This is a genomic window from Sphingomonas sp. PP-CE-1A-559 (genome assembly GCF_004340965.1).
GTDB lineage: Bacteria > Pseudomonadota > Alphaproteobacteria > Sphingomonadales > Sphingomonadaceae > Sphingomonas.
Window position 1 is genome coordinate 738,798 of the sequence record NZ_SLYA01000002.1, and the last position, 115,343, is coordinate 854,140.

89 protein-coding genes and 2 riboswitches (2 of these 91 cut by a window edge) are annotated in these 115,343 nt (G+C 65.2%); of the genes, 37 read left to right on the forward strand and 52 right to left on the reverse strand.

What is annotated here, in order from left to right:
* Window positions 1-1,437 carry the 3' portion of an RNA degradosome polyphosphate kinase gene (locus C8J42_RS08875; RefSeq protein ID WP_133019698.1) on the forward strand. The gene continues 729 nt to the left of window position 1, outside the view, so 1,437 of the gene's 2,166 nt are visible here — the last part of the coding sequence; its start codon lies beyond the left edge, outside the window; the stop codon is at window positions 1,435-1,437.
* A complete protein-coding gene (locus C8J42_RS08880) occupies window positions 1,434-2,945 on the forward strand; it encodes a Ppx/GppA family phosphatase (RefSeq protein ID WP_133019699.1) in 1,512 nt (503 codons plus the stop codon). The genes C8J42_RS08875 and C8J42_RS08880 overlap by 4 nt, the downstream gene beginning before the upstream one ends.
* Before the next feature lie 31 nt (window positions 2,946-2,976).
* Here the strand turns inward: C8J42_RS08880 and C8J42_RS08885 are convergent, their stop codons facing one another.
* Both C8J42_RS08885 and rnd read right to left on the reverse strand, forming a co-directional pair.
* Window positions 2,977-3,273, reverse strand: coding sequence for an I78 family peptidase inhibitor (locus C8J42_RS08885; protein WP_133019700.1), 297 nt, complete (start codon window positions 3,271-3,273; stop codon window positions 2,977-2,979).
* On the reverse strand, window positions 3,270-4,445 hold the full coding sequence (gene rnd / locus C8J42_RS08890) for a ribonuclease D (protein WP_133019701.1): 1,176 nt from the start codon (window positions 4,443-4,445) through the stop codon (window positions 3,270-3,272). The genes C8J42_RS08885 and rnd overlap by 4 nt, the downstream gene beginning before the upstream one ends.
* Before the next feature lie 91 nt (window positions 4,446-4,536).
* On the opposite strand from rnd, the gene aspS reads away from it, so the two are divergent.
* The 3 genes from aspS (at window position 4,537) to C8J42_RS08905 (ending at window position 8,758) form a co-directional block, all read left to right on the forward strand.
* Complete coding sequence (gene aspS, locus C8J42_RS08895) at window positions 4,537-6,360, forward strand: aspartate--tRNA ligase (protein WP_207897089.1); 1,824 nt, start codon at window positions 4,537-4,539, stop codon at window positions 6,358-6,360.
* Window positions 6,361-6,584: 224 nt separating this feature from the next.
* Window positions 6,585-7,985, forward strand: coding sequence for an APC family permease (locus C8J42_RS08900; RefSeq protein WP_133019702.1), 1,401 nt, complete (start codon window positions 6,585-6,587; stop codon window positions 7,983-7,985).
* Window positions 7,982-8,758, forward strand: a complete 777-nt coding sequence (locus tag C8J42_RS08905; protein WP_133019703.1) for a polyphosphate kinase — start codon at window positions 7,982-7,984, stop codon at window positions 8,756-8,758. The genes C8J42_RS08900 and C8J42_RS08905 overlap by 4 nt, the downstream gene beginning before the upstream one ends.
* 4 nt (window positions 8,759-8,762) lie before the next feature.
* Here C8J42_RS08905 and C8J42_RS08910 read toward each other — a convergent pair whose 3' ends face one another.
* Window positions 8,763-9,404: a carbonic anhydrase gene (locus tag C8J42_RS08910; RefSeq protein WP_133019971.1), complete on the reverse strand. Its 642-nt coding sequence runs from the start codon at window positions 9,402-9,404 to the stop codon at window positions 8,763-8,765.
* Between the two features lie 174 nt (window positions 9,405-9,578).
* On the opposite strand from C8J42_RS08910, the gene lipA reads away from it, so the two are divergent.
* Together lipA and C8J42_RS08920 are read left to right on the forward strand one after the other, a co-directional pair.
* Window positions 9,579-10,505, forward strand: a complete 927-nt coding sequence (lipA, locus tag C8J42_RS08915) for a lipoyl synthase (RefSeq protein WP_133019704.1) — start codon at window positions 9,579-9,581, stop codon at window positions 10,503-10,505.
* Window positions 10,505-10,978 carry a type II toxin-antitoxin system RatA family toxin gene (locus C8J42_RS08920; RefSeq protein ID WP_132896343.1) on the forward strand — a complete coding sequence of 158 codons (474 nt, stop codon included), beginning with the start codon at window positions 10,505-10,507 and terminating at the stop codon, window positions 10,976-10,978. Before lipA ends, C8J42_RS08920 begins: the two co-directional genes overlap by 1 nt.
* On the opposite strand, the gene C8J42_RS08925 is transcribed toward C8J42_RS08920, so the two are convergent.
* Genes C8J42_RS08925 through C8J42_RS08935 form a run of 3 tightly spaced genes read right to left on the reverse strand, consistent with a single transcriptional unit; the run spans window position 10,924 to window position 13,108 of the window.
* Window positions 10,924-11,439, reverse strand: a complete 516-nt coding sequence (locus C8J42_RS08925; protein WP_133019705.1) for a CinA family protein — start codon at window positions 11,437-11,439, stop codon at window positions 10,924-10,926. The genes C8J42_RS08920 and C8J42_RS08925 overlap by 55 nt on opposite strands.
* Window positions 11,439-11,963: a hypothetical protein gene (locus tag C8J42_RS08930; RefSeq protein WP_133019706.1), complete on the reverse strand. Its 525-nt coding sequence runs from the start codon at window positions 11,961-11,963 to the stop codon at window positions 11,439-11,441. Before C8J42_RS08930 ends, C8J42_RS08925 begins: the two co-directional genes overlap by 1 nt.
* Window positions 11,960-13,108 (reverse strand): bifunctional 2-C-methyl-D-erythritol 4-phosphate cytidylyltransferase/2-C-methyl-D-erythritol 2,4-cyclodiphosphate synthase, encoded by a 1,149-nt coding sequence (locus tag C8J42_RS08935; protein ID WP_133019707.1) that lies wholly within the window; start codon window positions 13,106-13,108, stop codon window positions 11,960-11,962. Before C8J42_RS08935 ends, C8J42_RS08930 begins: the two co-directional genes overlap by 4 nt.
* Window positions 13,109-13,199: 91 nt before the next feature.
* Here C8J42_RS08935 and dusB point away from each other — a divergent pair, with 91 nt between their 5' ends.
* The 7 genes from dusB to hflX all read left to right on the forward strand — a co-directional run bounded on the left by dusB (window position 13,200) and on the right by hflX (window position 22,307).
* Window positions 13,200-14,198 (forward strand): tRNA dihydrouridine synthase DusB, encoded by a 999-nt coding sequence (gene dusB / locus C8J42_RS08940; RefSeq protein WP_133019708.1) that lies wholly within the window; start codon window positions 13,200-13,202, stop codon window positions 14,196-14,198.
* Entirely contained in the window at window positions 14,185-15,249 is a 1,065-nt protein-coding gene (locus tag C8J42_RS08945) for an ATP-binding protein (protein ID WP_243644214.1), read from the forward strand. The genes dusB and C8J42_RS08945 overlap by 14 nt, the downstream gene beginning before the upstream one ends.
* Window positions 15,246-16,703, forward strand: a complete 1,458-nt coding sequence (ntrC, locus tag C8J42_RS08950; protein WP_133019709.1) for a nitrogen regulation protein NR(I) — start codon at window positions 15,246-15,248, stop codon at window positions 16,701-16,703. The genes C8J42_RS08945 and ntrC overlap by 4 nt, the downstream gene beginning before the upstream one ends.
* 52 nt (window positions 16,704-16,755) lie before the next feature.
* The gene (locus tag C8J42_RS08955) at window positions 16,756-18,993 is read left to right on the forward strand and encodes an ATP-binding protein (protein WP_133019710.1); all 2,238 of its coding nucleotides are present in this window, start codon (window positions 16,756-16,758) and stop codon (window positions 18,991-18,993) included.
* Window positions 18,994-18,997: 4 nt separating this feature from the next.
* Complete coding sequence (locus C8J42_RS08960) at window positions 18,998-20,374, forward strand: sigma-54 dependent transcriptional regulator (protein WP_056058755.1); 1,377 nt, start codon at window positions 18,998-19,000, stop codon at window positions 20,372-20,374.
* A gap of 101 nt (window positions 20,375-20,475) precedes the next feature.
* Complete coding sequence (gene hfq, locus C8J42_RS08965; RefSeq protein ID WP_082441049.1) at window positions 20,476-21,018, forward strand: RNA chaperone Hfq; 543 nt, start codon at window positions 20,476-20,478, stop codon at window positions 21,016-21,018.
* A complete protein-coding gene (gene hflX / locus C8J42_RS08970) occupies window positions 21,015-22,307 on the forward strand; it encodes a GTPase HflX (protein ID WP_133019711.1) in 1,293 nt (430 codons plus the stop codon). Before hfq ends, hflX begins: the two co-directional genes overlap by 4 nt.
* Here hflX and mazG read toward each other — a convergent pair.
* The 4 genes from mazG to C8J42_RS08990 all read right to left on the reverse strand — a co-directional run bounded on the left by mazG (window position 22,288) and on the right by C8J42_RS08990 (window position 28,242).
* Complete coding sequence (gene mazG / locus C8J42_RS08975) at window positions 22,288-23,022, reverse strand: nucleoside triphosphate pyrophosphohydrolase (protein WP_133019712.1); 735 nt, start codon at window positions 23,020-23,022, stop codon at window positions 22,288-22,290. The genes hflX and mazG overlap by 20 nt on opposite strands.
* Window positions 23,023-23,105: 83 nt before the next feature.
* The gene (locus C8J42_RS08980) at window positions 23,106-23,624 is read right to left on the reverse strand and encodes a GNAT family N-acetyltransferase (protein ID WP_133019713.1); all 519 of its coding nucleotides are present in this window, start codon (window positions 23,622-23,624) and stop codon (window positions 23,106-23,108) included.
* Window positions 23,621-24,220, reverse strand: a complete 600-nt coding sequence (locus C8J42_RS08985) for a 4'-phosphopantetheinyl transferase superfamily protein (RefSeq protein WP_133019714.1) — start codon at window positions 24,218-24,220, stop codon at window positions 23,621-23,623. The genes C8J42_RS08980 and C8J42_RS08985 overlap by 4 nt, the downstream gene beginning before the upstream one ends.
* Entirely contained in the window at window positions 24,217-28,242 is a 4,026-nt protein-coding gene (locus C8J42_RS08990) for a Pls/PosA family non-ribosomal peptide synthetase (RefSeq protein WP_133019715.1), read from the reverse strand. Before C8J42_RS08990 ends, C8J42_RS08985 begins: the two co-directional genes overlap by 4 nt.
* 167 nt (window positions 28,243-28,409) lie before the next feature.
* Here C8J42_RS08990 and C8J42_RS08995 point away from each other — a divergent pair, with 167 nt between their 5' ends.
* The gene (locus tag C8J42_RS08995) at window positions 28,410-31,082 is read left to right on the forward strand and encodes a M1 family metallopeptidase (protein WP_133019716.1); all 2,673 of its coding nucleotides are present in this window, start codon (window positions 28,410-28,412) and stop codon (window positions 31,080-31,082) included.
* Between the two features lie 269 nt (window positions 31,083-31,351).
* Here C8J42_RS08995 and C8J42_RS09000 read toward each other — a convergent pair whose 3' ends face one another.
* The 8 genes from C8J42_RS09000 to C8J42_RS09035 all read right to left on the reverse strand — a co-directional run bounded on the left by C8J42_RS09000 (window position 31,352) and on the right by C8J42_RS09035 (window position 39,003).
* Window positions 31,352-31,903: a TIGR02281 family clan AA aspartic protease gene (locus C8J42_RS09000; protein ID WP_243644216.1), complete on the reverse strand. Its 552-nt coding sequence runs from the start codon at window positions 31,901-31,903 to the stop codon at window positions 31,352-31,354.
* 38 nt (window positions 31,904-31,941) lie between these two features.
* On the reverse strand, window positions 31,942-32,706 hold the full coding sequence (locus tag C8J42_RS09005; protein WP_120300249.1) for an MBL fold metallo-hydrolase: 765 nt from the start codon (window positions 32,704-32,706) through the stop codon (window positions 31,942-31,944).
* Complete coding sequence (locus C8J42_RS09010; RefSeq protein ID WP_056058784.1) at window positions 32,703-33,479, reverse strand: TatD family hydrolase; 777 nt, start codon at window positions 33,477-33,479, stop codon at window positions 32,703-32,705. The genes C8J42_RS09005 and C8J42_RS09010 overlap by 4 nt, the downstream gene beginning before the upstream one ends.
* Window positions 33,479-35,026: a methionine--tRNA ligase gene (gene metG, locus C8J42_RS09015; protein ID WP_133019717.1), complete on the reverse strand. Its 1,548-nt coding sequence runs from the start codon at window positions 35,024-35,026 to the stop codon at window positions 33,479-33,481. The genes C8J42_RS09010 and metG overlap by 1 nt, the downstream gene beginning before the upstream one ends.
* Window positions 35,027-35,105: 79 nt before the next feature.
* A complete protein-coding gene (locus C8J42_RS09020) occupies window positions 35,106-36,083 on the reverse strand; it encodes an AAA family ATPase (RefSeq protein WP_133019718.1) in 978 nt (325 codons plus the stop codon).
* Window positions 36,084-36,111: 28 nt separating this feature from the next.
* Entirely contained in the window at window positions 36,112-37,275 is a 1,164-nt protein-coding gene (locus tag C8J42_RS09025) for a D-alanyl-D-alanine carboxypeptidase family protein (protein WP_107956009.1), read from the reverse strand.
* A 26-nt stretch (window positions 37,276-37,301) separates the two neighbouring features.
* Window positions 37,302-38,033, reverse strand: coding sequence for a septal ring lytic transglycosylase RlpA family protein (locus C8J42_RS09030; protein WP_133019719.1), 732 nt, complete (start codon window positions 38,031-38,033; stop codon window positions 37,302-37,304).
* Window positions 38,017-39,003 (reverse strand): lytic murein transglycosylase, encoded by a 987-nt coding sequence (locus C8J42_RS09035; protein ID WP_243644219.1) that lies wholly within the window; start codon window positions 39,001-39,003, stop codon window positions 38,017-38,019. The genes C8J42_RS09030 and C8J42_RS09035 overlap by 17 nt, the downstream gene beginning before the upstream one ends.
* A gap of 317 nt (window positions 39,004-39,320) precedes the next feature.
* Between C8J42_RS09035 and C8J42_RS09040 the strand changes: the two genes are divergently transcribed.
* Window positions 39,321-40,610 (forward strand): N-succinylarginine dihydrolase, encoded by a 1,290-nt coding sequence (locus tag C8J42_RS09040; RefSeq protein WP_133019721.1) that lies wholly within the window; start codon window positions 39,321-39,323, stop codon window positions 40,608-40,610.
* A 53-nt stretch (window positions 40,611-40,663) separates the two neighbouring features.
* Here C8J42_RS09040 and C8J42_RS09045 read toward each other — a convergent pair whose 3' ends face one another.
* The 7 genes from C8J42_RS09045 to C8J42_RS09075 form a co-directional block, all read right to left on the reverse strand.
* A complete protein-coding gene (locus C8J42_RS09045; protein ID WP_133019722.1) occupies window positions 40,664-43,708 on the reverse strand; it encodes a TonB-dependent receptor in 3,045 nt (1,014 codons plus the stop codon).
* Window positions 43,709-43,950: 242 nt separating this feature from the next.
* Entirely contained in the window at window positions 43,951-45,510 is a 1,560-nt protein-coding gene (locus tag C8J42_RS09050) for a carboxylesterase/lipase family protein (protein ID WP_133019723.1), read from the reverse strand.
* Window positions 45,497-46,504 (reverse strand): sugar kinase, encoded by a 1,008-nt coding sequence (locus tag C8J42_RS09055; RefSeq protein WP_120300256.1) that lies wholly within the window; start codon window positions 46,502-46,504, stop codon window positions 45,497-45,499. Before C8J42_RS09055 ends, C8J42_RS09050 begins: the two co-directional genes overlap by 14 nt.
* A 145-nt stretch (window positions 46,505-46,649) precedes the next feature.
* Window positions 46,650-47,420: a 2-dehydro-3-deoxy-D-gluconate 5-dehydrogenase KduD gene (gene kduD, locus C8J42_RS09060; RefSeq protein ID WP_133019724.1), complete on the reverse strand. Its 771-nt coding sequence runs from the start codon at window positions 47,418-47,420 to the stop codon at window positions 46,650-46,652.
* A gap of 131 nt (window positions 47,421-47,551) precedes the next feature.
* A complete protein-coding gene (kduI, locus tag C8J42_RS09065) occupies window positions 47,552-48,394 on the reverse strand; it encodes a 5-dehydro-4-deoxy-D-glucuronate isomerase (protein WP_133019725.1) in 843 nt (280 codons plus the stop codon).
* Between the two features lie 12 nt (window positions 48,395-48,406).
* The gene (gene uxaC / locus C8J42_RS09070; protein ID WP_133019726.1) at window positions 48,407-49,849 is read right to left on the reverse strand and encodes a glucuronate isomerase; all 1,443 of its coding nucleotides are present in this window, start codon (window positions 49,847-49,849) and stop codon (window positions 48,407-48,409) included.
* An 87-nt stretch (window positions 49,850-49,936) separates the two neighbouring features.
* A complete protein-coding gene (locus tag C8J42_RS09075; RefSeq protein WP_133019727.1) occupies window positions 49,937-50,974 on the reverse strand; it encodes a LacI family DNA-binding transcriptional regulator in 1,038 nt (345 codons plus the stop codon).
* Window positions 50,975-51,126: 152 nt separating this feature from the next.
* On the opposite strand from C8J42_RS09075, the gene C8J42_RS09080 reads away from it, so the two are divergent.
* The 6 genes from C8J42_RS09080 to C8J42_RS09105 all read left to right on the forward strand — a co-directional run bounded on the left by C8J42_RS09080 (window position 51,127) and on the right by C8J42_RS09105 (window position 62,061).
* The gene (locus C8J42_RS09080; RefSeq protein WP_243644221.1) at window positions 51,127-51,924 is read left to right on the forward strand and encodes a fumarylacetoacetate hydrolase family protein; all 798 of its coding nucleotides are present in this window, start codon (window positions 51,127-51,129) and stop codon (window positions 51,922-51,924) included.
* Between the two features lie 24 nt (window positions 51,925-51,948).
* Window positions 51,949-53,265 carry an MFS transporter gene (locus C8J42_RS09085; protein ID WP_133019728.1) on the forward strand — a complete coding sequence of 439 codons (1,317 nt, stop codon included), beginning with the start codon at window positions 51,949-51,951 and terminating at the stop codon, window positions 53,263-53,265.
* Between the two features lie 78 nt (window positions 53,266-53,343).
* Entirely contained in the window at window positions 53,344-57,168 is a 3,825-nt protein-coding gene (locus C8J42_RS09090) for a LamG-like jellyroll fold domain-containing protein (RefSeq protein ID WP_133019729.1), read from the forward strand.
* A 187-nt stretch (window positions 57,169-57,355) separates the two neighbouring features.
* Window positions 57,356-58,744: a DUF885 family protein gene (locus tag C8J42_RS09095; RefSeq protein WP_165895462.1), complete on the forward strand. Its 1,389-nt coding sequence runs from the start codon at window positions 57,356-57,358 to the stop codon at window positions 58,742-58,744.
* On the forward strand, window positions 58,741-60,333 hold the full coding sequence (locus C8J42_RS09100; protein ID WP_133019731.1) for a family 43 glycosylhydrolase: 1,593 nt from the start codon (window positions 58,741-58,743) through the stop codon (window positions 60,331-60,333). The genes C8J42_RS09095 and C8J42_RS09100 overlap by 4 nt, the downstream gene beginning before the upstream one ends.
* A 75-nt stretch (window positions 60,334-60,408) precedes the next feature.
* The gene (locus C8J42_RS09105) at window positions 60,409-62,061 is read left to right on the forward strand and encodes a Na+/H+ antiporter (protein WP_207897090.1); all 1,653 of its coding nucleotides are present in this window, start codon (window positions 60,409-60,411) and stop codon (window positions 62,059-62,061) included.
* 324 nt (window positions 62,062-62,385) lie between these two features.
* Here the strand turns inward: C8J42_RS09105 and C8J42_RS09110 are convergent, their stop codons facing one another.
* The gene (locus C8J42_RS09110) at window positions 62,386-62,721 is read right to left on the reverse strand and encodes a hypothetical protein (RefSeq protein ID WP_133019732.1); all 336 of its coding nucleotides are present in this window, start codon (window positions 62,719-62,721) and stop codon (window positions 62,386-62,388) included.
* Between the two features lie 143 nt (window positions 62,722-62,864).
* Here C8J42_RS09110 and C8J42_RS09115 point away from each other — a divergent pair, with 143 nt between their 5' ends.
* Together C8J42_RS09115 and C8J42_RS09120 are read left to right on the forward strand one after the other, a co-directional pair.
* The gene (locus C8J42_RS09115) at window positions 62,865-65,009 is read left to right on the forward strand and encodes a TonB-dependent siderophore receptor (protein WP_133019733.1); all 2,145 of its coding nucleotides are present in this window, start codon (window positions 62,865-62,867) and stop codon (window positions 65,007-65,009) included.
* A gap of 111 nt (window positions 65,010-65,120) precedes the next feature.
* Entirely contained in the window at window positions 65,121-65,756 is a 636-nt protein-coding gene (locus tag C8J42_RS09120) for a glutathione S-transferase (protein WP_120300520.1), read from the forward strand.
* Window positions 65,757-65,789: 33 nt separating this feature from the next.
* Here the strand turns inward: C8J42_RS09120 and C8J42_RS09125 are convergent, their stop codons facing one another.
* Together C8J42_RS09125 and C8J42_RS09130 are read right to left on the reverse strand one after the other, a co-directional pair.
* The gene (locus C8J42_RS09125; protein WP_347812406.1) at window positions 65,790-68,204 is read right to left on the reverse strand and encodes a TonB-dependent receptor; all 2,415 of its coding nucleotides are present in this window, start codon (window positions 68,202-68,204) and stop codon (window positions 65,790-65,792) included.
* A 144-nt stretch (window positions 68,205-68,348) separates the two neighbouring features.
* The gene (locus tag C8J42_RS09130; RefSeq protein WP_133019734.1) at window positions 68,349-70,484 is read right to left on the reverse strand and encodes a M3 family metallopeptidase; all 2,136 of its coding nucleotides are present in this window, start codon (window positions 70,482-70,484) and stop codon (window positions 68,349-68,351) included.
* 144 nt (window positions 70,485-70,628) lie between these two features.
* Between C8J42_RS09130 and C8J42_RS09135 the strand changes: the two genes are divergently transcribed.
* Entirely contained in the window at window positions 70,629-70,898 is a 270-nt protein-coding gene (locus tag C8J42_RS09135) for a DUF1488 family protein (RefSeq protein WP_056058830.1), read from the forward strand.
* Window positions 70,899-71,170: 272 nt separating this feature from the next.
* Here the strand turns inward: C8J42_RS09135 and cobF are convergent, their stop codons facing one another.
* Genes cobF through cbiE form a run of 6 tightly spaced genes read right to left on the reverse strand, consistent with a single transcriptional unit; the run spans window position 71,171 to window position 76,325 of the window.
* Window positions 71,171-71,947, reverse strand: a complete 777-nt coding sequence (gene cobF / locus C8J42_RS09140; RefSeq protein WP_133019735.1) for a precorrin-6A synthase (deacetylating) — start codon at window positions 71,945-71,947, stop codon at window positions 71,171-71,173.
* On the reverse strand, window positions 71,944-72,675 hold the full coding sequence (gene cobA, locus C8J42_RS09145; protein WP_133019736.1) for a uroporphyrinogen-III C-methyltransferase: 732 nt from the start codon (window positions 72,673-72,675) through the stop codon (window positions 71,944-71,946). Before cobA ends, cobF begins: the two co-directional genes overlap by 4 nt.
* Complete coding sequence (locus C8J42_RS09150; protein WP_133019976.1) at window positions 72,672-73,964, reverse strand: cobyrinate a,c-diamide synthase; 1,293 nt, start codon at window positions 73,962-73,964, stop codon at window positions 72,672-72,674. Before C8J42_RS09150 ends, cobA begins: the two co-directional genes overlap by 4 nt.
* Window positions 73,965-73,975: 11 nt before the next feature.
* Window positions 73,976-74,761: a precorrin-4 C(11)-methyltransferase gene (gene cobM / locus C8J42_RS09155; RefSeq protein ID WP_133019737.1), complete on the reverse strand. Its 786-nt coding sequence runs from the start codon at window positions 74,759-74,761 to the stop codon at window positions 73,976-73,978.
* Window positions 74,758-75,120: a cobalamin biosynthesis protein gene (locus tag C8J42_RS09160; protein ID WP_133019977.1), complete on the reverse strand. Its 363-nt coding sequence runs from the start codon at window positions 75,118-75,120 to the stop codon at window positions 74,758-74,760. The genes cobM and C8J42_RS09160 overlap by 4 nt, the downstream gene beginning before the upstream one ends.
* Window positions 75,117-76,325, reverse strand: coding sequence for a precorrin-6y C5,15-methyltransferase (decarboxylating) subunit CbiE (gene cbiE / locus C8J42_RS09165; protein ID WP_133019738.1), 1,209 nt, complete (start codon window positions 76,323-76,325; stop codon window positions 75,117-75,119). Before cbiE ends, C8J42_RS09160 begins: the two co-directional genes overlap by 4 nt.
* Between cbiE and C8J42_RS09170 the strand changes: the two genes are divergently transcribed.
* Window positions 76,315-77,064: a cobalt-precorrin-6A reductase gene (locus C8J42_RS09170; RefSeq protein WP_133019739.1), complete on the forward strand. Its 750-nt coding sequence runs from the start codon at window positions 76,315-76,317 to the stop codon at window positions 77,062-77,064. The two genes, cbiE and C8J42_RS09170, sit on opposite strands and share 11 nt — an antisense overlap.
* Here C8J42_RS09170 and cobJ read toward each other — a convergent pair.
* The 10 genes from cobJ to C8J42_RS09220 all read right to left on the reverse strand — a co-directional run bounded on the left by cobJ (window position 77,040) and on the right by C8J42_RS09220 (window position 92,241).
* A complete protein-coding gene (gene cobJ / locus C8J42_RS09175; RefSeq protein WP_133019740.1) occupies window positions 77,040-77,789 on the reverse strand; it encodes a precorrin-3B C(17)-methyltransferase in 750 nt (249 codons plus the stop codon). The genes C8J42_RS09170 and cobJ overlap by 25 nt on opposite strands.
* Window positions 77,786-78,523 (reverse strand): precorrin-2 C(20)-methyltransferase, encoded by a 738-nt coding sequence (cobI, locus tag C8J42_RS09180; RefSeq protein WP_133019741.1) that lies wholly within the window; start codon window positions 78,521-78,523, stop codon window positions 77,786-77,788. Before cobI ends, cobJ begins: the two co-directional genes overlap by 4 nt.
* Window positions 78,520-79,149, reverse strand: coding sequence for a precorrin-8X methylmutase (locus C8J42_RS09185; RefSeq protein WP_133019742.1), 630 nt, complete (start codon window positions 79,147-79,149; stop codon window positions 78,520-78,522). Before C8J42_RS09185 ends, cobI begins: the two co-directional genes overlap by 4 nt.
* Window positions 79,150-80,295, reverse strand: a complete 1,146-nt coding sequence (locus tag C8J42_RS09190) for a cobalamin biosynthesis protein CobG (protein ID WP_133019743.1) — start codon at window positions 80,293-80,295, stop codon at window positions 79,150-79,152.
* Window positions 80,292-83,537 carry a cobaltochelatase subunit CobN gene (cobN, locus tag C8J42_RS09195; protein WP_133019744.1) on the reverse strand — a complete coding sequence of 1,082 codons (3,246 nt, stop codon included), beginning with the start codon at window positions 83,535-83,537 and terminating at the stop codon, window positions 80,292-80,294. The genes C8J42_RS09190 and cobN overlap by 4 nt, the downstream gene beginning before the upstream one ends.
* Before the next feature lie 8 nt (window positions 83,538-83,545).
* Complete coding sequence (cobW, locus tag C8J42_RS09200) at window positions 83,546-84,583, reverse strand: cobalamin biosynthesis protein CobW (RefSeq protein WP_133019745.1); 1,038 nt, start codon at window positions 84,581-84,583, stop codon at window positions 83,546-83,548.
* Between the two features lie 99 nt (window positions 84,584-84,682).
* Window positions 84,683-84,894, reverse strand: a riboswitch (cobalamin riboswitch).
* A 233-nt stretch (window positions 84,895-85,127) separates the two neighbouring features.
* On the reverse strand, window positions 85,128-86,177 hold the full coding sequence (locus C8J42_RS09205; protein WP_133019746.1) for a HoxN/HupN/NixA family nickel/cobalt transporter: 1,050 nt from the start codon (window positions 86,175-86,177) through the stop codon (window positions 85,128-85,130).
* Window positions 86,178-86,356: 179 nt separating this feature from the next.
* Window positions 86,357-86,574, reverse strand: a riboswitch (cobalamin riboswitch).
* Window positions 86,575-86,635: 61 nt separating this feature from the next.
* Complete coding sequence (locus tag C8J42_RS09210; RefSeq protein WP_207897091.1) at window positions 86,636-88,744, reverse strand: S9 family peptidase; 2,109 nt, start codon at window positions 88,742-88,744, stop codon at window positions 86,636-86,638.
* The gene (locus C8J42_RS09215) at window positions 88,741-90,744 is read right to left on the reverse strand and encodes a S9 family peptidase (RefSeq protein ID WP_243644281.1); all 2,004 of its coding nucleotides are present in this window, start codon (window positions 90,742-90,744) and stop codon (window positions 88,741-88,743) included. The genes C8J42_RS09210 and C8J42_RS09215 overlap by 4 nt, the downstream gene beginning before the upstream one ends.
* A 126-nt stretch (window positions 90,745-90,870) precedes the next feature.
* Window positions 90,871-92,241, reverse strand: coding sequence for a cytochrome P450 (locus C8J42_RS09220; RefSeq protein ID WP_133019747.1), 1,371 nt, complete (start codon window positions 92,239-92,241; stop codon window positions 90,871-90,873).
* 104 nt (window positions 92,242-92,345) lie between these two features.
* Between C8J42_RS09220 and C8J42_RS09225 the strand changes: the two genes are divergently transcribed.
* Window positions 92,346-93,125, forward strand: a complete 780-nt coding sequence (locus tag C8J42_RS09225; RefSeq protein WP_133019748.1) for an SDR family NAD(P)-dependent oxidoreductase — start codon at window positions 92,346-92,348, stop codon at window positions 93,123-93,125.
* Window positions 93,126-93,282: 157 nt separating this feature from the next.
* Here C8J42_RS09225 and C8J42_RS09230 read toward each other — a convergent pair whose 3' ends face one another.
* Together C8J42_RS09230 and C8J42_RS09235 are read right to left on the reverse strand one after the other, a co-directional pair.
* The gene (locus tag C8J42_RS09230) at window positions 93,283-94,902 is read right to left on the reverse strand and encodes a choline dehydrogenase (protein WP_133019749.1); all 1,620 of its coding nucleotides are present in this window, start codon (window positions 94,900-94,902) and stop codon (window positions 93,283-93,285) included.
* Between the two features lie 57 nt (window positions 94,903-94,959).
* Window positions 94,960-95,532 (reverse strand): TetR/AcrR family transcriptional regulator, encoded by a 573-nt coding sequence (locus C8J42_RS09235; protein ID WP_165895463.1) that lies wholly within the window; start codon window positions 95,530-95,532, stop codon window positions 94,960-94,962.
* A gap of 96 nt (window positions 95,533-95,628) precedes the next feature.
* Here C8J42_RS09235 and C8J42_RS09240 point away from each other — a divergent pair, with 96 nt between their 5' ends.
* The 7 genes from C8J42_RS09240 to C8J42_RS09270 all read left to right on the forward strand — a co-directional run bounded on the left by C8J42_RS09240 (window position 95,629) and on the right by C8J42_RS09270 (window position 105,519).
* Window positions 95,629-96,882: an acetyl-CoA C-acetyltransferase gene (locus tag C8J42_RS09240; RefSeq protein WP_133019751.1), complete on the forward strand. Its 1,254-nt coding sequence runs from the start codon at window positions 95,629-95,631 to the stop codon at window positions 96,880-96,882.
* Window positions 96,882-98,420, forward strand: coding sequence for an acyl-CoA synthetase (locus C8J42_RS09245; RefSeq protein WP_133019752.1), 1,539 nt, complete (start codon window positions 96,882-96,884; stop codon window positions 98,418-98,420). Before C8J42_RS09240 ends, C8J42_RS09245 begins: the two co-directional genes overlap by 1 nt.
* Window positions 98,417-99,514, forward strand: coding sequence for an acyl-CoA dehydrogenase family protein (locus tag C8J42_RS09250; protein ID WP_133019753.1), 1,098 nt, complete (start codon window positions 98,417-98,419; stop codon window positions 99,512-99,514). The genes C8J42_RS09245 and C8J42_RS09250 overlap by 4 nt, the downstream gene beginning before the upstream one ends.
* A gap of 12 nt (window positions 99,515-99,526) precedes the next feature.
* On the forward strand, window positions 99,527-100,732 hold the full coding sequence (locus C8J42_RS09255) for an acyl-CoA dehydrogenase family protein (protein ID WP_133019754.1): 1,206 nt from the start codon (window positions 99,527-99,529) through the stop codon (window positions 100,730-100,732).
* 94 nt (window positions 100,733-100,826) lie between these two features.
* On the forward strand, window positions 100,827-101,348 hold the full coding sequence (locus C8J42_RS09260; RefSeq protein WP_133019755.1) for a hypothetical protein: 522 nt from the start codon (window positions 100,827-100,829) through the stop codon (window positions 101,346-101,348).
* 125 nt (window positions 101,349-101,473) lie between these two features.
* Window positions 101,474-102,892: a coniferyl aldehyde dehydrogenase gene (locus tag C8J42_RS09265; protein ID WP_133019756.1), complete on the forward strand. Its 1,419-nt coding sequence runs from the start codon at window positions 101,474-101,476 to the stop codon at window positions 102,890-102,892.
* Window positions 102,893-103,122: 230 nt separating this feature from the next.
* Complete coding sequence (locus C8J42_RS09270) at window positions 103,123-105,519, forward strand: TonB-dependent receptor (protein WP_133019757.1); 2,397 nt, start codon at window positions 103,123-103,125, stop codon at window positions 105,517-105,519.
* A gap of 45 nt (window positions 105,520-105,564) precedes the next feature.
* On the opposite strand, the gene C8J42_RS09275 is transcribed toward C8J42_RS09270, so the two are convergent.
* A complete protein-coding gene (locus C8J42_RS09275; RefSeq protein WP_133019758.1) occupies window positions 105,565-107,544 on the reverse strand; it encodes a hybrid sensor histidine kinase/response regulator in 1,980 nt (659 codons plus the stop codon).
* A gap of 1 nt (window position 107,545) precedes the next feature.
* Complete coding sequence (locus C8J42_RS09280) at window positions 107,546-109,057, reverse strand: ATPase domain-containing protein (protein WP_133019759.1); 1,512 nt, start codon at window positions 109,055-109,057, stop codon at window positions 107,546-107,548.
* Between the two features lie 111 nt (window positions 109,058-109,168).
* On the opposite strand from C8J42_RS09280, the gene C8J42_RS09285 reads away from it, so the two are divergent.
* The 3 genes from C8J42_RS09285 (at window position 109,169) to C8J42_RS09295 (ending at window position 110,866) form a co-directional block, all read left to right on the forward strand.
* On the forward strand, window positions 109,169-109,672 hold the full coding sequence (locus C8J42_RS09285) for a DNA-deoxyinosine glycosylase (RefSeq protein WP_133019760.1): 504 nt from the start codon (window positions 109,169-109,171) through the stop codon (window positions 109,670-109,672).
* A gap of 22 nt (window positions 109,673-109,694) precedes the next feature.
* The gene (locus C8J42_RS09290; protein WP_133019761.1) at window positions 109,695-110,195 is read left to right on the forward strand and encodes a DUF1993 domain-containing protein; all 501 of its coding nucleotides are present in this window, start codon (window positions 109,695-109,697) and stop codon (window positions 110,193-110,195) included.
* 86 nt (window positions 110,196-110,281) lie between these two features.
* Complete coding sequence (locus tag C8J42_RS09295; RefSeq protein ID WP_133019762.1) at window positions 110,282-110,866, forward strand: DedA family protein; 585 nt, start codon at window positions 110,282-110,284, stop codon at window positions 110,864-110,866.
* A gap of 376 nt (window positions 110,867-111,242) precedes the next feature.
* Here the strand turns inward: C8J42_RS09295 and C8J42_RS09300 are convergent, their stop codons facing one another.
* The 4 genes from C8J42_RS09300 to epsC form a co-directional block, all read right to left on the reverse strand.
* Window positions 111,243-111,461 (reverse strand): hypothetical protein, encoded by a 219-nt coding sequence (locus C8J42_RS09300; protein WP_056058912.1) that lies wholly within the window; start codon window positions 111,459-111,461, stop codon window positions 111,243-111,245.
* A gap of 122 nt (window positions 111,462-111,583) precedes the next feature.
* The gene (locus tag C8J42_RS09305) at window positions 111,584-114,055 is read right to left on the reverse strand and encodes a TonB-dependent receptor (protein WP_165895464.1); all 2,472 of its coding nucleotides are present in this window, start codon (window positions 114,053-114,055) and stop codon (window positions 111,584-111,586) included.
* Between the two features lie 65 nt (window positions 114,056-114,120).
* The gene (locus C8J42_RS09310; protein ID WP_200910640.1) at window positions 114,121-114,891 is read right to left on the reverse strand and encodes a gamma-glutamyl-gamma-aminobutyrate hydrolase family protein; all 771 of its coding nucleotides are present in this window, start codon (window positions 114,889-114,891) and stop codon (window positions 114,121-114,123) included.
* Window positions 114,888-115,343 carry the 3' portion of a serine O-acetyltransferase EpsC gene (epsC, locus tag C8J42_RS09315; RefSeq protein ID WP_133019763.1) on the reverse strand. The gene runs 507 nt beyond the window's last position, so only the last 456 of its 963 coding nucleotides appear in the window; its start codon lies beyond the right edge, outside the window; the stop codon is at window positions 114,888-114,890. The genes C8J42_RS09310 and epsC overlap by 4 nt, the downstream gene beginning before the upstream one ends.

Sequence of the window (115,343 nt, forward strand, 5' to 3'; positions counted from 1 at the left end):
GACAGCGACATGGAGATCGAGGAAGAGGCCGAGGACCTCGTCCGCTACTTCGCCAACGCGATCAAGCGCCGCCGCCGTGGCCGCGTCATCCGCCTCGAACTCGAAACCGGCATTCCCGACGTGCTCGCCGCGGTCCTCAAGGACGAACTCGGTGGCGCCGACGCGATCATCACCGAGAGCGGCAATCTGCTCGGCATCGTCGACCTCGACGGGCTGGTCGACGAAGATCGCCCGGACCTGAAGTTCCCGCCCTTCACGCCGCGCTTCCCCGAGCGAATCCGGGAATTCGGCGGCGATTGCTTTGCGGCGATCAAGGCCAAGGACATCGTCGTCCATCACCCATACGAGACGTTCGAAGTGGTGCTCGCCTTCCTGAAACAGGCGGCGAACGATCCGGACGTGGTGGCGATCAAGCAGACGCTCTACCGCGCCGGCAAGCAGCCCGCGGTCATCAACGCGCTGATCACCGCGGCCGAGGCGGGCAAGTCCGTCACCGCGGTCGTCGAGCTGAAAGCTCGGTTTGACGAAGAGCAGAACATGGTCTGGGCCTCCGCCCTGGAACGCGCAGGCGTGCAGGTCGTCTACGGCTTCATCGATTGGAAGACGCACGCCAAGGTCTCGCTGGTCGTCCGTCGTGAGGGCCAGGCGTTCCGCACATACTGCCATTTCGGCACGGGCAATTATCACCCGGTCACCGCCAAGATCTACACTGACCTCAGCTTTTTCACCGCCGACGCCGCGGTCGGGCGCGATGCAGCGCAGATGTTCAACTACATCACCGGCTATGTCGAACCGACCGACATGGCGCGCGTCAGCCTGAGCCCGCGCGATCTTCGCCAGAACTTGATGAACCTGATCGACGTCGAGATCGCCAACGCGCGCGCCGGCAAACCCGCCGGCGTCTGGGCGAAGATGAACTCGCTGGTCGACCCCGCGGTGATCGAGAAGCTGTACGAGGCGAGCGGGGCAGGGGTGGAGATCGACCTCATCATCCGCGGCATCTGCTGCCTGCGCCCCGGCGTTCCTGGCCTGTCCGAGACGATCCGCGTAAAATCCGTGATCGGCCGGTTCCTCGAACACAGCCGTATCTGGGCGTTCGGCAATGGCAAGGCGCTCCCCAACGACGGTGCGAAGCTGTTCATCTCGTCTGCCGACTGGATGCCGCGCAACTTCGACCGCCGCGTCGAATATATGCTGCCGATCCTCAACCCGACCGTCCACGACCAGATCCTCGATCAGGTGATGGTCGCGAACCTGATCGACAACGAGCAGAGTTGGGAGCTAGGCCCCGACGGCGAATATAGCCGCGTCGATCCCGGCGACCGCCCGTTCAACCTGCATCGGTATTTCATGACAAATCCTTCGCTCTCCGGCCGCGGCGCCTCGCTCGCGACCAGCAATGCCGTGCCGACGCTGTCGCTCCGTCGAAAACGATGAGCGTCACGAATATCCTGTTCGGCAATTCCCCGCCCAAGGCCGAGACCGACGATCACCCGCGCACCGGGATCATCGATATCGGCTCGAACTCGATCCGGCTGGTAGTCTACCAGGGGCCGCCGCGGTTGCCCGCGATACGGTTCAACGAGAAGGTGCTGGCGGGGCTCGGTCGTGGGCTCGCCGCTACCGGCGCGATCGAGAAGTCCGCGCTGAAAACGGCACGCGTCGCGCTGGCGCGGTTCGCGGCGGTGGCGAAGGAAATGGAATGCTCGACGCTCCGCACGGTCGCAACGGCGGCAGTACGCGATGCGAAGAACGGCGGCGAACTCATTGCCGCGGCTGAACAACTTGGCCTGACCGTCGAGACGCTATCGGGCGAGCAGGAAGCCAGCGCGGCGGGTTATGGTGTCCTGTCTGCGATCCCCGAAGCGGATGGCATCGTCGGCGATCTCGGCGGCGGCAGTCTCGAACTCGTCCGCGTCCGCCGCGGCAAGATCGAGGACCGCGTCTCGTTCCCGCTCGGCGTCCTCCGCATCGGCCCGATCCGCGCCAAGCGCGGCAAGGTGCTCGCCCGCTACGTGGCGCGCCTGGTGCGCGAGGCCGGCTGGACGGCGAAGGGGCAGGGGCTTCCGCTCTATCTGGTTGGCGGATCGTGGCGCGCACTGGCACGGCTCGACATGGAGCTGTCGGACTATCCGCTGCCGATCATCCACCAATATTCGATGACTGCGGCGACTATTACCCGGCTGAGCCGGACGATACCTCAGCTCTCCAAGCCGCGCCTGAAGGCAATCCCGGGGCTTTCGTCGGGCCGCACGGCAACGCTCGCCGACGCCGCGGCATTGCTCGGCGTGTTGATGCGACAACTCGGCAGTCGGACGACGATCGTTTCCGCGTATGGCCTACGCGAAGGCCTTCTCTACGAAGACCTCAAACCCGCAGACAGAACGCTTGATCCGCTGATCGTCGCCGCGCGTGAAGAGGGGCGCTTGCTCGGCCGCTTCCCCGAGCACGGCGACCTCCTCGACCGCTGGATCGCACCGCTGTTCACCACCGAGCCACCCGCGATGGCGCGCATCCGCCACACCGCATGCCTGCTCGCCGACGTAGGTTGGCGCGCCAACCCCGAGTTTCGCGCCGAACGCGGCGTCGAGGTCGCGCTGCACGGCAACTGGGTCGCGATTGACGCGCCCGGCCGGGGGATGCTGGCGCAAGCTCTTTATACGAGCCTTGGTGGCGATCTCTCCGCCGGTGAAACAGTGGGTCTCCTCGCATCTCCGGCAGCGGTGAAAAGCGCGACTGCTTGGGGCCTCGCTATGCGACTAGGCCAGCGAATGAGTGGTGGCTTAGCAGGACCTTTGAAGCGATCAGGGCTCGCAGATGACGGGGTATCACTTACGCTGACGCTGCGCCCTGATGATCGTGGGCTCTACGGCGAAGCGGTGGAACGTCGCCATAACGCGCTTGCCGCCGCCCTGGGACGCAAGCCCGTACTGGCGCTCTCCTGAATCCTCCCCTTCTAGGGGAGGACCAATGGGTTCAAGCGCAGGTGAAGCGTTCGATCCGGCCCTTGGCGTCCACATAGACATTCAGACGATCAGCACGGAAATCCATCGTCACGGCCGTGTTTGGCGCGATCCACCGAAGCGTCCGCGCTCCTGATCGCGTCTGCATCACGTCGGCTCGAGCATCGCTCGCCCGCTTGCCGACCAGATCGCCGAGCGAGTCGGCATTGCATGCCGCCGCAGCCGGTGCAGCAACAGGCGTTTCGCTGCGCATCTCGACCGGCGTACACGCTGCCGAGGCCAACAAGGCTGCGACCAGCACGATCCTCATGCGGCATCCTCCGTACGCGTCATCTTCAGCTTCCCACCGATGACCGCAAACGCCAGCCGCCCCTCAACCAGATCGAGCGCATCGCGGCCGAACTGATCGAACCGCCAGCCTTCGAGCATCGGCAGCCCGGTCCGCACTCCTGCAGCCAGCGCCTCCAGTTCGTCGGTGCGGGCGAGCAATTTCGACGCGACATCAATGTCTCGCGAGCGAATCTTGAGCAGCAGCTTGAGGAGGTCCGCGACCAGCGAACCCTCCTTGCCAAGTCCGGGCTTGCGATCGTCACGTGGCGGCATTTCTTCGTCGCCGAGCGGCTGCGAGCCCTCGATTGCCGCCATCAAGCGGCCACCGATGTCGTTCCCAGCCCAAGTCGCCGAAAGCCCACGCACCCGCGCTAAGTCCGCCTGCTTCTTCGGCGGATGCCCCGCCATGTCGCCCAGCGTCTCGTCCTTGACGATCCGCCCGCGCGGCAGGTCCTTCGCCTGCGCCTCCAACTCACGCCACCGGGCCAGAGCCTTCAGACGCCCCAGCACGTCGGGCTTGCGCCCCGAAATCCGCACGCGCTTCCACGCCAGATCCGGATCGTTCGCATAATTGGCGGTATCGCCGAGCCGCTCCATCTCCTGATCGAGCCACACCCCGCGCCCGGTCTTGCGCAACCGCTCCAGCATCTTCGGGAAGATCTTCGAAAGGTGCGTCACGTCGCCGATCGCATATTCGATCTGCCGCGCATCGAGTGGCCGCCGCGCCCAGTCGGTAAACCGCGCCCCCTTGTCGACCGCGATCCCGAGCCAGCTGTCGACCAGGTTCGAATAGCCGATCTGCTCGCCCTGACCGAGCGCCATCGCCGCGACCTGCGTGTCGAACAGCGGGAAGGGCGTCTTGCCGGTCAGGTTGTAGACGATCTCGATGTCCTGCCCGCCGGCATGGACGACCTTCAGCACGTCGTGATTCTCGACGAGCAGGTCGAGCAGCGGCTTGAGGTCGATCCCCGGCGCCATCGGGTCGATCGCGGCGGCTTCCTTGTCGTCGGCGATCTGGATCAGGCAAAGCTCCGGGTAATAGGTGCTCTCGCGCATGAATTCGGTGTCGACGCACACATAGTCGGCGTCGGCCATGCGCGCACACAGATTGGCGAGCGTGGCACTGTCGGAGATAAGCGGGTGGATATGCATCGCCCGTCCATAGCGAGCCTCGTCCGGGTTGACAAAGCCCGGTGGGGAAGGGAAGCGCGAGGCACCTGTTTATCGTCCGAGAAGACCCATCATGCACGCCTATCGCACCCACAACTGCGCCGCCCTCCGCCCCGAACAGGTCGGCGAAGAGGTCCGCGTCTCCGGCTGGGTCCACAAGAAGCGCGATCACGGCGACCTCGTCTTCATCGATCTGCGCGATCACTACGGCATCACGCAGATCGTCACCGACGTGTCGGGGCCCGTCTTCAAGGTCATCGAGGGCCTGAAGAGCGAAAGCGTTGTCACGATCACCGGCAAGGTGACCGCACGTGCGCCGGAAGCCGTGAACCCGAACCTGCCGACCGGCGGGATCGAGATCCGTGCGACCGCCGCGACCGTGCAGTCGATGGCCGGCGAACTGCCGATGCCGGTCGCCGGCGAGGCCGAGTATCCCGAGGATATCCGTCTCCGCTATCGCTATCTCGACCTGCGTCGGGAGCGGCTGCATGCGAACATCATGCTCCGCAGCCAGGTGATCACGTCGCTGCGCAACCGCATGAACGGGCAGGGGTTCACCGAATTCCAGACGCCGATCCTGACCGCATCGTCGCCCGAGGGTGCGCGCGATTACCTGGTGCCGAGCCGCGTTCATCCGGGCAAGTTCTACGCACTCCCGCAGGCGCCGCAGATGTTCAAGCAGCTGCTGATGGTCGCAGGCTTCGACCGCTATTTCCAGATCGCACCTTGCTTCCGCGACGAGGACGCACGCGCCGATCGTTCGCCGGGCGAGTTCTACCAGCTCGATTTCGAGATGAGCTTCGTCACGCAGGACGACGTGTTCAATGCGATTGAGCCCGTGCTCCACGGCGTATTCGAGGAGTTCGCCGACTGGCAGGGCAAGGGACGGCAGGTCTCCGCCCTCCCGTTCAAGCGCATCCCCTACCGCGAATCGATGTTGAAGTACGGCAGCGACAAGCCCGACCTACGCAACCCGATCCTGATCCACGACGTCGGTCATCACTTCGTCGATTCGGGCTTCGGCCTGTTCGCCGGCATCGTCGCCGGTGGTGACGTGGTCCGCGCGATCCCCGCGCCGAACACCGCCGATAAGAGCCGCAAGTTTTTCACCGACATGAACGACTGGGCGCGCGCCGAGGGTCATGCCGGGCTTGGCTACATCACGCAGAAGAACGGCGAACTCGGCGGCCCGATCGCCAAGAACCACGGCGAGGAAGCTACGCGGAAACTGATCGCCGAGATGGGTCTCGGTCCGAACGACGGCATCTTCTTCGCCGCCGGCAAGGAACTGCCCGCCTCGAAGCTCGCTGGTGCCGCCCGGGCGCGGATCGGTACGGACCTCGGCCTGATCGACGAGAACCGCTTCGAGTTCTGCTGGATTGTCGACTTCCCGATGTTCGAATATGACGAGGACGCGAAGAAGGTCGATTTCAGCCACAACCCATTCTCGATGCCGCAGGGCGAGATGGATGCGCTGGAGAACAAGGACCCGCTCGATATTCTCGCGTACCAGTATGATATCGTCTGCAACGGCGTCGAACTCTCGTCGGGCGCGATCCGGAACCACCGGCCCGAGATCATGTACAAGGCTTTCGAGATCGCCGGCTATACGCAGGCCGACGTCGACACGAACTTTGCGGGCATGATCAACGCGTTCAAGGTCGGCGCGCCGCCGCATGGCGGCTCGGCACCGGGGATCGACCGGATGGTGATGCTACTCGCGGGCGAACCAAACATCCGCGAGGTCGTGCTGTTCCCGATGAACCAGAAGGCCGAGGACCTGATGATGGGCGCGCCGAGCCCGGTCAGCGCCAAGCAGTTGAAGGAACTGAATATCCGGCTGACGGTGGACGGTCCCAAGGATCCGGCCAAGGTGGTCGCGCCCAACGCGGGGTGATTTCTTCCTGTCCCTCGCCCCTACGGGGAGAGGGAAGGAGGAGCCGCTCGGCGACGGGAGGGTGAGGGGACATTGGCGGATCCCAACTTCCCCTCACCCTCCCACCCGCAAGTGCGAGCGGGCCCCTCCCTCTCCCCGAAGGGGCGAGGGAAAGACGTTATCTCCTCCACCGCTTCCTCAACCCCCTCAACCGTGCAAATACGCATGAGGGCTAAGGGGTTGGCATGCGCGACGATCAGATGACACCGGCGCCAAGCCTCGTCCGAAGCCTCGGCGTCACGGGTGTCCTGTTCCTCACCCTCTCCGTCGCGACCCCGGCATCGTCGGTGTTCGTCATCGTCCCCGGCATGCTTCAGGTCGCCGGGACCGGCGCAGTCTGGGCGACGTTGATTGCCGGACTTGTCTGCGTCGCCACCGCATTCGTCTACGCCGAACTCTCCTCTGCCTGGCCGGTCGCGGGCGGCGAGTATGTCGCGGTCGCGCATACGCTCGGACCGATGGCGGGGTTCGTCATGCTAGGCGTCAACGTCTTCAACAACCTGCTCTTCCCGCCGGTCGCAGGTCTCGGCGTCAGCGCGGTGCTCGGCACGCTGATCCCCGGCCTGCCGCAGATCCCCGTCGCGATCGCTGTCGTCGCAGGCTCAACCCTCGTCGCGATCCTCCAGATCCGCGTCAACGCCTGGCTAACCGGGCTCTTCCTGCTGGTCGAGACGCTGGCGATCGGCGCGGTCGTCTGGCTCGGGTTCGCCGATACCGTCCGCTCGATCGGCGACCTGCTCCTCCACCCGGTCATGCCGCAAGGAGCCAATCTCGTCCCCGCGTCCGCAGCCTCGATCGGCCTCGCCACCTCGATCGCTATCTTCGCGCTCAATGGCTATGGCGCGGCGGTGTATTTCGGCGAGGAGATGCTCGACGCCCCCCGGCTGATCGCCCGCGCGATCATGGCCTCGCTCGCGCTGACGCTGTTGTTCGAGGGTATCCCGATCGTCGCGGTCCTCGTCGGCGCGCCGGACCTCCACGCCACGCTCACCGCCAGCGATCCGTTCGGCCTGCTCGTCACCCTCCGCAGCGGCACCACGACGGCAAACTGGATCTCGATCGGCGTGATCGTCGCGATCGTCAACGCGGTGATCGCCTGCATCCTCGCCTGCGCGCGCTTCTTCTACGGCACCGCGCGCGACGGAAGCTGGGGCCGCCCGCTCGATCGGTGGATGACGCAGGTCCACCCGAAGTTCGGCTCGCCCTGGGTCGGCACGCTGCTGGTCGGCGGGTTCGGGATCGTCGCCTGCTTCATGCCGCTCCAGTTGTTGCTCGTGCTCAGCGGCACCGGCCTGGTCGCGATCTACGCGGGGATCTGCGTCGCGGCGATGGTCGGCAGGCGTACTGGCAAGACCGCGCACGCCCCCTACCAGATGCCGTTCTACCCGCTTGCCCCCGTCGTCACGCTGCTTGCGCTCGGCTATGTCTGCTGGACGAGCTGGTTCGATCTCGAGGAGGGACGCCCCGGTCTGATCATGACGGGCGCGCAAATCCTGTTTTCGATCGCCTATTATTGGTTCGTCCTGCGTCGTCGCGGCGCCTGGAACGTTCAGATCCCGACCCTTGCGACGGAGCGCGATGCATGACGATACACCTGGCCGACTACGAAGACGGCGACGAATACGACGGCAAGTACAAGCACGACCTCGCCGCGTTGCAAAAGCGCCTCGAGCATATCCAGGTCGCGCACATAGTCGGCGGTACGCGCGCGATCGTGATGTTCGAAGGCTGGGATGCGGCGGGGAAGGGCGGCATCATCCAGCGCCTGTCGGCTGAATGGGACCCGCGCAACTACAAGGTCTGGCCGATCTCGGCGCCGACTGCGGACGAGAAGGCACATCATTTTCTGTGGCGCTTCTGGAACCGGTTGCCCGCCAACGGCAACATCGCGGTGTTCGACCGCAGCTGGTACGGCCGCGTCCTGGTCGAGCGCGTCGAGGGGTTAGCTAGCGAGACCGAATGGCGCCACGGCTACGACGAGATCAACGCGTTCGAAGCGCAGCAGGTCGAGAGCGGCACCACCCTCATCAAGCTGTTCATCCACACCACGCAGAAGGAACAGGACCGGCGACTGAAGGCGCGGCTCGACGATCCGTGGAAGCACTGGAAGACCGGGCTCGACGATTTCCACAACCGGTCGCGCCGCGAAGACTATCTGGAGGCGATGGCCGAGATGTTCGCGCGCACCGACACCGCGACCGCGCCTTGGACCGTCATCGACGGCAACGACAAGAAGGCGGCCCGGATCGCAGCGCTGACGCTGATCGCGGACCGCCTCGAAGCCGGCGTATCGATGGTGCCGCCACCACTCGACCCGAAGGTCAAGAAGGTGGCGGAGAAGGCGTTAGGCCTTCGCTGACGCGTCAGGCTTTTGCGGACTTCGCTTCTGTCGACTCTGCCTGGATGAACTCGTCATCCTCGTTGAGCAGCAGCATCTGGCCCTTGTCGATGCCGAAATAGGCACCGCGAAGGGCCAGCGTGCCGGCGGCCTCTGCTTCGGTGACGAAGGGGAACGTCCGCAGGTTGGCGATAGAGGTGCGGACGGACTCGAGTTCCATCTCGCGACCGGCTTCGGCACCATCGCCGAATTTCGCGATGACCTTGTCCCGTGCGCCATCGAGCAGGCTGACCCAGTCGGACACGAAGCCACCTTCACCAGGCTTCGCGTCGGCAAAGGCTTGGCTCAGCGCCGCCTTACAGCCACCGCATTTCTCGTGGCCGAGCACGACGATCTCTTCGACCTTCAGCTGCGTGACGGCAAACTCGATCGCGGCCGAGACACCGTGATGGCCACCACCGGTCTCGAACGGCGGTACGAGGTTGGCGACGTTGCGGACGACGAACACTTCGCCGGGCAGCGTATCGAAAATCTGCGCGGGTTCGACGCGGCTGTCGGAGCACGCGATGATCATCACCTTGGGGCTCTGGCCCTCCTGCAGCTCCTTCCAACGCTCGCGCTGCTCCTCCCAGGGGCCGTCCTTAAAGCGGTGATAGCCTTCGATCATTTCCGGAAAGTGAGTTGGCACGGTTAGCCTTCCATATCAGTTTGCAATGCAACATGACAAACTTGTCATGTTGAAACTGGTTCCATGATTTTATCCGGTTCGTCCGATGGTTCCAACCCGCCGACATGGCCCGCTACCATTGTCTCAACGGCAGGGCGGGGCTATCTGGCGTGCATGAACGACATGACCCCGATGGCTGCACCGGTCCGTGCGCGCAAGCCCGACTGGATCCGCGTCAAGGCGCCGACCTCCGCTGGCTTCGCCAAAACCCGCGAACTCATGCGGTCCAAAAGCCTCACCACCGTGTGCGAAGAGGCGGCGTGCCCGAATATCGGCGAATGCTGGTCGAAGAAGCATGCGACGGTCATGATTCTCGGCGACACCTGCACGCGGGCGTGCGCGTTCTGCAACGTCAAGACCGGCATGCCGCGCGCGGTCGACCGAATGGAGCCGCAGAACGTCGCCGATGCGGCCGCGCAGATGGGGCTCAACCACATCGTCATCACCTCGGTCGATCGCGATGATCTGCCCGATGGCGGTGCGTCGCAATTCGTGAAGGTGATCCAGGCGATCCGCGCGTCGAACCCGACGACGACGATCGAGATCCTCACGCCGGATTTCCGTAACAAGGCGCAGGCTGCGATCGAGTCGATCGTCGAGGCGCGTCCCGACGTTTACAATCACAACCTCGAGACGGTGCCGCGGCTCTATCCGACGATCCGCCCAGGTGCGCGCTATTATGCGTCGCTGCGCTTGCTGGAGAGCGTGAAGAAGCATGATCCATTGATTTTCACCAAATCCGGCGTGATGCTCGGGCTCGGCGAGGAGCGTCTGGAGATCCATCAGGTGATGGACGACATGCGTTGCGCCGACATCGATTTCCTGACGATGGGCCAGTATCTCCAGCCCACGCCGCGCCATGCCAAGGTCGCCGAGTTCGTGCCGCCTAAGGCGTTCGATGCCTATGCCTCGATTGCCCGCGCGAAGGGCTTCCTGTTGGTCGCATCGTCGCCGCTGACTCGGTCGAGCTACCACGCGGGTGACGACTTCGAGCGGTTGCGTGCGAACCGCGACGCGAAGCTGGGCGTCGCGCGCATCTGATGCCGAAGCATTCGGAAACGCGCCATTTGCCCTACACCCCTGAGCAGATGTTCGACTTGGTCGCCGATGTCGGTCGCTATGCCGAGTTTCTGCCGTGGGTCAGCGCGATGCGCGTGCGCTCGAACAGCGAGACGGAGACGCTCGCCGACATGATCGTCGGCTTTAAGGGCCTGCGCGAGACGTTCACGTCGCGCGTGCAGAAGGTCCGGCCGAGTGAACTCAATGTCGATTACGTCGATGGCCCGCTCAAGTATCTGCGCAACGAATGGCATTTCCGGCCCGAGCCGCAGGGTTGCGCGGTCGATTTCACCGTCGATTTCGCGTTCAAGAACCGGATGTTCGAGATGATCGCCGGGCAGGTATTCGGCGCTGCACTGCGTAAGATGATCGGCGCGTTCGAGACCCGCGCCGCCGAGCTTTACGGGGCGGACGCATCCGGCAGCAAGAGTTCGAGCGCGCACAACGCCGCCTGAAGCCGGATCCCGCCACGACCGAGATCGCCGAAATCCTTGCGATCGGCGTGAACGTCGGACGGGTCACGACCCTTCTCAGCGCGACCGAACACCACGGTTCCGACCGGCTTCTTGAGCGAACCGCCACCGGGGCCCGCAACGCCGGTGATGGCGACGGCGATGTCAGCGCCCGACTGCTTGAGCGCCGCTTGCGCCATGCTCCACGCCACCGCGATCGACACCGCGCCGAACGTTTCGAGCACGTCCGAGCTGATCTTCAGCACGCCGAGCTTGGCGGCGTTGGAATAGGTGACGAAGCCGACCTCGAACACGTCGGAGGACCCGGGTATCTCGGTCAGGGCAGCAGCGACGAGTCCGCCAGTGCAGCTCTCGGCGACCGCGACCCTGCGGCTGATCGCGCGGTTCTGCTCGACCACCTTGCGGGCGGCATCGACCAGTTCGGCGGGAAGGATCGTATCCATCAGCGAGTCTCCACCGGGCAGAGCAGCATCGCCACCGCGGCGATATCACCGCTGCGCGACTTCTGGGATTTGAGGTACCGCAACGTCTCGACGACGATGCCCGCGGTGTTGCGCGGTGGCAAGGGCTGGAGCAGCGTCACCATCCGGTCGATCGTCCCGCAATCGCGCGTTGCGATCCGCCCGACGATCTGCGGCACCAGCAACGTCGTCAGCAGCGGTCGCGCAAACTCCGAATCGAGCATCGCGTCCACGGCAGGATCGCTGAGCTTGACGATCGCCGCGCGGGCCGCTGGCCAAGCCCGGTCGGACTCGACCTGATACCGGTCGATCAACGCACTCGACTGCGATCGGATGAGACTTCTGGCGGGAAGCTGCGCCGCACAGACGCGACCGGTTTCGCGGAGAATGTCGGGCATCGCGACGAGCGTCAGCGATTCGGCCTCGGGCCCGGTGATACAGCGCTGTTGCGCGACCGCCGGGCTGGCAAGGAGCGCGATCGCTGCAAGCGCGGCAGCGATCTTCAAAGCGGCGATCCGGGCAGGCGAATGGTTGCAACAGCCTGCGCGGCAATGCCTTCGCCGCGGCCGGTGAAGCCGAGGCGTTCGGTCGTCGTCGCCTTGACGCTGACGCGGTCGAGCGTCAGCCCGAGTAGGTCGGCGATCCGCGCAGTCATCGGCGCACGGTGCGGGCCGATCTTCGGCGCCTCGCACATGATCGTCAGGTCGACGAAATCGATCCGGCCGCGCTTGTCGGCAATCAGCTTGGCGGCGTGCTGGAGGAACTGCGCGGAGTCGGCGCCCTTCCACTGCGGGTCGCTGGGCGGGAAATGCGTGCCGATATCGCCCGCCGCGATCGTCCCGAGCAGCGCGTCGGTCAGCGCATGGAGCGCGACGTCGGCGTCGCTATGCCCCGACAGGCCCTTGTCGTGCGGGATCAGGATGCCGCCGAGCCACAGTTCCTCGCCGGTTTCGAGGCGGTGGACGTCGAAGCCCATCGCGGTGCGGGTCTCGTAGGCGACACGCGCTTCGGCGGCCGCAAAATCTTCTGGGTGGGTGACTTTCTCGAGCATCGCCGAGCCCTGCACCAACGCGACGCCGACGCCAAGCCGTCGCACCATCTGCGCATCGTCAGTCGCCTCTTCGTCCGCCGGCCAGACCGTGTGCGCGGCACGCAGTGCCTCCACGGCGAACGCCTGCGGAGTCTGCACCCGGTTGAGGTCCGCGCGGGAAACGATGTCACCGAGCAGGACGCTGCCGCGGGCAAGCGTATCGGTCACCGGGAGGACGGGAATGGCCGCGTCCCTGGTCTTCAAGGCGGTGACGAGCGAATCGATGACCAAGTGCGATAGGAAGGGGCGGGCCGCGTCATGGATCAGCACGTGCGTCGCATCGCCGACCGCCGCGAGGCCGATGCTAACCGACTCGCGTCGAGTCGCGCCGCCGACGACGATCGGCGCGTTACCCAAGGCTGAGGTCGCCAAGCCCTGCTGTCCCTCGGCGACGACGACGATCGTTTCGGCGATCGCCGGATGCGTCGCGAACGCCTCATGGGAATAGGCGATCATCGGCCTGCCGGCGATCAGCGCGAACTGCTTGGGGACCGATCCGCCCGCGCGCACGCCGGTCCCGGCAGCGACGATGATCGCAACGATACGCTTTGCCTGTGTCATCCTCGCGACCTAGCCCTTCGCTTCGGCCCTCGCCAGCCTTGCCTGAAACGGCAGGTTGAGGTAGGGGGATGCCTCTTTTTCAGGCACATCCATGCGTAACCTTGCTCCTATCCAGATCGGTCCCGTCCGGATCGAAAGCCCTGTCGTGCTCGCGCCGATGACCGGGGTCACCGACATGCCGTTCCGCACACTGGTGCGACGCTATGGCTCGGGCCTCAACGTCACCGAGATGGTCGCGAGCCAAGCCGCGATCCGCGAGACGCGCCAGTCGCTCCAGAAGGCGGCATGGGATCGGCTCGAGGAGCCGGTGTCGATGCAGTTAATCGGCTGCACCCCCTACGAGATGGGCGAGGCTGCGAAGCTCAGCCAGGATCGCGGAGCGGCGATCATCGATATCAACATGGGCTGCCCGGTGCGCAAGGTCGTCAACGGCGACGCGGGCTCCGCGCTGATGCGCGACACCAAGCTTGCCAGCGCCATCATTGAGGCAACGGTGAAAGCCGTCGATGTCCCCGTGACGCTCAAGATGCGGATGGGCTGGTGCCACGACAGCCTGAACGCGCCCGACCTCGCACGGATCGCCGAAGACCTCGGCATCAAGCTGATCACCGTGCACGGCCGCACGCGCAACCAGATGTACAAGGGCAGCGCCGACTGGGGCTTCGTCCGCAAGGTCAAGGACGCGGTCACGGTTCCGGTGATCGTCAACGGCGACATCTGCACCATCGAGGACGCCGAAGCGGCGATGGACCAGTCCGGTGCGGACGGCCTGATGATCGGTCGCGGCTCCTACGGACGCCCCTGGGTGCTCGGTCAGGTGATGGAGTGGTTCGCCACCGGCCGCCGCATCGAAGACCCGTCGATCACCGAGCAATATGACGCGATCGCAGGCCATTACGAGGCGATGCTCGAGCATTACGGGATCGAGACCGGCGTCAACATGGCGCGCAAACATATCGGCTGGTACACCAAGGGGCTCCCCGGTTCGGCCGAATTCCGTAACAAGGTGAACCAGGTCCCAGACCCCAAGCAGGTCAAGGCAATGCTTGCCGAGTTCTACGCTCCCTGGCGCGATCTTGCAGCGGCCTGATACGCACTCCCGAGCACGGCCGGGCTTTGCCGAACTATTCGCGGCGCTGCCGGTTGCCGTCGTCGTCGTCGACCCGGACCACCGCGTCGCCCATGCGAATTCACTCGCGGAGCAATTGCTGAACCTGTCCGAGCGGCTGATGATCGGTCAGTCGCTCGACGCGATCATCCCGCCACCCGACGATCCACGCAACCGCGACGGTCATGGCCTCGCGGTGTTCGATACCGAGATATCGACCGCACGCGGCGTGAAGATTCGCGTCGATTTCGCCGAGACCCAGATCGCCGACTATCCAGGTTGGCGGGCGATTACGCTGCACGCTGCGGCGACCTCGCGCCGTCTTGGCCACTCCGCCGACCGTGCTGCCGGAGCGCGGGCCGCAGTTGGTGCGGCGGCGATGCTCGCGCACGAGATCAAGAACCCGCTGTCCGGTATCCGGGGCGCAGCGCAGTTGCTGGGTGCCGGTGAACTGACCACGCTGATCGTCACCGAGGTCGACCGCATTGCTGCGCTGATCGACCGGATGCAGGATTTCAGCGACACGCGGCCCTTGCCACTCGCCAGCGAGAACATCTATCCGCTGCTGGGCCATGCCCGTCGGCTCGCGCTCGCCGGGTTCGCGCGCGGTATTACGATCGAGGAACGCTTCGATCCGTCGCTACCGCCCGCGCAGATCAATCGTGACGCGCTGCTCCAGATCGTCATAAACTTGCTCAAGAACGCGCGCGAAGCCGTTCGAAACGAACGCGAACCCCGCATCGTGATGACGACTGCCTATCGCCATGGTATCACCGTCAGCTCGGCACCGGGCAAACCCCGCCTGCCGCTGCCGATCGAGATCTGCATCTTCGACAATGGCCCCGGCGCACCGGCCGACATCGCCGACCATCTGTTCGATCCGTTCGTGTCGGGACGCCGCGAAGGGCAGGGGCTCGGCCTCGCGCTCGTCGACAAGCTCACGCGAGACATGGGCGGCATCGTCCAATACGCCCGGGAAGGTACGCCCGAGATGACTGTCCTCCGCCTGTTGCTGCCAAGGGCCGCATCATGAGTACGGTTCTGGTCGTCGACGACGACGCGGCGATCCGGACCGTGGTCGGGCAGGCGCTACGCCGCGCCGGGCATGACGTCACCGTCGCCGACAGCCTCGCGCAGCTCGAACGCGCTCTCGCGGCGTCGCTGCCGGACGTTCTCATCACCGACGTCATCCTCCCCGACGGCGACGGCATCGACCATGTCCGCAGCGTCGCCGCGCGGTTTCCGCTGCTCCCGATCATCGTCCTCTCGGCGCAGAACACGTTGACCACCGCGGTCCGCGCGGCCGAGGTTGGCGCGTACGAATATCTACCCAAGCCGTTCGACCTCGACGTGCTGACCCGCGCGGTTGCCGGAGCACTGGCGCGAGGCGGGATGGTCAGTGAGGATGCGCTCCACGACGCGGACCGCGCACTCCCGCTGATCGGTCGGTCGGCGGCGATGCAGGACGTCTACCGGATCATCGCGCGCGTCGTATCGAACGATCTTACCGTGCTGATCTCGGGCGAATCGGGCACCGGCAAGGAACTCGTCGCGCGCGCGATCCATGATCTCGGGCCGCGTAGCGCAGCCCCGTTCGTCGCGATCAACATGGCCGCGATTCCGCGCGAATTGATCGAAGCCGAACTGTTCGGACATGAACGCGGCGCGTTCACCGGCGCTGCGACGCGCAACGCCGGACGGTTCGAACAGGCGTCGGGCGGCACGCTGTTCCTCGACGAGATCGGCGACATGCCGATGGAAGCGCAGACCCGCCTTCTCCGCGTGCTCCAGTCGGGCGAGTTCACCAGCGTCGGCGGCGCGCGCACGATCCAAGTCGACGTTCGCATCGTTGCCGCGACCAACCGCGATCTGGCGTCACAGGTCGCGACGGGGCAGTTCCGAGAAGACCTGTTCTACCGGCTCAATGTTGTCCCGATGACGTTGCCGCCCCTCCGCGAACGGCGTCAGGACATTGCGTTGCTCGCGCGGCATTTCCTGGATCACGCCGCTGCACAGGGCCTTCCGCGGCGTCAGCTTGCCAGTGGCGCCCTGGTCGCGCTTGGCGGGCATGACTGGCCGGGCAACGTTCGCGAACTCGAAAATCTCATGCGGCGGCTGGCAGTCTTGTCGCGCGACGAAGTCATTGACGCGGATGCGATCCGTACCATGATCGGCCGCCACGCCTCGCTCACCGACCCGGTCGACCTCGATATCGGACAAGCGGTCCGCGCGATGATCGAGCGCATCGCTCAAGACGATCCAGCGGCACTCGATGACGGCACGCTCTATGACCGCGTGATCGGCGAAGTCGAACGGCCGTTGATCGAGGCGATGCTGGCGCGTCATGGTCAGAACCAGCTTCGGGCTGCGCGCGCGATGGGGATTAACCGCAATACCCTGCGCAAACGCCTCGATACGCTCGGCATCGATATCGGCGGTGCGATCGGCAGCGACGCGCCTCGCGTAGACGAAACGGAACGGCGGTAATTCTGTCATTATGTGGTTTCACGGCAACGGTTGACGTTGTATCGGGGCAACGATGATCGCTTCCGCGACGCTACCGATGGACGATGACGGGCCTGCACACCGGTTTGCCGTGACGCCTGCCGTGGAGGCGGTCGTGCTCGGCGTGGCGATCGCGATCGCCGTCACGAGCTACTTCATCATTACCGGCAGCGACGCACCGCAGCGCCTGATCCCGCCACCCCTGGTAGCGCTGCTGCTGGTCGCGAACCTCGTGCCCGGCATCGCACTCCTCATGTTGCTAGGGCGACGTGTGGCCATGCGCCGTGCAGCGCGTTCGCCGGTCGGCGGTGGCGGTCGTCTCCACGTTCGCCTCGTCGCTTTGTTCTCGATCGTCGCCGCCGTGCCGATGCTGCTGGTCACGATCTTCGCATCGCTGCTGTTCCAATATGGCGTCCAGTTCTGGTATTCCGATCAGGCGCGGGGGATGCTCGAGAACGCAACCGGGCTTGCCCAGTCGTCCTACGCACGCCAGCTCAACCGGTGGCAGGAAGCCACCGTGACGATGGCGAGCGACATGTCCGCCTATCTCCGGGAGCGCTCGCTGCAGAGCCCGGATTTTTCCGGCTGGTTCCTCCAGCAGGTCTATTTTCGCAGCCTCTCGGAAGCTGCGTTGTTCAAGCTGTCCCCTCAGCAGGGGATCCAGACGCTGGCGATCGTCAACCCGTACGAAATCGACTTTACGCGTCGTGTCACACCCTCGGCGATCGCCGAGCTGCGGTCGGGCAAAAGCGCGGTCGTCGCGGTGACGGGCGATCGTATCCAGACGATCACGATGCTGCCGGGATCTGACGAGCTGTTTCTTTATGCGGGCCGCGTCGAGGATACGAAATCACTCTCCGAACAGACCACGCGTGCGAACGACGTGCTGAAGAGTTATCGATCGCTCCTGGCTAGGGCGCGCAGTCTCCAGTTGCAGTTCAATGCAGCACTGTTGTTGATCTCGTTGCTAATCGTGGGGATTGCAGTGTGGATCGCGCTGGCGGTTGCGGATCGTCTCGTCCGGCCGGTTGGCGAGCTCGTCGACGCCGCGCGCCGGGTGGCAGCTGGCGACCTGACCGCGCGCGTCCCCGATCCGCGTAGCCGCGATGAGGTCGGCACACTCGCCAACGCGTTCAACCAGATGACCGGGCAGCTGGAGGCGCAGAATACCGAGCTCGTCACCGCCAACGGCCAGCTCGAAAGCCGTCGTGCACTGATCGAGGCGGTGATGGCGGGGGTCTCCGCAGGCGTTGTCGCAACCGGACGCGAGCGGACGATCACGATTGCGAACGATTCGGCGACGACATTGCTAGGCACCGATACTGGCGGGTTGGTCGGACGGCGCCTGGTCGATGTCGCGCCCGAGCTCGACGCGATGCTCGATGGCGGCGACCGCGAGGCGATCGTCGAAGTTGGCCGGGGGAGCGAAGTCCGTACACTCGCCGTGCGGATCGCCCGGCCAGCTACTGGCCCGATCCTGACGTTCGACGACATTACGCAGCAATTGCTCGATCAGCGCCGCGCGGCATGGTCGGACGTCGCCCGCCGGATCGCGCATGAGATCAAGAACCCGCTGACACCGATCCAGCTTGCGGCGGAGCGGCTCCAGCGTCGCTATGGTGGCAAGATCGAGGCGCAGGACGGTACGTTCTCGCGATTGACCGACACGATCATCCGTCAGGTCGGCGATCTTCGTCGCATGGTCGATGAGTTCTCCTCGTTCGCGCGGATGCCGAAGCCGGTGTTCCGCGAGGAATCGCTGGTCGATGCCGCGCGCCAGGCGCTGTTCCTGCACGAGGTCGCGCATCCCGCGATCAGCTTCCAGCTGGTGCAGGACGATCCGGGCCTCACATTGGTTTGCGACCGCCGCCAGATCGGTCAGGCGCTCACAAACATCGTCAAGAACGCGGTGGAAGCTATTGAAACGCGGGGTGAACCCGGCGGATCGGTTACGATGACTTTGACGAGCGATGCCAACACGGTCGGCATCGCAGTGGCGGACACCGGCATCGGGCTACCCGCGGAGCGGGACCGGATCGTCGAACCTTATGTAACGACCCGTGCCCGTGGCACAGGCCTCGGCCTTGCCATCGTCAAGAAGATCATTGAGGAGCATTGCGGCACGATCGGCTTTTCCGATCGGCCGGGGGGCGGTACACTCGTCACCATGACCTTCGACGCCAAGGCGCTGGCCGCGCTCGACCAAGGGGCATCCGCATCCGAGTTGGCTGGGGAGGGCCGACTCGACACGATGACCCGCAACCGGACATGATTTAATGGCGCTCGATATTCTCGTCGTGGACGACGAACGTGACATTCGCGAACTCGTAGCCGGCGTCCTGGAGGACGAAGGCTATGAGACGCGCGATGCTGGCGACAGCGATTCTGCCTTGGAAGCGATCGCGGCGCGGCGTCCGTCGCTGGTGCTGCTCGATGTGTGGCTGCAGGGCTCGCGTCTCGATGGGCTGGAGCTGCTCGACGAGATCAAGCGGCGCGATCCGTCGATCCCGGTGCTGGTGATTTCGGGGCACGGCAATTTGGATACCGCCGTCGCCGCAATCCGCCGCGGGGCGTCCGACTTCATCGAAAAGCCGTTTGAGGCCGAACGATTGCTACTGATGGTAGCCCGCGCGACCGAGACCGAACGGCTCCGTCGCGAGGTCGCGACGCTGCGCGCTACGGTCGGCCGCGAAACCGACCTGACCGGCAGTTCGGGCTCGATCAACGGCGTTCGCGCGACCTTGAAGCGGGTGGCGGCAACCGGCAGCCGGGTCCTCATCATGGGCGCGGCGGGGGTCGGCAAGGAAGTCGCCGCCCGCCTGCTACACGGCTGGAGCCTGAGGACCGACGCGCCGTTCATCATCGTCAGCGCCGCGCGGATGACGCCCGAGCGCATGGACGAGGAACTGTTCGGCGTCGAGGAAGCGGGCGATCTCGTCCGTCCCGGACTGTTCGAACAGGCGCATGGCGGCACGTTGTTCCTCGACGAGATCGCCGACATGCCGATCGCGACGCAGGCCCGTATCCTGCGCGCTCTGACTGACCAGAGCTTTACACGGGTAGGTGGTACGCGCGTCGTCAAGGTCGACGTTCGTGTCGTCTCCGCGACGGCCCGCGACCTCGTCTTCGAAATTGCCGAAGGACGGTTCCGCGAAGATCTGTATTACCGGCTCAACGTCGTACCGGTGATGATCCCGCCGCTGTCCGATCGCCGCGAGGACATCCCCGCGCTGGTCCAGCATTTCATCGCGCATTACGCGTCAGAGCGCCGCGTGCCGACGCCGGAAATCGCGCCGGATGCGATGGTTGCGTTGCAATCCTACGACTGGCCGGGAAATGTCCGGCAGTTGCGCAACGTCGTCGAGCGCACGATCATTCTGGCGCCGGGAGACCGGATCGGGCGGATCGATCTCGACCTGTTGCCGGCCGAAGTTCTCGGCGACCAGGGCGATATCGGATCGGCCGGGTCCACTGCGATCATGGGCTCGCCTTTGCGGGAAGCGCGCGAGACGTTCGAGCGCGAATATCTTCGGGTGCAGATCCGACGTTTCTCGGGAAATATCTCGCGGACGGCCAGCTTCATCGGCATGGAGCGTTCCGCGCTTCATCGAAAATTGAAGCTGCTGGGCATCACCGAAACCCGCGAGGAATAGACGCCGTAATTTCGCCGCCCTCTGGATATAGCAGTGCGGCGATCATAGATCAGTACCGCGCCCGGTAACCGGGTGCATCTCCGACGCCGGGAAACGGCGCCTTGCGGGCAAAGTCTCGCCAAAAACAAAGGGTTATCCCATTGGCCGATAAACCAGGCTCGCTTCAGGATCTGTTCCTGAACGCACTCCGGCGCTCCAAGACGCCGGTCACCATGTTCCTCGTCAAGGGCGTAAAGCTCCAGGGCATCGTTACATGGTTCGATAATTTTTCTGTCCTGCTGCGCCGCGATGGCCAGTCGCAGCTGATCTACAAGCATGCGATCTCGACGATCATGCCTGCCGGGCCCATGGACGTGTCGGCGATCGTCGATGCGGTGGGAGAAAACCAGAAGAAGCACCCGCTTTTGCAGGATATCTTCCTCAACGCCGTGCGCAAATCCGAAGACAGCGTGACGATGTTCCTCATCAACGGCGTCATGCTGCAGGGCCAGATCGCAGGCTTCGACCTGTTTTGCATGCTGCTTCAGCGCGAGGGCATGGCACAACTCGTCTACAAGCACGCTGTCTCGACGATTCAGCCGGCACGCCCGCTGAACCTTGCCGAAGAGCCCACTGACACGGATGAAACGGACGATGACGATTGAGTAGTGGTTTCGAACGCGATCGGGACGAGTTCACCCGTGGAACACGAGCGATCGTCGTTCTCCCCGACCAGGGCGACGCCGCGCGCGACGTAGACGCTCGGTTGGAGGAAACCGCGGGGTTGGCCGCTGCGATCGGTGTAGAGGTAGTCGAACGGATCGCTTACCGCGTCCGTCAGCCAAAGCCCGCAACGCTTATCGGAAGCGGGCAGGTTGAATTGTTGGCCACCCAAGTTCGGATGGAAGAGGCGGGACTGGTCGTTTTCGATGCGAGCCTGACTCCGATCCAGCAGCGCAATCTGGAGAAAGCGCTCGAGGTGAAGGTCATCGATCGCACCGGACTGATCCTCGAGATTTTCGGCGAACGTGCTGCGACCGCCGAGGGGCGCTTGCAGGTCGAACTCGCGCATCTCGATTACCAGGCTGGCCGGCTCGTGCGGAGCTGGACCCATCTCGAACGTCAGCGTGGCGGTTTCGGCTTCCTTGGCGGTCCGGGCGAGACCCAGATCGAAGCGGATCGTCGTTTGATCCGTGACCGTATGGCGCGATTGAAGCGTGAGCTCGAGCAGGTCAGCCGCACGCGCGGGCTGCACCGCGAACGTCGCCAGCGTGCGCCGTGGCCGGTAATCGCGCTGGTCGGCTATACCAATGCTGGTAAGTCGACGTTGTTCAATCGCGTGACCGGTGCCGACGTGATGGCGGAGGATCTATTGTTCGCGACGCTTGATCCGACGCTACGTCAGATTCAGCTACCCGGGCTCGACAAGGCGATCCTGTCGGACACGGTCGGCTTCGTTTCGGACCTTCCGACTCAATTGGTCGCGGCGTTCAAGGCGACCTTGGAAGAGGTCGTGTCCGCCGATCTGCTGGTCCATGTCCGTGATATCGCCCACCCGGATTCGGAGGCGCAGCGTGCCGATGTCGAGACGGTGCTGGCCGAGATCGGCGTCGACGACAATACGCCGCGGTTCGAGGTTTGGAACAAGGTCGACTTGCTTGACCCGGACGCGCACGACGAGATTGCCGGCGAAGCGGCGCGGCGCGACGATGTCGTGGCAATATCGGCGCTGAGCGGGGAAGGTGTGCCGCATCTGATCGAGCAGATCGCGGCAAAGCTGACGGGGGCGCATCGGCGCTACCACATCACGCTTGATGCCAGCGATGGTGCGGGCGCTGCTTGGCTGCATGCGCATGGCGAAGTGTTCGGGAGCGTCGATGACGAGCTCGAGACGACATATAACGTGCGACTGTCCGATGCTGATTACGACCGGTTTACCCGCCGCGACGTTTGACAACCTGCCATAGTTCCTCCTTCTGATCGAGGGTCATGCCGGCGAACGCATCGCCGCCGAGATCCTCGATTGCCCGGAACCGCGCTTCGAACTTCAGATTGCCGGCGCGTAATGCGCTTTCCGCGTCTACTCCGAGATGTCGCGCCCAGTTGGTCACCGCGAACAGCAGGTCGCCGACTTCTTCTGCAAGCTTCTCGGAAGGAGCTTCGCGAACCTCCTCGATTTCCTCGTGGATTTTCGCCAGCGGCCCGCTCGCATCCGGCCAGTCGAAGCCCACACGCCCCGCGCGTTTCTGCAACTTGTCGGCCCGAGACAGTGCCGGAAGGCCAAGTGCGACCCCCGCCAACGCGCTGCTGTCCGATTTCACCGAACGTTCCTTCGCCTTGATCGCTTCCCATCCGGGCGACTGTTCCACGTCCCCGAATATATGCGGATGACGCCGTTCCATCTTGTCGGCAATCGAGGTCACGACATCGGTCAGTGTGAACGCACCGGCTTCCTCGGCAATACGGCTATGGAAGACGACCTGAAGCAGAAGGTCGCCCAGTTCGTCCTTCAGCTCCCCGGGATCGTTCCGTTCGATCGCGTCGGCGACCTCATAGGCTTCCTCGATCGTGTAGGGTGCGATCGTGGACCAGGTCTGCACACGGTCCCAGTCGCAACCTTCGACTGGATCGCGCAACCGGGCCATGATGGCGACGAGACGTTCGATCATAGAGAAGCCTTATAGAACGGGATTTTTCGATCCGGAACGTACGCCGAAACATCAAGGGCGTGGTAGATGAAGACTGGACCGTATCAGGCCGTACATCGCGCAAAAGCAGCGTCGCGTCTGCCCGTTAGCTCTTCGAGCGACACCCCCGCAATATCGAAGCGGAGTTCGTGCATGTCCATGCCGGACCGGTAGCCGCCGGGCCAGATGCTGGTCAGTTCGAAGCCGCAATGCTGGAAGAACGGCGAGACTTGGGGCGAGGTGTCGACTGTGACGTAGCGCGTGCGCGGTTCGGCTGAGGTGGCGACGTGGAGCAGGCGTTCGAACAGCAGCAGTTTGCCGAGACCGGCGCCGTGATATGCGCGCGCGGCCATGCCCCAGAAGAGCAGCGCCTTGTTGTAATGCTCCCAGATTTCGTAGCCGCCGAACGCGCCGGGGACGCCGTCGACGTCGACCACGAATGCCGGGCCGTCGGGGTCGTCGAGCGTCTCCTCCAGCCATTCGCGGTCGCCGTCGCCGAAATACTCGGGGAGGTTCGAGTCGAAGATCGCGAGGACGGCGGCGCGGTCCTTCTCCTCGTAGCGGCGGGTCAGGATTCTGGTCATGGCTGGCTCCACTGCGCGACGGTTTCGATCGCGTCGTGGGTGGAACGGCTCCAGCAGCGCGAAGTGCCTTCGAACGTCGCGGTCGCGTCGATTGGATCGGTGACGATGGTTTCGATCGTCTCGGGGCGGATGCGACGGGGTTCGCCGATGAGCTTCGCGTGCGCTTCCTTGATCGTCCAGCGACGGAGCCATGCTTGGGGCCGGGCGAGGGTGGGCAGGCGGCGGAGCGCGTCGGCTTCGGTCGGGGTGAGCATGTCCCAGAGCGGCGGGTGGTCATCGACGACTTCGCGGTCGACGGCGATCGGTGAGGGCGCAACGCCGATCAGGGCGTGCGCGCCGCGGCTGGAGAGGCTGAGATACCAACCGCCGGGGGTGGAAACGATCGTCGCGCCGGCCGGACTGCGTGTCAGGCGGACATCGTCTGAGTCGCCGGCAAGTTTGCGGATCAGGACGGCGGCCAGACCCTGCCGGATCGCGCGCGCATCGCCTTGCAGGCCAGCGGCGTACGGTCCGGTCTCGGCAACACTCCATGCGACTGGCGACTGACCGTCCCAGACGAGCGCGTCGAGCGGACCGTCGTGCCAGATCGGCGTCACGTCGCGATGGCGATCCGTGCGGGGCTCCCGTCCCAGCTCGTGCCGTCGGGCAAGGTCTCGCCCTTCATCACCACCGACAGATCGCCGAGCTGCGCGTCGGCGCCGATCTCCGCATCGTACAGCACGATCGCGAGCGAGCCGATCGTCGCGCGGTCGCCGACGCGGATCGCGCCGACCTTCATCACGCGGTCCTCGAACAGGTGCGTCTGCAGACCGGCGAAATCGTTGAGCGCGACGTCGTTGCCGATGTCGACGAGGTCGTGCTCGGTCAGGTCGGTGGTGTCGATGTAGCAGCGCTTGCCGATCCGCGCGCCCATCAGCCGGAGATAGAGCGCGATCCACGGCGTCCCGCGGAGTGGTTCGAGCAAGTTGGCGACGGCCAGATTCTCGTAGGTCGCGGTGACGAGTTCGGTGCGCCAGACGAAAGTGCTCCAGAGTGGCGCGGTGGTGACCTTGTAGCGGCCGACGACGAGCCATTTGAGTGCGAGGACGAAGACCCCGCAGGCGAGGCAGAAGCCGACGTACAGGAAGGGGAAGGTCGCCGCGACGACCAGCGCGCCGTTCTCGAGATCGTCGAGGTCGCCGACCACCGACAGAAGAAAGCTGAAGAACACGAGGAACGCGGTCAGCGAGAGCGTGGTGCGGACCGCCTCGATCGACAGGCGCGTGGCGATCAGCGCGCGCGACGGATTAAACCGCGCGCCTTCGTCGAACATCGTGTTGACCTGTCGCACCGGCAGCTTGATCGCGGGCGAGCCGAACCAGGTGCTGCCCTCCTCGGTGGCTAGTGCGGGGTCGCTCGGCGGCTTCGAGAGGACGCCGACAAGTACCTCGTCGCCGATCTGCGTCCCGCTTGGCAGCAGCGCGGAGTTGCCGATGAAGCTGCGGCGGCCGATCTTGGTATGCGCGAGTTCGATCGTGCCGTGGCCAATCCGCGCCGCGCCGAAGATCACCGAGTCCGCGATGAAGCTCTCCTCGCCGATCTCGACCAAGTCCGGCACAATCGCGCTGGCGGTCGAGATTTCCGCGCGACGGCCGACCTTGACGCCGAGCGCGCGGTACCACGGCACCACGTACAGCGTCGCGAAGATCGGGTGGAGCAGGCGGAGCGCGAGGTCGTTGATCTGCTGCACGAACCAGTAGCGGACGTAGAACCCGCTGTTCAGCGCATAGACCGCGGGCGCGACTCGGCCGAGGATCAGCCGCTTGGCCGCTACCGTCAGCACGCACATCATCACGACATAGGTGACCGCGAGCAGCGGCGCGACCGCGACATAGGCATAGCCGCTGGTCGCCCAGTCGAGCTCGATCAGCGCAATCAGCCCGGGGGCGATCGGCAGGATCGCGACCAGCGGCAGGATCAGCGCGCACAGGAACAGGCCGATCGCCGGGCCGGCGTTGCGCGGGGCTGGGGTGGCCGGGCGGCGGGGCGCATCGCCGTCATGCGCGGCGGGCGAGCCCGCCCAGCGCTGGCCAGCCGGGATCGTCGTATCGGCTGGCAGCGCGGACAGGTCGTCAAGCATCGCATCGTCGCCGAGCGCAGCGTTGCGGCCGACCACCGCCATCGATCCGACGAATGCGCCCTTGCCGAGCTTTACCGTGCCGAGCCGCAGCCACCCGCGCTCGACCGAGCTGGTCGACAACACCGACTGATCGCTGATGATCGCGTCGTCGTCGGCGTGGAGCAGGTCGGCGGTGTCGATGATCCCGGTGCTGATATGGACGCGCTCGCCGATCTTCGCGCCCATCATCCGGTAATAGCCGCGGATCATCGGCGTGCCCGCGAGATACGGCGTCGCCGTGACGCCGATGATCCGGCGGACCAGCCACCAGCGGAAATAATAGCTGCCCCAGAGCGGGTAATCGCCCGCCTTGAAGCGCCCGACGATCAGCCATTTGAGCGCGATCGACAGGAACATCGACGCGATCGGTACCACCGTGAAGAACAGCCCGCTGAGGATCAGCGCGTCGACCCGCGGCATGTCGCCGGCGAGATGCGTGTAGGCGAGATAGGGCGAGAACCACTGGAGCCCCGCCAGCGTGTAGATCGGCAGCAGCGCGAGCGTCTGCGCAGCGACGCACAACCGGCGCTTCCACGGCGCGATATGATGGAAGCTGGTCTCGTCGAGGATCGCGACGGGCGTGGTGCCACCGATCCGTAGCGCGAGCGCGCGGATGGTTGGCGCGGCGTAGACGTCCTCGAGCGACAGCCCTTCGAGGCCGCGGACCTTTCGCGCTGCCGAAACGAGCCGTGCGGCCTTCAGCGAATGCCCGCCGAGATCCTCGAACAGGTCGTCGAGCACCGATACCGGCTGTGGCGCGAACGCCTCGGCCCAGACGCGGTGCAGGCTTTCCTCCATCGGCGTGGCGGGCGCGACCATCTCGCGGTCCGACGTCACGGTGATCTCGGGCTTGACCAGCGCCTTGCGGTCGACCTTTCCCGAGGCGGGCAGCGTCGGCATGTGCGACAGCAACTGGTAGCCCGCAGGGCGCATGTAATTGGGGAGCCGCTCGGCGACGCGGGCCTTGAGGCCGACCATGTCGATCTCCTCGGCCGGACGCGCAATCAGGAACGCGGCGAGGAACTCCGAGCCGTCGCCGTCGGTGAAGAGCTGGACGACGGTCTGCGCGACGCCGGGCCATTCGCCGATCACCGCCTCGATCTCGGCGAGTTCGACGCGGAAGCCGCGGATCTTCACCTGCGTATCGATCCGCCCGACGAAATCGATGTCGCCCGCCGCGTCGAGCTTCACCAGGTCGCCCGACCGGTAGATCCGCTCAGACGCGCCCGACGGGCCGTCGAACGGCGTCATGATGAACTTCTCGGCGGTCAGGTCGGGGCGGTTGACGTAGCCGACGCCGACGCCCGGCCCGCCGATCACGAGTTCGCCTTCCCGGCCGTCGGGGACCGGCTGCATGTGCTCGTCGACCACCCAGGCGGTGTAGCCGGGGAGAGGCTTGCCGATCGTGATGCGCTGGCCCGGGAACACCTCGGTCCAGGTCGCGGTGACCGACGTTTCGGTCGGGCCATAGGTGTTGAGCAGGCGGAGGCCCGGACGCGCGAGCCGGCGCGGCAGGTCGGCGGGGCACGCCTCGCCGCCCATGTTGAGCAGGCGCAGCGTCGGCACCGGATGCTCGACCAGCGCGATCAGCGAGGGGACGACGTGCCAGATCGTCGTGTTCGCCTTGGCCAGCGCGATCGCCACGTCGGGCCCGCTGGTCGCCAGCGCCTCGGTCGCGACGAGCACGACCGCACCGACGAAGAACGCGCTCCACATCGTCTCGACCGACATGTCGAACGCGAGGCTGAACCCGCCGAACACCACGTCGGCAGGGATCAGATCGAGGATCGCGCTTTCCGAGCGGACTAGGTGGCAGGCGTTGCCGTGCGAGATCATCACGCCCTTGGGGCGCCCGGTCGTGCCCGAGGTGTAGATGATGTAGGCGAGGTCCTGCGGATCGCTGAGCGTCACATCGCGACCGATCGGTTCGGACGGCTCAGCCGCAAGATCGCCCAGCGCGGCGTCGAGCGCGAGCGTTTGCCCCTTAAGGTTGGCGACGCGGCTGGCGACGGTGATCGTCAGCGCGGCTTCGCTGTCCTCGACGATGAAGTCGATGCGGTCCTGCGGATAGCCCCAGTCGACCGGCACATAGGCGGCGCCGGCACGCAGCACGCCGAGGATCGCCATATACTGGTCGAGCCCGCGCGGCAGGCACAGCACGACACGGTCGCCGCGGCCGATCCCCATCGCGCGCAGGCGGTGCGCAAGCGCGAGGCTGCGCGTGGCGAGGTCGGTATAGCTCCACTCGGTCTTGCGGTCGTATTCCTCGTCCGCGCCGATCAGCCGCAGCGCGGTCGCGTCGGGATGCAGTGCTCGCGTCGCGTCGAAGATCTCATGCAGCAGTTCATCGCGGGCGTAGGGCTCTGCGGCCCGCAACGCCGGGGCGGGGGTGATCGACGGGTAAGCCGTCCTCGCTAAAATGGCGGTATCGGAAGGGCTTACCGGCGTGTCTTGCTGCATACTCAAGCCTTAGACGATGTCGAACGCCATTTGCTACTCGTCATCGGCGTACAGGAAAACCTTCGAAATTATCCGCCCGGCGCGAATGGAGGGCATGGCCAGAGAAGGCTTGCGGTGCCTTCGGTGCTGACTTACACCCCTACTACACCTTCGTCGGGAATCTTCACATGCGCGCCTCATGCCTCATCGGTTTCACCGCTCTCCTGCTGTCGTCGACCGCGCATGCAAGTCCGAAGGCGATGACGGAAGCGCCCGCCAAGGCGGTGATCGTACCCGATGCGAACGCACCGAAGGGGCGTCTGTCCGATGCGGCGATACCCAAGGCGTATCGCCTCGACTTCACCATTTTGCCCGAGGCTGACCGGTTTTCGGGACATGACGAGATCGACGTCACGCTGAAGGCTGCGACAAAATCTCTGTATATCCACGGGCGCGACCTGAAGATTGGCAAGGCGGTCGCGATGGTAGGTGGCAAGGCTACCCCGGCGATCTTCACGCAGGTCGATCAGAGTGGCACGGCGCGGCTGGACTTCGCGAATGTCCTGCCTGCCGGCGCGGCGACGCTGGCGTTCGATTATACGGGCAGTTTCGGGGACAGCGCCTCCGGCCTGTTCCACGTCAAGGTCGGCGATGCCTGGTACAGCTGGACGCAGTTCGAAAGCATCGATGCGCGCGCTGCGTTTCCCGGGTTCGACGAGCCTGGCTTCAAGACGCCGTTCACCGTGTCCGTGACGACCCATCCAGGTCTGGTCGTGATCGGCAACGCGCCGAAGGTGTCCGTCACGAAGGTTGCCGGGGGAATGGAGAAGCATCAGCTCGCGGTTACCAAGCCATTGCCGACCTATCTCGTCGCGTTCGATACGGGGCCGTTCGTTCACCAGACCGGAACGATCCCGGCGACCGCCGAACGGCCAACGCCGATGCCGTATGGCGCCGTCGCGACGCACGCGCAGAAGGACAAGATGGGCTATGTGATGGCGGAGACGCCGCGCATCGTGTCCCTGCTCGAGCAATATTTCGGCGAGCCGTTCCCGTTCCCCAAGCTCGACCAGATCGGCACGCCGATCATGCCGGGTGCGATGGAAAACGCGGGCGCGGACACCTACGGCGACGGAATCATTTTCCTCTCGCCCGGCGCGACGACGTCCGACAAGCAGGCGTTCGGGATGATCGTCGCGCACGAGCTCTCGCATCAATGGTTCGGCGACCTCGTCACGCCGGCATGGTGGGACGACATCTGGTTGAACGAAAGCTTCGCCAACTGGATGGGCTATCGCATCGGCAACGCCTGGCGGCCCGAGCTTAACATCGGCGTCGGCGCGCTGGATGAGGGCTTCGGCACGATGAACACCGACGCGCTGGAGGTGGGACGCCCGATCCACCAGCCGATCACCGACAACGGCCAGATCGACTCCGCGTTCGACGGCATAACCTACGGCAAGGGCGGGCAGGTGGTCGCGATGATCGCGGCCTATCTCGGCGACGAGAAGTTCAAGGCGGGCGTCCGCCTTCACCTCAAGCGTCACGCATATGGCAATGCGACCTCCGAGCAGTTCTTCCAGTCGATCTCGGATGCGGCGAAGGATCCGCGCGTGCTGTCCGCGCTGAAGTCGTTCGTCGACCAGCAGGGCGTTCCGGTCATCGACGTCCGGCGGCAGGGTAACGGCATCGTCGCATCCCAGTCGCGCTATGCCTTCCTGGGATCGACTCCGCCTCCGTTGAGCTGGACGATCCCGTTCTGCGTTCGCGTCGGCGCGGCGAAGCAATGCGCGCTGCTCGACAAGACCACGACGTCGATCGCTGCTCCCGCCTCGGGCCTAATAATGCCGAACGTCGGTGGTGCGGGCTATTACCGTTTCGACATGGCGCCGGCGGACTGGCAGGCGTTGATCGCGGCTTCGGGCACGTTGTCCCCGGGCGAGGCGCTCGCCACCACCGACAGTCTGTGGGCTGCGTTCCGCGCTGGTAAGGCGCCAGCCGCATGGCTGTTCGCGGAAGCGCGTGCGGTCGCGGCAAATCCGGACTCGACCGCCAGCATCGACGGCGGCCGGCGAATTGCCGGTTTGCGCTCGCGGGGGCTGATCTCGGCCGCTTCGTTACCTGCCTACCGCGTACTGTTGGCCTCGATCTATACACCGCGCCTGACTGCGCTTGGTTTCAACCCAGCCGCGGGCGCCTATGCAAAGGATGATCCAGGCCGGCAGAACCTACGCCACGAACTGGTCAACCTCGTCGCGGACGATGCGCGCGATCCGGCTGTCCGCAACACGCTGAAGGTGGCGGGGAAAAAATACCTGGCGGGCGACACCGCGGCGCTTGATTCCGGCTTTCTCGGAGCTGCATTGACCGTGGTAGCAGAGGAGGGCGGTCTGCCTGCTACTAAGATGCTGGTCGACAAGGCGTTATCGAGCGAGGACCCGGGCTTCCGCCAGGCTGCTCTCGGTGCCGCTGCGTCCAGTGGGCGGTCCGACGCCGCCAATTATCTCCTGTCGCTCGAAGATAAACGGATGCGGAGCTATGACAGGATCGGGCTGATCTTCGGTGTCGCCGGCAATGCGGAAACGCGCGATCTCGGCATCGACTGGATCCTGACGAACTACGACAAGCTTCTCGCCGGTGGCAACGGCATCTTCATTACCAGCCGCCTGCCGCAGGCGCTCGCCGTCCAGTGCGGTGCCGATCAGGCGGACCGGATCGATGCCAAGGTCGGCGCCTCGATCCGCAAGGCTAACGTCGGATTGCTCAACTACGAGCGTACGCTGGAGAGCATTCGCCATTGCGGTGTATTGCGGCAGGCGAAGTCCACGGAGATCGCAGCGGCCCTTGCCAACGCGAGGTAGCGCGCAAAGATGAGGACTGAGGCAGCGCGGCGTGGCTCTGCCTCAGCCTTTTCATATGCCGGACGATGCCTTCGATACGGTATCGTGCCGGATCGATGGCATCGTCATTGCAGCGTTCACCGTTGAACCGCGTACGCTGAGCCAGGGATGAGTGACGAGTAGGGCGTCTTCATCAAACGTAAGCTGTTCGGGCTACCGAGACGCCGAGGAACACCTCGGAATCAACCAATACGCCTTACACAATACTCAGATCGATAATACACATTATGTTAAATATGGGGTGGTGGTGGCGAGAGGATCAGCGTCTTTCCAACGACCCGCCACGAACCCAGCCGCGACAGGAAGTTCATGCCGAGGATGTCCGTCTCTTCGAAGGCCGGCGACGTCACGATTCCCAGGTCGGTCATGACGATATTTCCGACGGCTACGCGTTTCGCAGTCGCCGACCGTGCGGTGACCTGGCCGTTGGCGGTTGACAGAATTACGGGAAACGGACTTTCGGTCAGGTCGAGGCCCGCCGCCTTGGCGGTCTGCATCGACAGTGCCGTCGTCGTGGCGCCGCTATCGATCAGCATGCGTCGACCGACTCCGTTGATCTCCACGTTCGCCCAGAAATGACCGTCGTCTGCCATGCGTATGCGCGTTTCCGTTCCGCTAACCTGTTGATCGTCGAACATCGCAATGACGCCGGACAGTCGATCTCGTTGGCTCGCAATCAGGAAACCGACGGCGAAGATGCCTACCCATGCCAGCGCCATCTTGAGCATCGGCTTGACGGCGCTTCGCCGCGCAACCAGCGCCGACAGCGGCAGGATCAGCATCACGGCGTACAGCGCGAACTGGGCTGCACGGTCACCCGTCATGCGTCGAGCACGAGCCCGTCATAACCAGGCTCGACGCCCTTCGGAAGTTCGGCGACCAAGCTAGCATAGTCCATGCTGTGGTCCATGTGGATGAGCGCGGTACGCCCCGGCTGCAGTCGGTCGACCCATCCGAGTACGGCCGGCAATTCCATGTGCGTCGGATGCGGTCGTCTCCGCAACGCATCGACGACCCAGACGTCGAGCCCTTCGTAAAGCTTGGCCATATCGTCGGTCATGATATTAAAATCGGTCGCATATCCGATCGAAGCGCTACCCGCTTCGAACCGAAGTCCAGCCGCGTGGATGTTACCGTGAGGTTGATCGGTAACGCGAATTTCAATCCCGCCTATCGTCAGCCGATCGGGTAGCGTTTCTGCCGCGATCGTCGGCGGGTAGCCCGCTCGGCCGTGGAATGCATAGGTGAAACGCGAGTCCAGCGCCGCGAGCGTGTGGGGTCGTGCATAGCCGCGTACCGGCGTTCCCGCGGCGTGGTAGAGCTGGCGCAGATCGTCGATACCGTGGCAGTGATCCGCATGATCGTGCGTCCAGATAACGGCGTCGACCCGGTCGACGTCGGCCGCGAGAAGTTGCTCGCGCATGTCCGGGCTCGTGTCGATCAGGATGCGCGTACCATCATGCTCGATCAGCGCGGACGCGCGCGTGCGGCGGTTGCGTGGTTCGGCAGGGTCGCAATCGCCCCAGTCGTTGCCGATCCGCGGGACGCCGGACGATGTGCCCGATCCGAGAATCGTGATCCTCATGCGCGCGTCTTGCCGAACAGCGTGTGGAAATTCTCGGCCGTACGGCGCGATAATTCCTCGACATCCTCACCGCGCAAGTCGGCCAGGAATTTCGCCGTGTCGGCGACGAAGCCGGGCTCCCCGGTCTTGCCACGATGCGGGACCGGCGCGAGAAACGGTGCGTCGGTCTCGATCAGAAGTCGCTCGATAGGCAAGCGCGCGGCCGTCTCTTGCAGATCACGTGCGTTCTTGAAGGTGACGATACCCGATATCGAAATATAAAGGCCCATGTCCAACGCCTTGTCAGCGAAAGCTCCGCTTGCGGTGAAGCAGTGGATGACGCCGGGATAAGCCCCCTTCCCCATTTCCTCAGCCATGATCGCGGCGGTATCGTCCTCGGCATCGCGTGTATGGACGACGATCGGTAACCCAGTCTCGCGCGATGCCGTGATGTGCGCGCGAAAGCTCGCTTGCTGGCGGGCGCGATCCGACGTGTCGCGGAAATAGTCCAGGCCACTTTCGCCCAGCCCCACCACACGAGGATGACGTGCCCGCTCGATCAGCTTGGCGGCATCGACATCGGGATAGGTGTCGGCCTCGTTCGGATGGATGCCGATCGTAGCCCAGACGTCGGGCTCGCGCTCGGCGGTCGCGACGATATCATCCCACTCGCTCTCGCGGGTCGAGATGTTGAGCATCGCCGTCACCCCCCGCGCTCGCGCCCGTGCAAGTACGGCTTGCTGATCCTCTACGAGCCCCTTGTAGTTGAGGTGGCAATGGCTGTCGGCGAGCATCAGGCCTCCGCGGGCAGTTCGAGACGGGGGAAGACGGGGGATGGCGGTGCGATCCGGAAGTCGGACGCAGCAACCCGGTCGTACCAGCGATCATCGTCGATCGCGGCATGATCGCGCTCTACCGCGCCGATCTGATCGAGCACTTTATCGGCGGAGTCCGGCACGACCGGCAGGATCGCGATCGCCAGCATGCGGATCGCGCGCACCAGCGTGCGCAACACGGCGTGCATCCGGTCGGGATCGGTCTTGCGCAGTGCCCAAGGCGCCTGTGCGTCGATGTACTGGTTGCAGGCGAACACGCCACGCATCCAGGCCTCGATACCCTGCGACAACGCCAGATCGGTAAAGCCTGCCTTGAAGCCGGCACACGCGACGATGACCTCCTCGATCAAAATGCCATCCGCCTCGTGGACCGTACCTGTCGAGGGAAACACGCCTTCCAAGTTCTTGGCGATGAAGGACAAAGTACGCTGAGCCAGATTGCCGAAGCTGTTGGCCAGTTCGGCGTTCACACGGGTCACGATCGCCTCGGGAGAATAGCTCCCGTCCTGACCGAAGCTGACCTCCCGCAGGAAGAAATACCGCAGTGCGTCGACGCCGAACGCATCCGCCAACGCCATCGGATCGACGACGTTGCCGACCGACTTGGACATCTTTTCGCCGCGTGTGAGCAGGAAGCCGTGACCGAACACGCTTTTCGGCAGCGGAATGTTCGCGGACAACAGGAACGCGGGCCAGTACACCGCGTGGAACCGGACGATATCCTTGCCGATCAGATGGATATCGGCGGGCCAGAACTTCGCCTTGTCGCCCGTCATGTCGGGATAGCCGATACCGGTCAGGTAGTTCGTCAGCGCGTCGACCCACACATACATGACGTGCCCGGGGCTGTCGGGTACCGGCACGCCCCAGTCGAAGCTGGTACGCGACACTGACAGATCCTTCAGACCACCCTCGACGAAGCGCATCACTTCGTTGCGGCGGCTTTCGGGGCGGATGAAGTCGGGGTTGGCGGCGTAGAGATCGAGCAGGGGCTGCTGGTATTTCGACAGGCGAAAGAACCACGTTTCCTCGGCGGTCCATTCGACCGGCGTACCTTGCGGCGAACGGCGATCGTCGCCCTCCCCGGTCAGTTCGGATTCATCGTAGAACGCCTCGTCGCGAACCGAATACCAGCCCTCGTAGCGATCGAGATACAGATCGCCCGAGTCCGCCATAGCCTGCCAAATGGCCCGGCTTGCGGCATAGTGATCCGTGTCCACGGTACGAATGAAACGGTCATAAGAGATACCAAGACGATCGGCCATCACGCTGAAATGCGACGACATCTCGTCTGCGAATGCGCGTACCGGAATGCCTCGGTCGCGCGCGGCCTGCGCCATCTTCAGACCATGCTCGTCGGTACCGGTCTGGAACAGCACGTCGCGTCCCGCTTGACGCTGGAACCGGGCGATCGCGTCGGCGGCGATCATCTCATAGGCATGGCCGATATGCGGACGGCCATTGGGATAGTGGATCGCGGTGGTGATATAAAAGGGGTCGGCCATGCCGCGCTCCTAGAGCATCGGTCCGATCAGGTGAAGCCCACGCTAAGACCCGGCCGGAATGCTCGGATGAATTTGCCGCTCACTGACGCAGCGACGCGACGATCCCGGCCATTTCGAAGACGGTCGCCTGCGCGTCCAGCGACAGTCCAACCGCCGCGCCGGCGAGATCGCGCGCAGCCGCATGGGCATCGAGCGCGGTACGCAAAGCGGGTCCGGATCGCGTGCGCGCCTGGTCGGCGACAAAGGCTTGCGCGCGGTCCAGGAACGCCTCGTATCGCGGTTGCGACGTCTTGCTCCCCAGCGCTTTTGCCAATTTGAGGCGGCGGCCATTGTCGCGGTCACCATCACTCGCGATATCGGCAAGCGCGCTGTCGATGCCGGCGATGTCCAGGCCGGCATAGCGTAGCGCCCTGCCCGGCGCCCCGTCGCTGGCACGGACAAGCGCGGCGACCTCTTCGTCATCCGCTTCGGGGCGGAGTGCGCGGATCGCCTTCGTCACCTCGTCTTGACCCAGTGCTTCGAACCGCAGCAGTCGGCACCGTGAGCGGATCGTCGGCAACAATCGCCCGGGGGCGTGGCTGACGAGCAGGAAGATCGTTCCGGCGGGCGGTTCCTCGAGGTTCTTAAGCAACGCATTGGCACCGCCGCGTTCGAGATCGTCGATCGCATCGATCACTACCACGCGGCGCGCACTCATCGACGGCGTCGTCGCGAACAGCGGCTGGAGCGTGCGGACCTGTGCGATGGTGATGCTCCGCGCGAGGTCCAGGTCGGGTTTCTCAGGATCCTTCGGAAGGCGCGCGAGCACACGATAGTCCGGGTGAGACCCCGCCTCGATCAACGACCGCGTGCGGTCGCCCTGCGGTACGTCGAACCCGGCCGGCGTGGCATCGGGATTGGCGCCGTCAGCCAGCATCCGCATCGCCGCCAGCCGCGCGAAACTCGCCTTGCCGACACCTTGCGGTCCGGTCAGCAGCCAGGCGTGATGCAACGCGCCGCCACGCATCGCCGCAAGGAAAGCGGACTGCGCGGCGGCGTTGCCGAATATCTCAGTCATGCCCGTCGTGCGTCCGGGACATGCATCGTCATCCGAAGAACCCGGTCAGGCCTGCCCAGGCACGTCCGAAGAACCCGGCTACGGCGACATCCTTGTCTGCGACTAGCGGCATGCGCTGCTGCAGGCCGTCCGACGTCGTTACGACGAGATCCGCAATGTGCTGGCCGGCCTTGATTGGCGCCTTGATCGGGCCCTCGTACACGACCTTGGCGGTGAGGTTCGGCGACGTACCGGCGGGCAGAGTCACGGTCAGCGCCTTGGGCGCGACGAGACCGACCGACGAGGCATCGCCGAGCTGGACCGCTGCGGTCTCGACCTTCTTGCCCTTGGCGACGATCGGCTTCGACTGCCATGCGCGAAAGCCCCACTCCATGAAGCGCACTGATTCCTCTGCGCGCTGCCCGGCGCTGGTCAGGCCGGCGACGACCATAACCAAGCGACGCCCGTTTTGCACAGCCGAGCCGGTGAAGCCGTAGCCCGCCTCCTCGGTATGCCCGGTCTTCAAGCCATCGGCACCGGCGACGCGACCGAGGATCGGATCGCGGTTTGCCTGCGTGATGGCGCTGCCGCCCATCGTCTTGCCCCAGGTGAAGTCGCGCTTCGAATAGAACTGCCTGTAGAGGTCTGGATAGTTGTTGATCGTCGCGGCTGCGAGTTCGGCAAGATCATGTGCGGTGACGTAGGTGACGCCGTTGTCGGGCCAACCGTTCGCGGTGCCGAAATGACTGTCCTTGAGGCCGAGTTCGGCTGCCTTGCGGTTCATCCGCTCGGTGAAGGCCTGTTCGGAACCGGAGATCCCTTCGGCAAGCACGATGCACGCGTCATTACCCGATAGCGTGACGATGCCGTAAAGCAGGTTGGCGACGCTGACGTTCTCACCCGAGGACAGGAACATCGTCGAACCCGCGGTTGGGCCATGCCATTTGGCCCAGGTCTCGGGGCGCACGGTCATCATCTGGTCGAGCTTCAACTCGCCCTTCTTGACCATGTCGAACGCGACATAGACCGTCATCATCTTGGCGAGCGACGCTGGCGGCATGCGGCGGTCGGCATCACGCGAGAACAACACTGCGCCTGAGGACAGGTCTTCCATGTACGCGATCGGCGCGGCGGTCTGGAACTGCGGCGCAGCGGCGATGGACGGATGCGCCAGCGCGAGGGCGGCAAGCGGTGCGACGATCAGCTTCTTCATGGGGTATTCCGTGAGCAAAAGGGAACTCAATCCGTGGGCAGGACCTGGGCATCGCCATAGCCGCGCTCGGCGACCGCGTCACGCGCGCGTTGCAGGCTGATAGCATCTTTGAACGGGCCGATGCGGACGCGGTACAGGCCACCGCCTTCGACCACGTCGGCATCGAGGCGTTTGGCCAATGCGGTCGCGCGCGCTTCGTTCGAGAAGGTCGCGACCTGCAACAGATACCGACGGCCGGGTACCAGCGTCATCGGCACACGGGACGGCAGGGTGTCTACGCTCATCGCGTGGGTATAGGCGGCGGGTTGCAGCGCGACCGCCTTGCCCGCCCGCAGCAGCGAGGCATCCCGCATCGACGGCACAATCGCACGGATACGGACGGTTGCGACCTGATGGCGGTCGGTGCCGAGCATGTGCGCCGCGGCACGGGACAGGTCGATCATCCGGTCACGACGACCGGGGCCGCGGTCGTTGATGCGGACCAAGATCGACCGACCGGTCTCGATCGAGGTGACTTCGACGAAAGACCCGAGCGGCAGTGTGCGATGCGCCGCGGTCATCGCATCCGGGTCGAACGCCTCGCCCGATGCCGTACGGTTGCCCGACAATTCGTCGCCGTACCAACTCGCTGTGCCGGTATCCTGATAGCTGCCGTACAGTCCGCCGCCAGCCGACAGTATCGCGCCACCGCTTTCGCGCGCGTGACCACAGGCGGCGAGCGCGAACGCCAGGCTCAGGGCCCTAGCGCTCGACCGCATCGGCCAGCAATCCGACCGACAGCGCATAGAAATTCGAACAATTGTAATCGAGGATCACGCGGTAGTTGCTGGTCAGCAGATAGGCCGTCGCGCCGGGGCCATCCGGTTCGAGCAACGTGGCCATCACCGAACCGTCCAGCGCTCTACCGCTTTGCGGGCTGACCCCCAGGGCGCGCCACTCGGCTATCGTCCGCCAGCCGCTATGCCGTTCGAACACGCGCGGGCAGCGCGGCGAGACGAGGCGGTTGCGGACCTGCGATCGGTCGAACCCGGCGGGCACGTTGACTGCGACCCCCCAGGGCTGACCAGCCCGCCAGCCGGCATCGACAAAGTAGTTGCCGATCGACGCGAGCGTGTCGGCGGGGCTGTTCCATATATCCGCGCGGCCATCCCCATCGCCGTCTCGCGCGATCCGCAGGTAGATGGACGGCAGGAACTGCGGGTTGCCCATGGCCCCTGCCCAGCTTCCCTTCAATTGCGACCGCGTCACGCCGCGATCGAGCATCTTCAACCCGGCGATGAACTCGCCCGCGAACAGCGACCTCCGCCGGCCTTCATAGGCGAGGCTCGCGAGCGACCGCAGGAGGTCGAAGTCGCCCGTGTAGCTGCCGTAGTTCGTCTCATGGCCCCAGATCGCGACCATGACCGATTCGGGAACACCGGTCTGCTGCTCGATCCGCTGCAGCCGATAGCGTTGCGCCTGATAGGTCTGGCGACCGCGAGCGATCCGCGCCGCGTCGACATGCTGCGTGCGATACGGCGCGAAGGCGGGTATCGCGCTGGAGTTGGTCGCGCCCGGCTGTGCCCGGTCGAGTTCGATCACGCGAGGGTTGAGCGTCAGCGTCGGAAAGACCGCATCCGCCGTACGCGCGCTGACACCATCGGCCAGCGCCTGCTGACGCAGTTCGCGCATATACGACTGAAACCCTGCGTCGTCCTGCGCCGCTGCCGGTCCCCCGAAGGACAGCATTGCGATCGCACCGAAAGCACCGTTGCGCAGCCAAGTCGCTGCTCGTGTTACCCCACCCATGCCGAAGGATGTGCCACAGACACCAGCGGATCGGAACCTCGCACCGTCGCACGGTTGCCACGCACAGGCGCTTGATGGTGCTGAGCGGACGCGTGTCGCGCGAACCCGCCCCGTCGATCGAGACCGCTGGTACTGCCCGATAGCTATCCTTCATCGGGCACGACACCTTTTACCCTGTCGGCAATTCCAGCTACCGGCCTGCCATTCGCGGGACGGCGGTGGCAAACACCGAGACCGACGGGACGAGGAGTGATGCCGTGATCGAGGTCAATTTCGATGGAATCGTCGGTCCGACGCACAACTACGCGGGGCTTTCGATCGGCAACCGTGCGTCGTCCGCCAACGCCGGTGCGATCTCCGCACCGCGTCTGGCCGCGCTTCAGGGGATGGGCAAGATGCGTCGCCTGATGGCCATGGGCCTGAAGCAAGGCGTCTTCCTGCCGCACGTCAGGCCGCATGTCGATTGGCTGAGGACGTTAGGTTTCGCGGGATCCGATGCGGAAGTCCTGTCGTCCGCGTGGGCTGCCGACGGAGCGCTCGCTGCCAACGCGATGTCGGCGTCTTCGATGTGGACCGCGAATGCGGGCACGGTTTCCCCGGCGACCGATACGGATGACGGCCTTTGCCATATCTCGGTCGCGAACCTGTCGACCATGCCGCACCGCGCGATCGAGGCAGTGCAGACCGAACGACAACTCCGCCTCGCGTTTTCAGACTCGCGGTATTTCCAGGTGCATTCCCCCCTGCCCGCCGCGTTCGGGGATGAAGGCGCAGCCAACTTCATGCGGCTGGTCTCGCCTGCTGGCGGCGTAGCGTTAGAGATGTTCGTATATGGCGAGGGTCAGGCTGGTGGCTTCCCCTCGCGTCAGCACCGCAGTGCGAGCGAGGCGGTCGCACGCCGCCACGGCCTCGATCCCCGCCATACGCTGATGGTTCGGCAAAGCGAGGCGGCGATCGCGGCCGGTGCTTTCCACAATGACGTGGTCGCAGTGGCCAACGGTCATGTCCTGTTCGCGCATGAGCAGGCGTTCGCCGACCCTCGCGCGCTGTACGACGCGGTAGCGGCGCTCGTCCCCGACGCGGTGATCGTCGAGGTTCCGGCAGATCGCGTGAGCCTCGATATTGCGATTCGGACGTATCTGTTCAATTCTCAGCTGGTCACGATGCCGGATGGAGGAATGACCCTTGTCCTGCCGGCCGAAGCACGCGAGCATGCCGATGTCTGGACTTGGCTGTCGGAATTGATCGCAGCCGGGGGGCCGATAACCCGACTGGAGATCGTCGACGTCCGCGAATCGATGCGCAACGGCGGCGGCCCCGCGTGTCTCCGGCTCCGCGTTCAGGTCGATGCGGAAGCGTTTGCGGCGATCGATCGACGCTTCCTGCTCGATGATGCGGCCTGCGACCGGATCGAAGCGGCCATTGCGCGCGAATGGCCCGAAGCGATTGCGCTCGAGGACCTGGGTGATCCACGACTTTGGGAGCAGTGCCTCCGCGCCCGCTCGGCCTTGACGGCAGCGCTCGGTTTCAGCCCTGACGAAATCTGACTGGTGGCGCACTCTCGCCAGGAGTGCGCCACCGGATCGCTCGCGGATTGAGACTACATCTTGAAGCGCGCGCCCATCAGGAACGTGCGGCCGAAGTGGTTGTTCTCGTAGTTCCGGTTCGCGTCGAGATCGGTGTAGCGGCTGCGATAATTGTCGGTGAGGTTCGTTCCCTCCAGCGAGACTTCGACCGCCGGCGTCAACTTGTAGCGAAGCGAGGCATCGACGTTCAGCGTCGAATTATACCCTTCGAACAAGTTGCCCGTCGCCGAACTGCCGTCGATGTACGGGCTCCGATAGCTGACGGACCCGCGCGCGCTGAACTTCTTGTCTTCGTAATAGAGCGTGCCGTTATACGCGCGCTTCGACAGGCCGTAGAGCGTTGCCGTGCGCGTCGTGTTCGGCAATGCACCGAGCACGCCACCGGGCGTTGCGACGGCGCCTGTCACCGGGTTGAAAGTTGGCCGGGTCACGGCGGTGGCAGGTCCGCCTTGCGAATAGCCTGCGCTCGAATCGACGAAGGTCGCATTCGCCAGGAACCCGAAATTCTTTAGGAACCCGGGGAGGAAGCGGAAGCTGGATTGGAGCGAAATCTCCATCCCCTTCAGCGAAGCGCCTTCGCCGTTGACGGGTGCGTTGATCTGCCAAAGCTGTCCCTCCGGTGCTCCTGCCGCGGGCGAGCTGGCGGGGATCACCGACAGCGGTAGACCCGTCGAAGCGAACGTTCCGCTCCGGGTCTGTGTTACGGTAAAGCTCTCGATATTCTTGTTGAACACTGCGACGGAAAAGATCGATTGCGGCGCGAAATACCATTCGGCTGCCAGATCGAACGCGGTCGCGCGGAACGGCTTCAGTAACGGGTTGCCAAACGTCACGCGGTAGTTGAACCCGTCGACCGAACCACCCGGCGTGAGGCTACCGAGGCTAGGGCGCGTCAGCACCTTGGCGATCGCGCCGCGAAGAATGACCTTCTCGGTCGGGAACAGCGCGACGTTCATAGCGGGCAGCCAGTCATCGTAGCTCCGACCAACCGTCGCTGGCGTGTTGACGGTGACGCCGCCGACGACCGCGGACGAGATGCCGGTCGATTTCTGCGCGGTGTGGGCATAGCGCATGCCGGCGTTCGCTGCGTAGTTCAGGCCGAACAGGTCGCCCTTGATGTCGAACTCCGCATAGCCCCCGGTTACCTCTTCGACGACGCTGCGGGTATCCCCGACCAGCACGGTCGGCGTGCGATTGTAGAGCTTGGTATAGGCAGCGGCCGCATCGATGTTCGGCACCAGGAAGCTCGTGGTCGTCCCCGCGGGCTGCCCAGCCTTGCCGAGATTGAAGATCTCGCCAAGGCTTCCGGCGGGGAAGCCATAGACCGCGGTGGGACCGAACAGCGTGTTGGGCGAGCAGGTAAGCGTGCCGAGCACGACGTCCTTCCCGCCCGCGTTCGGGCAGACCACGGCATCGCGTGAGAACCCCGCGGTATCGAACGAGAAGCGGCGATACATGCCGCCAGCCTTGATCTGGAACCCTTCGGCGACATCCCATTCGGTGCGCAGCTGCGCGGTACGAAACTTGTTGATCGTTTCGGACGGCCGATCGCGAATTTCGGCCAGTTGGAAGTTCGCCGGGTCGGTGACGCTGGTACCGAAAGTAAGCTTCGGCCGCTTCATGTCGGTATAGTCATAGCTATACCCCTGCGCGTCGCGATCATCGAACACGAAGGTCGTCTCGACCGGGATCGTGGCATCCGATTTGGAGAAGCCGCCAAGCAGCGTGAAGCGGAGCTTGTCCGTCACGTCCTGATCCCAGCTTCCGCCAAGCTGATAGAATTCGGTCTGTGATTTACGCAGATAATGCTCGGTGCGGACCCACGCGTCGTTCAGCGTCGCCTTGACGAGATTGTTGTTGGCGTCGATCGTATAGTTGTTGATGTCGACCGAGCGCTCGTTAGAGCGCAGCAGGACTTCACCCCATTTCTCTTCGCGGGTTTCCTTGAACCGCGAATACAGGCCGTCGATCGAGACCTTCGTCGATTCGGTCGGCGCCCACTGGATGCTGCCGGTGATACCGAGCCGCTCCCGGTCGTGACGGACCGAGCCGTAGCGCGGAATGCGTGGATGGAAGGCGAGCGCGGCCGTGTCGCAAATCGCCGAATTGGTATAGGTGCCCCCGCGGTTCGGCGCGGTAAAGCACGGCGTTCCTCCGACCGAGTCGAACACGCCCTGCGCCCAGCGGACGCTGTTGTTGCCGAGTTCCAAATTGTTGGTCTTGGTATAGGCGCCCGACAGCGCCATGCCGAACGTGCCGTCGGCCGATTTCCACGACAGCAGCCCCGCCAGACGTGGTCCGAAATTCTTGCTGAGGTCGTTATAGCTCGCTTGCGCAGAGCCGACGAGCGTGAAGCCGGTCTTGCCACCCAGCGGATTGCCGGTGTTGAGGTCGACCACCGCGCCGAGCGAACCTTCGTCCAGCGACGCCTCGGCAGTCTTGTGGACGACGATCGAATTGAACAGCTCGGAGGCGAAAACGTTGAAATCGAACGCACGATCGCGGTTCGAGCTCGCGCCGTCGGTCGACGTAGCGACCGTCTCAAGGCCATTGACCCGGACGCGCGTAAACTGCGCACCAAGGCCGCGTACGGTGATCGCACGGCCCTCGCCTGCGTCGCGCTGGATCGAGATACCGGGAATACGCTGCAACGACTCAGCCAGATTCTGGTCGGGAAACTTGGCGATGTCCTCGGCGACGATCGCATCGACCGACGACACCGACTGACGCTTGACGTTGAGCGCCGCGTCGAGCGAGCGCCGGAAGCCGGTAACGATGATCTCGGCGGTCGGACTGTCGGCGGATACCGTCTCGGGTACGGTTTCGGGCGAGTTTTGCGATGCGGTCGTCGCGGCGGGATCCGCCGGTTGCCCCTCAGGGACGACTGCGGTCTGTGCCGGTGACGGATCGACCTGAGTTGGTGTTCCTGGGCTCACGCTATTCGGTATCTGCGCGGCTTGCGCAACTGCGGTTGCCGGCGTCGCCAGTGCCAGCACGAGGCTGCCGGCGGAAATCCCGCCAAGCCAGTTCAGTCGCCGATCCGTTGCTGCTGTTTGCATGCCCATTGCTCCACTCCCCGTCGGGTCAACATCGATGACACCGGTTGCGACGCGGCTGCTTGCCGCGTTGCCTCCGCCCTGATGATCTTGGGGAACAAGACCCGTTACTTTCGAACGGGTGCATCTCATCCTCTCCCGAACGGCCAGTTGTTGCTGGTCCGCTCCCGGTTCCTGTCTATGCTTAGGTAACCGGTGTCAGGACAATGTCGCACGATCGTTTACGTGTCAATATGCGCCTGAGATCAACTGCCCGGTTGGATGTACGGAACGCGCGCGAACAGCTCGCGCTGCCAGCGACGCGGATCGGCCTCGAGATGTGAATTCGCATCGAAGATCATCGTCGCGCGCGTGGTCCGGTCATAGCGCGGCCAAAGTGGAACGCCTGCATGGTGCGGATCGCCGGTACGCGCGAACGCGACGAAACTGTCCTGCATCGCTTTGGATACGGAATGGGCATCCGCGCCGATACCGGTCTGGGATCCTGCAGCATCGAGAGTGCCGAACACCAACGGGATATCCATCGTGTGGAAGGCACCGCGACGCGGATCCGTGCGCGACGCGAAGTCGACCTGGTACACCCAGGCGGGTGAATCGCTCGTTGCACGTGCTTCGGCCTCGATCACCTGCCCGCGCCAGCTTCTTCCTGCGGTGGTGGCGTCGTAGAACACATCGAGCGGCGACCACGCTGGGTATCGCGCGCGGTATGCAGCGACGACCCATTCGGGCAGTATGTCGATCTTGAGTTCCGGCGCCATGCGGGCTGCCAGATTGGCCCAGTCGAGACCACTCACCTTAGCAGAATCCGGACCTATAAACCCGCGCGTCTCGTCATGCGTGTTGCCCAGGATCATTGGGATACCGTTGCCCAACGGGTTGGCATCGGGCCAGAACGGATGTCGCGTCAGCCAGGTCATGTCGAGCACCGGCCCGAAATACACGCCGCCTTCCATCACCGGATCGGTCGTGTCGAGCGCCTCGACAAGCTTTGTCGCAGATAGCGTCAACAACAGCGACAGATTGGTTTCCGTCACGCCGAGCTTCGCGAGATACGCTCGCGTCCGCGCTGTCGCGTTCAGCGGGCCGGATACCGTCACCTGCTGGCCGCTCATCGTTGCAGCCCGGTGAAACAGCCCGGCTGCGGCCGGCATCCCCATCATCGTCGCGATCTTCGCACCGCCGCCCGATTGTCCGAATACCATGACCCGTGACGGATCGCCGCCGAACGCCGCGATATTGTCACGCACCCATTTGAGCGCGAGGATTAAGTCGAGCTGTCCCGCATTGCCGCTGTCCGGAAACCTTGGATCGAGCCGCGTGAGGTAGAGATAGCCGAACGCGTTGAGCCGGTGGTTGATCGTCACCACGACGCAGTCGCCGCGTGCCGCCAGCGCCTGCCCATCGTTCAACGGATCGGTGACGCTGCCGTTCGAATAGGCGCCCCCGTGGATATAGACCATGACCGGCTTGTTGGCGCGGGTGTCGGCCTCGGCGGTCCAGACGTTGAGGAACAGGCAGTCCTCCGACTGCGGGCCATAAGGTCCCGATTGCGGGGATACCGGTCCGAACTCCTGCGCGGGCCGGTGTTGTCCCGGCATCGGCACTGGTAGCGGCGCCTGGAACCGCTCGGCACGACCGTAGCGTATTCCCCTGAATGCGCTGACCTGCCCTTCCGACGTGCCCACGAAATTTCCTGATGGCGTTCGAACCTTGGGGGCCGTACTCGCCCTCGCGCGGCTCGCGAGGATCAGTGCGGCCCCGGCGCCTATCGTCGCCCTGCGCGTCCAGCCATCAGCGCCGGACATCGAGGCCGCCGGCCAGATATGCGTCGATATCCGCCTGGCGGAACAGGCTCGCGTCCCCGGGCAACGAGTGTTTCAGCGCAGCGAGCGCCAAGCCGATGCGCGCGGTTTCGGCGATGTCCTTGCCGGATCGCAATCCGTGCAGGACGCCCGCTGCGAACGCGTCGCCGCCACCGATTCGATCGACAATACCGGCTAGCACGACCTCGTCGGTCTGGGCGTAAGCGTCGCGCGTGTCGATCCGCGCGGAAAGGCGGTGGAGATCGACATGTTCGACATGGCGCGCGGTCGACGCGATCGTCTGCAAGCGGGGAAACGCGGCGAACGCGGCCTCCGTCGCTTCGCGTCGGCGATCCTCGGCCTCGCCGGAGAAGTCGCGATCGAGCAGCAGGGCGATATCGCGGTGATTGCCGAACATCAGGTCGGCATGCTCGACGAGTTGTGTCAGGATCTCGCGCGGGTTAGAGTCCCATCGTTCCCAAAGCTTCCCGCGCCAATTGCCGTCGAACGAGACCGCAATCCCGCGTTCCGTTGCCGCTCGGACGGCTGCCAGCGCCGCTTCAGCCGGGACCGGGCCGAGCGCCGGCGTGATGCCGGACAGATGCAGCCGATCGACGCCGCCGAGCAGCGAGGTCCAGTCCCAGGTTTCAGTAGGTGCCTCCGCGAACGACGACCAGGCCCGGTCGTAAATGACTTCGGTAGCGCGAAGACCTGCACCGGACGTCACGAAATACAGCCCCATCCGGTCGCCGCCGAGTGTGATCGTCGACGTGTCGACACCATGCCCGCGCAGCGTCGTGATTGCCGTGCGGCCGAGATCATTGTCGGGGACCATCGTCGCCATCCCGACGTCGTGGCCGAGCCGTGCAAGCTGCGTCACGACGTTCGCCTCGGCGCCTGCGACCCAGACGTCGAGTTTCGGCGTCTGCAACAGCAACTCGCGACCTGGCGGGGAAAGCCGCAACATGATCTCGCCGAACGCCAGGAATTTAGTCATATCACCCCTTCATCGAATCCTCCCAGTGCGTGGAGGAGGGCCACTGCTTGGTCGTGGTAGAGCGGGCGTGGCACGACGGATACGCTAACGGAAGCCCCTTCCCATCAGCTTGAGACAGGCCCTTACCCCCGTGTTGGGACGAACGTCACCGAGCGAGCCAGCCGCCATCGACGGCAAGGATGTGGCCTTGCACGTATTTGGCTGCCGCCGACGACAGGAACACCGCCGCACCGCCGAGATCGCTCGCGTCACCCCATTTGCCTGCCGGGATGCGGTCGAGGATCGAGCGGTTGCGGGTCTCGTCCGCCTGTAGCGCGGCGGTGTTGTTCGTCGCGATGTATCCCGGTGCGATCGCGTTGACGTTGATGCCCTTGGCCGCCCACTCGTTCGCCAGCAGCTTGGTGAGGCCGCCGATGCCCGACTTCGACGCGGTGTAGCTCGGCACGCGAATGCCGCCCTGGAACGTCAGCATCGAGGCAATGTTGACGATCTTGCCCGAGCCTTGCGCGATCATGTGGCGGCCGGCGGCCTGGCACAGGAAGAACACGGACTTGAGGTTGGTGTCGATCACCGCGTCCCAGTCCGCTTCGGTGAAGTCGACCGCGTCGGCGCGGCGGATGATGCCGGCGTTGTTGATCAGGATGTCGAGCCCGCCGAGCTTGGCCACCGTCTCGTCGACGACGCGCTGCACCGGTTCGATCGTCGACAAGTCGGCAGACACGATCTCCGCGTTCCGCCCGAGAGCGCGAATCCGCGCGACGGTATCTTCGGCAGGCGTGCGCCCGACGCAAGCGACGTCCGCGCCGGCGGTCGCGAGCGCAACAGCGATCGCCTGGCCGATGCCGGTGTTCGCGCCGGTGACGATGGCGACCTTGCCGGTCAGGTCGAAGGGGCCAGATACGGAAGGAGTGGTCATGCTCGTCTCCTCCCCTCCCGTATGCGGGAGGGGCCGGGGGTGGGCTCGCGCTTTCCTCAAGCGGATCGATGGTGGTGAGCGGGCGCCCACCCCCCTGCCCCCTCCCGCAAGCGGGAAGGGGAAAGGCAGACTCAAGCCAGCTGGCAGATATCCAGGACGTTCATGTCGGTATAATCCTGGTTCTCGCCAGCCATCGCCCAGATGAACGCGTACGCCTTGGTGCCCGAACCCATGTGGATCGACCAGGGCGGGCTGATGACCGCTTCCTCGTTCGCCATGACGATGTGGCGGGTCGCCTCGCCCTCGCCCATGTAGTGGAACACGCGGTCCTTCTCGAGATCGTCGAGTTCGAAGTAGAAATAGATCTCGCTGCGACGCTCGTGGATATGCGGCGGCATCGTGTTCCACACCGAGCCGGGCTTCAGGACGGTCAGGCCCATCACCAGCTGCGCACTGTCGCAGATGCCGGGGATGACCATCTGGTAGATCGTCCGCTCGTTCGAGTCCTCGAGGCTGCCGCGCTCCAGCGTGGTCGCATCGCCGACCGAGATCACGCGCGTGGTGAACGCCTTGTGCGCCGGGCACGACGCCAGATAGAAGCGCGCGCCGTCGCCCGAGAACTGCACGTCCTTGGCGCCCATCGTCACGTACAGGCAGTCCTTGTTGCCGAGCGTGAAGGTCTCGCCGTCGACCGTGACGGTGCCGCTGACCTTGCCGACGTTGACGACCGCCAGCTCGCGGCGTTCGAGGAACGGATGACCCGCCGCCGATGCCGGCTCGGCCTGGTCAGGCAGCTTCACGGACCCGCTCGCAACGGCAACGCCGCCGATCACGAAACGCTCGGCATGCGTGTAGTTGAGCACGCATTCGCCGTCGCGGAACAGGTCCTGGATCAGGTAGCGGTCGCGCAGTTCGCCGTTGGAGACGCACTCCATCATGTCGGGATGCGTGGCGTAGTAGGTGCGGTCGTACATAATAAGCTCCGGTCAGGCCGCCTGAGCAGCGAAATGGGGTTCGTCGATACGGTAAGCACGGCGGACGAGGCCGCTCGTCAACTCGTGGGCAAGGTCAGCCGCTTCCCAGTCGGCAAGCCGGTGTTCCGCCACCAACCGCGCCAGGAACCTGCAGTCGATCCGCCGTGCGACGTCGTGTCGCGCCGGGATCGAAAGGAACGCCCGCGTGTCGTCGTTGAAGCCGACGGTGTTGTAGAATCCGGCGGTCTCGGTCGTCATCTCGCGGAACCGACGCATCCCCTCGGGACTGTCGTGGAACCACCAGGACGGGCCCAGCTTCAGGCACGGATAATGCCCGGCGAGCGGCGCCAATTCGCGCGCATAGGAACTCTCGTCGAGCGTGAAAAGAATGATCGACAGCTGCGTGCTGGTCCCGAACCGGTCGAGCAACGGCTTCAGCGCGTGCACGTAATCGGTCCGCGTCGGGATATCCGCCCCCTTGTCGCGGCCATGGCTCGCGAACAGCCCCGCATTGTGGTTGCGCGACGAGCCGGGATGGATCTGCATCACCATGTCGTCCTCGACAGACATCGCTGCCATCTCGGTAAGCATCTGCGCGCGGAAGAGTTCGGCGTCCGCCGGTGTCCAGTCCCCGCGCGTCACCTTGGCGAACAGCGCCTCGGCCTCGACGCTGGAAAGATTGGCGGTCGCCGCGGTCGGATGCCCATGGTCGGTCGCGGTCGCCCCCGACGCGCGGAAGTCGGCGCGGCGCTTGCGATGCGCGGCGAGATAGCCCTTCCAGTCATACACATCCTCGCCGGTCAGCTCCGCAAAGCGGGCCATCGCCGGCTTGAACGCCTCATGCTCGACGTCGATGACGCCGTCAGGGCGATAGGTCGTGACCACGCGTCCGTTCCAACCGGACTGGCGGATGCGCTTGTGCGCGGCGAGGTCATCATGCGCCCCCTCGGTGGTCGCGAGGAACTCAATCCCGAACCGGTCGAACAGTACGCGCGGGCGAAACGCGTCGGACGCCAGCTTCTCGCCGATAAGATCGAAATACCGGTCCGCGGTCGATGCTTGGAGCGCCACGTCGATCCCGAACACGTCGGCGAACACATGGTCGAGCCACAGCCGCGACGGCGTTCCCCGGAACAGCGTGTAATGCTCGGCGAACAGCTTCCACGCCGCCCGCGGATCGGTCGCGGGGGTGCCGTTCAGCCGCGGGATCGCCAGCGCATCGAGGTCGACGCCCTGACTGTAGAGCATCCGGTAGAGATAGTGATCGGGTGCGAGCAGCAGCGAAGTCGCGTCGGTCCAGTTGGCGTTGTCCGCGAACCAGGTCGGATCGGTATGCCCATGCGGGCTGACGATCGGCAACGCCGTCACCTCGGCATACAACGCCCGCGCGATCGCACGCGTCGCCGGTTCCGCCGGGAAAAGGCGGTCCGGATGCAGTTCCAGAGCCCTTGCCATCGTCCATCCTCCTTGCCGCTTGACGCGATCGTCGGCCGATTGGTAACCGGTGTCAGGAGCATGCGCAACCGCCATTCAACTATCGTCTCAAGCCTCGACGTCAGCGGGAGGGGAAACCGACGCGCGCCGAATCAGCGTCGAGAGGAACAGCGAAGGTTCCTCGACCAGATCGCTGCCATCGTCGGCTCCGGCGATCAACTTCAGCGCAGCGGAGCGTGCCATTGACGCGATCGGCCACCGCACCGTCGTCAGCGGCGGCCAGACATGCGCGGCGATCGGCGTGTCGTCGAACCCGATGATCGACAGGTCGCGCGGAATATCGAGCCCGCGTTGCCGCGCCGCATGGATGATCCCCGCCGCCATTTCATCGTTCGACGAGAAGATCGCGGTGGGTCGCGGCATGACGTCGAGCAACCGCTCCGCCGCCACCAGTCCCGACTCGAACGTGTAGTTACCGTCCGCGATCATGCTGCGAGGCAAGGCGATCCCGGCCGCAGCTAGCGCGTCCTCGAACCCCAATCGTCGCTCACGGGCCGACCGGAATCCGTGCGGCCCGGCGACTAGGCCTATCCGCCGATGCCCCTGCTCGATCAGATACTCGGTCGCTGTTCGCACCGCCTCACGATCGTTCGATGCGACCATGTGGTCGGTATCGTCGATCACCGCAGAGCCCATCCGGACGTACCGACAGCCGATCGATTCGCAGAGTTTCGCGACGGAATCATTCTCGCTGACCGGTGGCATCAACAGCACCCCGAACAGGCGCTGCCGTTCGAGAAAATGCCGAAGATCGTCGAGCATCGTTGCCGACCCACGATCGAGCGGGCGGACGACCATCTCGAATTCGGTCCCGTGCAACGCCTCCAGCATGCCCTGCTGCACGTTGAGCACGGTCTGCGCATTCGGGTTGTCGTGAACCAGGCCGATCAGGAAGTTCCGCCGCAGCGCTAGCGCCCGCGCCTGCGGATTGGGAATATAACCGAGCTCGGCGATGACATCCTCGACCCGCTTGCGCGTATCGTCGTTGAGGAGCGGCGACCGGTTGATGACGCGGCTCACGGTTTTCTTGGACACGGCCGCGATCCGCGCCACGTCGTTGATCGTTGGCTGACCGGTTTTCTGCATCGCGTGGGCATAGCTCGGTGATCGCGAGCCGACTAGTCACGCCCCACATTGAACGTCCATGACACGAGGACCCGCCAACGCGCTTGTCAATGACACCGGTTTCCCATACGCTCCGAGAAACGCAGATCACTGCGAATACATAGGAGGGGTTCTTGGTGGTACAGCCGGACACGACCGAGAATATCAGCCGCATTGCCCGGACGTTCGTCGAGGCACGCCGCGTCGGGACTTCCCTTGCGGAATTCCCGGGAAATGTTCCGACGACACTTGCCGAGGGGTACGCGGTACAGGACGAGGCGTTGCGCCTTGTCGAAGGTTTCATCGCCGGATGGAAAGTCGGCCGGATCAATCCGCCGCTCGACGGCGTCGACCGCCTGACCGGGCCGATCTTCGCGGACGAAGTCGCGTCGGCCGGGGTGGAACCGGTCGCGATGCCGGTCTTTGCGCAAGGTTTTGCTGCCGCCGAGGCTGAATTCCTGTTGCGGATCGGTACGGCGCCCGATCCCGCCAAGCTGCGCTATACGGTGGACGAGGCACGCGCGATGATCGACGCGGTGCATGTCGGAATTGAGATTGCCAGTTCGCCCTTCCCGGGCATCAACGCACTTGGTCCGACTGTCACGGTGTCCGATTTCGGCAACAATAATGGGCTAGTCGTGGGCGCGGATGCGGAAGGATGGCGCGAGGGTGACATCAATGACTGGCCCGTCGAACTGTGGATCAACGATGCCTTGATCGGGGCCGCTACGAGTGCGACGATGCTCGATGGACCGTTCGGCGCGGTACGCTATCTGCTCGAACACATGGCCGCACGCGGGATCGCGTTGTCGCCGGGACAATGGGTCTCGACCGGCGCGGTCACCGGCGTCCATCCGGTCGCGATCGGCGACCGGGTCGAGGCGCGCTTCGACGGACGGTTCGCCGTCCGCTGCACCATCAAGGCCCGCTAGAGGCTTCGTTTAGGAGAGAGGCCAATGGCGACCTTAAACATGCCGGAGGTAGGCTCAGCAGGTACTGCCGGGAGCGGCGACGCGGGCATAGGAGGCAAGATCGGGCGGTATCGCTGGCTGATCTGCAGCCTGTTGTTCGCCGCGACTGCGATAAACTATGTCGATCGCCAGATGATCGGCGTGTTGAAGCCAACGATTTCCGCCGAACTCGGCTGGAACGAGACGACCTATGCCGACGTGATCTTCTGGTTTCAGGCGGCCTATGCGATCGGCTATCTTAGCTTTGGCCGGATCGTCGACGTACTCGGCGCGCGGATCGGCTATTCGGTGGCGTTCGTTATCTGGACGCTCGGCCATACGCTGTGCGGGTTTGCGGGCAACGCGTTCCAGTTTTCCGCTGCACGCGTCGTGCTCGGCCTTGGCGAGGCGGGCAACTTTCCCGCGGGAATCAAGGCTGTCTCGGAGTGGTTCCCCGCCAAGGAGCGCGCGTTTGCGACCGGAGTGTTCAACGCGGGCGCCAATATCGGCGCGGTGATCACGCCGCTAATCGTGCCGATCATCACGATCGCGTTCGGCTGGCGGATGGCGTTCATCATCACCGGCGCAATCAGCCTGATCTGGCTGGTGGCGTGGATCACGATCTATCGTCGTCCGCGCGAAGTGGCGAAGCTGTCGCCCGCCGAACTCGCGCATATCGAGAGCGATCCAGCCGATCCGGCGAAGAAGATCGGCTGGCTAAAGCTGCTCGGTTACCGCGAGACCTGGGCGTATGCGCTGGGCAAGTTCCTGATCGATCCGATCTGGTGGCTCTTCCTGTTCTGGACGCCCGATTTCCTCGCCAAGACCTATCATCTCGATCTCAAAAGCTTCGGCCCGCCGCTAGTCGCGATCTACCTGCTGTCCGACGTCGGCAGCGTAGCCGGCGGCTGGTCGTCGTCGAAGCTGATGAAACGCGGCCATTCCGCCAATTTTGCGCGGAAGATCACGATGCTGGCCTGCGCATTCCTGGTTATGCCGATCTTCTTCGCGCAATATGTCGACAATCTCTGGCTCGCGGTCGGGATCGTCGGGTTGGCGACGGCGGCGCATCAGGCGTTTTCGGCGAACCTCTACACGATCCCGTCGGACATGTTCCCGCGCGGCGCGGTCGGTTCGGTGGTCGGGATCGGCGGCACGGTCGGTGCGATCGGCGGCATGATGATGGCCAAGTTCACCGGCTATGTCCTGCAGACGACGGGCAGCTACACGCTGATCTTCGCGGTCGCCGGCAGCACGTACCTGATTGCGATCGCCGTCGTGCATCTGCTCTCGCCGAGGCTGGCGCGAGTGGACGCAGGCTGAGGCTTGCCCCGGCCGCTGGTTCTCCCGCCTTCGCGGGAGAACCAGTTCTGGACGACGAACACCTAGCCAAATCGCTCAATGTCGATTGGCCCCAAGGAGAGAACAGTGAAGCGTTTCACCACAGCGTCCGTCCTCGCATTGGCAGTCGCCAGCATCACGCCCGCGGTCGCGCAGGACGCGACCGGGTTGCTGTTCCGCGCCTCGGCGGACAAATCCCTAACCGCAGACTACGCCACCGGCGACCCCGTCCCCAATTTCCGCAGCGGCGTCGACGTCACTCCGGATGGTGCGATCGGCGGCGCCGCGCACTGGGCGGATGACGGCTATGTGACGTGGAAAGCCCCCGGCAATATCCGCGCGGACCGCAGCACGCTCGCCTTCTTCTGGCGCGCCCGCACACCCGTCGGCGAAGCACCGTTCGTTATCTTCCGCACGGGGTTTGCCGACCATTCGAGCTGGGACATGGCGTTCCTGCGGATCGACTGGAACGGCCACGGCTTCGACGCCTTCGTCACCGACGCGAACCTCTCGCGCATCCGCGTCTCTTGGGCGATCCCCCAAGCCCCTGCCGCCGACGCCTGGTCGCACATCGCGTTCGCCTGGGACGAGACGGTCGGCGTGCAACTCTACTTGAACGGCAAGCTGGTCGCGCGGAAGGACCAGAAGGCGGACCTCGACAGCGGCCTCGACCAGTTCGGCCTCGCCGGGCGCGTCATGTCGCCGCACCAGGTCCAGAGCCGCTACAATTTCATGCGCGGATCCGATCTTGACGAAATCCGCGTCTACGACCGCATCCTCCCCGCCACTGACGTCGCAGCACTCGCTAACAAGCGCGAACCATCCCCCGCCCCCACACCCGACCCCACAGCAAAGCGCACCGCCTGGCTCCACCGCTACGGCTGGGACAAGACCGCGCCACCGGTGCTCGACGCCCCCGTCACCCGAGTCCGGAAAGTCGAGTTCGCCGACGCGAAAGACCTGAAGGAATGGATGTGGAAAGGCGTCGACGGGATCGCCGAGACGACATGGCCCGGTGTCTACAACCGCTCCCGCCTGCCCGGCCGCGACGATTATTTCGAGCTGCCCGACTGGAACACCTATGTCGAAGGCGGCAAGCGCTACGACCTGACGATCCCGCCGAACGAACGCGTCAACCGCGTCGAGATCCGCGGCGCCGCATACGGTCAGCTCGACTGGGGCGATGGAACCAAGACCACCCCGATCGCCACCCGCGCCCAAGGCATAGTCCGCAGCGTAAACCAGTTCGCCCCCCGCACCGGCGGCACGCTCAGCTTCACGAACACGATGCAGGAGCAGCCGATCCAGGAACTCTGGGCCTATGACGTCGGCGCAGGAGCAGTACCCGCCGGCAGCTTCAAGCTCTCCTACACCGTCGACGCCGCAGCCTCGCCCAACCTCGCCGCCCTCGCCCCCCTCAACGCCTATATCGCCGGCCGGTTCGCCCCGGACGAGCGCAGCACCGTCGTCGCCATGCCGTCCGCCGGCCTTAAAGCGGCCGTCGGCGCAGGCACCGGCGGCGCATCCGGCGCGCCCGTCCGCCGCGAGAATGCCGCCCCGATCGTCCACATCCTGATCCCGGCAAGCTTCGGCGACGCGCTTCCCGACCGCCCGCTCGCCCGAGCCTTCGATTACGGCTGGCAAAACCTCAACGACGGCCTCGACGGCATCGCCCTCGACATACCCGCGCTGAACGCCAAGCCCGACGCCGCCGGCCTGATCCCCCTGAACATCCGCGTTAAGGACCCGATCTGGCCGGGCCGCGACATGATCGACCTCTCCGTCTCGGTCCGCCCGAACGAAGCGCGCACGCTGTGGCTCGACCTGCGCGACCGCATCCTCCCCAACGACAGCCTCTATCTGACGATCGCCAGCGCTGCTCCCGACTTCGACGCCACCGCACTGAACGGCGCCAAGATCCGCCTTGTCTTCAAGCCCCGCGCCGCCGCCCTCACTGAACACATCCCCGACCGCCTTGCGCAGGTAAGAGACAATTGGGGCTTCCTCGTCGAGGAGCACACCGCGTCGAAGCGCGCCGGCCTCTACCAGCGCCTGTTCGCCGACATCTCCGACCTGCTACGCGTCGACCCCGACAATGCGCGCGCCCGCGCCTATTGGGCCGACATCAACTACCGCCCCGAAAACCTGCCCGCCTTCGTCCAGCCGATCGCGCCCGCCGGCGTCCCCCTATGGGCCTTCCGCCAGCTCGAAGACCTCAAGCGCGTCCGCCAGTTCGTCACTTGGTGGATCGACGAGCGCCAAGTCCCCTACGGCGATTTCGGCGGCGGTATTTCCGACGACACCGACCTGACGCAGCAATGGCCCGGCCTCGCGCTGATGGGTGTCGAGCCCGACAAGATCAACGCCTCGCTCCGCGCGCTTTCCGACGCGGTCTACAAGAACGGCATGATCGTGAACGGCCTCGGCTATATCACCGCCGACGAACTCCACGCGTATGAGGAGGGCCTCAACAGCAACGCCGAACGCCTGTACCTGAACTGGGGCGAACCCAAGGCGGTCGAGCGCCTGATGGACAACACGCGCGCCCTTCAGACCGTGATCCTCAAGAATCCAGCCGGCCACATGCACTTCGCCAGCAACTGGTATGGCGGGCGGAAAATGTACCGCGAGGGCGCGTGGGAATGGCAGAAGCCGTATGCCTTCACCGTCATGCACGGCCCGATGCTGGTCGGCCTTTACAATGCCAACCCGCTCGCGCGCGGTCTCGTCACCGGCGTGATCGACGGCTGGATGGCGCACGGCAAGCAATCGCCAGATGGCAGCTGGACCTATCCCAACGAGATCAACTGGCGCACCGATGCCGAGCGCGTCGGCGACGGCGGCGGCATCACCACGTCGTTGCAGGCAACCTGGGCCGCATGGCGCTACACCGGCGATGCGAAATACCTCCGCCCGATCGAGGCGCGCCTCGCCAAGGCCGGCCCCGGCGCGCTGGCCGAGTTCAACGAGAACGCCTTCGACGCGCTCCCCGGCGGTGCCGCAGCGCGCACCAAGCTGGCAGAGACCAAGTCTAACGACCCGTTCGCCCGCTACACCGCCTGGACCGCGACCGGCGATACCGCGCCGTTGGAAGCGCTTCACGCCGACGCGATCGCCGACAAGTCGCAGCACATGGACATGTACACCGAGGGCCATTGGTGGAGCGACCGCGTCGACCAGCCGAGCGACATCCTGCAACGCGAACGCCTCGGTGGCGTCGCGCTCCGCCGCAACCAGAGCTGGCCCGGCAACATGGTAAGCTGGCGCTTCGCCGAGCCGGGTGCGGCCGAGCGTGTCGCGATCCTGTTGCCGGGCGCGACGCCGACCAAGTTCCGCGTGATAGCCTACAACACCGCCGACCACCCCCAGCGTGCGACGATGTCGACCTGGACCGTCACCGCAGGCCGCTGGTCGATGCAGGCGTCGAGCAGCACCGACGGCGGCAAGACGCTCGCGCCGATCGGGGCTGCGCAGACCATGACACTCGAACGCAGCGCTAGCACCGAAGTCACGTTCGCACCCGGCACGACAGTGTTCGACTTCGCGTTGATCGAAGCCGGCGCACCGGTCGACGAGCGCGCCGATCTCGGCATCGGCACGGACGACGTGGCCGTGAAGGGTTGGAGCGTAACGGTCACCGTCCACAGCCTCGGCGCGAAGGACGCGAAAGGCGGCCGTGCGGAACTGGTCGACGCGACGGGGAAGATCGTCGCCACTGCGAGCATCCCCCCGCTACCCGCCCCGCTCGATCTGCAACCCAAAACCGTAACCGTGAAGCTGGCCATCCCCGCTCGCATCGACCCGGCAACGCTGACCGTCCACGTCGCGCTCACCGGAGACGAGCCCGAGATCACTCAAGGCAACAACCGCGTCCCGCTCCGATGATGAACCCGCGCACTCCAGTAATTCTTACACCCCCTCCCCAGTCCGTTCGTGCTGAGCGAAGTCGAAGCACCTTTTCTTCGGGCACACCCTTCGACTTCGCTCAGGGCGAACGGAGGTATGAGGAATGACTCCGGACCGCAGAAGCGTACTCGTTGGACTGGGAGCATCAGCCTTCCTTGCTACGAACGTGCGTGCCCAACCCACCCCGTCCCTGCGCCAAGCTCTCGACGCCGCCGCCGCGACCCACCCAGACGAAGCGCTTCGCGTGCTAGCCTCCTTCGACGCGAGCATCCTACAACCCGGTGACCGCCTCGACCTGACGACCGCCCGAGCGGGACTTGCGATCGACGCAGCCCTCGCGCGGTCCGCCTTTGGCCGCACCGGACGCAGCCCCTACCGCGTCACATCGACGACCGGCGCCTGGAAGGCGGCACGTCAGGATGAAGCGAAGATCGACGCGGACACCGCCTCGATCCTCGCCGACGCCGAATCGGGCATCATCCTGCCCCGCCTGTCTCTAGACCGCACGGTCGATGCGCTTCGATCCGCCTCCACGAGTTCCGCGATCGACCGACAGATCGCCGCGCTCGAAAGCTTCCGCGATGTCGCCCCCTCCCTCCCCGGCGTCGGCCGGTTCCGGGACGGCGCGGACTGGTACGCGCTGCAACTCCAACGCTCGCTCGGTACCATGACGCCAGCTTATGCCGAACGCCGACTCTTCGTCGAACTAAACCGCCTTCACGCCCGCGCTACGCACCTGTTCGACCAGATCGGGGCGCCGAAGGGCACCGTCGCGGCACGCTACGCAGAACTCTGGCGCGACGAACGCTTTCTCTACCCCGACACCGACGCGGGCCGGATCCAAGCCATCACCGACATGACCCGCGTTCTCGCCACCGCGCGAATCCATATCCCGAAGGCATTCGGCGAGCTCCCTCCCTGGTGCCTGAACGCCAGTGCCCGCGCGCTTTCCCCACAAGAGATCGCTGCCGGCCGAAATGGCTACCGCGAAGTCCCGACGCCAGCCCACCCCGGCGCCTATGTCGTCGATCTCAAGGACATCCGCCGTCGCCCCCGCTGGACGCTCCCCAGCGTCGTCGCGCACGAACTTCTCCCCGGCCACATGATCCAGCTCGGCCTGGAAGGCGCGAACCCGCCTCACCCCCTCCGCATCGGATACGCCTCTGCGTTCGTCGAAGGCTGGGGCATCTACGCCGAGCAGGTTGCCGAGCGGGCCGGCGCCTACTCCGATCCCCACGACGCACTCGGCCACATCCACTGGCTCCTGTTCCGCGTCGCCCGCGCGCTCGTCGATCTCGGTATCCACCTCCACGGCTGGTCGATCGAGCAAGCCCGCGAGCGCCTGATCGAATGGCAAGGCGAACCCGCCTACTTCGCGCCGTTCGACGTGGAGCTCGCCCGCATCCCAGTCGAACCAGCCACGCGCGTCGCTGAGGCGATGGCGTGGCTCACGATCGCCGATACCGCGCGAGGCAAATCCCCGGCCGCGTATCACACCGCGCTGCTCGCCCACGGTCGCAAGCGCACCGATGACATCCGAAAGACCCCATCATGACCTTGACCCGACGCGACGCCTTCACCACGCTCGGCGCAGCCGGCGCGTTGCTCGTCCCCGGACAGGCGCCCGCCAGAACTGCAGCCAAGACGCCCGCGCCCGACTGGCGCCGCGGTCTGGATAACCAGCGTATCGCCGATCTGGGCGACGGCCGCTTCCTGAACCCGGTGATGGCCGGCGACCGACCCGACCCCGCAATCCTGAGGGACGGGTCGGACTATTACATGACCTTCTCCAGTTTCGATTCCTATCCTGGGCTCGTCATCTGGCACTCGCGCGATCTAGTGAACTGGCAACCGATCGGCCCGGCCCTCACGCGCAACATCGGATCGGTCTGGGCGGTCAGCCTCGAGAAGCATGACGGCCGCTACTTCCTCTACATACCCGTGAAAGCCGAGCCGAATTCGATCTGGGTGATCCACGCCGATCGCATAGAAGGCCCGTGGAGCGATCCCGTCGATCTCGGCCTGCACAAGCATATCGACCCGTGCCACATCGTCGGCGAGGATGGCAGTCGCTGGCTCTTCCTCTCGGGCGGCGACTGTATCCGCCTCGCCGCCGACGGCCTGTCGACAGTCGGCGCGGTCGAGCACGTCTATGATCCGTGGCGCTATCCCGACGACTGGATCGTCGAGGGCTTCTCGCCGGAGGGCCCCAAGATCGTCCGCCACGGCGGCTGGTTCTACCTCATCACCGCGGTGGGCGGCACCGCCGGACCGCCGACCGGCCATATGGTGATCGCAGCGCGCTCCCGCTCGATCCATGGGCCGTGGCAGGATTGCCCAGCCAACCCGATCGTCCGCACCACCGACACCGCCGAACGCTGGTGGTCGCGGGGCCACGCCTCGCTCGTCGAAGGCCCGGCAGGCGACTGGTGGGCACTCTATCACGGGTTCGAGAACGGCTATTGGACGCTCGGTCGCCAGACGCTGCTTGATCCCGTGGAGTGGACCGCCGACGGCTGGTTCCGGATGACGGGTGGCGACCTGTCGAAGCCGCTTGCGAAACCGAAAGGTGGAACCGCGGTCCCGCACGGGCAAATGCTCTCGGACAATTTCGAAACACTCGCGCTCGGGACGAAATGGAGCTTCTTCCGCCCTGGCCCCGACGAGGCGAAACGCACGTCTGTCTCCGGCAAAACCCTGACGCTGACTGCGAGCGGTACTGCGCCGGTAGATTCCTCTCCGCTCCTGCTGATCGCAGGCGACACGCGCTACAAATTCGAATGCGACGTAGAGATCGATCCCGGCACCACCGCCGGATTGATCCTGTTCTACGACGACAAGCTCTATTGCGGGCTCGGCTTCGACGACGACCGGTTCGTCACTCACCAATACGGCGCCGAACGTGGCCGTCCCACGAACCCGCATGGCCGTTCGATGCGGATCCGCGTGACCAATGATCGGCATATCGTCACGTACGACACCAGCGGCGACGGCGGCCGGACCTGGCACCGGTTCGATCGCGGGATGGAGGTGTCGGGCTACCACCACAATGTTCGCGGCGGTTTCCTGATGCTGCGACCGGGACTGTACGCAGCGGGAAAAGGTGTAGCGCGCTTCCGAAATTTCCGGTTCTCTGCTATCTGATACTGGATACTCGGCGATCCTCTCGATCGCGCGCCTGCGTGCCTGCCGCGCATCCAAAACCTTGGGGAGTCCGGTTTGCAGATTGTGACCTTGTGCCTGTTTCTGTTGCTCGCCGTCGTGGTGAGCGGCATCGCGTCGCGCATGCTGCCGTCGGCGCTGCCCCGTCCGCTGGTGCAGATCGCGCTCGGCGCACTCATCGGCATGGTCGCGCATGTCCGGGTCGAACTCGATCCCGAACTCTTCTTCCTGTTGCTCGTGCCGCCGCTCCTGTTCCTCGATGGCTGGCGCATTCCCAAGGACGAACTCTTTCGCGATCGCGGAGCGGTGTTGGGGCTCGCACTGGGGCTCGTCTTCCTCACCGTGCTGGGCATGGGCTTGTTCGTGCACTGGCTGATCCCGGCGATGCCGCTCGGCGTCGCGTTCGCACTCGCAGCGGTAGTGTCGCCGACCGATCCTATCGCCGTCTCCGCGGTCGCCCAGAACGCGCCGATCCCGAAGCGGATGATGCATATCCTCGAAGGCGAGGCGTTGCTGAACGACGCGTCCGGCCTGGTCTGCGTCCGCTTTGCGATCGCCGCCGTACTGACCGGCACCTTCTCGTTCGCCGATGCCGCCGCGACGTTCGCGTGGATGGCGGTCGCCGGGGTTGCGATCGGCGTCGGTGTCGCGCTCGGTATCGTCGCGACCAAGAGCGCCTTCGCACGACGGTTCGGTGACGAGGCCGGCTCGAACATCCTCGTCAGCTTGTTGATCCCGTTCGCCGCCTATCTATTGGCCGAACACATCCACGCGTCCGGCGTTCTCGCTGCCGCCGCCGCGGGTATCGCGATGACCTTTACCGACGCGACCACCGCGGTCGCCGCCGGAACGCGCATCCGCAGGCGCGCGGTGTGGGACATGCTGCAGTTCACCCTGAACGGCGTGATCTTCGTGCTGCTCGGCGAGCAACTGCCCGAAGTGTTCGTTCGCGCCCGAGACACCGTTACGTCGACCGGGCATGTCAGCCCGTGGTGGTTGGCCGTCTATGTCATTGCCGTCGTCGCCGGGTTGGCGATCCTTCGCTACGGCTGGGTCTGGGTTTCACTCCAGTTCACGCTTCTCCGAGCACGGCGTCGCAACGATACGACCGCGGGCGAAAGCCCGCCACGGCGGATCATTGCGGCGATGTCGTGCGCGGGCGCGCGTGGTGCCATCACCTTGGCAGGCGCGCTCACGCTCCCGTTGAGCCTCGCCGACGGTACGCCCTTCCCGGCGCGCGATCTCGTTATCTTCCTTGCGTCGGGCGTCATCCTGTCGTCGCTGGTCATTGCCGCCGTCGCGCTGCCGTTGCTGCTGCGGGGCCTCAGCCTGCCGCCCGAAACCGGCATTGGTGCCGCGCGCGATCAGGCGCGGCTGGTCGCTGCCAACGCCGCGATCGCCGAACTCGACCGCGTCCAACATCGGATGGCCGAGGGGCGCGACGATCCGGACCGTTTCACCGATGTCGCGGCGCGCTTGATGGACCAGTACCGCGAACGCATCGATAGCCTGTCGTCACGGCCGGAGGACCGCGCGCGGCAGGGCGACGTCAAGATCGAACGGGACATGCGGCTTGCGGCGGTGCGGGCTGAGCGCAACGCAATCTTCGACCTTGCAAGGCGACGGGAGATCGGGGTGGAACTAGCGGAGCAACTCGGGCGCGAACTCGACCTGATCGATGCGCGGTTGTCGCGGCAGGGCTTGGCTTAACCGGAGCGAAATAGCGCCCCGCCCGTCCGTGTGACTGAAACCGACGGGGCGCTGAAGGTACGCGTTACTTGGGCGGTGCCTCTACTTCGCGATATGCCGTTCGAAGGTGAATTAGAAATGAACGAGGTGCCCCGCCCGTCCGTGCGACACTCTCGTATCCGGGCAGGGCACCGAGGACGCAGCGCCCTTCGGCAGCGCGTCACTGTAACTTAAGCTAGCAGGCGGCGGCGAAGTTAGAAGCACAGTCCATCACGGCAAAGCCTCGCTTTGTCCCATATTTGTTCCGATAATCATGGTTCTGAACCGCGCGAGGCGGACTCAGGATTAAAGCCTGCCGGGCAACTTAACCTGGCGCAATGCTGCAATCATTTTCCGTGCGCCGGGCGGAGCCACGCGCCGGAATAGATCGAAGAGATCGTCGTCGTCGAACGAATCGACATCCGTGCCGATCGGGAGTGCGATCGCTTGGCGGCTACGCGCGCCGGGCTGCGCTTCCAGAACGATCGTTCGCCACGCCATGCCAACCGGAGGCTCGCCGCTCACGTCGCCGAACTCACCCATCACCATGTTGCGGATCCGTAGCCGGCGATCGGGATGCTTGTCGAACCAGGATGCGTCCCCCGCCGTCGCAATCTCGACCGCCAGTATCTTGCCGCTCATGTCTATCGTCCATCACGTTACGTTCCGTGGCTGGTGTTGCCATATTGCCGCAGAGGCAAGCGCTATCTGGCTCGGTCGGAAGGCGACTATTGATAATAGTTATCAAAAACATTAGCGGGGCGCGATAACGTAAAGGGAATCATATGACACGTCGTCTTGGCATCGCCATCCTGCTGGGCTCCGCGGCTTTCATCGCCGCGCCGGGCTATGCGCAGACTTTGCACGAAGACGCCTCAGACGTGATCGTTGTAACCGGACAGCATCCGCGAGACCAAGCGTCCTCCGGGACCAAGACCGACACGCCACTCGCCGAAACGCCACAGTCGATCACCGTCATCACCGCCGACGACATCGCCGGACGCAGCTTGCAGAACCTCAACCAGGCGCTACGGTTCGTTGCTGGCGTGACCCCCGAAACGCGCGGGTCGAGCGGCGAGGTCTATGACCAGTTCAAGCTGCGCGGCTTCGATGCCCCGGTCTATCTGGACGGCCTGAAGCAGTTCGGCAGCCCGTCCGGCTATGCTGTGCCACAGGTCGACGTATCGCGGCTCGATCGGATCGAGGTCATCAAGGGCCCCGCATCGGTATTGTACGGCCAGTCGAGCCCCGGCGGCCTGGTTGCGGAATCCAGCAAGCTCCCGCTCGACCAGGCGCTCTACGGCGCGATCAGCGGTACCTATGGCAACTACGACCTCTACCGCGTCGATGCCGATATCGGTGGCCGAGCCGGCGAAGGCGTCCTCTGGCGGGTCAACGGCAGCGCGAATGGCGCCGACACGCAGCAGAAGTTCGGCAAGCGCGAACGCCAGACGATCTCGGGCGCAGTAACGGCAGGCGCGGGCAGTTCGACCAGCTTCACGCTGCTCGGCGCCTATTCGCATGATCCGTATAACGGCGACTACGGCGTGTTCCCCGCCAGCGGCACGCTACTCGCCAACCCCAACGGCAAGTTGCCGACCAGCTTCGACGGCGGCGAGGCCGGCAACCGCTTCAGCCGTGAGCAGGCGGCACTCACCTACATCTTCCGTCATGATTTCGGTGGCGGCTGGGCGTTCCGCTCATCGGGTCGCTATCAGTATGTGAAGTCGGCACTCGGGCTGATCTATACCGCAGGCGGCCTCGACGCGACCGACCCGACGCAGCAGACTTTCAGCCGTGCGTCCTACGCGACCCGCGAGCAACTCAACAATTGGACGTTCGACAACCAGCTCTCCGGCACCGTCCAGACCGGCCCGATCAAGCACACGCTCCTGTTCGGCGTAGATCGTCAGGTCGCACATTCGAGGGAGCTTGCCGCGTTCGGCGTCGCGCCTCCCCTTAACGGCTTTGGCCCGGTCTACGGTACGGTGCCGGTTCCGACGACGCCGGAGCAGATCGGCGGCCAGTTTTCGATCAACGTACAGCAGCGTCAGCAGGGCATCTACGCACAGGACCAGATGGCGCTCGGCGACCTTCGCGTGGTCTTGAGCGGGCGGCAGGATTGGGCGCGTGCGCATCAGGACGGACGTGACGCCAAACACGACGAGAAGTTCACGTATCGCGCAGCCGCACTTTATACGCTGCCGTTCGGTCTTGCGCCGTACGTCAGCTATTCGACGTCGTTCGAACAGCAAGCGAATCCGATCACGCAGAGCAACGGCCAGCCCGGGCTGGCCGACCCATCGCTCGGCAAGCAGATCGAGGCCGGTGCGAAGTTCAGCATTCCGGGAACACAGATCCTGTTGTCCGGAGCATGGTTCCGTATCGACCAGACCAATGTCCTGACATCGACGCCCAATTTCAGCGTTTCGCAGCAGACCGGCGGCGTTCGTTCGCAGGGTGTCGAGTTCGAGGGGAGTGCTCCCCTGCCCTACGGCTTTAACGCGCGCGTCGCGTTCAGCCGGCAGCGCGTCAAGGTTACCAGCGATGCCGATGCTCCGGCGCGTGTGGGTCGTGGGCTGGAAACCGTCGGACGTGGCGGGACGTCAGCCTATCTCGACTGGGCGCCACGTAGCGGCGGCCTCGAAGGTTTGACAATTGGGGGCGCGGTGCGTCATGTCGACGAGGTCTATGCAGGCGTCACGCCTATGGAGACCGCGGGTCGCAACAGCCCGTCCTACACGGTCTATGATGCGCTGATCCGCTACGATTTGGAGAAGTTCGCCCCATCGCTGCGGGGCCTCAGCCTCGCCGTCAACGGTGCCAACATCTTCGACAAGAAGTATCTGACGTCGTGCTTCGCCAACTATAACTGGTGCTGGTACGGCAACCGCCGGACCGTGCAGGCGACGATCGGCTATCGTTTCTGAGTTGACGGCCTTGCCGCGATCGATGCCGTTCCGCGGTATCGATCGCGGTAGCGCCGGCTGTTTTCAGGATCAGGCGACCTGGACGCCCGATCGGGTTATGCAGGTCCGATGATGCCGATCCTCTACAGCTTCCGACGGTGCCCCTACGCGATGCGCGCGCGTCTCGCGATCGCGGCGGCCGATCGTAAGGTCGAACTGCGTGAGATCGTCTTGCGGGACAAGCCGGCGGCAATGCTCGACGCGTCGCCCAAGGGAACCGTGCCGGTGCTGGTGCTGCCGGACGGGACGGTGATCGATCAGAGCCTCGACATCATGCGCTGGGCCTGCGCGCGTACGCCCGACGCCGAGTGGCCAACCGATAACGACGCTGGATTGATCGCGACGAACGACGGCGCCTTCAAACACCATCTCGACCGCTACAAATATGCCGATCGCTACGACGTCGATCCGATCGAGCACCGCGATGCGGCTACCGTGCTGCTCGGCGATCTAGGCGAGAGGCTGCGTGCTAGCGGCAGTCTCGGCACCAGCCCGCAGTCGATGACCGATCTCGCGATCATGCCGTTCGTCCGCCAGTTCGCGCAGACCGATCGTTCCTATTTCGACGGTCTGCCCTTCGAGCGACTACAGGCGTGGCTGGCGATGCACCTCGCATCGGCCCTGTTCGCTCGGGTCATGATACGCCCGCCGCCTTGGCAACCGGGCGATCCTCCGATGATATTCCCGATGACGACGGACGCGCAGTAGAGGCCCCGGCAAGACCGAGGCCCCCTGCCCGCGTCAGAAGCCGACGCTGATCGTCCCGAACACCTGGCGGGGTGCGACCGGGAACTGGTTGAACGTACCGCTCGCCGCGCCGATGCGGAGCGTCGAGGCGGCGCGCTTATTCGTGATGTTGGTAACGTTGAGGCTGACCGTCGCCGTCTTGACGACCTGCCCTTCCGACAGCGGTACGTGCGCGGCGATGCGGCCGGACAGCGTGAAGTAGGACGGCACCGACAGGTCGTTGGTGTAGGTCGCGAACCGCTTGCTGATATAGTCGCCGACGAGTTGCGCGTCGAAGATGTCGTAATTGGCCGAGGCGGTGAACTTGTTCAGCCAGTCTGGGCTGCCCGGCACCTTCTTGCCCGCAGTCGCGACGGTGCTCGTGCCGCTGATATAGTCCGCCTCGTAGCGCGAGTTGTTGTACGACAGCGCATCGTAGAACGAGAAGTGCGGGCCGAACCGGAACGTGCCGGCGATGTCGAACCCGTCCGTCTTCACCGCACCGACGTTCTGGAGGATTGCCGCACCGCTGACGACTGCCGTCACCACCGGCGTCGGGCTGATCCCGAGCAGGCGGTTGCTGAAGTCGACGTGATAGACGCTGATCTGGCCATCGAAGCCGGTCAGCGGGGCAATGTTCAATGCATGATGCGAACGCAGCCCCGCCTCGTAGGTCCAGCTCGTTTCGGGCTCGACGTCCTGTTTGAACAGGTCGAACGCCGCTTGGCTGCCGAGCGCGAACGGCGACAGGCCGGCGGCGGCGCTGGTCTGGAACTGGCGAATGTTCTTCTGGACGTTGACGAACACCTGCTCGTTATCGGTTGCATCCCACAGCGCACCAAGCTGCGGCAGGAAGTATTTGTGCGTGTCGATCTTGCCGACCGGCAGCGCGACCGAGCCGGTGAACGAGCCCGGGATCGGCTGCGTCGGAACGCGCTGCGACGCATTCTGGAACGTGCTCTTCACCCCGCCCTGGATCGTGAGCGTCGGCAGGACCTTCCAGCTGTCCTGGATATGCGCCTGGTATTCGTCGACGCGGACTTCGCTGTGATATTGCGTAATGAGCGGCGTCAGTTCCTCGCGCGGACGCTGGTACGGCGTGCTCGGATCATTGACCGGGAACGGATACCAGCGACGATACGCGGACGAGCTCTGATGTTCGTACCATGCGCCGAACTCGACATGATGCGCGCCGAGATCGAGCGCGACGGTGGAGACGAGGCCACCGCGGTCGATGCGATATTCTGTCGTGCGCGTCGCGAGCCCTGAGCCACCGAACACCTGGGTGAGGTTCTGGCCGGGATAATAGAACGAGAACAGCTTGGGCAGGCCGGCGACGTCGATCGGGCCGCCGATGACACCGACGCCGTCATTGTGATGATAATAGGCCTGGTTCGAGAAGGTCACACGGTCGCTGACGTTCCAGTCGTATTTGACGTAGCCGAGATAATCGGTGCGCGCGGCGACGCCGTAGTAATTGCGGTAGTTCGACCCGTCTGCCTTGTATGCGCCGGAGTTGAGATAGGTCAGCATTGCGTTGAAATTGGGATAGACGAACGGGCGGACATACGGCGCGGTGCCTTGCGTCGCCGTCGTGACGACGGTCGCATCCTCGTTCGGCTCGGTCTTGTCCGAAAACGCGCCGTAGAGCGTCAGCTTGCCGTTGCTGTCGTCATGAACGAACTTCGCATTGGCCTGATCGCCGCCCTGGATACCGTTGAAATCCCAGGCCTTCGCCTTCTGCCGCGAGCCCGAGATGTAGAACGCGTTGCCGTTGCCCAGGTCGCCGCTGTCGATCCGCGCGAACAGTCGCGACGTCGAGTGGCTACCGAGCGTCTGGTCGACCTGGACGCCCATGTCCTTGCGCGGATCGCTAGAGAAGGTATCGATCGTACCGCCGAGGTTGCTGGTCGAGGCAGTGCCGAGATCGCCCGCGCCGCTGGCCAGCGTCACGCGCGAGACGTTCTCCGAGATGATCGCACGTTGCGGCGACAAGCCGTTGTAATTGCCGTAATTCTGATCGCCGAGCGGCAGTCCGTCGAGCGTGTAGCCAAGCTGTTGCGCGTTGAAGCCGTGGACGAACAGCGAGATGTTCTGCTCGTTGTTGCCCCAAGGATCGGCAGTAAGGAAGGTAACGCCGGGGAGCGTCTGGAGCGCCTTCAACGGGCTGACGCCGGGAAGGATCTTCTGCATGTCGACGCCGCTGACCTGCGTCACCGACCGCGTGTTGGCGCCGGTGACGACGATCGTATCATCCTGCCCGGCGGGCGGCGTTGTCGGATCGGCGGGATCGGTCACCGTAGCAGGCGAGCCTGGCTCAGCGTCCTTGGCAACCAGCGACTGCGCCGTTGCGGTGACTGGTACGCCGGCCACGACAAAACCGATAGCGCCGCACAACAGCCGCGCGGCCGTACGAGAAAACATCGTCATTCTTGAAAACCCCTAGCGAGATCGATCGATCGTCACTCCCGGGGCTGCGCCTATTGGCACTGCGAGACAGTCGGATTACCGTTACGCTACAGATTTAATATGGTGCGGCGCAGCGGTCCAAAAGGCCGCTGCACCGCCGCCGCATTACTTCGCGGTCGCCGTCAGGCCGCGGTCCTCGAGCATCGGGCCGATATCCGGGTCCTTGCCGTAGAACGCCTTGAACATCGGACCGTAATCCTCAGTATGGCCCTTCGACAGGATCATGTCGCGGAAGCGCTGGCCGTTCGCGCGTGTCAGCCCACCATGCGCCATGAACCACGCATACGCGTCGTTATCGAGCATCTGCGTCCACAGATACGCATAGTATCCCGCCGCATAGCCACCCGCCCAGATGTGCGCGAAATAGCTGGTGCGGTACCGCGGCGGCACGTCCTTCGTGTCCAGCCCCATCGAGTTGAGCGCCTTGGTCTCGAACGCGTCGACGTCCTGCGGCCCGGCGGACGCCGGCAGCGAATGCCAGTCCTGATCGAGCGTCGCCGCCGCCACCAGCTCACCCAGTTCATACCCCTGGTTGAACTTCGCCGCGTTCTTGATCTTCGTGACGAGCGCCTGCGGCATCACCGCACCGGTGCGGTAATCCTTGGCGTAGTTCGCGAACACCTTGGGATCGAGCGCCCAATGCTCGTTGAACTGCGACGGGAATTCGACCCAGTCGCGTGCGGTGTTTGTGCCCGACACCAGCGGATAGGTCTGGTTCGCGAACAGGCCGTGAAGCGCATGGCCGAACTCGTGGAACATCGTCGTCACGTCGTCGAACGTGATGAGCGCAGGCTGGCTAGGCGCGGGCTTGGTGAAGTTGCCGACGTTATAAACGACCGGCTTGGTCTTGAGCAGCTTCGACTGGCCGACGAAGTTCGACATCCAGGCGCCGCCCGCCTTGTTGTCACGCTTCCAGTAATCGAAATACATCAGCCCGAGTTCGGAGCCGTCCTTGTCGTAGACGGTGAAGACACGGATGTCCGGCTGGTAGGTCGGGATGTCGCGGCGTTCCTTGAAGGTGACGCCGTAGAGTTGGTTCGCGGCGAAGAACACGCCGTCGGTCAGCACGCGGCTGATCTCGAAATACGGCTTCAGCTCGTTCTGGTCGAGGTCGTACTTGGCCTTACGCACCTTGTCCGAATAGAAATCCCAGTCGGACGGTGCGAGCGGGAACGCGGCGCCGGTCGCGTCGATCGTCTTCTGCAACTCGGCCGCTTCGCGACGCTGCTCGGCCGCGGTCGCGGGGACGAGCTGCGTCATGAAGCCCTTCGCCGCCGCCGGGGTCTTCGCCATCTGGTCGTACAACGAATAGGCGGCGTAGTTCGGATAACCGAGCAGCTGCGCCTTCTGCGCGCGCAACTGCGCGATCTTCTGGATCAGCGCGCGCGTATCGTTGGCGTCGCCGCGTTGCGACCGGTTCCAGCTCTTCTCGAACAGCGCCGCGCGGGTCGCGCGATCGGAGAGCGAGGCGAGTGCCGGCTGCTGCGTCGTGTTCTGGAGCGATAGCACGTATTTGCCGGACATCCCCCGCTCCTTCGCACCTTCCGCGGCGGCGGCGATCTCGGCATCGCTCAGCCCGGCGAGCTTTGCCTTGTCGTCGACCACCAGCGCACCAGCCTTGGTGCCGGCGAGCAGCTTCTGCTGGAAATCGGTCGTCGCGGTCGAGATCTGCGTGTTTAGCAACCGCAGCTTGGCCTTGTCGGCGTCGTTCAACTGCGCGCCGGCGTGGAGGAAGTCGCTGTGGTAGATCTCCAAGACCTGCCTCTGCTCGGCGTCGAGACCTAGCGAATCCTTCTTTGCGTACAGCGCCTGGACGCGCGCGAAGAGCTTCGGATCGAGATAGATCGCATCGCTGTGCTGCGCGAGCTTGGGCGCCTCGGCAGACCGTACCGCGTCGAGCGCATCGTTGGTGTTCGCCTGCGACACGCCGAAAAACGCCTGGCTCGCGCGGTCGAGCGTCCGGCCCGAGCGTTCCATCGCCTCGATCGTGTTCGCAAAGGTCGGTGCCGCGGGATTATTGGCGATCGCCTTCATCTCGATGATTTGTTCCGCCATGCCCTGCTCGAGTGCGGGCTGGTAATCGGCGTCGGTGATCTGGTCGAAGCGCGGCGCCTGGAACGGCAGCGTGCTGGGGACGGTAAGCGGATTGACGCGCGACGATTTGGCGGGGGTTTGCGCAGAGGCGGCGCTGGCGATGCAGCACAGGATGGCGGCGGAACGAAGCAGGCTGGAACGCGACATTGACGACTCACAATGGCAGGAGTGATGCCCCTATCCTTGCCCTGCCTAAGCCCTTGTTACAATCGGTTAGCAAACCACCCGGTTGAGCGCTTGCACTGCCGCCCGCTCGCAGGCAGTAGGCGGTCAAACCCCAGGAGTTCCGACATGGCAAATACCCTTGAAATCGATCAGGCGAGCGTCGTCGACAACGACATCCAGAAGCAGATCGAATTTTCCGGCGAGTTCGACGGCGACGAATATGAGTTCGCGGTCAAGTACGCGGTTCTGAAGGAACTGAGCGGCGACGAACCCGAGGACGACGGCATCGAGCTGTTCAACCGCTTCAACGACGACATCGTCGACGCGTGCCTCGCGGCCATCGAGCGCAAGCCGAATGCATCGACGATCATCGTCGACGAAGACGACCTCGAATAATCAGCATTTACGGGGCGATCGGCGCCGTCTCGGACGCGCCGATCGTTTCTTCCAAACGCGCTCAGTCTCCGGTCACGAACCGGCGGATATGGGTCGAGTAGCGACTCCCCACGAGCAGGGTCACCCCAAACAGCATCGATGCTCCCCATATCGCCGCACAAACGATTATGACGATCTTGAGCATGGTCGGACTCCGACGTTGTTTCGATCGGGGGCGATTACGGTCGGCAATACAAATACTTGCTGAACGTGCCAGCCATCCAAGGTTCAGGTTAGCCTGAGTTATCCGATCGGCGGGACGTATCGCGGCGCAAAAGATAGATATCCATGATCCAACCATGCTGCTCGCGAAGATCGGCACGAGTCTGGACGATCCGTTTCGCGACGACGGTCAAGGGGCCGGCGATCAGCATTTGATCCTTCATCCCCAGATACGCACCCCACCAGATCGAAATACCCGCCGCGTCGAGCGTCTGGAACGCGCAATCGCCATCGAGCATCACGGCGATCGTACCGATATCGGCCGGCCACCCCCATGCCCTCAGCCTTCGACCCGTCGTCACGAGAACCGGCGCGCCGACCGTGTTCAGCGGTATGGCGTGCGCTGCCGTCAGCGCCTGGAGGCTGGTGATGCCGGGCTCGACGGTTACGGTCATCGCCATACCGTCCGTTCGCAGCCGATCGGCGATGCGCAACGTGCTGTCGTACAGCGACGGATCTCCCCATACGAGTAACGCGAGACGGCCGCCGTTCGGCAAGTGTTGCGCGATCTGAATGCTCCAGACGACGGCAATGGCGTCATGCCATTGGTCGACCGCGCGTAGATAGGGCGCGGTCGTGTCGCGCTCGGGCAGGTCGAATTCGACGACACGCGTAGCTCCGGTCAGCACCTCTGCACAGATCCCGCGGCGGAGATCGATCAGGTCGGACTTCGCATCGCCCTTCCGGGGCAGCAGGATCAGGTCGGCGGCGTTCATCGCGACGATCGCGGCGCGCGTGAGGTGATCGGGGTTGCCGGTTCCGATACCGATGAGGTGAAGGTCGATCATGTTTCGGTCTCAGGATCCATCAGCGGACCGTAGAGGATCAGCGCGGGCTTGCTGGAGAAGCCTGCCTGCAATTGCGCAGCAAGGTCGGCAATGGTCGACCGGATCAGCGACTGGTCGGGATGTCCGATATTTTCGGCGATCAGCGCGGGCGTGTTCGGGGAAAGGCCGTGCTCGATTAGCAATGCCGCGAGCGCCGGGAATGTTCGCTTTGGCATGAACACCACGGTCGTCGCCCCGGGATCGGCGAGCGCGGCCATGTTGCGCTGTTCGGGCAGGTCGCCGGTGACGTCGTGGCCGGTGACGAACTGGACTCGGCGGGCGCTGAGCCTCCGGGTAAGCGGGATCTGCGCGGCGGCCGCGGCGGCGCTCGCGGCGCTGATGCCGGGGATGATCTCGAACGCTATCCCTGCGGCCCTCAGCGCGACGATCTCCTCCTCGAGGCGACCGAACATACCCGCATCGCCGGACTTGAGGCGAACGACGCGGATACCGGTCTGGGCATACTCGACCAGCAGTTTGGAGACGTGCGCCTGGCTCGGCGATGGACGACCCGCGCGTTTGCCGACTGCGACGAGGTCGGCACCGGAGCGGACATGCCCCAGGACCGCGCCGGACGACAGGTCGTCGAACAAGACCGCGTCCGCTGCCTGCAACCGCGATACCGCCTTCAACGTCAGGAGTTCGGGGTCGCCGGGCCCGGAGCCGACGATCGAGACGAAACCGGTCATGGATTGGCAGCGATCATGTGGAAGAAACTGCCCGATACGCGGCCGCGATACGAGCCGGTTTCGGGGACCACGTTGCCCTCTGCGTCGGTGACGTGCGCGAGCGCGGCGTCGGGCTGATCGAGGATCGTGGAGTAGTGGAATTCGTGGCCGGTGAGCGATGCGCCGGTCGCCACGCCGCCCATCGGCGCGAGCAAGGTCGCGCTACGATAGCCGAGATGCATCTTCCGCTGGGCATAGCTGGTGACGAGGCCGAGCAGTCCCGCCATCCGGTGGCGAACCCCGTCCGCGTCGATAAGCGCCTCGCCGAGCGCCATGTAGCCGCCGCACTCGCCGTGGACCGGGCGGGTCTTTGCGAATTCGGTCAGGCCTGCCTTGAACCGGTGGGCTTCGGCAAGCTTGCCTGCGTGCAGTTCGGGATAACCGCCGGGGAGCCAGGTCAGATCGGCGTCCGCTGCGGGAGCCTGGTCGGCCAGCGGAGAGAAGGGCAGGATTTCGGCACCGGCGCGCCGCCAGCCTTCGAGGACGTGGGCGTAGGTGAACGAGAAGGCCGCGTCCTGCGCCAGCGCGACGCGCTGGGCCGGGGGGCGTATCCAGTTTGTCACGCTCGTCGGTCTGGTGCTTGCCGTCGCGGCGTCGCGGAGCGCGGGGATATCGACATGCGCGCGCAGGAAGTCCGCATATTCGGCGATCCGCGCATCGAGATCGGGATGTTCCACTGCCTGCACCAATCCGAGATGGCGTTCGGGGAGCTTAAGGTCGCCGCGCCTTGGCAATGCCCCGAACACGCGGATGCCGACCGCGTCCATGCCGGCGCGCGCGAGACGTTCGTGCCGCGGACTGGCGACGCGGTTGAGGATGACACCGGCGATCGGCACGCTGGGATCGTAACGGCTGAACCCGAGCACGGTGGCGGCGGCGGACTGTGCCTGTCCGGAAACGTCGATCACCAGCACGACCGGCCAGCCCATCCGGCGTGCAATATCGGCGCTGGCACCGTTACCGGTAGCGCCGAGTTTCGCGACGCCGTCGAACAGACCCATCGAGCCTTCCGCAAGCGCGAAGTCCGCGCCATCGGCCTTGCCGGCTAGCGTATCGAGCATTGCCGAGGACATCGACCAGCTATCGAGGTTGAACGACGCGCGACCGCTGGCGGCGCGGTGGAAGGCAGGATCGATATAGTCGGGGCCGCTCTTGAACGGCTGCACCGCCAGGCCGTCGTCGCGGAGCGCGCGGAGAAGGCCGAGCATGACGGTGGTCTTGCCGGTGCCCGATGCGGGTGCGGCGACCATCAGGCCGGGCGTCACGCCTCCCCTCCAGCGAACTTCGAGTCCGCCGCTTGTGGCCGGAAGCGGCGGTCATAGCTTACCGCATACAAGCTGCTCTCGGCAAAATCCTGCGCGGCAAGCGCTTGGCCGACGAGAATCAGTGCGGTGCGATCGGGTTTGCCCGCTACGGCGTGGGCGATCGTCGCTAGCGTGGCCCGCACGATCTGCTGGTCTGGCCAGCTTGCTCGCCAGACGATCGCTACTGGGCAATCGGTACCGTAGAACGGCGTGAGGTCCGCAATCACCTGTGCGAGATTGTGGACCGAAAGATAGATCGCGAGCGTCGCACCGGTTGCGGCGAAGGCTGCCAAGGTCTCGGCCGGCGGCATCGTGCTAGCGCGCCCGGGCGTTCGAGTCAGCACTACCGACTGCGCGAGTTCGGGCAGCGTCAGTTCGACCTCCAGCGCAGCGGCGGCGGCGGCGAAGGCTGGTACGCCGGGGGTGATCGTGAACGTGATGTTGAGCGCGCGGAGGCGGCGGAGTTGCTCGCCCATCGCCGACCAGATCGACAGGTCGCCGGAGTGGAGCCGGGCGACGTCCTGGCCGGCGTCGTGCGCGGTCTGGATCTCGGCGATGATCTCGTCGAGCGAGAGCGGCGCGGTGTTGACGATGCGGGCATCGGGCGGACAATGATCGAGCATCGCCGCGGGAATCAGCGAGCCCGCATAGAGACATACGGGCGATCCGGCGATCCGGTCGCGCCCGCGGAGCGTAAGCAGGTCGGGCGCGCCTGGGCCTGCGCCGATGAAGTGGACGGTCATGCGAATCCTTCTGCGATGGCGCACGTCGCCATGCGATCCTGGGAAATGTGGCGCGACGTCAGCAACCGCGCGCCGGGTCCTGCCGCAGCGAGTGCGCAAGCTTCGGCGACGCTGCCAGTCTGGCGTATCTTCAGGCTAAAAGCCGACTTCGTGGCCGTTTGTGCAGCGCATAGCGCATCTGGGTCGATAGCGACCAGGAGCAGATCCAGCACCTCGGCGAGCCCTTCGACCAACGGAGCCTTGTCGCGGGGGGTGGCAAGCCGCGTGACTTGCGCCTGGCCGTGCTGCGCGCTGGCAAGCGCATCTTGCAGCGATGCCAGCGTCGCCTCCGCGCGGAACCCGAAGCCGGCGACGATCACAGCGTGACGCTCCACTGGACGACCGGATAGCTCGCGCGCCAGCCGCGTCGTGTGCCGAGCGGGGTGGCTTCCGACAGTTCGACGCGCAGCAGGGTGCCGCCCTTCAGTCCGTGCCAGCGTGACAACAATGCCTCGGATTCGAGCGTCACTGCGTTGGCGACCAAGCGTGCGCCCCCTGGCAGCCTCGCCCATAATGTTTCGAGCAAGGCTTCGGAGAGCCCACCGCCGACGAAGACCGCATCTGGTGCCGCGTGACCTTCGAGTACCTCCGGTGCACGGCCCCGGATCACACGAAGTCGATCGACGCCCAGGGCTGCAGCGTTGCTCTCGGCTCGGCCAGCGCGAATGGGATCGGCTTCGAATGCGGTGGCGTGCGTCGATGGATGAGCGAGCAACCACTCGATGCCGATCGAGCCAGACCCGGCGCCGATGTCCCACAGCGTCTCGCCGGGCCTTGGGGCGAGCGCGGACAATGTCAGCGCGCGAACCGGGCGCTTGGTAAGCTGGCCGTCATGATCGAACCATGTGTCCGGCAGGCCGGATGTGCGAGGCACAACCTTGCCCTGCCCCGCGAAGACGATCCCGACCGCGACGGGATGCACGATGTCGTCATCATCGAGGTCGGCTGCTGCGATGTCGCGAACACGCTCGCGGGGGCCGCCGAGTGCTTCGAGGATGTGCAGGCGCGATTGCCCGAAGTTGAGGTCGGAGAGGTACCGTGCCAATCCGGCAACCCCTCCGCCGTCGCGCACGAGCACGATCGCGCGACGACCGGGTACGATATGCTGACGGAGGCGGGCAAAAGGTGCGGCGTGGAGACCCAGGCAACTGGTTTCCTCGATCGGCCAGCCGAGGCGCGAGGCGGCGAGACCAAATGTCGAGGGCGCGGGGTGCGCTACCCATTCGCCGGAATCGAGGTGGCGCGTGATCGACGTACCCGCGCCGAACCAGAACGGATCGCCGGACACGAGCATCGCGACGCGCTTGCCACGGTGCGCGAGCAGCCGAGTGACACCGTCGCCGAACGGGACTGGCCAGGGTTCGACCGCGCTCTTAAGGTCCGGGAGCAACGCGAGGTGGCGGGTGGCGCCGGTCACGAACTCGGCTTGCGCCAATGCGGCCTTCGCCGACGCGGACAGGCCATCCACGCCTTCTTCGCCTATACCGATGATCGTCAGCCAGGGAGTGTCAGCCATGTCGAACATCCTGGTGCTGGGCGGCACGACCGAGGCTAGTGTACTTGCCGCGGCGCTGGCTGCGCGAGGCAACGATGCGGTGCTGAGCTATGCCGGACGCGTCGCCGAACCGAAAGCGCAACCGATCGCGGTGCGCATCGGCGGTTTTGGCGGCGTCGATGGGCTTGTCCGCTATCTGAGCGAACATCGCGTGACGCATCTGGTCGACGCGACGCACCCCTTCGCGGCTCGGATGAGCACAAACTCGGTTCTCGCGGCGGAGCGCACCGGTGTCGCGCATATTGCACTGACGCGGCCTGCTTGGTTGCCGGTTGCTGGCGATAGGTGGACGCGCGTGGCCGATATCGACGCTGCGGTTGCGGCGCTGAACGGGCCACCGCGGCGCGTGATGCTGGCGCTGGGGCGGATGCATGTCGACGCGTTCGCCGAGCAGCCGCAGCACCACTATCTGCTGCGGTTCGTCGATGTGCCCGACCAGACTCCAGGATTGCCGCGTCATCATCTCGTGGTCGATCGCGGACCGTTCGATGTCGAGGGCGATCGGCGGTTGATGGAGGCGCACGGCATCGAAGTCGTGGTTTGCAAGAACGCTGGTGGCACGGGGGCGTCGGCCAAACTGCATGCAGCGCGCGCGCTTGGGCTCCCGGTAATCATGATCGATCGGCCTGCCCTGCCCGCTCGACGCGAGGTGCACGCGGTGGCGGATGTGATGCGCTGGCTCGATCATGGCGCCGACCTGGGGGTGTAGAGGATCGGTCCCGCCGGGCGATCGATAACGCGCGTCAGGCTGGAGCCGATGATGATCATCGTCCGCATGTCCGCCATGTCCGCGCGGGCTTCGGTCAGGGGCACGATGCGCAGCGTTTCCTCGGGCGTCGAAACCGCGCGGGCGAACAGGACGGGGCGGTCGTCGGCGCAGGTTTCGCGAAGGAGGTCGAAGATGCGGATCAGGCCGTCGGGGCGCGCCTTCGATCGCGGGTTGTAGAAGGCTATCGCGAAATCGGCTTCGGCGGCGAGGCGCACGCGGCGTTCGATCACGCCCCATGGCTTTAGATTGTCCGACAGGTTGATCGCGCAGAAATCATGGCCGAGCGGCGCGCCGGCACGCGCGCTCGCGGCAAGCATCGCGGTGATGCCGGGGAGGACGCGGATATCGATGTCGCGCCATTCCGTCGGACCGGCTTCGAGGGCTTCGAACACCGCCGCCGCCATTGCGAACACGCCGGGGTCACCCGACGAGACCACTACGACGCGGTGGCCTTGGGCTGCGAGTTGGAGTGCGTGCGCGGCGCGATCGAGTTCGACGCGGTTGTCTGTGGGATGGAGCGTAAGGCCCTCGCGGGGGGCGACGCGCGCGACATAGGGGATGTAGCCGATGACGTCGGTCGCTTCGGCGAGTGCCGCGGTGACTTCGGGCGTCACGAGCGCTTCGTCGCCGGGACCGAGGCCGGCGATGGCGAGCCAGCCGGTCATGGCCGCCGCCCCTGCCCGTGGATCAGCAGGATCGAGAAATAGGGCGTGATCGCCTCCGCATCGCACAGTCTGGTCACGCGCTGATCGGCCATGGCTGCGTATTCTACCAGCCATGCCTCGGCCTCGCGCCCCGCAGCGGCGACCGCGCGGCGGAGCTTGGCGAGGTGGCGGCCGATCTTCATCACCACCAGCGCGTCGGTATCGCGGATGCGGCGGACGAGGTCGTCTTCGGGGAGCGTGCCCATCAGCACCGTCAGGACGTCGTCGCCCCAGGTGATCGGCGCGCCGCTGGCCGTCCACGCGCCGGACATGCCCGTGATGCCGGGTACGACCTTCACCGGCGCGATCGTCTGGAGGCGGGTGTAGAGGTGCATGAACGAACCGTAGAAGAACGGGTCGCCTTCGCAGAGTACGACAACGTCCTCGCCTGCGTTTGCGAGCGTTGCAAGGCGGTCGATGCAGGTGGCGTAGAAGGCGGACAGGCAGTCGTTGTAGCGCGGGTCCGAGACCGGGATCTCGGTGGTGACGGGGTATTCCATCGGGAATTCGATCACGTCGTCGCGGAGCATGCCGTCGACGATCTTTCGCGCCTGGCCGGGGCGACCTGCCTTGCGAAAATACGCGATGTGGCGCGCGCCGCGGACGAGGCGGTCCGAACGAACGCTCATCAGGTCCTGCGCGCCAGGACCCAAGCCGACGCCGTGGATCGTGCCCCCAGTTCGCAACGGTGTCATTCGGTGCCGCTCGCTAGCGCGTTGATCGCGGCGACGGTGATCGCGCTGCCGCCCATCCGGCCTTCGACGACGACGCAAGGCACGGGCTGGTCGGCCCACAGCGCCGCCTTGGATTCGACCGCGCCGACGAAGCCGACCGGGCAGCCGATGATCGCCGCGGGACGCGGACAATCGGGGTCTTCGAGCATGTTGAGCAGGTGGAACAACGCGGTCGGCGCGTTGCCGATCGCGACGACGGCGCCGGCGAGATGCGGGCGCCAAAGTTCGAGCGCGGCGGCGGATCGGGTGTTGCCCATCGTCCGCGCGAGTTCGGGCGTTTCGGGGGCGTGGAGCGTGCAGAGGATGCGGTTGTCGGCGGGCAATCTGGCCTTCGTGATGCCCTCGGTGACCATGCGGGCGTCGCACAGGATCGGGGCGCCGGCCTGTAGGGCGCGTCGGGCTTCGCTGGCGAACGTCGGCGTGAAGCGGATGTGCTGCGCCAGGCCGACGAGCCCGGCGGCGTGGATCATGCGGACCGCGACGGGCTCCTCCTCGGGCGAGAAGCGGGCGAGATCGGCTTCGGCGCGGATCATCGCGAAGGACTGGCGGTAGATCGCCGCGCCGTGGGTTTCATAGGCGTACGGCATTCAGGCGGCTCCGAACTGGGCGAGGATCTGCGCGACGTCGAGGCCTGCGCGGGAGGGTGGTGCGCCGGCACGCGCGTCGAACGCGAGGTCGTAGCGGCCTTCGCGGCCGGTGAGCGTGACGTCGGCGGGGGCGGCGCGGGCGCATCCCTTGGCGCAGCCGGAGACGTGGAGGCGGCCGGTGATGTGCGGCGCCAGGCGTAGGGCGAGCGCGCGCGTCTCGACACTGCCTTGCGGACAAACTGGTGCGCCGACGCAGGCGTCCGCGTGAAGCGCTGGCGAGGCGGGGTCGGTGATGAAATCGACTGGGTCGGGTTTAACAAGGAGCGCCGCGTCGGCTTCGCAGATTGCGATATGCCAAGGCGTGGTGCGGATCGCGTCGATTGCTCGTTCGGTGTCGACGTAGCGTGCCAGCGCGCGCGCTACGATCCGACCGAAGGGCAGGCCTAGCGCGCGTCCTAGGGCATGCTGTCCGACGCCAAGTGGTGGCGCGCTTGCGGCAGGAGGGGTTGTCGCGGCTGCCCAGTCCGGGAGAGGCGCGCCGTGGCGTACCATGCGGCCACTGGCGGTGCCGCCGCTGTCGACGAACCAGTACGCGAGTGCGATCAACCGGTCGGCTTCGGTGCCGGGCGATACCGGCGTGCCAAGGGTCCGGCCGTCTGCGCGGAGGATGAGCGTTCCTGATGCAGCGCGCTCGATGCGGAAGTCGGCGGGGGCGTCTTGCAACACCGGCGCTACGCCAGCGTCGATCGCGAAGCCTATTTTGCCAGGGAGTTCGGGCAAGTCCGCCAGACGCGCGCGCAAGAGTTCGGCGATGCGGTGGGTGTCGTCGCCTGGCCGCCATTCCGGCGCGACGAGGATGTTCGCACGCGCTTCCCGGATTGGATCGGGATCGATGAGGCCGAGGTCGAGCAGCGTGTCGATCAACGGACGCCAGCTTTCCTTGCGGACGCCGCGGATCTGGAGGTTCGCGCGGCTGGTCAGGTCGATCAGGCCGTTGCCGTGCGTCGCCGCCGCGTCGCACAGGCCGAGTGTTTGCTCGCGCGTCACGCGACCGAGCGGTGGGCGGATGCGGACCAACAGGCCATCGCCGGCCATCATCGGGCGCCATGCGTCGGGGCACCAGCCCTTGACGACAAATGCGCTCATGCCGGCAGGTCCAGTGCGGCGAGGATCGAGTTGCGGCGGGTCGGCCATAGGTCGGCGGCGTGGAGTGCTGCGAAACGCGCCTGCATTGCCGCGAGTGCGCCGGGGTTGGCATCGGCGAGGAAGGCGTGGACGTCGTCGCGGCCCAGCGTCGCGTCGTAATAGAGGTCAATCAGTTCGGGACGGACTGCGCTAGCGAGATGCGCGAAGGCGCCGAGGTGATCGAGCGTCGCGGCGATCTCCGCGCCACCGCGGAAGCCGTGGCGCATCATGCCGTCGACCCAGGCCGGATGTGCCGCGCGGGCGTGGACGACGCGGGCGATCTCCTCCTTGAGCGGGCGGGCCTTGGCGTGGTTCGGATCGCGTGCGTCGAGATGGTAGAGCGTGGCGCTGCCCCCCGCGACCGATTGCGCGGCGGCGAAGCCGGCCTCGTGTGCGGCGTAATCTGCGGCGAGGAGGAGGTCGGTTTCGGGCAGGTCCTGGACGTGGACGAAGGCATCGGCGGCGGCGACCCGGTCGCGGATGCCGACGGGGTCGAACGCGTCCTGGCCCCCTTCCCCATCGGCGTCGAGCGCGTGGCTGGAGGCGGACAGCCACGCTTGGCCGGCGGTCAGGCGCGCTTCCGGCGTGTAGGTCTCGGCCGCGTCGCCCATGCTGAGGCCGTAGCGGCCGGGTTCGGGGCCGTAGACTCGGGCGGTGGCTGGCTTGCCGACGAACGGGTTCCAGTCGGCGGGCTCGTCGCGTGCGGCGAGGGCGCGGACGGTCTGGCCGAACATCGTGCAGAGCGTCGGGAAGGCGTCGCGGAACAGGCCGGATACGCGCAGGGTGACGTCAATGCGGGGGCGGTCGAAGTTGGCCAGCGGGAGGATCTCGACGCCCGTCACGCGGTCGGATTGCATGTCCCAGACAGGTTCAGCGCCGAGCAGGTGGAGTGCCATCGCGAACTCTTCGCCGGCCGTTCGCATCGTGGCGGAGGCCCAGAGGTCGACGACGAGGTTGCGGGGGTAGTCGCCATGATCCTGGAGGTGGCGGCGGACGAGTTCGTCGGCGAGCTTCGCGCCTTGGGTATGGGCGGCGCGCGACGGAACCGCCCGGGGGTCGGTGGTGTAGAGGTTGCGGCCGGTGGGGAGGACGTCGGCGCGACCTCGCCACGGGGAGCCGGAGGGGCCGGACGCGACGCGCTTGCCTTGGAGCGCCGACAGGAGACCGGCGCGTTCGGCTGCGCCGTGTTCGCCGCGGCCGTAGATGTGGAGGCCGTCGCCATACTGGCTCTCCTTCACGTCGCAGACGAACGCGTCGATGCGGGTGATCGCGTCGGCTTGGGATTGCGCGTCGTCGAGGCCCAGTGTTGCGGCGAGGCCGGTGGCGGTGGCTTCGTCGCGGATGTCACGTTGCAGGCGGTCGCGGCGGGCTGGATCGAGGCCGTCTGCGTTGGAGAATTCGTCGAGCAGCGCTTCGAGACGACCGAGGCCGGCACCGGTACGCGTAAGTTCGAGAGGCGGCGGGACGTGGCCTAGCGTGACCGCACCGATGCGACGCTTGGCTTGGGCGGCCTCGCCGGGATCGTTGACGATGAAAGGGTAGATGACGGGCATCGCGCCGGTCAACGCCTCGGGCCAGCAGGCATCGGACAGCGCAACCGACTTGCCGGGGAGCCATTCGAGCGTGCCGTGCGCGCCGACGTGGACCAGCGCATCGGTGCCGCGTTCGCGCAGCCAGAGGTAGAAGGCGACATAGGCGTGGCAGGGGCAACGCGAGAGGTCGTGATACTCCTCCGCGCGTTGCTCGGTTCGGCCGCGTTCGGGTTGAAGGGCGACGAGTGCTCCGCCTTGGTCGATCGCGGTGAAAGCGAAGTCTTCGGTGGGTTCGCCCCAGGTTTCATGGAGATCGCTGCGGAGCGCTTCGGGAAGATGCGCGAGAGCTTTGCGGTACTCGGCGAGCAGCCAGTGGATGCGGGAGGTAGCGAGATCAGTTGCGTCGGGGGTGATCGCGTAGCCCGCTTCGGTGAGATCGGCGAGGATCGCTTGCGTGGAGGCTAGCGCGTCGAGACCGACGGCGTGCGCCATCTGGTACGTCTTGCCGGGATAGGTAGAGAGGATGATCGCGATGCGGTGGTCGGAGACGGGTTTGCTGGCGAGGTTCGTCCAGGCTTCGATGCGAGCGGCGATGGCGGTGATGCGGGCTGGGTCGGCGCGGTGTTCGCGGCGGGTGTATTCCAGGTCGCCGTCTCGCGCGGCGGCTTCCTTGAAGCTGGCGACGCCGGCGAAGAGGCGGCCGTCCACTTCGGGGAGGACGACGTGCATCGCTAGGTCGGCAGGCGACAGGCCTCGGGTGGCGCGGGACCAGGCGGCGCGGTCGAAGGTGGCGAGCGCGATCTGGAAGACGGGGACTTCGGCACCGTCGAGAGGCGTGGTGTCGGTAGCGCCGCGTGCGGAGAACGCGGTGGCGTTGACGATCGCGGCAGGCCTTAACGCTGTGGCCCAGCGGCTCAGCCAGCCGGCTGCGTCCGGCGCTTTGAGCGAAGGTGCGAAGAGGCCGATGACGTCGAACCCTCGCGCGGTCAGTTCGGCGTGAAGCGCTTCGATCGGATGGAGGTCTGCGGCGGTCAGGTACGAGCGGTAGAAGACGATCAGGATGCGGGGGCGTGTCGCGTTCACGTGGAAGGCGGCTGGGCACGTCACGCCGTCATGCGGCTGCCAGCCGCCCACGTCGGCGATCGCGCGGACGCCGGTGACGGGGCCGGCGTAAATGCCGGCCGCGAGCGCGAACTGGGCGAGCGCTGCCTGCGCTGCGACCGCGCCGCCGGTGTCGCAGAGATGCGCCAGGCGGCGGAGCGTCGAGAGCGGGATCGTCGATGCGGCGTCGAGGCGTGTGTCGATGCGGCCGTCTGCGGCAAGGACGCCGAGCGCGATGCCGTTCTCGCGCGCGAGGTTTTCGACCTGTTGCAGGCCGTAACTCCAGTAGGAGCGCCCGCCGATCAGCCGGATCAGGATGCCCTTCGCGCCCGCCAGCGTCTGTTCGATGTAGGTGTCGACCGAGAGCGGGTGCTGGAGCGCGGTCAGGTTCGCTAGGCGCAGCGAGGGCAACCGGCTTCCGGCGACATCCGCACGTTTCCAGCCCGCGGCGAACGCGCCGAGGTCACCGTCGGAGAACGAGAGGACGACGAGGTCCGCGGGGGATTGGGCGAGGTCCTGCGGGACCGCGCTTTCCTCCAGCCCGTGGGTCTCGCGGAAGACGACGTGCATCGTGGGCCTCAGCCGTCCAGCGCGGCCTTGATGCGGGCCTCGTCGATCCGGTCGTGCTCGGCAATGACCACGAGTTGCGTGCGGCGCGGTTCGCCCGCGCGCCACGGGCGGTCGTACTGCGTACGGACCCGCGCGCCGACGGCCTGAACGAGCAGGCGCATCGGCTTGCCGGTGACTGCAGCGTAGCCCTTCACGCGGAGGATGTCGGCGCTGCGGGCGAGCGCCTCGATCTTCGCGGTCAGGTCGGCGGGGTCGGCGATTTCGCCGAGTTCGACGACGACGCTGTCGAAATCGTCATGCTCGTGATCGTCCTCGCCGTCGTGATGCGACGGGCGGCTGGCGATATCGTCCTCGGCCGCGGCGTTGAGGCCGAGGATCACGCGAGGATCGATGATGCCGTCGGTCAGGTCGATCACCGGGAGTGGTCTTGCGGACTCCGCGGCGATGACGGCGCGCGCCTTGGTCACGCCTTCGGGGCCGGCGAGATCGACCTTGGTCAGGAGCACCAGATCGGCGCAGGCGAGCTGATCCTCGAACACCTCCGAGAGCGGCGTCTCGTGATCGACGCTGGGGTCGGCGGCACGTTGCGCGTCGAGCGCGGCCACGTCGGGGGCGAAGCGACCCGCGGCGACGGCTTCCGCATCGGCGAGCGCGATGACGCCGTCGACGGTGATGCGCGAGCGGATTGCGGGCCAGTCGAACGCCTTCAGCAGCGGCTTGGGCAGTGCGAGCCCGGAGGTCTCGATCAGGATGTGATCGGGGCGCGGGTCGAGCGCGAGGAGCGCCTCGACGGTCGGAATGAAATCGTCCGCCACCGTGCAGCAGATGCAGCCGTTCGCCAGCTCCACGACGTTCTCAGCCGGGCAATCGGGGATCGCACAACCCTTCAGGATGTCGCCGTCGATACCGAGCGTGCCGAATTCGTTGACGACGACGGCGAGACGGCGGCCGTTCGCATTGCGGATCAGGTGGCTGATCAGCGTGGTCTTGCCGGCTCCGAGAAAGCCGGTGACGATCGTGACGGGGACCTTTGAAAGATCGGGCATTGGTATTCTCCTGCGAGCACACGTACGCGCGACCAGACGGCCGCACGCGTTCGTCGCTCAGACGGAGTACCGTGCCGCGACCATCCCCTGGATCGTAGCAAGAGCGACCATAACGCTGGCAGGTCTCCTGGCTCGCGGGTCGAGGCTCGACGTACGCCTTCCCAGGTTTCCCCAGTGGCTGCCCTTCTCGTGAAGGGCGTGTGCGTCTCGCTCACCGCTTACAGTTGCAGGGACAGCCGCGGCATTGGGAGGAACTCCCGCACCGCATTCCCATTCAAGCCCCGAAGGGCACCGGCGCGATCTGTGAGGTTCGGTGAAACCGAGCCTCGAGGGTTGGTTAGAGCAGTTTGGCGGGGCTGCCAATTCGCATATCGGTAGTTTTCGATGCTCCCCCGCGATGGGGAGGTGGCTGGCAGTTGCCAGACGGAGGGGGAGGACACGGAACAAACGTGATCGCCGTCCTCCCCCTCCGTCGCTTCGCGCCACCTCCCCCTGGCGGGGGAGGATCGAGAGCGCGTCGAGCTCGGGGAACAGAGGAGCTAGCTTATCCGTGCACGACTTCGATCTCGTCGAAGCGTTTCCAGCGGTAGATCGCGAAGCTCAGCACCCAGCAGAGCACGAACAGGCCGATGATCGCGAAGCCGAGGCCGTTGAAGTTCTCGCCGAGCGCCGTTGCGACGTCCCATATGCCGCCGGTGAAGCCGAGCTTCGATCCGAGCAGCGCCAGCGTCTCGATCCCGCCGATCGCGATCGCGACGATCGCGGAGATCAAGGTGATAGTGATATTGTAGTAGAGCTTGCGGATCGGCTTCACGAACGCCCATTCATAGGCACCGAGCATGACCACGCCGTCCGCGGTATCGACCAGCGCCATGCCGGTCGCGAACAGTACCGGAAGCACGAGGACGACACCGATTGAGAGACCGTCGGCGGCCTGGCTGGCAGAGAGGCCAAGGATCGCGACCTCTGTAGCCGTGTCGAAACCGAGTCCGAACAGGAAGCCGAGTGGCGCCATGTGCCAGCTCCGTGTGACCAGCCGGAACATCGGCCGGAACAGCCGCGCGAGCAGGCCGCGGTTGCCAAGGAGGAGGTCGAGGTCCTCCTCGACATAGGTGCCGCCGCCGCGGACATGGCCGAAGGTACGCCAGACCGAGCGCAGGATGATCAGGTTCATCGCCGCGATCGTGAACAGGAAGACGGCGGAAATAACGGTCGCGATGACGCCGCCGACCTGCTTGAACGCCTCGAACTGCGAGAGCGCGTTGGCGGTGAGCGCGATCGCGACGGCGGCGATCAGCACGATCCCCGAATGCCCGATCGCGAACCAGAAGCCGACCGCGATCGGGCGCTGGCCGTCCTGCATCAGCTTGCGCGTCACATTGTCGATTGCCGCGATGTGATCGGCGTCGACAGCATGGCGCAGTCCCAGTCCCCAGGCCAGCAACGCCGTGCCGAGCATCAGGGGTTGCGCGTGGAACAGCGAGAACGCCCAGCACCATGCGGCAATGTTGGCCGCGACCAGCCCTGCGAACATCCAGCCGATGCGCTTTCGTGTCGACCCCCGCGTCGGTCGTTCCATCGTCAAAGTCGTCATGCACAAACCCCGCAGCGTCCGACGAGGACCGGGGCCTGCCGCGAACGGCCGGGCCGTGCGACGACCGGACGCCATGAGCGGCCGACGCACGACGCCGATGCGGCCCCCGCCACATGGTCGTCGCTCAGCAGTGTCACGCGGCGGCGTTCACCGTGCCTCGGTCACCCCCTGGACCGGGACAAGAGCGACCAGACGCCGGCAGGTCTCCTGGCTCGCGGGTCAAAGCTCCTCGCCACGCCTTCCCAAGTCGTCGACCCAGTGGCTGCCCTCGCGAAAAGGGCTCGTGCGTCTCGCTCACCGCTTACAGTTGCAGGGACAGCCGCGGCATGGGACGGCGAACCGTCCGCACCGAATTCCCAATCAAGCCCTTCCGGGCACCGACGCGATCACGGGAAACGGCTGCAAGCCGCGTCCCGCACGATCGGTACCCTGCTTTGGGTCGCGTGCCAACGGTCGCGCTATTTCGCGAGGCCGAGCTGTTGCAGCATGAACGCCTGCCATTCCGAATTCTGGCGATAGCGTTCGAACCGGCCGGACTTGCCACCATGCCCGGCCTCCATATTGACGCGGAACAGCAGCGGGTTCTTGTCGGTCTTCAATTCGCGAAGTTTCGCTACCCACTTGGTCGGCTCGTAATATTGCACCTGGCTGTCCCATAGCCCGGTGCCGACATACAGCGCGGGATACGCCTTCGCCTTGACGTTGTCGTACGGCGAATAGCTCAGCATGTAGTCGTACGACGCCTTCTGCGCAGGGTTGCCCCATTCGTCATACTCGAACGTCGTCAATGGGATCGACGCGTCGAGCATCGTCGTCACCACGTCGACGAACGGCACCTGCGCGATGATCAGCTTGTAGTCGGCCGGCGCCATGTTCGCGACGCCGCCCATCAGCAGCCCGCCCGCGCTGCCGCCCATCGCCGCGACACGGTCCTTGGCGGCATATTTCTGCGCGACGAGATAGCGGGTGACGTCGATGAAGTCGGTGAAGCTGTTCTTCTTGTTGAGCAGATGCCCGTCGTCATACCAGCCACGGCCCATTTCCTGCCCGCCGCGGATGTGCGCGATCGCATAGACCACGCCGCGATCGAGCAGGCCTATACGGCCGGGATCGACGGCCGGATCGCTCGAAATGCCATAGCTGCCATAGGCGTATTGGAAGAGCGGCGCGGTGCCGTCGCGCTTCGGGCCCTTGGCATAGACCAGCGACACGGGGATCCGCGTGCCGTCACGAGCGGGCGCCCAGACGCGTTCGGTGACGTATTTCGCGGGATCATAGCCCGGCACCGGCGCGACCTTGAGCACGCGGCGCTCGCCGGTTTTCGCGTTGACCTCGTAGGTCGTGGTCGGGGTTACGAGCGAGCCGTAGGTGTAGCGCACCCACGGCGTCGCGGTCTCCTCGTTGACGTCGAGCGACATGCGATAGGCGGGCTCGTCGGCGGTCACCGGCGTCGACTTGCCTGCATCGCTCAGCACGCGGATCATCCGATTGCCGCCCTCGCGCTGGTCGATCGCGACGAAGCCGTCGAACGGCTTGAAGCCTTCGATGAAGACGGTGTCGCTGGCCGGCGTCAGGTCGCGCCATGCGGCGGTTCCCTTGGCCAGATCAGCGTCGGCGACGGTCACCAGCTTGTAGTTCTTCGCGGCCTTGTTGGTGCGGATGATCCAGCGATTGCCGATGTGATCCGCGCTGTAGCGGAACTCGCGCGCGCGTGGTGCGACGATCGTAAAACTGGTCGGGGCCGCGGCCGGGGCGCAGCGTTGCTCGTCGCTGACCGTGCTGCTCACGCCGATGCAAACGAACTTGTCGTCGGTGGTGCGCGAGACACCCATCGAATAGGTGTCGTCTTTCTCCTCGTACAGCAGCCGATCGCTGGCGACGGGCGTGCCGAGGACGTGTGCCTTCACGCGGTAGCCTCTGAGCGTGACCAGGTCCTTCTCGACGTACAGCACGGTCCTGTTGTCGTCCGTCCAGACGACGTTCGGCTCTATGTTCGAGACGGTGTCGGCAATCGTCGTGCCGGTCGCGAGGTCCTTCACCTTGAGCACGTATTGGCGACGGCCGACGGTGTCTTCGGCCCAGGCAACGCGACGGTTGTCCGGGCTCACTGCCCAGTCGCTCAGTGCGAAGAAGCTGTGGCCCTTCGCCATCGCCGGCTCGTCGAACAGCGTTTCGGCGCGCGCGGTGCGGCTGCCCTTGCGGCGCTCGAGGATCGGGTAGTCCGCGCCGGTCTGAAATCGCGAGCCGTAATAATAGCCGTTCTTCGCGTACGGGACCGAGCTGTCGTCCTGCTTGATGTGCGAGACGGTGTCTTCGTACAGCTTGGCCTGGAGCGGCTTCAGCGATGCGAGTTGCGCATCGGCATAGGCGTTCTCCGCGGCGAGATAGGCGAGCATCTCCGGGTTCTTTCGCGTGTCGTCGCGCAGCCAGTAATAATCGTCCTCACGCGCGCCGTTGGGCGAGGTTACCTGGAACGGTTTCTTCGCGACGCGCGGCGGCTGGACCTGCGCCACCGCCGCCGTCGAGACCAGCGCCACGCCGGCGAGCATCATGTACCGTGTCGTCATTGTGCTGCTCCCTGTGCCGGCGTCGTTGCGCCTGCCGGCTTCCGGTATCGATCGAACCAGGCGATGATCGCCGACGCTTTCGCCGCGGATTGCGACGGGCGAGCGGCAAGGCCACCGTGGCTCGCGCCCGGCACCTTCACCAGCGCGGTCGGCACGCCGCGGATCTGGAGCGCCGCGTAATATTGCTCGGATTCGCTGACCGGCGTCCGGTAATCGTCGCCGCCGACCACCACGAGCGTCGGCGTCTTGACGTTGCCGACCAGGCTGAGCGGCGAGCGGTTCCAATAGCTCATCGGATCCTCCCACGGCAGCTTGGTGAACCAGTAGCGCGAGGTGAACAACGTGTTGTCCATCGTCAGCGCCTCGCTGATCCAGTTGATCACCGGCTTCTGCGTCGCAGCGGCCTTGAACCGGTCGGTCTTGCCGACGATCCACGCGGTCAACAGCCCGCCGCCCGAACCGCCGGTCACGAACAGGTTGTCGGGATCGGCCGTACCGTCCGTGATCGCCGCATCGACCGAGGCGATCAGGTCGTCGTAATCCGCGGCGGGGTAGGTCTTGTCGATCAGGTTGGCGAACTCGGCGCCGTAGGAGGTCGAGCCGCGCGGGTTGGTCCAGAGCACCGCGTAGCCGGCGGCGGCGTAGAGCTGCATGTCGGTCGCGAAGCCGGGGCCGTAGGCGGCGTTCGGGCCGCCGTGGATCTCGAGGATCAGCGGTACGCGCTGGCCTGCGACACGGCTCGGCGGGGTCGCGAGCCACGCGTCGATCGGGCGGCCATCGGGCGCGGTCACTGCGATCTTCCGTACCTGCGCGAGCGCCTTCGATCCGGTTAGCACCGCGTTCAGCGTCGTCAGGCGTCGCGGTTTGCCGCCCGCCAGCACCCAGACGTCGGCGGGGGCGCTCGCATCGCCGCCGGTATAGGCGATCGTGCCGCCCTTCGAGACCGAGAACTCACCGCCGGTATAAGGCCGGTCGAGCCCGCCGCCCGCGACGTTGTCGATCAGCGGCGTGACGCGACCATCGACACCGACGCGTGCGACGCGGCGCTGGCCGTGATCGTCGTAGCTCGCATACAGGCTGCGGCCGTCGGCGGACCACACCGCGTCTTCGATCGCGCGGTCGAGTGTCGCGGTGAGCGAGCGCGGCGAGGCCGCGTCACGGTCGCCGACATAGAGTTGCGTGTTCTCGTAGCTGCGACGCTTGTCGTCGAAACCGAGCCACGCGATCTTCGCGCCATCCGGCGACACGCGCGGCTGCGCGTCGGGGCCGTCGCGCGTAGTCAGCGTCCGCATCGTGCCGCTCGTCGCGTCGACCGCGATCACGTCGGAATTCATTACCTGGCGGTTGGCGGCGGGCCCGCGGATCGCGGCGAAGACGACGCTGCGGCCGTCGGGCGTCCATGACAGGGGGCCGCCATCGTCGAACTTGCCGTATGTCAGCTGCCGCGCGGCGCCGCCGTCGGCGCCGACCACGAAGAGGTGGTCGTAGCCCGGCTTCACATAGCCCGGCCCGTCGTTGCGGTAGTTGACCCGATCGATGATCGTCAGCGGCTCGGCCCATTTCGCGCCCTCGGGCTTGGGCGGTTGCGTGCCGAGCTTGGTCCCCTCGCCCGCCACCGTCGCGATGTACGCGAGCTTGGTGCCGTCCGGCGACCAGGCGAGCGCCTGCGGATCGCCGGGGAAGCTCGTGACCCGCGCGCTTTGGGCGCCGCCGATCCAGCGGACGAACAGCTGCGATCCCTCGCCATCGCGCGCGGCGTAAGCAATGCGCGCTCCGTCGGGTGACCAGCGCGGGCTGCTGCCGTCGGTGGCGAATGGGGTCTGGCGCCCACTTGCGACGTCGATCAGCCAGAGCGACGATTGCATCTTGTCGGTCATCACGTCGCCCGTGCGGCGGACGTAGACGATCGTCTTGCCATCCGGGCTGATCTGCGGGTCCGCCGCGATCGTCAGGCCGAACAGATCGCTGCCGGTGAAGCTGCGCGTCGGGCCGTCGGGCACGGGGGCAGGTACCGGCGCGGCCGGTTGTTGCTGGGCATAGGCCGGCGTCGCCGCGAGCAGGAGGAGGGCAAGGGTCAAGCGCAACGAACGGCTCCTTCGAATGAACCGCGCGAAGATGACACACTATTACGGGGTGGCAAGCGGTACGAACGTCACCGGCAAACCATCCTTCGGGCGCGGGATCGGGAAGACCTGCCACGCGTCGCCGCTGCCCGCCGCCGCCTCGATCCGGTAGCGCGTGAGCAGATGCGCGATCAGCAGTCGCATCTGCATCGTCGCGAAGTGCAAGCCGATGCACATGTGCGCGCCGCCGCCGAACGGCACCCAGGCGAACCGGTGGCGGCCCTTCGACGCTTCGGGCGTGAAGCGAAGCGGGTCGAACTTGTCGGGATCGGGCCAATGTTCGGCCATCCGGTGCGTATAGGTAATGCCCGTGCCGACGTTCGTGCCCGCCGGGATATCGAACCCGCCGAAGCTGAAATCTTTGAGCGCGCGCCGCGGGATCGACGGGACCGGCGGCATCATCCGCAGCGATTCCTTGAACGCATATTCGGTGAGGACGAGGCGATCGAGTTGCTCGGTCAGCGGCACATGCGGGTCGAGCGCGGCGACCTCCTCGCGCAACCGCTCCTGCCAATCCGGGTTGCGCGCGAGCAGCATCACGAGGCTGGTCGCGGACGAGGTAATCGTGTCGTGCGCGGCCATCATCAGGAAATTCATGTGGTCGGCGATCGCCAGCGCGGTCAGCGGCGCACCGTCGTCATCGGTCGCGCGGCAGAACTGCGAGAAGAAATCCTGGCCGTCGCCGGTTCGGCGCGCGGGGATCTCGCGCTCGAAGAAGTCGACCAGATACGCGCGGGCACGCACGCCCTTGCGCATCTGCGTGCCGGGCCAGGGCTTGCGGATCGGCGAGACGCTCGCCTGCACCTCGTCGACGAACGCCTGGTTGATCCGGTCCGCCTCCGCGCCAAGCGGCACGCCGAGGAAGCTCGTCGCGGCGAGATCGAGCGTGAGCTTTTTCACCACATCGTAGAAGCGCAAGGTCTGCCCGGCCCAGCCGCCGATCGCGGCCTCGATCCCGGCATCTAGCTCAGTCGCATAATGCCGCATCGGCTCGGGCTTGAACGCGACCGACAGCGCCTTCCGGTCAGCGCGGTGCTTGTCGAAATCCATCAGCATCAGGCCGCGCGGGAACAGCAGATTGAGCAGCGGGCCCCAGCCCTGTTCGGACGAGAAGATCTTGTCGCGATCGAACAGCACCAGTTCGTTCGCGTCGGGGCCGAGCAGGTTCACGCCGGTGCCGCCGAGCGCGCGATTGCGATAGATTGGGCCGTACCGCGCCGCCATGCCTTCCGAGAACGCGATCGGATCGGCGAGCAACTTGAACGTGTTGCCGACGAACGGCAGGCCGTTGCTTCCCGGAATATGATCGAGCGCGCCCTTGGGCTGGCGCGGAAGCCAGTGCGGGCTGGCATTCTGCAACATGGCGTGGCTCATCGTCGGATCCTCAGCGACATGCCGGCTTGGCAAGCCTCGAATACCGGCATAACTATTGTTCTGCAACCGGGGCGCGGACCTCGGGGCTTTGACAGGAGAGATGCATGGACCTCGCAAACACTGCAGCCGTCGTGACCGGCGGCGCGTCGGGCCTTGGTGCCGCCACGGCGCGCGCGCTGGCCGCCAAGGGGGTGAAGGTGGCGATCTTCGACCTCCAGGCGGACAAGGGCGAAGCGCTCGCGGACGAGATCGGCGGGGTGTTTTGCAAGGTCGATGTCACGTCCGACGACAGCGTCGATGCTGGGTTCGCGGCGGCGCGCGCGGCGCATGGCCAGGAGCGGATCCTGGTCAATTGCGCGGGGACGGGGAACGCGGCGAAGACTGCGGGGCGATCGAAGCAGGACGGCTCGATCAAGCATTTCCCGCTCGATGCGTTTGATCGGATCATCCAGATCAACCTCGTGGGCACGTTCCGTTGTCTCGCGAAATCGGCGGCGGGGATGTTGACGTTGGCGCCGGGTGAAGACGGCGAGCGTGGCGCTATCGTCAACACCGCGAGTGCAGCGGCGGAGGACGGCCAGATGGGGCAAGCCGCGTATTCGGCGTCGAAGGCCGGCGTGGTCGGCATGACGCTGCCGATCGCGCGCGACCTGATGAGCGAGGGGATCCGGGTGAATACGATCCTGCCGGGGATCTTCGACACGCCTTTGTTGGCCGCCGCGCCGCAGCAGGTGCGCGATGCGCTGGCGGCATCTGTGCCGTTTCCGAAGCGGCTCGGGCGGCCGGAGGAGTTCGCGGCGCTGGCGCTGACGATGATCGAGTGCGGGTATTTCAATGGGGAGGATGTGCGGCTGGATGGCGCGATCCGGATGGCGCCGCGGTAACGCGTCTGAACATTGGTTCATAAGAAACACCACCCCGGCGGAGGCCGGGGCCCAGTTGGGGAACGTTGCTGACGAGGAGCTGCGCTCCGTTACTGCGACCTTTCCAACTGGGCCCCGGCCTTCGCCGGGGTGGCGGCAGGCTGAAGAGCGGTTGCCCTCAGGCCGCCCGCGCCAGTTGCCGCCCCTTGATCATGTCCGCCGCCTTTTCCGCGATCATGATCGTCGGCGCGTTGGTGTTCGATCCGATCAGTGTCGGCATCACCGAGGCGTCCACCACCCGCAACCCCTGGAGCCCACGCACGGCCAAGGTCGCGTCGACCACCGCCAGCGCGTCGTCTGCGGTGCCCATCTTGCACGTCCCGACCGGATGGTAGATCGTCTCCGCGGTCCGCCTTACCCAGGCGTCTATCTCGTCGTCGGTCCGCACGTCCTCGCCCGGCGATAATTCCCCCGCACGGTAAGGGTCGAGCGCCGCTTGGCGTGCCACGTCGCGACCGATCCCGATGCAGGCGCGCATCACCCGACGATCTTCCGCGGTCGCGAGATAGTTCGCGACGATCGTCGGATCGGCGAACGGATCGGCGGAGCGGAGCCCGATCCGTCCCCGGCTTTCGGGGCGCAACTGGCATAGATGCAGCGTGAAGCCGTCCTCGGTCGCCTTGACCTTGCCGTGATCCTGCATGATCGCGAGCACTGCGTGGATCTGCACGTCGGGCCGCGACAGCCCCTCGCGCGACGACACGAACGCACCCGCTTCGAGGAACTGCTGCCGCCCCGCCCCCTTGCCGCGCAACAGGTAATTGAGCCCGACGCCGATCATCCCGACGCCCTTGGTCATCGCGTACCCGGTCCGCAGCCCGCGCGATTTCCAGTTCATCACGACGTCGAGATGGTCCTGCAAATTCTCGCCGACACCGGGCAGCGCGTGCATTACGCCGACTCCCGCCGCGGTCAGCCGATCCGGATCGCCGATCCCCGATAGCTGAAGGATGTGCGGCGACTGCACCGCCCCCGCGCACAGCAGTACCTCGCGCGTCGCCGTCACGCTCTCCTTCCGCCCGCCCTTGTCGAGCACGTAATCGATGCCGGTCGCACGCCCCTTGTCGATCCGGATCCGCGTCGTCCGCGCGCCCGTGACACAGGTCAGGTTGCGCCGAGACAGCACCGGCCGCAGATACGCCGCCGCCGTGCTCCACCGCTTCCCGTCCGCGACCGTCAGGTCGTAGCGCCCGAACCCCTCCTGGCTCGCGCCGTTGAAATCCTCTGTCACCGGATAGCCCGCCTGCCGACCTGCCTCGACCAGCGCGTCGTAGAACGGACTGTCCGACTCTCCGCCCGAGATCGTCAGTGGCCCTCCGCCACCGTGCAGGTCGCACTCGCCGCGGTGATGCCCCTCGAGCCGCTTGAAATACGGCAGCACGTCGTCGAACGACCAGCCCGGCAGACCCATCTGCCGCCACTCGTCATAGTCCTGCGGATGGCCTCGCGTGTAGATCATGCCGTTGATCGACGAGCTGCCGCCAAGCCCCTTGCCACGCGGCCACCACAGGCGACGGTTGTCGAGATGGGGCTCGGGCTCGGTCGAGAAGCCCCAGTTGCTCGCATTCTTGCTCTTGATGAGTTCGCCGACCCCCGCCGGCATTCGCACCAGCACGCCGTCGTTGCGTCCGCCCGCCTCGAGCAGCAGCACCGTCACGTCGGGGTCCTCCGTCAGTCGCGCGGCGAGCACGCAGCCGGCCGAGCCCGCGCCGATAATTACGTAGTCATACGTCTGCATGCCCGCATCCTCTTGTTCGCGCTCCGCTTTTTTACGGAGTCGCGTCAGTCCACTACGCTAGCGCTCGCACAGCAGTGTCAGCAATCCCTCGCGAACGACGCTGCGCTCAATCTCTTCGGCGGCATGGACCTGGCTGAGGCCGATCGCCAACAGCGCATAGCTGCGAATCCCCGCCTCGGCAGGCGCGAACCCATGCGCCACGAGTTGCTCGACGAGGAACGCCATTACCGTGTCGTCATGCTCGCGGATCGCCGCGGCCACCCGCGCGTCGCTTTTCGCCCAGGCCCGCATCGCCAAGGCCAGCTGGGCCATGTCGTGGTCGCGAACGTGATCCGCGAACGCACGAATGCGCTCGACCGGTGGAAGCTCCGACGCGGACAGCGTGACGATCAACGGATCGATATGCGCTTCGACGAAATATCCTGCGAGCGCCGCATGATACCCATCGAAGTCCTTGAAATGATGATAGAAGCTTCCCGTCGACGCACCAAGCGCTTGCGCTAGACCGCGAAGCTTCAGCGCGCGGAGCCCGCCATTCTTCAGCAACTGCAAGCCGATTTCCAACCAGTCGCGCGGCGCCAGATCTGCGCGTGGTGCCGCCCCGTCTTCCAACAATACCCTGCTTGACAAGCCATTCCCCATAACGAATGTTACGTCGTACCGAAGCCGGACGCAATCCGGCATCAGGCACCACGACCGAACCGGCGGGTGCAACAGGAGAGCGATGTGGCCGAGGCACTGATCATCGACGCCGTCCGTACCCCGCGCGGTATCGGCAAGACCGGCAAGGGCGCGCTTGCGCACATGCACCCCCAACATCTCGCCGCGACCGTCCTGAAGGCGATTGCCGAGCGAAACAAGCTGGATACCGCCGATGTCGACGACATCATCTGGTCCACGTCCACTCAGCGTGGCGAGCAGAGCGGCGATCTTGGGCGGATGGCGGCGCTCGATGCGGGGTATGACGTCAAGGCGAGCGGGACGACGCTCGACCGGTTCTGCGGCGGCGGGATTACGGCCGTGAACTTCGCCGCGGCGCAGATCATGAGCGGGATGGAAGACCTCGTCATCGCCGGCGGTACCGAGATGATGTCGCTGACCACGACGATGATGCAGGACGACATGGCCGCGGGGAAGCGCCTGCTCGGGATCGGTTCGGACAACGCGAGGCTTGATGCCGCACATCCGCAATCGAACCAGGGTATCTGCGCCGACGCGATCGCCAGCATCGAGGGGATCGACCGCGAAACGCTCGAAGCGCTCGGGCTTGAGAGCCAGCGTCGCGCGGCGGTTGCGATCGCCGAAGGGCGGTTCGATCGCAGCCTCGTCCCGGTCACCGACGATTCCGGCGCGCTGGTGCTCGAAAAGGACGAATACCCGCGTCCCGACACGACCGCCGAGGGCCTCGCGGCGTTGCGCCCCTCGTTCGCCGGGATCGCCGACGTGCCGCTCGACGACAAGGGCACGACGTACCGCAAGCAGATCAACCGGCGCTATCCCGACGTCGATATCAAGCACGTCCATCATGCCGGCAACTCGTCGGGCGTGGTCGACGGCGCCGCCGCCGTGCTGCTCGCCAGCGCCGACTATGCCGCCAAGCATGGCCTCAAACCCCGCGCGCGGATCGTTGCGATGGCGAACATGGGGGACGACCCGACGCTGATGCTCAACGCGCCCGTCCCTGCGGCGCGGAAGGTGCTCGCGAAGGCTGGGCTCACCGTCGACGACATCGACCTGTGGGAGATCAACGAGGCGTTCGCGGTGGTCGCGGAGAAGTTCATCCGCGACCTGAAACTCGACCGCGACAAGGTGAACGTCAACGGCGGGTCGATCGCGCTCGGCCATCCGATCGGCGCGACCGGGGCGATCCTGATCGGCACGATATTGGACGAGCTCGAACGCCGCGACCTGAAGCGCGGGCTCGTGACGATGTGCGCGGGCGGCGGGATGGCGCCGGCGATCATCATCGAGCGCGTCTGATGCACCCCGTCGCGCATGCGCTGACGAGCCCCGACAAGCCCGCCTACATCATGGCGGCGACAGGCGAGACGGTGACGTATCGCGAGCTCGACGTCCGCGCGAACCGGGGCGCGCACCTGCTCCGCTCGCTCGGGCTCAAGCGCGGCGACGGTATCGCGGTGCTGATGGACAATTCGCCGCGCTATTTGGAGGTGATGTGGGCGGCGGAGCGGACCGGCGTTTATTGCACCTGCTTGTCGTCGAAACTCACCGCGAGCGAGGCGGCGTACATCATTCGCGATGGCAATTGCCGCGTGCTGATCGCGAGCAAGGGGTGCGGCGAGGTTGCCGCCGCGCTGGTACCGATGATCGACGACGTGCGCCGCTACGTGGTCGACGGCGCGATCGACGGGTACGCGTCCTACGAAGCCGCGCGCGACACGAAGCCCGCGACGCCAGTCGCCGACCCTTCGCCGGGCGGCATCCTGCTTTATTCCTCGGGCACCACCGGTAAGCCCAAGGGGGTGAAACACGCGCTCTCGGACGAGCCGTTCGGGACCAACGTCTCGCCACTCGTGATGCTCGGCAAGGGGCTGTACGGGTTCACGCCCGAGATGGTCTATCTCTCGCCCGCGCCGCTCTATCACGCTGCACCCTTGCGCTGGTCGATGGCGGTGCACCAGGTCGGCGGCACCGTCGTCGTGATGGAGCATTTCGATCCCGAAGCTGCGCTCGCTGCGATCGAACGCTACCGGATCACGCACGCGCAATGGGTGCCGACCCACTTCATCCGCCTGCTCAAGCTCCCGGCCGAAGTCCGAACGCGCTACGACGTGTCGTCGCTGAAGGCGGTGTGGCACGCCGCCGCGCCCTGCCCGCTTCCGGTCAAGCAGGCGATGATCGACTGGTGGGGCCCGATCATCGGCGAATATTACGCGGGTACCGAAGGCAACGGATTCTGCGCGATCTCCAGCGCGGAGTGGCTGGCGCACAAGGGCTCGGTCGGCCGCAACCTGACCGCGCAGACGATGATCTGCGACGACGAAGGCAACGCACTCCCCGCGCGCTCCGAAGGCGACGTCTACTTCGCAGGCGGTGGGGTGTTCGAATATCACAACGACCCCGCCAAGACCGCGGAAGCCGCCAACGCGCACGGCTGGACGACGCTCGGCGACGTCGGCTGGCTCGACGAGGAGGGCTATCTCTACCTTACCGACCGCAAAAGCTTCATGATCATCTCGGGCGGCGTGAACATCTACCCCGCCGAGATCGAGAACCTCCTCGTCACGCATCCGAAAGTCGCCGATGTCGCGGTGATCGGCGCGCCCGACGACGAGATGGGCGAGCAGGTGGTGGCGATCGTCTGCCCCGCCGACCCGACCGAGGATCGCGCGCAACTCGCCGCCGAACTCAGCGCGTTCGCCCGCGCCAACCTCAGCCACGTCAAGGCGCCGCGCCGGATCGACTTTCGCGAGACACTGCCGCGGCACGAGACGGGGAAGCTCTACAAGCGCCTGCTCCGCGACGAATATTGGGCGCAAGCCAAGGAGTCCGCATGAACTTCGATTATTCCGACGACCAAAAATTCCTCAAGGACGAAGCGCGCAAGTTCCTGTCCGCGCACTGCGGCAGCGACCGTGTCCGCGCGGTGCTCGACGACGCCACCAAAGCCTATGACGATGAGTTGTGGAAAGCGGTCGGCGCCCAAGGCTGGCTGGGTGCAGCAATCCCCGAGGAGTTCGGCGGGCTCGGACTCGGGCACATCGAACTCTGCGCGATTGCCGAGGAACTCGGGCGAGCCTGCGCACCGATCCCGTTCGCCTCGACCGTCTATTTCGTCGCCGAAGCGCTGACGCTGTACGGCAGCGACACCCAGAAGGTCCGATGGCTGCCGAGGATCGCGGCGGGCGACGTCATCGCCGCGTTCGCTACCTCCGAAGGCGCCGGCCCGGTCACCGCGCGCTCGGTGCGCACCACCGTCTCCGGTGGCAAGCTCACCGGTGACAAGATCCCCGTCACCGACGGCGACGTCGCCGACCTGATCGTCGTCCTTGCGCGCGACGGCCTCTACCTCGTTGAGAGGGGGTTGGGCGTCACCGCGGAAGTCCTTGAAACACTCGACCCGACCCGCAGCGCCGGCCGCCTCACCTTCACCGACGCCCCGTGCGAGAAACTCGGCACCGACGACGGCATCGCCGCGATGCAGGCAGTGTTCGATCGCGCCGCCGTCCTCCTCGCGTTCGAGCAACTCGGCGGCGCGGATCGCTGTCTTGAGATGGCGAAAGGCTATGCGCTCGATCGCTATGCGTTCGGCCGGCAGATCGGCGGGTACCAGGCGATCAAGCACAAGCTCGCCGACATGTACGTGAAGAACGAACTCGCGCGCTCGAACGCGTATTACGGCGCGTGGGCGCTGAACGCGGGCGCCGCCGAACTGCCGCTCGCCGCCGCCACCGCGCGCGTCGCTGCCTCTGACGCCTATTGGTTCGCGTCGAAGGAGAACATCCAGACGCATGGCGGGATGGGCTTCACATGGGAGTCCGACTGCCACCTCTATTACCGCCGCTCGCGCCAGCTCGCGCTCGTCGCCGGCAGCCCCGCGGCGTGGCGCGAACGCCTCGTCGGCCAACTCGAAATGCGCAACGCCGCCTGATCGGAGCAGCACATGGACTTCAAGGACAGCGACGCCGAAGCCACCTACCGCGCCGCCGCGCGCGATTGGCTCGACGCCAACATCGCCGAACACGACGCCGGCCATTACCCCGATGACATGGCCAAGGCGAAGGCATGGCAAGCGCGCAAGGCGGCCGGCGGCTATGCGTGCATCACCTGGCCGCAGGAATGGGGTGGTGGCGGCGGCACCCCGATCGAAAGCGTCATCTTCGGCCAGGAAGAAGCGCGCCACGCGGTCGACGGCAGCTATTTCACGATCGGCCTCGGCATGTGCGTGCCGACCGTGATGGCCTATGCCGACGACGCGACCAAGCACCGCTTCGTCGGCCCCGCGGTGCGCGGCGACGAGATCTGGTCGCAGCTCTTCTCCGAACCCGCCGGCGGCTCGGACGTCGCCGCGATCCGCACCCGAGCGGTCAGGGACGGCGACGACTGGGTGATCAACGGGCAGAAGGTCTGGACCTCGGGCGCGCATTACAGCGACTACGGGATCGTCCTCGTCCGCACCAATCCCGACGTGCCAAAGCACCAGGGACTGACGATGTTCTGGCTCGACCTCAAGGCGCCCGGCATCGAGATCCGCCCGATCCACCAGATGTCCGGCGGGTCGAGCTTCAACGAGGTCTGGTTCGAGGACGTCCGGATTTCCCACGCACAGCGCCTCGGCCCCGTGGACGGCGGCTGGAAGGTCGCGCTGTTCACGCTGATGAACGAGCGTCTCGCGATCGGCACGAGCGGCGGCGTTGGACCCGAGGACATCCTGGCCTTCGCCGCCCAGGCCAACGGCGCAGACGGCCCACTGCTGAAGGATGCCGCGTTCCGCCAGACGCTTGCCGACTGGTGGGTGCAATCCGAAGGCCTGCGCAACACCCGGATGCGGACGATCACCGCGTTGTCGAAGGGTCAGGTGCCCGGCCCCGAAAGCTCGATCGGCAAGATCGTCGCCGCCAACCAGTTGCAGGCGATCGGCAACACCGCGGTCGAGGTGGGCGATCAATACGGCATCATATCCGACCCCGCGCTCAGTCCGCTGAAAGGCGCGTTCCACGCCGCGACGATGTGGGCACCGGGACTGCGCATCGCAGGCGGCACCGACGAGATCCTCAAGAACATCATCGCCGAACGCGTCCTAGGCCTTCCCGGTGAAATCCGCGTCGATAAGGATCAGGCGTTTCGGGATTTGCCGGTGGGGGCGTAAACATTTGATCGGTTACGTATATGATACGCGTTTACGGGGTAAATGTGCTTAGCACTTACTATTAGGGCTAATTTCAGCCGATGACGGAGGTGGGGTGGCTAATCTCATTACATGGTTAGAAACTCACCAAGCCTTGTCAGGATGGGCACAGTTTGCTGGCGCCATAATTGCCTTAGCGATAACCTACTTCACCGCCTTCGCGCCACATTGGCAAAGGCGTAAGCAGTTGAAAAATGCAGCAGGTCGCCTTTTACAAAACAGTTACGAGGTTATCGAGAGCTACCATCGGACATCAGCCAACTTCTTGCCTACCGCCCTATCAGTGCGCGCTGCGGGATTGAGCATGATCTCGGTCGCAAGCGAAATAGACCGATTTCCTATATTTGAACTTAGAAACCAGGGACCCCGCTCGGCTGCCCGCAATTTGGTCGCTTCGGGAAGCTCTCTCAAATTACTGAACCTTTTTCTCGAATCGATAGCCATAGATTTGGTCGGCCGAGAGGGAACGCCAGAAGAACGAGAACATATTAGAGCCTTAGTTTTTGGTCAGCTCAAACTAATTGAGGATATGATTACGGGTAAAGAATTACAACGACCAGTATGGCCCGTTCAATAGTATATCGCCAATTTTTGCATTTTTATAAGAATAAAAGCATTATCCTAAACATCGATAAAGGCCCGAGATTTAAATACAATTCAACATCGTATTAATCGCCGACCACTATCCACAGGAACACTCTGATGACTGACCTGCAAACCATCCTCACAGCCCAGCGTGATGCCTTCATGGCCGAGCTTCCCGTCACCAAGGCCGTCCGCCTCGATCGGCTAAAGCGCGCGGCGGCTATGGTGCGGGACAATGCTGCGGCGTTCTGCGACGCGGTATCGGAGGATTTCGGGCACCGTAGCCGCGAGCAGACTATGATCACCGATATCGGCGCTTCGCTTGCGCCCATCGCGCATGCCGCGAAGCATCTCGATCGGTGGTTGCGGCGGGAGCGGCGCGCGGTCCAGTTTCCGCTCGGTCTGCTCGGCGCGAGAGCGTGGGTCGAATACCAGCCAAAGGGTGTCATCGGCATTATCGCGCCGTGGAATTTCCCGGTTAACCTCCTGATGGCGCCGCTCGCGGGCGTACTCGCCGCGGGCAATCGCGCGATGGCGAAGACGAGCGAGTACACGCCCGCGACGGCCGCGCTGTTCGAGGAGGTTGTGCCGAAGTATTTTGCGCAGGACGAATTTGCCGTCATCTCGGGCGGTGCGGATGTCGGCCAGGCGTTCTCCGCGCTGCCGTTCGACCACCTCATTTTCACCGGCGCGACCGCGATCGGGCGCCACATCCTCCACGCCGCTGCCGACAACCTGACGCCGGTCACGCTCGAACTCGGCGGCAAGTCGCCCGTCATTCTTGGCGCATCGGCGGACATCGCGAAGGCCACCGAACGCGTGACGCTCGGCAAGATGATGAACGCGGGGCAGATCTGCCTCGCGCCCGATTACCTGCTCGTGCCCTCCGCAAACGAGGCGCAGGTCGTCGACGGCATCAAGGCGGCGGCCAGCGCGATGTACCCCACGCTGCTCGCCAATGCCGACTATACGTCGGTGGTCAACGATCGGCACCACCAGCGCCTCACCGACTGGATCGCCGACGCCCGCGCGAAGGGGGCGACGGTCGAGGTCGTGAACCCGGCCAACGAGGATTTCGGCGCAGCCAATTCGCGGAAGATGCCGCTGCACATCGTCCGCGATGCGACCGACGACATGATCGTGATGCAGGAGGAGATCTTCGGCCCGGTCCTGCCGATCCGCCGCTACGACGGGATCGACGACGCGATCGCGCAGGTGAACCGCCGCGATCGTCCGCTCGCGCTCTATTATTTCGGCACCGACGACACCGAGCGCCGACGGGTGATGGACCGGACGATCTCGGGCGGCGTGACGCTCGACGACGTGATCTTCCACGTCTCGATGGAGGACCTTCCCTTCGGCGGCAGCGGGCCGTCGGGGATGGGCGCGTATCACGGCATCGATGGCTTCCGCACGTTCAGCCATGCGCGGGCGGTCTACAAGCAGTCGAAACTCGATGTGGCCAAGCTTGCCGGGCTCAAGCCGCCTTATGGTGCGGCGGCGGCGAAGACGATCGCGCGGATGATGCGGGGGTGATGGCTATCGTGACTGGCACACGTGCCCTCACCCTTCCCGCAGCCAAGTAGCCGCGGGCCCCTTCCCTCTCCCCGTCGAGAGAGGGAGGTCGGTCATCCCGTTGGGCGAGGCATTCGGGTCACTACCGTAACAATATCGCCGACCGTCTCGAAATCGTCTTCGATCTGTCGCCGACGCGTCACGTCGATCAGCAAAGGGCCGCTGAGCGCCGTCGCGCTTCAGGGGACATCATGCAGACCATATCGTCGCTTTTCGCCGGTGTCGCACTCGCGGCGCTCGCCACGCCTGCCGCGTTTGCCCAGGCCGCACCGGAAACTCCGGTAGCTGCGCCGGCAGAAGTCCAAGCCGATCCGGCACCCGAGACATCGTCCGACATCGTCGTGCTCGGCTTCGGCCAGAGCCGCCAGGTCCAGAGCGTCAGCGCCGTCGATCTCGCGCGCCTCACCCCCGGGTCGAGCCCGTTGAAGGCGATCGAGAAGCTTCCCGGCGTCAATTTCCAGGCATCCGACCCGTTCGGCGCGTATGAATGGGCGGTCCGCATTTCGCTGCGCGGGTTCAACCAGAACCAGCTCGGCTTCACGCTCGACGGCGTTCCGCTCGGCGATATGAGCTACGGCAACGTCAACGGCCTGCACATCAGCCGCGCGATCATCTCCGAGAACGTCGCCCGCACCGAAGTCGCGCAGGGCGCCGGCGCGCTCGGCACCGCATCGACCAGCAATCTCGGCGGCACGATCCAGTTCTTTAGCGACAAGCCGCGCGACACCGCGAACGTCACCGGCGGCGGCACCTATGGTTCGGACAGCACCTATCGCGGTTATGCGCGGATCGACAGCGGCGATCTCGGCGGCGGTCTGAAGGGCTATCTGAGCTACGGCTACCTCACCACCGACAAGTGGAAGGGCGACGGCGTCCAGCGCCAGCATCAGGCGAACGGCAAGATCGTCAAGGATCTGGGCAGCTTCGGCAGCCTGTCCGCGTTCGTGAACTTCTCCGATCGTCGCGAGCAGGATTACCAGGATCTCAGCTACGACATCATCCGCCGCCGTGGCCTGCGGAACGACAACATCGCCGACAACTATCCGCTCGCGCTGCAGATCGCGAAAACCTACCAAAACCAAGGAGCGCTCGCGACCTATACGAAGGCGAACAACGGCTCTTCGGTCGGCTTCGTCGCACCGTGGGCCGGCGTCGGCACGACCTTCCCGACCGGGTTTGGCACGGTCGACGATGCGTATTTCGATGCTGGTGGCGTGCGGCGCGATTACCTGGGTGGCGTCACGCTCGACGCTAACCTCACGCCCGAGCTGACGATGACCACGACCGGCTACTATCACAACAACAAGGGTCAGGGGTCGTGGATCACGCCCTATTCGCCGACCCCGGCGGGTGCGCTGAACCAGGACGGCAGCGCGATTACCGCGCCCAGCCCGCTGGGCTTCCGCACGACCGAATACAGCATCAAGCGTGGCGGAGCGCTCAGCAACATCGCTTATGAGACCGGCGCGAACACCTTCGAGATCGGTGGCTGGCTCGAGACCAACACCTTCACGCAGGCACGGCGCTTCTACGGGATGACGGACAGCGCGGAGCCGAACCGCGACGTGCTGAAGTTCCAGAAGAATTCCTACGCGACGCAGTGGGACGGCAAATACGGCACCGACACGATGCAGTATCATGTCGAGGACACGCTGAAGCTCATCAACGACCGCCTGATCGTCAACGCCGGGTGGAAGGGCGCCTATGTCGTCAACAGCGCGACGATGCTGCCCGATACGACCTCGCCGCTCTCGGTCGGCCGTATCTCGGCCAAGGACTGGTTCCAGCCACAGGCCGGCATATTGTTCAAGCTGACCCCGGCGGCGGAAGTGTTTGCCGACTATACCGAGAACATGCGCGCGTTCGTCTCGTCGGCGACCACCGGACCGTTCGCGGCGACGCAGGCCGGCTTCAACGCCGTCCGCGGCCGCCTCAAGCCCGAGCGCTCGAAGACCGCGGAGGGCGGCGTCCGTTTGCACATCGGACCGTTCCAGGCCTCTGCAGTCGGCTATTATGTCGACTTCTCGAACCGCCTGCTCGCGTTTGCGAACGGTGTCGGCATCCTCGGCAACGCACCGACGCTCAACAATGCGGGCAGCGTGCGCACGTACGGTGCCGAAGTCTCCGCCAATTACCGCATCTTCCGCCCGCTCTCGCTGTTCGCGAGCTATTCGTACACCAACGCTGAATATCAGGACACGGTCACCGACGCGTCCGGCTCGGTCCAAGTCCGCAAGGGCGATACCGTCGTCGATACGCCCAAGCACATGGTCAAGGGCGAGATCGTGCTCGAACAATCGGGCTTCACCGGCCGGGTCGGCGCGGATTACATGAGCAAGCGCTACTTCACCTATCTCAACGACCAGTCGGTGCCGAGCCGCGTTCTGGTCGACGCGAGCATCGGTTATCGGTTCGAGGGCGACGGCGCGCTCCACGGCGTCGCAATCGAGGGCAACGTGACCAACCTTACCAACAAGAAGTATATTTCGACGATCGGGTCGAACGGCTTCACCGCGAGCGGCGACAACCAGACGCTGCTCGCCGGCGCGCCGCGGCAGTTCTTCGTTTCGTTGAAGAAGGGCTTCTAAAGTCCAAAAGGATGTCGGACCGGGCGAGGTTCGCCCGGTCCGATCTCACTCGACCGCGCGCAGCTTCGGGCGGCCCGGCGGCGACTGGCGCAGCAGTTCGTCGACCCGCGCGGCGAGATCCGTCTGGCGAAACGGCTTCGATAAACGGGTGACCCCCTCGGGCACGTCCTCGCCCGCCGCGGCATAGCCGGTCACCAGCAAAGCCGGGATGCGATTGCCCGACGACCAGAGTTCGGTGATGAGTTGCCCACCTGTCATCCCCGGCATCAGATAATCGCTGACCAATATATCCGCATCGACGCCGGACCGGATCGCCGACAACGCCTGGCTGGCGGAGGGGACCTCGACGACGACATAGCCGATGTCGCGCAGCATGTCGGCGGTCGCGGCGCGTACCAAGTCCTCGTCGTCGACAAGCAAAACCTTCGCCGCACGCCGCGCGATGACCGGCTCGGCGGTGTTCTCGACCGTCTCGGTCGCCGCTTCCTCGGTTGCCGGCAGCCAGAGCTCGACGGTCGTGCCTGAGCCGGGTTCGCTGGTCAGGCGGAGCGTGCCGCCCGACTGCGCAGCGAGGCCGTGGACCATCGACAGCCCCAGTCCGGTGCCCTTGCCGACGCCCTTGGTGGAGAAAAACGGCTCGGTCGCGCGTGCGAGCGTGGCGCGGTCCATGCCCACGCCGGTATCGATCGCAGCGATCCGGACGTAGCGGTCCGGCGCAAGGCCGACCACGTTGCGATCGTCGACGACGACTTCGCTTACCGTCAGGGTGAGCTTGCCGCCACCGGGCATAGCATCGCGCGCGTTGATCGCGAGGTTGAGCAGTGCGAGTTCGAGTTGATTGGGATCGACGCGTGCCGACGAGAGGTGCCGCGGAATCTCAAGCGTCACTGCGATCGACGGCCCCAGCGACCGCCGCATCAGGTCGACCAGCCCGTCGATCAGTGCGCCGATATCGACCGCGCGCGGTTGCAGAGCCTGACGCCGGGCGAATGCCAACAACCGCTGCGTCAACGTCGCGGCCCGCTCCGCCGCTTGCAACGCGCCGCCGATCATCCGCTGCGTACGCTCGTCATCCTTATGCCGTCGCCGCAGCAGATCGAGGCTGCCGACGATCGGCGTCAGCAGATTGTTGAAATCGTGCGCGACACCGCCGGTCAGCTGGCCGATCGCGTCCATCTTCTGCGCCTGCGCGAGTTGCGCGTCGGCTTCCTTGCGATCGGTGACGTCGGAAACCACGCCGGTCATCCGCGCGGCCTTGCCGGCATCGTCATACTGGACGCGCCCCTTGGCGACGAGCCACCGTGACGCACCGTCGGCCGCATCGATGCGGTACTCGACATCGATAACGCCGGTTCGGGTCGCCTCGGTCATCGCGCGCGTGACGATACCGCGTTGCTTCACGTCGATATGGCTCAGGAACGTTTCCATGGTCCAGTCGGGCCGGCCTTCCGGATAGCCATAGATCGCATCGTGCCGCAGCGTCCGTCGGGACTCGCCGGTCGTCAGATCGATGTCCCAGCTTCCCATGCCGGCAGCTTCGAGCGCGATCTCCAGGCTCTCGCGGGCCGATCGCAACTCGCTGGTCCGGTCGAGCACCGCCCGTTCAAGCGTCACCGCGACATCGCGCAACTCATACTGCCGCCGCCGCGCCGTCAGCGCCGACCGGATCGCGCCCAGCATCGCCTCGGCGTGCAGCGGTCGTTCGAGCAACAGGACATTGCCGAGATCGGCAAGCCGCTGCGTGGCGCGTGCACTGCGCGGCGTGCGGGTCCCGTTCGCAAGTACGACGAACTGGATATCGGCCCAATTGGGTTGCGCCGCCACCCATCCCGCGAGCGACGCGACCTCCTCCGTGATCAGGGCTTCCTCGGTCAACATGACCGCCCCGGCCCCCTTTGCCAGTTCGACGAGCAGCTCGGCCTGGTCGCGACAGACGAAGGCTACGATGTCGTTGCGACCAAGCAGGTCCGACGCGATCGCCGCATCGCGCCCGCGCGGCGCCAGGATCAGGACGCGATCGTCCATATCAGCTGCGAATATCCTGGATCCCCATCCGGCTGGCCATCAACGTCTTTCCTTCGCCCGAGAATGTCGGAACACCCGTCAGCACGCCCTGGAATTCGCGAAGGGGCTCGCCGACCAGCAATCCGTTGCTACCAATCTGAAACTCCCGGATCGTGCGTTCGTGCCGTGCGGTACGCGTCTTGATCACCGAAATCGCCTGCCGCACCTCGCCATGCGCCTCGAAATAGCGGAGCTGGACGATCGTATCGGACAGATAGCTGAGGTCGACGTCAGAGCGAACGTCCCCGGTGATCCCGTGCAGGCCAAGGATCAGCAGGCTGACGATCCCCTTCTGACCGAGATACGTCAGCATCTCGTGCATCTGCAGGATCAGGAACTGTTCGTTCGGCATCGCCTGAAGGTAGGCATTGAGGCTGTCGATGACGACTATCTTAGCCTTGTGCTGCTCGACCGCAGCCCGCACCGCACCGGAGAACTCGCCCGGCGACATCTCGGCCGGATCGATCGCGCGTAGTTCGAGCTGCCCATTCTCGACGAACGGCATCAGGTCCATACCAAGCGACGCGCTCCGCTTCAGCAACGTCGGCAATCGCTCGTCGAACAGGAAATACGCAGCCCGCTCGCCACGTTTCAACGCTGCGATCATCGACTGCACCGACGCAGTCGTCTTCCCGACACCGGCCGGCCCAGTCAGCAACGTCGCGGTGCCGGGGATGAGCCCACCGCCCAGCAGCGTGTCGAGTTCGGTCGACCCGGTCGATACGGCATCGTCCGAATATTTCATGACGTGTTCGGACGCAATCAGGCGCGGATACACACACAACCCGCCGCGTTCGATCTCGAAGTCGTGATAGCCACCGCGATACCGTACGCCGCGCATCTTCACGACATGCATGCGACGACGTTGCGCACCGAATCCCGACAAGGTTTGCTCGAGCGAGATCACGCCGTGCGCGATGCTGTGCAACTGGAGATCACTGCCCGACCCGCTCTTGTCGTCGAGGAACAGCACGGTGCAGGCCCGCGTCGAGAAGAAGTGCTTGAGCGCGAGGATCTGGCGGCGATAGCGGATCGGGCTCTGCGCGAGCAGGCGCAGTTCGGAAAGGCTGTCGATCACCACGCGCTTGGGCCGAAGCTCGTCGACCTTCGCCATCACGTCGCGGATCGTCTCGCCGAGTTCGACCTCGCTAGGGTGCAGCAACGTCTGCTCGTGATCCTCGCCAAAACCGTCGGCCGGGACCATCTCGAACAGCGACAGCGAATCCAGCGACCAGCCGTGCGTCTGCGCCACTGCGCGCAACTCGACTTCGGTCTCGGCCAGCGTGATGTACAGCCCTGCCTCGCCGACCGATGCGCCCGTGAGCAGGAAGCCGAGCCCCAGCGTCGTCTTGCCCGTGCCAGGCGTACCCTCAACCAGGTACATCCGATCCGGCGTCAGCCCCCCATTCAGAATGTCGTCGAGCCCGTCGATACCGGTCCGTGCGAGCGCCGGTAATTGTCCGTTCAGTGCCAAGTGGCAGTCCTTCCTGTGATCGTACCGCGCATGGTGCGACCATATGTTCTCGTTCTAGGTTATAACCGGCGTATCGCATAGCCTTACGGTCGCGCCACTCCGAGGAACTTAATGTCGCTCAAGCACTCGTTTCCGCCGATTTTCGATTTCGAAGCGCGTGTTCTGGTTCTGGGCAGCCTGCCGGGCGACCGGTCGCTCGCTGCCAAGCGCTATTATGCGCATCCGCAGAACCAGTTCTGGCAACTGATGTCGCCGGTCGTCGGCTGCGATCTCGTTACGCTCGACTATGAGGATCGGTTGGCGGCGTTGCGGGCGAGCGGCGTGGCGCTGTGGGACGTGATCGGGTCGGCGCGGCGGGGTGGGAGCAGCGACGCGGCGATCCTCGACGCCGAAGGCAACGACATCGTCGCGCTCATCGGCCGATTACCGAAGCTTCGCGCGGTCGCCTTCAACGGCGGTACCGCGCTCAAGCAGGGCCTGAAGCTGCTCGGACCGAACTTTGCTGGACCGAGCGTCGTCGCGCTTCCCTCCAGCAGCCCGCTGCATACGATTGGCGTCGCGGCAAAGCAGCCTGCTTGGAACCAGCTTGCCGCGTTCCTGCTCGACCGGACGTGATCGGGCGCCTACGCCTGCGTCCATGACCCAGCTCTATGACCTCACCGTCCCCGCGTTTCGCCGCGGTTTCGCCAGCCTCTCGGCGATCCTGAAATCGGGGGAAGCCTATGCACAGGAGAACGGCATTGCCGAGGCGGACATGCTCGGCACGCGACTGATCGCCGACATGGCGCCGCTGACCGCGCAGGTCCAGCGCACCAGCGACACGGCCAAGGGCGCGATGGTTCGGCTCGGCGGCGTTCCGACGATCGCAATGGCCGACGACGAGACGAGTTTCGCGGCGCTTCAACATCGCATTGCTGCAACGCTCGCGTTCCTGGACGGCGTCCCGCGCGAGGCGATCGACGGCAAGGAGGATGCCGTGGTTACGATCGTCACGCCCAGCCGGACGTTGGACTTTACGGGACAAAGCTATGTCCTCGGGTTCGTGCTGCCCAATTTCTATTTCCACATCACGACCGCCTACGCGCTGTTGCGGATGCGCGGCGTACCGATCGGCAAGATGGATTATCTCGGTCGGTAGCAGCCTGCATCGACGTCGATAACTGCCTGCAGCGAGGCGGATAAAGGGTACTGGCGGAGAACTCCGCTCTGCGGCAAGGGCGGGCGATGTCGATCGAAACGCTCATTGCCCAATACGGCCTCGCCGCGATATTCCTGGGTGCGGGGCTTGAAGGCGAAACCGCGGTCGTGACCGGCGGCGTGCTGGCGCACCAGCACCTGCTACCGCTCTGGGGCAGCGCCGCGGCGGCAGTCGCGGGATCGTTTGCCGCGGACCAGCTCTTCTTCCTCGCCGGGCGTCGTTACCGCGACACCGCTCGCGTCCGCAAGATCGCCGCCAAGCCGGCCTTCGCCAAGGCACTCGATACGCTGGAACGCCATCCGACCGTCTTCATCCTCGGCTTCCGCTTCCTCTACGGCCTGCGCACGATCAGCCCCATAGCTATCGGCACGTCGCACGTCCCGGCGCGCACGTTCATGATGCTCAATGCGATCTCCGCGGCGGTCTGGGGCGTGATGTTTACGGGCATCGGCTATCTGTTCGGCGACACGCTGCTCGACGCGGTCCACAATATCATGCCGAAGCACAAACTGGCCGGCGTCGCGATACTGGCAGTCGTCGTCGCCTTGGTGATGACCGCAATCCGGTATTGGCGCCGACGACAGTCGAATGCCGTACCGAACACGCGCTGACGTCCGACCGATATTTGAAGATGCAATCCGGACAAGATGTTAAGTGCCAACATCTCTTATAAGCGTAACATTCACAAAATAGTGGCCCAGCAGAGGGGATCCGCTGGACCACGAGGTTCCGTCTAGGGAGCTTCACTTCGCCTTGACGTTGCCCCGTTGTAATACCCACTTATCAAATGGGAATAGAGTTATTTATCACCATCGGTGAGTAGAGTATAAATTGCGCCGAAATGCTTTGACTCGAAAATTTACCTTGATCACTCGAGAATACAAAAGGCGACGAATTCCCCAAAACGGGAAGTACGTCGCCTTTCGAGTTTTCCAACAGATGGTTTGATTACCGAACCAAGCCATCCGTTACATTTTCAAGTCGCAATCAGAGCGCGTTGCCGCTCGAATTCGAATCGACCGAATTCTCGAGATCCGTCGAGTTGCTCGTTTCGATACCGTCTACCGCGGAAAGATTCGCATCCGACTCTTCGACGACCGTGTTCGACTGAATGTCGGTAACGTTCTCGGTCGCTGCGGGCTTCGTGCATGCGGCCAGGCCAAGTGCCAGGACTGCAATCATTGGCACGATCGTGATCTTCTTCATCGAATGGTCTCCGTGATGACTAGTGCAGAATTACGACCGCAACGTGCGAAATCGATCCTGGAACCGAAAGCTACCCAGCGATGCGGTCGAACGCAATACCCTATCGTGGGACTATGATTTAATCACCAGCTCAGGCCGGCGCGTGCGTAGACGTAGCGGCCGTTGAATCCGAACGGCGAGTAATAGGGATAGCCGATCACCCCGGTCGGGTTGTTCGCGATGCTCGTCGCATCGGGATAGACGTCGAACAGGTTGCTGACGCCAAGGCCGATCTGTGCGCCCTTCTTCGCCTGGTAGCGGAGTTCGAGATCGGTGATCAGGTGCTCGCCGCTATGCACGTCGCCGGCAGCGGTCGTACCCGGCTGCGTCACGTCGCCATAATAGGTGACGCGGGCCAGTGCGCCGAGCTGGTCGAGCGACCAATCGATCGACCCGGTCACCTTCTCGCCCGGCGTACCGTTTTCGAGCGACTCGATGCGGTTGCGGGCGAACAGCGTCGGTGCGGGGTTCAGCGTCGAGGTCGATGTCGGCACGCGGGTGACGTTCACGTCGTTGACGTTGCCGGCGATCGTCAGGTCGAACGTCCCGGCAGCATCGGTCGGCAGCCGGTAATGCGCGACGGCGTCGATGCCCTTTGTCGTCGAGGCGATGCCGTTGATGAAGAACCGCGCTGCGCTAACGTTGAACGGCGCGAGCAGCGCCGCGACCTGCGGATTACCCGCGGCGGCAAGGTTTTCCGACAGGCCGATCTGGTTGCGAATGCGGATGCGATAGGCGTCGACGGTTAGCTCGAACCCACCGGCGCGGATCACCGTACCAACCGAAAAATTGGTCGACTTCTCGGGCTCGAGAGGAAGCCCTCCGAGCCTAGCCGCAATGGGGCTTACCGATGGGTAGGTGCCGGTCTGGATTGGGTTTCCGTTTTGAATGACGGTTGCGACCGAGGTGAAATACTGCTGCTGAAGCGCCGGCGCGCGGAAGCCGGTCGATGCCGTTCCACGGAGCGCAAACCAGCGCGCGAAGTCATAGCGCGCGGAGACCTTACCGGTGCCGGTCGAGCCGAAATCAGAATAATCCTCACCGCGTCCGGCGAGCCCGAGCAGCAACTTGTCCGTCACCTGCGCTTCTACATCGAGATAGACGCTGCCGTTGCGACGGCTCCGTTCGATCGCGTTGTCCGGTGAGAATCCGCCAAAGCCCTGCGCGCCTGGAGGTGCGGTCGGCAGTGCGCCGGTCGCTGTCCCAGCGGCGGGATAGCCATAGGATGCGAGTTCGCCGGACTGGATCTTGAACCCCTCGCGGCGCCCTTCGAGCCCGAACGCGACGTTGACGCCCTGCAACACGTCGAACTTGCGATCGACATCAAGCCCGACGATGTACTGGTCGTAGATCAGCGCACCGTCGGAAAAGTCGCGCTGCGTGGTGCGGCCATAGGCATAGTTCGCGGAATCCAGTGTGCGGAACCCGATCTTGTTGCGGCCGTAGCTGGCGTTCAGGTCGACGTTCCAGTCGGCGACCACGCCCTTGATGCCGATGGCCGAGTTGATGTCGCGCGACTTGGTATTGATCAGCGGCAGGAAACCATCGGAAAGTCCTGCCAGCTCTAGTCGCGCGACTGCTACCGGGTCCGACTGCAGCGGCAATCGCGGGAAGGCTGCGCTGCGCGTGTCGCGGTCCTGATAGCCGAGCCAGCCGTACAGCTTCCACGTGCCGGTCAGCGTCGTGCCGGCATTGGCGAAGATGCTGTATTGCTCGACCTTGGGATCGCCGAAGAGGCCGGTCACGCGGCCCGGCGTCCCGGGGATCTTGACCAGCGCGCGCGTGTCGAAGTCGGCGCGGTTGGTCGCCTGGCGATCCAGATACTCGCCCGAAACGGTCAGGAAGCCGTCCTCGCCAAAGCCGACGCCCTGCCAGCCGGACACGGTCAGCGCATGTTCGCCATTCGTGCTGCGGCTGCCGCGCGCGGTGTCGATATCGGTGTTGTAGAAGCCGTAGTTGACCGTCATGCCGCCGCCCGACCGGGCCTCGCGCAGTCGCAGGTTGACGACGCCGGCGATCGCATCAGAGCCATATTGTGCTGACGCCCCGTCACGCAGCACTTCGATTCGGTCGAGCGCGACGGTCGGGATCGTGTTCAGGTCGACTGCAGCAGAGCCGCGCCCGACCGACCCGCCGACGTTGAGCAGCGCCGCAGTATGGCCACGCACGCCGTTGACCAGCACGAGCGTCTGGTCGGGCGACAGACCACGCAACGTCGCCGGACGGATCGCGTCGGTGCCGTCGACGGCGGACGGACGCGGGAAGTCGATCGACGGTGCGATCGCCGACAGCGCCGCGCCCAGTTCGGTCGTCCCCTGGCGCTGGATCGCGGCCGAACTCAGCACGTCGACCGGCGACGCGCTGTCGAGCCGCGACCGACCAACCGCGCGGGTGCCCGTGACGATGATATCGTCTCCCGTGTCGGGCGCCGCAGCGGGGTCGGCGCTAGGCGCGGTCGCCGTTTGCGCGGGCACGTCCTGCGCATAAGCGACATGCGCGCTGGCCAAGGCGAGGGTCGAGGCGGCGAGCGTCAACGCGGTACGATAAGCAGTCATGATAGTGTCCCTGTTAGTGGATCGCTCTGCGACGATCTCCGTGCGAACCAAACGAGCGGTCGCAGTCATCGGTCCCGATAGGTGCCAAGCGACTGGCCGATAAGTGAAAAGAATGCGCGGCTGGATGCGCTGGCTGCAACGTCCCATTCGGGATGCCATTGCACCGCCAGCACGTCGCCGCCGCACGGGCGTGCCGAGAACGCCTCGACCAGCCCGTCCGAAACCGCATGCGCCTCGACACTGAGCCCCTCCCCCAGCCGATCGATACCCTGGCGGTGGACCGACGTGACCGAGATGCTGGGCTCGGCGATCGCGGCCGCGAGCATCCCACCCGATCGAAGTCTAACGTCGTGGACATGGTCGAACAGCGTTTCGTACGCGGTCACGTCGTCGGTCGATCGGTGATGGCCATCGTCCAGCGCATCGGTCAGCGTACCGCCGAACAGCACGTTCAGCTCCTGCAAGCCGCGACAGATACCGAACACCGGCCGCCCCGCCTCAATCATCCGGCCGGCGAGTTCGAGCGCTACCGCGTCGCGGTCGAGGTCGAGCGCATCGTCGGCCGCGTCCGACTTGCCGTAGCGGGCACCCGCGACGTTCGATCGCGATCCGGTCAGCAACAGCCCGTCAAGCCGCGATGCCAACGCCCGCGTGTCCATCGCATCCGCCACGGCCGGCACCAGCAGGACGGTCGCGCCGGCATAGCGGACCAGCGGCTCGACGAAGCGGGTGGCGACCGCCTGGATCGGACGATCGACCACTTCGTTGCAGCACAACACGCCGATCACCGGCTTGGGCGGCCCATCCTCCCGTCGGCAGCACGCAAAGCGCATCATGCGGCTCGACCCCGCAGCGTCTCGTGCAACTGGTCGGCAGCATGACCCGCCAAGATCACCGCAGTCGGCTGTGCGACCACGCTACCCGCGGGCACGTCCTCCAGCAGCCAGACATTGCCGCCGATCGTCGCGCCCTGCCCGATCGTCACGCGGCCGAGGATCGTCGCACCGGCATAGATCACCACGTCGTCCTCGACGATCGGATGCCGCGCCAGCCGTTCGCGCGCCGACACGTCGGTCACGCCGAGCGGACTGCGCGCGCCGAGCGTGACGTGCTGGTAGATCTGCACCCGGTCGCCGATGATCGCGGTCTCGCCGATCACGACGCCGGTGCCGTGATCGATGAAGAAGCTGCGGCCGATCGTCGCGCCTGGGTGGATGTCTATGCCGGTGCGGTTGTTGGCGAGTTCGGAGATGATCCGCGCGACGATCGGCGCGCCGAGCCCGTATAG

Coding starts and splice junctions, on each gene's coding strand:
- C8J42_RS08880 (WP_133019699.1), top strand. CDS start 1,434: ATGAGCGTCACGAATATCCTGTTCGGCAATTCCCCGCCCAAGGCCGAG.
- C8J42_RS08885 (WP_133019700.1), bottom strand. CDS start 3,273: ATGAGGATCGTGCTGGTCGCAGCCTTGTTGGCCTCGGCAGCGTGTACG.
- rnd (WP_133019701.1), bottom strand. CDS start 4,445: ATGCATATCCACCCGCTTATCTCCGACAGTGCCACGCTCGCCAATCTG.
- aspS (WP_207897089.1), top strand. CDS start 4,537: ATGCACGCCTATCGCACCCACAACTGCGCCGCCCTCCGCCCCGAACAG.
- C8J42_RS08900 (WP_133019702.1), top strand. CDS start 6,585: ATGCGCGACGATCAGATGACACCGGCGCCAAGCCTCGTCCGAAGCCTC.
- C8J42_RS08905 (WP_133019703.1), top strand. CDS start 7,982: ATGACGATACACCTGGCCGACTACGAAGACGGCGACGAATACGACGGC.
- C8J42_RS08910 (WP_133019971.1), bottom strand. CDS start 9,404: ATGATCGAAGGCTATCACCGCTTTAAGGACGGCCCCTGGGAGGAGCAG.
- lipA (WP_133019704.1), top strand. CDS start 9,579: ATGAACGACATGACCCCGATGGCTGCACCGGTCCGTGCGCGCAAGCCC.
- C8J42_RS08920 (WP_132896343.1), top strand. CDS start 10,505: ATGCCGAAGCATTCGGAAACGCGCCATTTGCCCTACACCCCTGAGCAG.
- C8J42_RS08925 (WP_133019705.1), bottom strand. CDS start 11,439: ATGGATACGATCCTTCCCGCCGAACTGGTCGATGCCGCCCGCAAGGTG.
- C8J42_RS08935 (WP_133019707.1), bottom strand. CDS start 13,108: ATGACACAGGCAAAGCGTATCGTTGCGATCATCGTCGCTGCCGGGACC.
- dusB (WP_133019708.1), top strand. CDS start 13,200: ATGCGTAACCTTGCTCCTATCCAGATCGGTCCCGTCCGGATCGAAAGC.
- ntrC (WP_133019709.1), top strand. CDS start 15,246: ATGAGTACGGTTCTGGTCGTCGACGACGACGCGGCGATCCGGACCGTG.
- C8J42_RS08955 (WP_133019710.1), top strand. CDS start 16,756: ATGATCGCTTCCGCGACGCTACCGATGGACGATGACGGGCCTGCACAC.
- C8J42_RS08960 (WP_056058755.1), top strand. CDS start 18,998: ATGGCGCTCGATATTCTCGTCGTGGACGACGAACGTGACATTCGCGAA.
- mazG (WP_133019712.1), bottom strand. CDS start 23,022: ATGATCGAACGTCTCGTCGCCATCATGGCCCGGTTGCGCGATCCAGTC.
- C8J42_RS08980 (WP_133019713.1), bottom strand. CDS start 23,624: ATGACCAGAATCCTGACCCGCCGCTACGAGGAGAAGGACCGCGCCGCC.
- C8J42_RS08990 (WP_133019715.1), bottom strand. CDS start 28,242: ATGCAGCAAGACACGCCGGTAAGCCCTTCCGATACCGCCATTTTAGCG.
- C8J42_RS08995 (WP_133019716.1), top strand. CDS start 28,410: ATGCGCGCCTCATGCCTCATCGGTTTCACCGCTCTCCTGCTGTCGTCG.
- C8J42_RS09000 (WP_243644216.1), bottom strand. CDS start 31,903: ATGCTGATCCTGCCGCTGTCGGCGCTGGTTGCGCGGCGAAGCGCCGTC.
- C8J42_RS09005 (WP_120300249.1), bottom strand. CDS start 32,706: ATGAGGATCACGATTCTCGGATCGGGCACATCGTCCGGCGTCCCGCGG.
- C8J42_RS09010 (WP_056058784.1), bottom strand. CDS start 33,479: ATGCTCGCCGACAGCCATTGCCACCTCAACTACAAGGGGCTCGTAGAG.
- metG (WP_133019717.1), bottom strand. CDS start 35,026: ATGGCCGACCCCTTTTATATCACCACCGCGATCCACTATCCCAATGGC.
- C8J42_RS09020 (WP_133019718.1), bottom strand. CDS start 36,083: ATGACTGAGATATTCGGCAACGCCGCCGCGCAGTCCGCTTTCCTTGCG.
- C8J42_RS09025 (WP_107956009.1), bottom strand. CDS start 37,275: ATGAAGAAGCTGATCGTCGCACCGCTTGCCGCCCTCGCGCTGGCGCAT.
- C8J42_RS09030 (WP_133019719.1), bottom strand. CDS start 38,033: ATGCGGTCGAGCGCTAGGGCCCTGAGCCTGGCGTTCGCGCTCGCCGCC.
- C8J42_RS09035 (WP_243644219.1), bottom strand. CDS start 39,003: ATGCTGTCCTTCGGGGGACCGGCAGCGGCGCAGGACGACGCAGGGTTT.
- C8J42_RS09045 (WP_133019722.1), bottom strand. CDS start 43,708: ATGCAAACAGCAGCAACGGATCGGCGACTGAACTGGCTTGGCGGGATT.
- C8J42_RS09050 (WP_133019723.1), bottom strand. CDS start 45,510: ATGTCCGGCGCTGATGGCTGGACGCGCAGGGCGACGATAGGCGCCGGG.
- C8J42_RS09055 (WP_120300256.1), bottom strand. CDS start 46,504: ATGACTAAATTCCTGGCGTTCGGCGAGATCATGTTGCGGCTTTCCCCG.
- kduD (WP_133019724.1), bottom strand. CDS start 47,420: ATGACCACTCCTTCCGTATCTGGCCCCTTCGACCTGACCGGCAAGGTC.
- kduI (WP_133019725.1), bottom strand. CDS start 48,394: ATGTACGACCGCACCTACTACGCCACGCATCCCGACATGATGGAGTGC.
- uxaC (WP_133019726.1), bottom strand. CDS start 49,849: ATGGCAAGGGCTCTGGAACTGCATCCGGACCGCCTTTTCCCGGCGGAA.
- C8J42_RS09075 (WP_133019727.1), bottom strand. CDS start 50,974: ATGCAGAAAACCGGTCAGCCAACGATCAACGACGTGGCGCGGATCGCG.
- C8J42_RS09085 (WP_133019728.1), top strand. CDS start 51,949: ATGGCGACCTTAAACATGCCGGAGGTAGGCTCAGCAGGTACTGCCGGG.
- C8J42_RS09090 (WP_133019729.1), top strand. CDS start 53,344: ATGTCGATTGGCCCCAAGGAGAGAACAGTGAAGCGTTTCACCACAGCG.
- C8J42_RS09100 (WP_133019731.1), top strand. CDS start 58,741: ATGACCTTGACCCGACGCGACGCCTTCACCACGCTCGGCGCAGCCGGC.
- C8J42_RS09110 (WP_133019732.1), bottom strand. CDS start 62,721: ATGAGCGGCAAGATACTGGCGGTCGAGATTGCGACGGCGGGGGACGCA.
- C8J42_RS09115 (WP_133019733.1), top strand. CDS start 62,865: ATGACACGTCGTCTTGGCATCGCCATCCTGCTGGGCTCCGCGGCTTTC.
- C8J42_RS09120 (WP_120300520.1), top strand. CDS start 65,121: ATGCCGATCCTCTACAGCTTCCGACGGTGCCCCTACGCGATGCGCGCG.
- C8J42_RS09125 (WP_347812406.1), bottom strand. CDS start 68,204: ATGACGATGTTTTCTCGTACGGCCGCGCGGCTGTTGTGCGGCGCTATC.
- C8J42_RS09130 (WP_133019734.1), bottom strand. CDS start 70,484: ATGTCGCGTTCCAGCCTGCTTCGTTCCGCCGCCATCCTGTGCTGCATC.
- C8J42_RS09135 (WP_056058830.1), top strand. CDS start 70,629: ATGGCAAATACCCTTGAAATCGATCAGGCGAGCGTCGTCGACAACGAC.
- cobF (WP_133019735.1), bottom strand. CDS start 71,947: ATGATCGACCTTCACCTCATCGGTATCGGAACCGGCAACCCCGATCAC.
- cobA (WP_133019736.1), bottom strand. CDS start 72,675: ATGACCGGTTTCGTCTCGATCGTCGGCTCCGGGCCCGGCGACCCCGAA.
- C8J42_RS09150 (WP_133019976.1), bottom strand. CDS start 73,964: ATGGTCGCCGCACCCGCATCGGGCACCGGCAAGACCACCGTCATGCTC.
- cobM (WP_133019737.1), bottom strand. CDS start 74,761: ATGACCGTCCACTTCATCGGCGCAGGCCCAGGCGCGCCCGACCTGCTT.
- C8J42_RS09170 (WP_133019739.1), top strand. CDS start 76,315: ATGTCGAACATCCTGGTGCTGGGCGGCACGACCGAGGCTAGTGTACTT.
- cbiE (WP_133019738.1), bottom strand. CDS start 76,325: ATGTTCGACATGGCTGACACTCCCTGGCTGACGATCATCGGTATAGGC.
- cobJ (WP_133019740.1), bottom strand. CDS start 77,789: ATGACCGGCTGGCTCGCCATCGCCGGCCTCGGTCCCGGCGACGAAGCG.
- cobI (WP_133019741.1), bottom strand. CDS start 78,523: ATGACACCGTTGCGAACTGGGGGCACGATCCACGGCGTCGGCTTGGGT.
- C8J42_RS09185 (WP_133019742.1), bottom strand. CDS start 79,149: ATGCCGTACGCCTATGAAACCCACGGCGCGGCGATCTACCGCCAGTCC.
- C8J42_RS09190 (WP_133019743.1), bottom strand. CDS start 80,295: ATGAGCGCATTTGTCGTCAAGGGCTGGTGCCCCGACGCATGGCGCCCG.
- cobN (WP_133019744.1), bottom strand. CDS start 83,537: ATGCACGTCGTCTTCCGCGAGACCCACGGGCTGGAGGAAAGCGCGGTC.
- cobW (WP_133019745.1), bottom strand. CDS start 84,583: ATGCCCGATCTTTCAAAGGTCCCCGTCACGATCGTCACCGGCTTTCTC.
- C8J42_RS09205 (WP_133019746.1), bottom strand. CDS start 86,177: ATGACGACTTTGACGATGGAACGACCGACGCGGGGGTCGACACGAAAG.
- C8J42_RS09210 (WP_207897091.1), bottom strand. CDS start 88,744: ATGACGACACGGTACATGATGCTCGCCGGCGTGGCGCTGGTCTCGACG.
- C8J42_RS09220 (WP_133019747.1), bottom strand. CDS start 92,241: ATGAGCCACGCCATGTTGCAGAATGCCAGCCCGCACTGGCTTCCGCGC.
- C8J42_RS09225 (WP_133019748.1), top strand. CDS start 92,346: ATGGACCTCGCAAACACTGCAGCCGTCGTGACCGGCGGCGCGTCGGGC.
- C8J42_RS09230 (WP_133019749.1), bottom strand. CDS start 94,902: ATGCAGACGTATGACTACGTAATTATCGGCGCGGGCTCGGCCGGCTGC.
- C8J42_RS09245 (WP_133019752.1), top strand. CDS start 96,882: ATGCACCCCGTCGCGCATGCGCTGACGAGCCCCGACAAGCCCGCCTAC.
- C8J42_RS09250 (WP_133019753.1), top strand. CDS start 98,417: ATGAACTTCGATTATTCCGACGACCAAAAATTCCTCAAGGACGAAGCG.
- C8J42_RS09255 (WP_133019754.1), top strand. CDS start 99,527: ATGGACTTCAAGGACAGCGACGCCGAAGCCACCTACCGCGCCGCCGCG.
- C8J42_RS09265 (WP_133019756.1), top strand. CDS start 101,474: ATGACTGACCTGCAAACCATCCTCACAGCCCAGCGTGATGCCTTCATG.
- C8J42_RS09270 (WP_133019757.1), top strand. CDS start 103,123: ATGCAGACCATATCGTCGCTTTTCGCCGGTGTCGCACTCGCGGCGCTC.
- C8J42_RS09275 (WP_133019758.1), bottom strand. CDS start 107,544: ATGGACGATCGCGTCCTGATCCTGGCGCCGCGCGGGCGCGATGCGGCG.
- C8J42_RS09285 (WP_133019760.1), top strand. CDS start 109,169: ATGTCGCTCAAGCACTCGTTTCCGCCGATTTTCGATTTCGAAGCGCGT.
- C8J42_RS09290 (WP_133019761.1), top strand. CDS start 109,695: ATGACCCAGCTCTATGACCTCACCGTCCCCGCGTTTCGCCGCGGTTTC.
- C8J42_RS09295 (WP_133019762.1), top strand. CDS start 110,282: ATGTCGATCGAAACGCTCATTGCCCAATACGGCCTCGCCGCGATATTC.
- C8J42_RS09300 (WP_056058912.1), bottom strand. CDS start 111,461: ATGAAGAAGATCACGATCGTGCCAATGATTGCAGTCCTGGCACTTGGC.
- C8J42_RS09305 (WP_165895464.1), bottom strand. CDS start 114,055: ATGACTGCTTATCGTACCGCGTTGACGCTCGCCGCCTCGACCCTCGCC.
- C8J42_RS09310 (WP_200910640.1), bottom strand. CDS start 114,891: ATGATGCGCTTTGCGTGCTGCCGACGGGAGGATGGGCCGCCCAAGCCG.